The sequence below is a fragment of the Pseudoxanthomonas jiangsuensis genome, assembly GCF_010093185.1.
Lineage (GTDB): Bacteria > Pseudomonadota > Gammaproteobacteria > Xanthomonadales > Xanthomonadaceae > Pseudoxanthomonas > Pseudoxanthomonas jiangsuensis.
In genome coordinates, this window is the sequence record NZ_PDWL01000013.1 from 1 (window position 1) to 112,439 (window position 112,439).

The 112,439-nt window shown below is 71.4% G+C and carries 91 protein-coding genes and 1 pseudogene; 48 read left to right on the forward strand and 44 right to left on the reverse strand.

From position 1 onward, the window contains the following. Nucleotides 1-416: 416 nt before the first annotated feature. Genes recD through recC form a run of 3 tightly spaced genes read right to left on the reverse strand, consistent with a single transcriptional unit; the run spans nucleotide 417 to nucleotide 9,414 of the window. Nucleotides 417-2,384 (reverse strand): exodeoxyribonuclease V subunit alpha, encoded by a 1,968-nt coding sequence (gene recD, locus CSC62_RS09460; protein WP_170298363.1) that lies wholly within the window; start codon nucleotides 2,382-2,384, stop codon nucleotides 417-419. Beyond that, nucleotides 2,381-6,004, reverse strand: coding sequence for a UvrD-helicase domain-containing protein (locus CSC62_RS09465; protein WP_162405937.1), 3,624 nt, complete (start codon nucleotides 6,002-6,004; stop codon nucleotides 2,381-2,383). Before CSC62_RS09465 ends, recD begins: the two co-directional genes overlap by 4 nt. Beyond that, the gene (gene recC / locus CSC62_RS09470; RefSeq protein ID WP_246194323.1) at nucleotides 6,001-9,414 is read right to left on the reverse strand and encodes an exodeoxyribonuclease V subunit gamma; all 3,414 of its coding nucleotides are present in this window, start codon (nucleotides 9,412-9,414) and stop codon (nucleotides 6,001-6,003) included. Before recC ends, CSC62_RS09465 begins: the two co-directional genes overlap by 4 nt. A gap of 90 nt (nucleotides 9,415-9,504) precedes the next feature. Between recC and CSC62_RS09475 the strand changes: the two genes are divergently transcribed. The 7 genes from CSC62_RS09475 to CSC62_RS09505 all read left to right on the forward strand — a co-directional run bounded on the left by CSC62_RS09475 (nucleotide 9,505) and on the right by CSC62_RS09505 (nucleotide 15,725). Continuing rightward, nucleotides 9,505-11,325: a Na/Pi cotransporter family protein gene (locus CSC62_RS09475; RefSeq protein ID WP_162405939.1), complete on the forward strand. Its 1,821-nt coding sequence runs from the start codon at nucleotides 9,505-9,507 to the stop codon at nucleotides 11,323-11,325. 309 nt (nucleotides 11,326-11,634) lie between these two features. After that, nucleotides 11,635-12,441: an ABC transporter ATP-binding protein gene (locus CSC62_RS09480; protein ID WP_162405940.1), complete on the forward strand. Its 807-nt coding sequence runs from the start codon at nucleotides 11,635-11,637 to the stop codon at nucleotides 12,439-12,441. Further along, nucleotides 12,441-13,190: an MlaE family lipid ABC transporter permease subunit gene (locus CSC62_RS09485; RefSeq protein ID WP_162405941.1), complete on the forward strand. Its 750-nt coding sequence runs from the start codon at nucleotides 12,441-12,443 to the stop codon at nucleotides 13,188-13,190. Before CSC62_RS09480 ends, CSC62_RS09485 begins: the two co-directional genes overlap by 1 nt. Before the next feature lie 10 nt (nucleotides 13,191-13,200). Continuing rightward, nucleotides 13,201-13,740 (forward strand): outer membrane lipid asymmetry maintenance protein MlaD, encoded by a 540-nt coding sequence (gene mlaD / locus CSC62_RS09490; RefSeq protein WP_162405942.1) that lies wholly within the window; start codon nucleotides 13,201-13,203, stop codon nucleotides 13,738-13,740. Further along, the gene (locus CSC62_RS09495; RefSeq protein ID WP_162405943.1) at nucleotides 13,737-14,381 is read left to right on the forward strand and encodes an MlaC/ttg2D family ABC transporter substrate-binding protein; all 645 of its coding nucleotides are present in this window, start codon (nucleotides 13,737-13,739) and stop codon (nucleotides 14,379-14,381) included. Before mlaD ends, CSC62_RS09495 begins: the two co-directional genes overlap by 4 nt. Continuing rightward, complete coding sequence (locus CSC62_RS09500; RefSeq protein ID WP_162405944.1) at nucleotides 14,368-14,679, forward strand: STAS domain-containing protein; 312 nt, start codon at nucleotides 14,368-14,370, stop codon at nucleotides 14,677-14,679. The genes CSC62_RS09495 and CSC62_RS09500 overlap by 14 nt, the downstream gene beginning before the upstream one ends. Further along, a complete protein-coding gene (locus CSC62_RS09505; RefSeq protein ID WP_162405945.1) occupies nucleotides 14,676-15,725 on the forward strand; it encodes an MlaA family lipoprotein in 1,050 nt (349 codons plus the stop codon). Before CSC62_RS09500 ends, CSC62_RS09505 begins: the two co-directional genes overlap by 4 nt. A gap of 79 nt (nucleotides 15,726-15,804) precedes the next feature. On the opposite strand, the gene CSC62_RS09510 is transcribed toward CSC62_RS09505, so the two are convergent. Next, nucleotides 15,805-17,202: a DNA recombination protein RmuC gene (locus tag CSC62_RS09510; RefSeq protein WP_162405946.1), complete on the reverse strand. Its 1,398-nt coding sequence runs from the start codon at nucleotides 17,200-17,202 to the stop codon at nucleotides 15,805-15,807. A 108-nt stretch (nucleotides 17,203-17,310) separates the two neighbouring features. On the opposite strand from CSC62_RS09510, the gene CSC62_RS09515 reads away from it, so the two are divergent. Both CSC62_RS09515 and CSC62_RS09520 read left to right on the forward strand, forming a co-directional pair. Continuing rightward, a complete protein-coding gene (locus tag CSC62_RS09515; protein ID WP_162405947.1) occupies nucleotides 17,311-17,682 on the forward strand; it encodes a DUF488 domain-containing protein in 372 nt (123 codons plus the stop codon). Nucleotides 17,683-17,777: 95 nt separating this feature from the next. Next, nucleotides 17,778-19,208 (forward strand): amino acid permease, encoded by a 1,431-nt coding sequence (locus CSC62_RS09520; RefSeq protein WP_162405948.1) that lies wholly within the window; start codon nucleotides 17,778-17,780, stop codon nucleotides 19,206-19,208. Between the two features lie 18 nt (nucleotides 19,209-19,226). Here the strand turns inward: CSC62_RS09520 and CSC62_RS09525 are convergent, their stop codons facing one another. Next, entirely contained in the window at nucleotides 19,227-20,408 is a 1,182-nt protein-coding gene (locus CSC62_RS09525; protein ID WP_162405949.1) for a class I SAM-dependent rRNA methyltransferase, read from the reverse strand. Between the two features lie 211 nt (nucleotides 20,409-20,619). On the opposite strand from CSC62_RS09525, the gene CSC62_RS09530 reads away from it, so the two are divergent. The 5 genes from CSC62_RS09530 (at nucleotide 20,620) to CSC62_RS09550 (ending at nucleotide 26,682) form a co-directional block, all read left to right on the forward strand. After that, nucleotides 20,620-22,845: an NADP-dependent isocitrate dehydrogenase gene (locus tag CSC62_RS09530; RefSeq protein ID WP_162405950.1), complete on the forward strand. Its 2,226-nt coding sequence runs from the start codon at nucleotides 20,620-20,622 to the stop codon at nucleotides 22,843-22,845. 269 nt (nucleotides 22,846-23,114) lie between these two features. Further along, nucleotides 23,115-24,824, forward strand: a complete 1,710-nt coding sequence (gene aceK / locus CSC62_RS09535; RefSeq protein ID WP_162405951.1) for a bifunctional isocitrate dehydrogenase kinase/phosphatase — start codon at nucleotides 23,115-23,117, stop codon at nucleotides 24,822-24,824. 82 nt (nucleotides 24,825-24,906) lie between these two features. Next, nucleotides 24,907-25,770, forward strand: a complete 864-nt coding sequence (locus CSC62_RS09540; protein WP_162405952.1) for a class I SAM-dependent methyltransferase — start codon at nucleotides 24,907-24,909, stop codon at nucleotides 25,768-25,770. Nucleotides 25,771-25,793: 23 nt separating this feature from the next. Beyond that, complete coding sequence (locus CSC62_RS09545; protein ID WP_162405953.1) at nucleotides 25,794-26,093, forward strand: putative quinol monooxygenase; 300 nt, start codon at nucleotides 25,794-25,796, stop codon at nucleotides 26,091-26,093. 25 nt (nucleotides 26,094-26,118) lie between these two features. Continuing rightward, nucleotides 26,119-26,682: a pseudouridine synthase gene (locus CSC62_RS09550; RefSeq protein WP_162405954.1), complete on the forward strand. Its 564-nt coding sequence runs from the start codon at nucleotides 26,119-26,121 to the stop codon at nucleotides 26,680-26,682. 119 nt (nucleotides 26,683-26,801) lie between these two features. Here the strand turns inward: CSC62_RS09550 and CSC62_RS09555 are convergent, their stop codons facing one another. Further along, the gene (locus CSC62_RS09555; RefSeq protein WP_162405955.1) at nucleotides 26,802-27,206 is read right to left on the reverse strand and encodes a hypothetical protein; all 405 of its coding nucleotides are present in this window, start codon (nucleotides 27,204-27,206) and stop codon (nucleotides 26,802-26,804) included. A gap of 239 nt (nucleotides 27,207-27,445) precedes the next feature. Then, on the reverse strand, nucleotides 27,446-29,968 hold the full coding sequence (gene hrpB / locus CSC62_RS09560) for an ATP-dependent helicase HrpB (protein ID WP_162405956.1): 2,523 nt from the start codon (nucleotides 29,966-29,968) through the stop codon (nucleotides 27,446-27,448). A 77-nt stretch (nucleotides 29,969-30,045) separates the two neighbouring features. Between hrpB and CSC62_RS09565 the strand changes: the two genes are divergently transcribed. Continuing rightward, the gene (locus CSC62_RS09565; protein WP_162405957.1) at nucleotides 30,046-30,861 is read left to right on the forward strand and encodes a TatD family hydrolase; all 816 of its coding nucleotides are present in this window, start codon (nucleotides 30,046-30,048) and stop codon (nucleotides 30,859-30,861) included. A 4-nt stretch (nucleotides 30,862-30,865) separates the two neighbouring features. Here CSC62_RS09565 and CSC62_RS09570 read toward each other — a convergent pair whose 3' ends face one another. The 4 genes from CSC62_RS09570 to CSC62_RS09585 all read right to left on the reverse strand — a co-directional run bounded on the left by CSC62_RS09570 (nucleotide 30,866) and on the right by CSC62_RS09585 (nucleotide 34,360). Next, on the reverse strand, nucleotides 30,866-31,549 hold the full coding sequence (locus CSC62_RS09570) for a hypothetical protein (RefSeq protein WP_162405958.1): 684 nt from the start codon (nucleotides 31,547-31,549) through the stop codon (nucleotides 30,866-30,868). A 71-nt stretch (nucleotides 31,550-31,620) separates the two neighbouring features. Further along, the gene (gene panE, locus CSC62_RS09575) at nucleotides 31,621-32,562 is read right to left on the reverse strand and encodes a 2-dehydropantoate 2-reductase (RefSeq protein WP_162405959.1); all 942 of its coding nucleotides are present in this window, start codon (nucleotides 32,560-32,562) and stop codon (nucleotides 31,621-31,623) included. Between the two features lie 32 nt (nucleotides 32,563-32,594). After that, nucleotides 32,595-33,410, reverse strand: a complete 816-nt coding sequence (locus tag CSC62_RS09580) for an ABC transporter permease (RefSeq protein WP_162405960.1) — start codon at nucleotides 33,408-33,410, stop codon at nucleotides 32,595-32,597. After that, the gene (locus CSC62_RS09585; RefSeq protein WP_162405961.1) at nucleotides 33,407-34,360 is read right to left on the reverse strand and encodes an ABC transporter ATP-binding protein; all 954 of its coding nucleotides are present in this window, start codon (nucleotides 34,358-34,360) and stop codon (nucleotides 33,407-33,409) included. The genes CSC62_RS09580 and CSC62_RS09585 overlap by 4 nt, the downstream gene beginning before the upstream one ends. A gap of 100 nt (nucleotides 34,361-34,460) precedes the next feature. Between CSC62_RS09585 and CSC62_RS09590 the strand changes: the two genes are divergently transcribed. The 7 genes from CSC62_RS09590 to CSC62_RS09620 all read left to right on the forward strand — a co-directional run bounded on the left by CSC62_RS09590 (nucleotide 34,461) and on the right by CSC62_RS09620 (nucleotide 39,772). Beyond that, entirely contained in the window at nucleotides 34,461-35,216 is a 756-nt protein-coding gene (locus CSC62_RS09590; protein ID WP_425502005.1) for an FAD-binding oxidoreductase, read from the forward strand. Nucleotides 35,217-35,317: 101 nt separating this feature from the next. After that, nucleotides 35,318-35,485, forward strand: a complete 168-nt coding sequence (locus CSC62_RS09595; RefSeq protein ID WP_162405963.1) for a hypothetical protein — start codon at nucleotides 35,318-35,320, stop codon at nucleotides 35,483-35,485. A 3-nt stretch (nucleotides 35,486-35,488) separates the two neighbouring features. Then, nucleotides 35,489-36,079: a hypothetical protein gene (locus CSC62_RS09600; RefSeq protein ID WP_162405964.1), complete on the forward strand. Its 591-nt coding sequence runs from the start codon at nucleotides 35,489-35,491 to the stop codon at nucleotides 36,077-36,079. Further along, nucleotides 36,079-36,276: a helix-turn-helix transcriptional regulator gene (locus CSC62_RS09605; RefSeq protein WP_162405965.1), complete on the forward strand. Its 198-nt coding sequence runs from the start codon at nucleotides 36,079-36,081 to the stop codon at nucleotides 36,274-36,276. The genes CSC62_RS09600 and CSC62_RS09605 overlap by 1 nt, the downstream gene beginning before the upstream one ends. A 67-nt stretch (nucleotides 36,277-36,343) precedes the next feature. After that, nucleotides 36,344-37,846 (forward strand): alpha/beta hydrolase, encoded by a 1,503-nt coding sequence (locus tag CSC62_RS09610; RefSeq protein ID WP_162405966.1) that lies wholly within the window; start codon nucleotides 36,344-36,346, stop codon nucleotides 37,844-37,846. A 1-nt stretch (nucleotide 37,847) separates the two neighbouring features. Continuing rightward, entirely contained in the window at nucleotides 37,848-38,594 is a 747-nt protein-coding gene (locus CSC62_RS09615; protein ID WP_162405967.1) for an ABC transporter ATP-binding protein, read from the forward strand. Then, a complete protein-coding gene (locus CSC62_RS09620; RefSeq protein ID WP_162405968.1) occupies nucleotides 38,591-39,772 on the forward strand; it encodes an ABC transporter permease in 1,182 nt (393 codons plus the stop codon). Before CSC62_RS09615 ends, CSC62_RS09620 begins: the two co-directional genes overlap by 4 nt. Before the next feature lie 110 nt (nucleotides 39,773-39,882). On the opposite strand, the gene CSC62_RS09625 is transcribed toward CSC62_RS09620, so the two are convergent. The 6 genes from CSC62_RS09625 to rpmH form a co-directional block, all read right to left on the reverse strand. Beyond that, on the reverse strand, nucleotides 39,883-40,881 hold the full coding sequence (locus CSC62_RS09625; protein ID WP_162405969.1) for an energy transducer TonB: 999 nt from the start codon (nucleotides 40,879-40,881) through the stop codon (nucleotides 39,883-39,885). Nucleotides 40,882-41,082: 201 nt separating this feature from the next. Next, entirely contained in the window at nucleotides 41,083-42,432 is a 1,350-nt protein-coding gene (mnmE, locus tag CSC62_RS09630) for a tRNA uridine-5-carboxymethylaminomethyl(34) synthesis GTPase MnmE (protein WP_162405970.1), read from the reverse strand. Next, nucleotides 42,429-45,104: a polysaccharide deacetylase family protein gene (locus CSC62_RS09635; protein WP_162405971.1), complete on the reverse strand. Its 2,676-nt coding sequence runs from the start codon at nucleotides 45,102-45,104 to the stop codon at nucleotides 42,429-42,431. Before CSC62_RS09635 ends, mnmE begins: the two co-directional genes overlap by 4 nt. 124 nt (nucleotides 45,105-45,228) lie before the next feature. Further along, nucleotides 45,229-46,941 carry a membrane protein insertase YidC gene (gene yidC, locus CSC62_RS09640; RefSeq protein WP_162405972.1) on the reverse strand — a complete coding sequence of 571 codons (1,713 nt, stop codon included), beginning with the start codon at nucleotides 46,939-46,941 and terminating at the stop codon, nucleotides 45,229-45,231. 13 nt (nucleotides 46,942-46,954) lie between these two features. After that, complete coding sequence (gene rnpA, locus CSC62_RS09645; RefSeq protein ID WP_162405973.1) at nucleotides 46,955-47,392, reverse strand: ribonuclease P protein component; 438 nt, start codon at nucleotides 47,390-47,392, stop codon at nucleotides 46,955-46,957. A gap of 65 nt (nucleotides 47,393-47,457) precedes the next feature. Beyond that, nucleotides 47,458-47,598 carry a 50S ribosomal protein L34 gene (gene rpmH, locus CSC62_RS09650; protein WP_057649007.1) on the reverse strand — a complete coding sequence of 47 codons (141 nt, stop codon included), beginning with the start codon at nucleotides 47,596-47,598 and terminating at the stop codon, nucleotides 47,458-47,460. Between the two features lie 242 nt (nucleotides 47,599-47,840). Here rpmH and dnaA point away from each other — a divergent pair, with 242 nt between their 5' ends. The 11 genes from dnaA (at nucleotide 47,841) to CSC62_RS09705 (ending at nucleotide 59,956) form a co-directional block, all read left to right on the forward strand. After that, nucleotides 47,841-49,181 carry a chromosomal replication initiator protein DnaA gene (dnaA, locus tag CSC62_RS09655; RefSeq protein ID WP_162405974.1) on the forward strand — a complete coding sequence of 447 codons (1,341 nt, stop codon included), beginning with the start codon at nucleotides 47,841-47,843 and terminating at the stop codon, nucleotides 49,179-49,181. Between the two features lie 299 nt (nucleotides 49,182-49,480). Continuing rightward, the gene (gene dnaN / locus CSC62_RS09660) at nucleotides 49,481-50,581 is read left to right on the forward strand and encodes a DNA polymerase III subunit beta (RefSeq protein ID WP_162405975.1); all 1,101 of its coding nucleotides are present in this window, start codon (nucleotides 49,481-49,483) and stop codon (nucleotides 50,579-50,581) included. Between the two features lie 85 nt (nucleotides 50,582-50,666). Beyond that, complete coding sequence (gene recF / locus CSC62_RS09665; protein ID WP_162405976.1) at nucleotides 50,667-51,773, forward strand: DNA replication/repair protein RecF; 1,107 nt, start codon at nucleotides 50,667-50,669, stop codon at nucleotides 51,771-51,773. Between the two features lie 184 nt (nucleotides 51,774-51,957). Next, nucleotides 51,958-54,423, forward strand: a complete 2,466-nt coding sequence (gene gyrB, locus CSC62_RS09670; protein ID WP_162405977.1) for a DNA topoisomerase (ATP-hydrolyzing) subunit B — start codon at nucleotides 51,958-51,960, stop codon at nucleotides 54,421-54,423. After that, nucleotides 54,416-55,264 carry a CPBP family intramembrane glutamic endopeptidase gene (locus tag CSC62_RS09675; RefSeq protein ID WP_162405978.1) on the forward strand — a complete coding sequence of 283 codons (849 nt, stop codon included), beginning with the start codon at nucleotides 54,416-54,418 and terminating at the stop codon, nucleotides 55,262-55,264. Before gyrB ends, CSC62_RS09675 begins: the two co-directional genes overlap by 8 nt. A 77-nt stretch (nucleotides 55,265-55,341) precedes the next feature. Then, nucleotides 55,342-56,154, forward strand: a complete 813-nt coding sequence (locus CSC62_RS09680) for a M48 family metallopeptidase (RefSeq protein WP_162405979.1) — start codon at nucleotides 55,342-55,344, stop codon at nucleotides 56,152-56,154. Between the two features lie 106 nt (nucleotides 56,155-56,260). Continuing rightward, complete coding sequence (locus tag CSC62_RS09685; protein ID WP_162405980.1) at nucleotides 56,261-57,442, forward strand: heme biosynthesis protein HemY; 1,182 nt, start codon at nucleotides 56,261-56,263, stop codon at nucleotides 57,440-57,442. 141 nt (nucleotides 57,443-57,583) lie between these two features. Beyond that, on the forward strand, nucleotides 57,584-58,210 hold the full coding sequence (locus CSC62_RS09690) for an energy transducer TonB (protein WP_162405981.1): 627 nt from the start codon (nucleotides 57,584-57,586) through the stop codon (nucleotides 58,208-58,210). 97 nt (nucleotides 58,211-58,307) lie between these two features. After that, complete coding sequence (gene exbB / locus CSC62_RS09695) at nucleotides 58,308-59,066, forward strand: TonB-system energizer ExbB (protein WP_162405982.1); 759 nt, start codon at nucleotides 58,308-58,310, stop codon at nucleotides 59,064-59,066. A gap of 44 nt (nucleotides 59,067-59,110) precedes the next feature. Beyond that, complete coding sequence (locus CSC62_RS09700; protein ID WP_162405983.1) at nucleotides 59,111-59,536, forward strand: ExbD/TolR family protein; 426 nt, start codon at nucleotides 59,111-59,113, stop codon at nucleotides 59,534-59,536. A gap of 3 nt (nucleotides 59,537-59,539) precedes the next feature. Further along, nucleotides 59,540-59,956, forward strand: coding sequence for an ExbD/TolR family protein (locus CSC62_RS09705; protein WP_162405984.1), 417 nt, complete (start codon nucleotides 59,540-59,542; stop codon nucleotides 59,954-59,956). A gap of 112 nt (nucleotides 59,957-60,068) precedes the next feature. Here the strand turns inward: CSC62_RS09705 and CSC62_RS09710 are convergent, their stop codons facing one another. The 3 genes from CSC62_RS09710 to cls all read right to left on the reverse strand — a co-directional run bounded on the left by CSC62_RS09710 (nucleotide 60,069) and on the right by cls (nucleotide 62,737). Further along, on the reverse strand, nucleotides 60,069-60,830 hold the full coding sequence (locus CSC62_RS09710) for a pyridoxine 5'-phosphate synthase (protein ID WP_162405985.1): 762 nt from the start codon (nucleotides 60,828-60,830) through the stop codon (nucleotides 60,069-60,071). Further along, nucleotides 60,827-61,117, reverse strand: a complete 291-nt coding sequence (locus CSC62_RS09715) for a hypothetical protein (RefSeq protein WP_162405986.1) — start codon at nucleotides 61,115-61,117, stop codon at nucleotides 60,827-60,829. Before CSC62_RS09715 ends, CSC62_RS09710 begins: the two co-directional genes overlap by 4 nt. Nucleotides 61,118-61,291: 174 nt before the next feature. Continuing rightward, the gene (gene cls / locus CSC62_RS09720; RefSeq protein ID WP_162405987.1) at nucleotides 61,292-62,737 is read right to left on the reverse strand and encodes a cardiolipin synthase; all 1,446 of its coding nucleotides are present in this window, start codon (nucleotides 62,735-62,737) and stop codon (nucleotides 61,292-61,294) included. Nucleotides 62,738-62,910: 173 nt separating this feature from the next. Between cls and CSC62_RS09725 the strand changes: the two genes are divergently transcribed. From CSC62_RS09725 to CSC62_RS09755, 7 genes are all read left to right on the forward strand, one after another. Beyond that, nucleotides 62,911-63,996 carry a PA0069 family radical SAM protein gene (locus CSC62_RS09725; RefSeq protein ID WP_162405988.1) on the forward strand — a complete coding sequence of 362 codons (1,086 nt, stop codon included), beginning with the start codon at nucleotides 62,911-62,913 and terminating at the stop codon, nucleotides 63,994-63,996. A 233-nt stretch (nucleotides 63,997-64,229) separates the two neighbouring features. Continuing rightward, nucleotides 64,230-64,742, forward strand: a complete 513-nt coding sequence (locus tag CSC62_RS09730; protein ID WP_162405989.1) for a hypothetical protein — start codon at nucleotides 64,230-64,232, stop codon at nucleotides 64,740-64,742. A gap of 50 nt (nucleotides 64,743-64,792) precedes the next feature. Further along, nucleotides 64,793-65,407 carry a hypothetical protein gene (locus CSC62_RS09735; RefSeq protein ID WP_162406020.1) on the forward strand — a complete coding sequence of 205 codons (615 nt, stop codon included), beginning with the start codon at nucleotides 64,793-64,795 and terminating at the stop codon, nucleotides 65,405-65,407. A 48-nt stretch (nucleotides 65,408-65,455) separates the two neighbouring features. Beyond that, nucleotides 65,456-66,955, forward strand: a complete 1,500-nt coding sequence (locus CSC62_RS09740; RefSeq protein WP_162405990.1) for an adhesin — start codon at nucleotides 65,456-65,458, stop codon at nucleotides 66,953-66,955. A 138-nt stretch (nucleotides 66,956-67,093) separates the two neighbouring features. Continuing rightward, nucleotides 67,094-67,804 (forward strand): C39 family peptidase, encoded by a 711-nt coding sequence (locus tag CSC62_RS09745; RefSeq protein ID WP_162405991.1) that lies wholly within the window; start codon nucleotides 67,094-67,096, stop codon nucleotides 67,802-67,804. 11 nt (nucleotides 67,805-67,815) lie between these two features. After that, complete coding sequence (locus tag CSC62_RS09750; protein WP_162405992.1) at nucleotides 67,816-68,613, forward strand: hypothetical protein; 798 nt, start codon at nucleotides 67,816-67,818, stop codon at nucleotides 68,611-68,613. A 72-nt stretch (nucleotides 68,614-68,685) separates the two neighbouring features. Next, entirely contained in the window at nucleotides 68,686-70,023 is a 1,338-nt protein-coding gene (locus tag CSC62_RS09755; protein WP_425502008.1) for a transporter, read from the forward strand. Nucleotides 70,024-70,042: 19 nt separating this feature from the next. Here the strand turns inward: CSC62_RS09755 and CSC62_RS09760 are convergent, their stop codons facing one another. The 9 genes from CSC62_RS09760 to CSC62_RS09800 all read right to left on the reverse strand — a co-directional run bounded on the left by CSC62_RS09760 (nucleotide 70,043) and on the right by CSC62_RS09800 (nucleotide 79,849). Continuing rightward, the gene (locus tag CSC62_RS09760) at nucleotides 70,043-71,371 is read right to left on the reverse strand and encodes a sigma-54 interaction domain-containing protein (protein WP_162405993.1); all 1,329 of its coding nucleotides are present in this window, start codon (nucleotides 71,369-71,371) and stop codon (nucleotides 70,043-70,045) included. Nucleotides 71,372-71,762: 391 nt separating this feature from the next. Continuing rightward, on the reverse strand, nucleotides 71,763-72,908 hold the full coding sequence (locus CSC62_RS09765; protein WP_162405994.1) for a cupin domain-containing protein: 1,146 nt from the start codon (nucleotides 72,906-72,908) through the stop codon (nucleotides 71,763-71,765). Nucleotides 72,909-73,079: 171 nt separating this feature from the next. Beyond that, the gene (kduD, locus tag CSC62_RS09770; protein ID WP_162405995.1) at nucleotides 73,080-73,835 is read right to left on the reverse strand and encodes a 2-dehydro-3-deoxy-D-gluconate 5-dehydrogenase KduD; all 756 of its coding nucleotides are present in this window, start codon (nucleotides 73,833-73,835) and stop codon (nucleotides 73,080-73,082) included. Nucleotides 73,836-73,915: 80 nt separating this feature from the next. Next, on the reverse strand, nucleotides 73,916-74,764 hold the full coding sequence (gene kduI, locus CSC62_RS09775; protein ID WP_162405996.1) for a 5-dehydro-4-deoxy-D-glucuronate isomerase: 849 nt from the start codon (nucleotides 74,762-74,764) through the stop codon (nucleotides 73,916-73,918). A 166-nt stretch (nucleotides 74,765-74,930) separates the two neighbouring features. Continuing rightward, nucleotides 74,931-75,989, reverse strand: a complete 1,059-nt coding sequence (locus CSC62_RS09780) for a LacI family DNA-binding transcriptional regulator (protein ID WP_162405997.1) — start codon at nucleotides 75,987-75,989, stop codon at nucleotides 74,931-74,933. A 158-nt stretch (nucleotides 75,990-76,147) separates the two neighbouring features. Then, nucleotides 76,148-77,434 (reverse strand): TRAP transporter large permease, encoded by a 1,287-nt coding sequence (locus CSC62_RS09785; RefSeq protein WP_162405998.1) that lies wholly within the window; start codon nucleotides 77,432-77,434, stop codon nucleotides 76,148-76,150. Beyond that, complete coding sequence (locus CSC62_RS09790) at nucleotides 77,434-77,973, reverse strand: TRAP transporter small permease (protein ID WP_162405999.1); 540 nt, start codon at nucleotides 77,971-77,973, stop codon at nucleotides 77,434-77,436. The genes CSC62_RS09785 and CSC62_RS09790 overlap by 1 nt, the downstream gene beginning before the upstream one ends. 17 nt (nucleotides 77,974-77,990) lie before the next feature. Then, nucleotides 77,991-79,010, reverse strand: coding sequence for a TRAP transporter substrate-binding protein (locus CSC62_RS09795; RefSeq protein ID WP_162406000.1), 1,020 nt, complete (start codon nucleotides 79,008-79,010; stop codon nucleotides 77,991-77,993). Then, nucleotides 79,007-79,849, reverse strand: coding sequence for a 2-keto-4-pentenoate hydratase (locus tag CSC62_RS09800; protein ID WP_425502006.1), 843 nt, complete (start codon nucleotides 79,847-79,849; stop codon nucleotides 79,007-79,009). The genes CSC62_RS09795 and CSC62_RS09800 overlap by 4 nt, the downstream gene beginning before the upstream one ends. Before the next feature lie 243 nt (nucleotides 79,850-80,092). Here CSC62_RS09800 and CSC62_RS09805 point away from each other — a divergent pair, with 243 nt between their 5' ends. Beyond that, entirely contained in the window at nucleotides 80,093-81,025 is a 933-nt protein-coding gene (locus tag CSC62_RS09805; RefSeq protein ID WP_246194330.1) for an alpha/beta hydrolase, read from the forward strand. Between the two features lie 55 nt (nucleotides 81,026-81,080). Next, nucleotides 81,081-82,730, forward strand: coding sequence for a carboxylesterase/lipase family protein (locus tag CSC62_RS09810; protein ID WP_162406002.1), 1,650 nt, complete (start codon nucleotides 81,081-81,083; stop codon nucleotides 82,728-82,730). A 19-nt stretch (nucleotides 82,731-82,749) separates the two neighbouring features. Here the strand turns inward: CSC62_RS09810 and CSC62_RS09815 are convergent, their stop codons facing one another. Beyond that, nucleotides 82,750-84,000 carry a sialidase family protein gene (locus CSC62_RS09815; protein WP_162406003.1) on the reverse strand — a complete coding sequence of 417 codons (1,251 nt, stop codon included), beginning with the start codon at nucleotides 83,998-84,000 and terminating at the stop codon, nucleotides 82,750-82,752. Between the two features lie 32 nt (nucleotides 84,001-84,032). Beyond that, nucleotides 84,033-85,649 carry a family 43 glycosylhydrolase gene (locus CSC62_RS09820; protein WP_162406004.1) on the reverse strand — a complete coding sequence of 539 codons (1,617 nt, stop codon included), beginning with the start codon at nucleotides 85,647-85,649 and terminating at the stop codon, nucleotides 84,033-84,035. 379 nt (nucleotides 85,650-86,028) lie between these two features. Here CSC62_RS09820 and CSC62_RS09825 point away from each other — a divergent pair, with 379 nt between their 5' ends. Further along, on the forward strand, nucleotides 86,029-86,823 hold the full coding sequence (locus tag CSC62_RS09825; RefSeq protein WP_425502007.1) for a rhamnogalacturonan acetylesterase: 795 nt from the start codon (nucleotides 86,029-86,031) through the stop codon (nucleotides 86,821-86,823). A 71-nt stretch (nucleotides 86,824-86,894) separates the two neighbouring features. Here CSC62_RS09825 and CSC62_RS09830 read toward each other — a convergent pair whose 3' ends face one another. The 5 genes from CSC62_RS09830 to CSC62_RS09850 form a co-directional block, all read right to left on the reverse strand. Further along, nucleotides 86,895-90,725, reverse strand: coding sequence for a LamG-like jellyroll fold domain-containing protein (locus CSC62_RS09830; protein ID WP_211368967.1), 3,831 nt, complete (start codon nucleotides 90,723-90,725; stop codon nucleotides 86,895-86,897). 149 nt (nucleotides 90,726-90,874) lie between these two features. After that, nucleotides 90,875-91,939: a pectate lyase gene (gene pelA / locus CSC62_RS09835; protein WP_162406006.1), complete on the reverse strand. Its 1,065-nt coding sequence runs from the start codon at nucleotides 91,937-91,939 to the stop codon at nucleotides 90,875-90,877. Next, nucleotides 91,936-92,877: a pectinesterase family protein gene (locus CSC62_RS09840; protein ID WP_162406024.1), complete on the reverse strand. Its 942-nt coding sequence runs from the start codon at nucleotides 92,875-92,877 to the stop codon at nucleotides 91,936-91,938. The genes pelA and CSC62_RS09840 overlap by 4 nt, the downstream gene beginning before the upstream one ends. 115 nt (nucleotides 92,878-92,992) lie before the next feature. After that, a complete protein-coding gene (locus CSC62_RS09845) occupies nucleotides 92,993-96,118 on the reverse strand; it encodes a TonB-dependent receptor (protein WP_162406007.1) in 3,126 nt (1,041 codons plus the stop codon). 278 nt (nucleotides 96,119-96,396) lie between these two features. Next, on the reverse strand, nucleotides 96,397-99,147 hold the full coding sequence (locus CSC62_RS09850; RefSeq protein WP_162406008.1) for a TonB-dependent receptor: 2,751 nt from the start codon (nucleotides 99,145-99,147) through the stop codon (nucleotides 96,397-96,399). A gap of 287 nt (nucleotides 99,148-99,434) precedes the next feature. Between CSC62_RS09850 and CSC62_RS09855 the strand changes: the two genes are divergently transcribed. Continuing rightward, nucleotides 99,435-100,454, forward strand: a complete 1,020-nt coding sequence (locus CSC62_RS09855; protein ID WP_162406009.1) for a sugar kinase — start codon at nucleotides 99,435-99,437, stop codon at nucleotides 100,452-100,454. Nucleotides 100,455-100,464: 10 nt separating this feature from the next. Here the strand turns inward: CSC62_RS09855 and CSC62_RS09860 are convergent, their stop codons facing one another. The 4 genes and pseudogenes from CSC62_RS09860 to ku form a co-directional block, all read right to left on the reverse strand. Continuing rightward, nucleotides 100,465-101,106: a response regulator transcription factor gene (locus CSC62_RS09860; RefSeq protein WP_162406010.1), complete on the reverse strand. Its 642-nt coding sequence runs from the start codon at nucleotides 101,104-101,106 to the stop codon at nucleotides 100,465-100,467. Continuing rightward, entirely contained in the window at nucleotides 101,103-102,308 is a 1,206-nt protein-coding gene (locus CSC62_RS09865; protein WP_211368968.1) for a sensor histidine kinase, read from the reverse strand. Before CSC62_RS09865 ends, CSC62_RS09860 begins: the two co-directional genes overlap by 4 nt. Nucleotides 102,309-102,317: 9 nt before the next feature. Further along, nucleotides 102,318-103,214: pseudogene (ligD, locus tag CSC62_RS09870) on the reverse strand (non-homologous end-joining DNA ligase); the annotation flags it as partial. A gap of 15 nt (nucleotides 103,215-103,229) precedes the next feature. After that, entirely contained in the window at nucleotides 103,230-104,150 is a 921-nt protein-coding gene (ku, locus tag CSC62_RS09875; protein ID WP_162406013.1) for a non-homologous end joining protein Ku, read from the reverse strand. Nucleotides 104,151-104,309: 159 nt separating this feature from the next. Between ku and CSC62_RS09880 the strand changes: the two genes are divergently transcribed. Beyond that, nucleotides 104,310-104,489, forward strand: a complete 180-nt coding sequence (locus CSC62_RS09880; protein ID WP_162406014.1) for a hypothetical protein — start codon at nucleotides 104,310-104,312, stop codon at nucleotides 104,487-104,489. Nucleotides 104,490-104,580: 91 nt separating this feature from the next. On the opposite strand, the gene CSC62_RS09885 is transcribed toward CSC62_RS09880, so the two are convergent. Continuing rightward, entirely contained in the window at nucleotides 104,581-105,783 is a 1,203-nt protein-coding gene (locus CSC62_RS09885; RefSeq protein ID WP_162406015.1) for an amino acid aminotransferase, read from the reverse strand. Between the two features lie 130 nt (nucleotides 105,784-105,913). After that, nucleotides 105,914-108,067: a TonB-dependent receptor family protein gene (locus tag CSC62_RS09890; protein ID WP_162406016.1), complete on the reverse strand. Its 2,154-nt coding sequence runs from the start codon at nucleotides 108,065-108,067 to the stop codon at nucleotides 105,914-105,916. A 158-nt stretch (nucleotides 108,068-108,225) separates the two neighbouring features. Here CSC62_RS09890 and CSC62_RS09895 point away from each other — a divergent pair, with 158 nt between their 5' ends. Next, nucleotides 108,226-109,632 (forward strand): FAD/NAD(P)-binding protein, encoded by a 1,407-nt coding sequence (locus CSC62_RS09895; RefSeq protein WP_162406017.1) that lies wholly within the window; start codon nucleotides 108,226-108,228, stop codon nucleotides 109,630-109,632. 9 nt (nucleotides 109,633-109,641) lie between these two features. Here CSC62_RS09895 and phhA read toward each other — a convergent pair whose 3' ends face one another. After that, the gene (gene phhA, locus CSC62_RS09900) at nucleotides 109,642-110,538 is read right to left on the reverse strand and encodes a phenylalanine 4-monooxygenase (RefSeq protein WP_162406018.1); all 897 of its coding nucleotides are present in this window, start codon (nucleotides 110,536-110,538) and stop codon (nucleotides 109,642-109,644) included. A 120-nt stretch (nucleotides 110,539-110,658) separates the two neighbouring features. On the opposite strand from phhA, the gene CSC62_RS09905 reads away from it, so the two are divergent. Next, nucleotides 110,659-111,138 carry an Lrp/AsnC family transcriptional regulator gene (locus CSC62_RS09905; RefSeq protein ID WP_162406019.1) on the forward strand — a complete coding sequence of 160 codons (480 nt, stop codon included), beginning with the start codon at nucleotides 110,659-110,661 and terminating at the stop codon, nucleotides 111,136-111,138. A 10-nt stretch (nucleotides 111,139-111,148) separates the two neighbouring features. On the opposite strand, the gene CSC62_RS09910 is transcribed toward CSC62_RS09905, so the two are convergent. Continuing rightward, the gene (locus CSC62_RS09910) at nucleotides 111,149-112,156 is read right to left on the reverse strand and encodes an integron integrase (protein ID WP_162406025.1); all 1,008 of its coding nucleotides are present in this window, start codon (nucleotides 112,154-112,156) and stop codon (nucleotides 111,149-111,151) included. Nucleotides 112,157-112,323: 167 nt separating this feature from the next. On the opposite strand from CSC62_RS09910, the gene CSC62_RS18285 reads away from it, so the two are divergent. Then, nucleotides 112,324-112,439 (forward strand): DUF6404 family protein (locus CSC62_RS18285; protein ID WP_425502009.1); only part of this gene is annotated, 116 nt, incomplete at its 3' end.

Consider the following 112,439-nt stretch of genomic DNA (forward strand, 5'->3'; position numbering starts at 1 on the left):
ATTACATCGAGATGTTCTACAACCCGATCCGCCGGCATGGTTCCGCTGGCGGACTGTCACCGGTAGAGTTCGAACGGCGCTACGCGCAAAGTGGCAACTGAGTGTCTACGGAACTCTGGCCGGTCCAGGTCGCCTTGCTGCCACGGGACAAACTTGCCCGAGATCTCGACGCCTTCTGGAAAGCAGGCGTCACGACATTCTGGCGGGTCGCGGAGAAATAGCCAAAAAATTTGCCAGTTAATAATGCCAATGCGCTATCCGACGTTCGGTCGCCGGAAAAAACTCAGCCACCTCAAAGTGCATCATCAGCGCATCTTGACTAGAAGCGGATGCCTATCGACAGGCCACATAGTCCAATCTTCCGTAAACACCAAACGACTGTTCTGGGTCGTAAGCAGACGCACGGCCACGCACCTTCAGAACAAGGCACCTTGAACTGGTTTGTCGAGCATGCTCGTTTCCCGCGCTGAAACCTGATCAGTCTCCCCACCCAACCTCCACCCCAACCCCGACATCCGCACCGCGTGCCTTGCCAGCGCATCGCGCAGCACCTGGGCGCTGCCGGCCACGTGCAGTCGGGTGCGGGCGCGGGTGATGGCGGTGTAGACCAGCTCGCGGGAGAGCACGCGGCTGGGGGTGCGCGGCAGCTGCAGCCAGACCTCATCGAACTCGCTGCCCTGGGCCTTGTGCACGGTCATGGCGAAGGCGCTCTCGTGCCGGGGCAGGGCGGCCGGATGGAAGGCGCGGACCTCGCCCGGGATGTCGCCGGGGAACCAGGCCATCAGCACGCCTTGTGCGTCGTATCCCGAAGAGGGACTTGCTTCGCTGCGCCCCGAAAAGGGACTTGCTTCGCTGCGTAGGCAGATGCCGATGTCGCCGTTGAACAGGCGGTGGCGGTAGCTGTTCTCGGTGACCAGCAGCAGGCGGCCGTGGAAGTAGTCCGGCGCGGGGCCGGTGCGACGGCCGGACAGCAGTTCCTCGATGCGGGCGTTCAGGCCGCGCGCGCCCTGCGGGCCGGCGCGCACGGCGGTGAGCAGGCGCAGGCGCTGGGCCATGGCCAGCGCGGTGGCCGGGTCCGGCGCGTCGGCCAGGCTGCGCCAATGGGCGAGCAGGGCTTCGCGGCGCGCCTCGAGCGGGTCCAGCACGTCCTCGTGGAAGTCGACGCCGCGCAGCTGGCCGCCGCGCAGCAGGGCCAGGGCGGTGTCGGCGTCGCCCTCGCGGGTGGCCTCGGCCAGCGGGGCGAGATCGAAATCGGCGTCCTGGCGGTAGCCGCGCAGCAGCTGCACGCGGTGGCCGCGCAGGCCGGTGGCGTCGGCATCGACCGGTGTGGCCTCGCCGAGCAGCGGCTGCAGCGCGCGGGCGTCGTCTTCCTGCAGGGCGTGGCCAGGACCGCCGGCGCCGAGGATGGCGGCCAGCACGTCGCCGGCTTCCACCGAAGGCAGCTGGTCGGCATCGCCGAGCAGGATCAGCTGGGTGCCGTCGGCGACGGCCTCGACCAGCTTGCACATCAGCGGCAGGTCGACCATCGAGGCTTCGTCGACCACCAGCACGTCCAGCGGCAAGGGGTTGTCGGCGTGGTGGCGGAAGCCGGGCGAGTCCGGAATCGTGCCGAGCAGGCGGTGCACGGTGCTGGCGGTGTCGGGCAGGGCGGCGCATAGGGCCGGGTCGACGCCGCTGGCGACGATCGCCTGTACCGCGCGGCGCAGGCTCTCGGCCATGCGCTCGGCGGCGCGGCCGGTGGGTGCGGCCAGGGCGATGCGCGGCGGCGCCAGGCCGGCGCGCAACGACTGCGCGATGCGCAGCACCAGCAGGCGGGCGATGGTGGTGGTCTTGCCGGTGCCGGGGCCGCCGGTGACCAGCAGCAGGGCGCGGCGCAGGGCGAGCGCGGCGGCGCGGGCCTGGCGGTCGTCGCCCTGGCGCGCGAGCGGGGACAGGGGGGCGAACACCTCCGCGACCGCCTCGATGCCGCCGGCCTGCACGGGCTGGCCGGCGATGCGCCTGAGGCCTTGGGCCAGGCGCGCCTCGTACTCGCGGTAGCGGCGCAGGTAGAGCAGGCCGGCGCTGCCGGCGACGGGCTCGAAGACCAGCGGGGCGTCTTCCGCCGAAGGCGCAAGCGCGTCGCCGGGTTGGGCGACCCAGGGCGAGGCGCGCAGCTGCCGCGCCCAGGTGTCGGCATCGGGCCAGGGCAGGTCGGCGTCGACCAGCAGGCGCGGGCGGGCGGGGTCGAAGCCGGCGTGGCCGTCGGCGACCGCCAGCGAAGCCAGCGCCGCGGCGGCGAGCACGGTGTCGGGCGTGTCCGGCCGCAGCCGGCGCAGGCTCTGGGCGAAGGCGTGGTCCAGGGTGCGCAGGGCGCCCTGGCGCTGGAGTTCGGCGAGCAGGTTCACGCGGCCGCCTCCACCGGCGTGCCGGCGAACAGCGCGTCGAGCGCATGGATCAGTTCGGGCAGGTAGCGGTGGGCGAACACGCCGGGGGCGGCGCCGTCGTGGCCGCAGGCGGCGTCGGGTTCGAGGCCGCGGCAGAACAGGTAGCGGATGCCGCCGAAGTCGCGCGCGTAGTCGTAGGCCTCGCCCAGGCGGAAGCGCAGCCAGCGGTGCAGGGCCAGGGTGTAGATCAGCGCCTGCAGGTCGTACTCGCTGTCGGCCATGGCCCTGCGCAGGGACGCGGTGTCGTAGGCCGGCAGCCGGTTGGACTTGTAGTCGAGCACGTACCAGCGGCCGTCGTGGGTGTAGGTGAGGTCGATCAGGCCGGTCATCAGGCCTTCCAGGGTGCGGCGCAGGCCGAAACCGTGGCGGTCGGCGACCACGCCGTGGGCGTGCAGCAGCGCCAGCAGGGTGTCGACCGCGGTGGGCTGCAGCGCGAACTGGAACTCGATCTCGGCGCGGCGCGCCTGCGGCGGCGAAGCACACAGGCGCAGACCCTCGGGCAAGGCGACGGTGAGGGTGCGGCCGATCAGGTCGGTCAGGACGGCCACGCCGTCGGCGATGTCGTCCGCCTCGTAGCCGGCCTTGCGCAAAGCTTTCCCGATCACCTCGATCTCGCTGGTGGGTGCCGGATCGCCGATGCGCCATGCCTGCCAGGCGGCGAAGTCGCCCAGTTCCAGCGCCTCGTGCAGGACCACGCCGAAGCGGTTGCCGGCGAAGCGCGGGTCGAAGGCCTCGGCCGGCTGCGGGGCGTCCTGCGCGGGGTCGGCATCGGGCTCGTCGTTGCCGCCGGCGGCGGCGACGGTGGCACGGGTGGAGGCGTCCTGCTGACCGCTGTCGGCATTGGCCAGCTGGGTGAAGCTGTAGACCCACCAGTCGGGTGCGATCTGGCGTTCGATCCTGCGCGCGGCCGGCGGCACGCCTTCGGCGATCGGCGGCAACCAAGGCAGGGCGGCCGGCGGCGGCGAGGCGTCGCGGACGATGCCGGGCGTGTCGGGCAGGCCGTCGAGCATGGGCGCCAGCGCGGTCTGGCCGGCTTGGTAGAAGTCGCCGGTGGCGATCCACAGCGCGTGCTCGGCGCGGGTCAGGCCGACGTAGAGCAGGCGCGCGTCCTCGGCACGCTGGGCCTCGATCCAGGCGGTGCGGGCGGCGCCCCAGCCGGAGGTGTCGGCCTGCAGCTTCCAGTGCAGCGCGCGGCGGCCGTCGTCGGTCGCGACCACGCAGGCGTTGCCCGGGTCCGGCGGCTTGCCGCCGATGCCGACGAAGGGCAGGAACACCAGCGGGTACTCCAGGCCCTTGCTCTTGTGCAGGGTCACGATCTGCACCCGGCGGGCATCGGATTCCAGCCGCAGCAGCTGGGCCTCGTCGTTGGGGTCGGCGCCGGCGATCCGCTGGCCCAGCCAGTCGACCAGGCCGTGCAGGCCCAGCGCGCGCGCATCGGCCTGCTGCAGTAGTTCGCCCAGCTGCAGGTAGTTGGTGAGCCGGCGCTCGCCGTCGAGCAGGCCGAGCAGGCGCTCGGCATTATCCGCGCACAGGTCCGAGACCAGCGCCAGCGGCCCGCCGCGCTGCCAGCGCTCGCGCCAGGCCAGCGCTTTGAGTTGCCAGGCGCGGTGGGCGGCGCCGTCGTCCTCCAGCGCGGCGATGCCGGCGGCATCCACGCCCAGCAGCACGGTGGCCAGCGCCGCGCGCAGGCGGCCGTCGTCGGCGGTGTGCAGCAGGGCCAGCAGCAAGGTCAGCAGTTCCTGCGCCTCGGGCGTGGCGAACAGGCTCTGCCGGCCGGCGGCGACCGCGGGAATGCCGACCGCGGCCAGCGCCTGCTGGATGCGGGTGGCCTCGCCGTGCTTGCGCACGAGCACGGCGATGTCGCCGGGCTGGACCGGCCGGCCGTCGAGGGTGGCGGTGCCGGCGCGGGCCTCGCTGAGCACGGCGTGGATGGCGGCGACGCAGGCCCGGGTGGCCAGTTCGCGGGCGCGGCCGGCACTCCATGGCTTGCGTTTGCCGGTGTCGTCCAGCGGCGGCGCAGGGGCCTGCCACAGCGTGAGCGCGGGCGCGGCGGCGCCCGCGCGCCGGTAGTCGGCGTCGCGACGCTTGGTGCCCGGCGCGACCGGGTGGAAGCGGATGCGCGGGTCGAGGAAGGCGCGTTCACCGGCCTGCGCGTACAGCGCTTCGACGGCCTGCAGCAAAGCCGGCCGCGAGCGGAAGTTGTGGTCCAGCGTGGGCGCGCGCGCGGCCACGCCGGCGGCCAGCAGGTAGGTCTGCACGTCGCCGCCGCGGAAGCCGTAGATGGCCTGCTTGGGGTCGCCGATCAGGAACAGCCCCGGCTCCAGGCCGGCATCGCGCACCTGCGGCGAATCGCCGAACACGGTATGGAAGATGCTCCACTGGCGCGCATCGGTGTCCTGGAACTCGTCGACCAGGGCCACCGCGTACTGCGCGCGCAGGCGCTGCACCAGCGCGCCGGCATGCGGGCCGGCCAGCGCGTCGGCGACGCCGTCGATCAGGTCGTCGTAGGTCTGCACGCGCAGTTGCTGCTTGCGCCGGGCCAGGCGGGTGCGGGCGTCGTCGCGGATGCGGTGCAGCAGGGCGATCTTCGCCTGCTCCTGCCAGGCCTCCGCCGCCCGCGCCGCATCGGCCCAGGCCTGCAGCGCGTCGAACAGCGCCGAGCACGGCGCCTTGCCCGGCTCGCCGTCCTTGCAGAACTCCTGCAGGCGCGCGGGCAGCAGCTTGTCCAGGTGGTTCCTGTCATCGAAGAACCATGATGCGGACACGCGTCCGGCCTGCAGGGTCTGGAAGGCCTTCTCGAAGCTGGGTTTGCGCGCCTTGCGGCCATCGAAGACCTTGTTGTCGAACGCGGCGGCGATGGCGTCGCGGGCGACGGGCAGGTGGGCGTCGATGGCCTGCGCGAGCGCCTGCGCGGCGGCGTCCAGCGCGGGGCTTGGATCGGCCGGCAGATCGCCGGGCGCCGGCAGCAGCAGCGGCTGCCGGACCAGCTCGGCCAGATCGGCGGCCAGCGCTTCGGGGCCGCCCTTCCACAGCGCGGCGAGCGAAGGCGCGGTCCCGGCGTCGGCGGCATGTACGCGCCACAGGTCGGCGGCCAGTTCCTCGCGCAGGGCGCGGTCGCTGGCCAGCAGTTCGGGCGCGGCAAAGGTCTGGCCGCTTTCCAGGGCGTGTTCGCGCAGCACGCGCGCGCAGAAGCCATGGATGGTGAAGATGGCGGCCAGGTCGATCTCGTCGGCGGCCAGCTGCAGGCGCTGCCGCAGCTGCGCCGGAGTTTCACTGCCGGTAGCCAGGTGCGCGGCGATGAGCGCGCGGCTGAGTGCGGCATCGGGCGATTCGCCGTCCGCCGGCGGCGCGTCCACCAGGCTCGCGGCCAGGGCCAGGCGCTCGCGGATGCGCTTGCGCAGCTCCTGGGTGGCGGCCTCGGTGAAGGTGACCGCCAGCACCTGGCCGATGCGCAGCCGCCGCTCGACCACCAGCCGGGTGACCAGGGTGGCCAGGGTGAAGGTCTTGCCGGTGCCAGCGCTGGCCTCGATCAGCCGGGTGCCGGTGAGGGGCAGGGCGAGGAAGGGGTCGGGGGCGTTCATGCCTCGGCCTCCTCGTCGGCTTCGACGACGAAGCGGCGGCCGTCATCGAAGCCGGTGTGGATCGCTCCGCGCTCGACCGCGGTGAAGACGGCGTAGCTGATTTCGGCGAACCGGTGCAGCAGCTCCGGATCGGCGAAGGGATCGCGGCCGCGCAGGGCCAGGCGGTAGGCGTCGCCGGTGCCTTCGCCCCACTGGCGGTCGCCGCCGCGCCAGCGGGCGGTGGCGGCCTTGACCGCCTTGTCGGGATCGTCGGCGCTGAAGTACTCCCAGCCGCTGTAGGGACCGAACGGCAACGGCGCGGCCAGGCCCTCGCGGCGCAGCTCCAGCAGGCGCTGCAAAGCGTCGCGGGCGGACGCGGGATCGAGCGGCTCGCGCACGAACGGGCCGACACCGGCGTCGCCGCCGTCGTGGAACTGCACCAGCGGCAGGCCCAGGCCGGCGGCGCTGGCCAGCAGCCAGTCCAGGCCGTCGCGGATCGCGGAAGGGCCGTTGGCCGCTCCGAAGTACACGCGGCCGATCCCCTGCGGATACAGCCGGTCCAGGCGCGCCTGCAGGCGCAGCCCCGGCAGCGGCACTTCGACCCTTCGCGAGCCAGGTTCGGCATCGCCGCGCCAGGCGGCGAAGGCCTGCGCGTAGGGACGCAGCGACTCGACCATGGCATCCAACTGGCGCCGGCCCAGCGGGCCGGACGGCAGCAGCGCGCGGGCGCGCAGGCGCTCGTACAGGCCGGCCTCATGGCCGGCGAGCAGTGCGTCGAAGACCTTCAGCTGCAGCTGCGCCTTCTCCAGGCCGGCGCCGGGTGCGAGCAGCGGCTCGACGTCTTCGCCGAGCACGGTTTCGTCGGCCAGGCGCAGGTCCAGGCGCTCACGCAGGAACTGCTGGGCCGGCGCGGTGAGGAACTGGCGCAGTGCGTCCAGCGAAAGCGTGCCGTCGCGCTCGTCGTCGGCCGTACGCGGTGGCAACGGCGCGTCGATCCACGGCGCCAGCGGCACGCGCGAGCCGCCGATGCGGCCGGCGGCCGGCTGCCACTGCGCGCGGTAGCTGAAGCGCCGAGGGTCGCCCTCGGCGCCGAACGCGGCCGGGGCGAACGGCTGCAGGGCGTGGCGCAGCGTAAGCGCGCCCGCGACGGCGGCCGGGTCGGCGTGGTATTCGGCCGCGGCCTGGACCAGTTCGGCCACCAGCGCCGACGGCTCGCGCACGCTGCCGTCGCGCGGATCGGCGCCGAGGTAGCTGAGGTAGAACACGTCCTGAGCCGAGGCGAACAACTGCAGGAACAGGAAGCGGTCGTCCTCGCGGGTGGAGCGGTCGCCGTGGCGGCGCCGGTCCGTGCCCAGCTCGGCGGTGAGGCGGTTGAGCCCGGCGGCCAGGTCGCGCCGCGGGAAGTCGCCGTCGTTCATGCCCAGCAGACAGATGACCCGGAACGGCAGCAGCCGCATCGGCACCATCCGGCCGACGCTCACCCCGCCGGTGAGCAGGGGCGCGCGGGTGTCGGCCTCCGACAGCACCGCGGCGAAGTGCGCACGTACGACCTCGGCCGGGACCTCGGTCTCGACCTCGGCGCGGCGCGCATGCTCGGCGAAGTCGTCGATCAGGGTGCGCAGGCGCTCGAGCGCGCGCTGGGTGCCGGCCGCCGCCGGCGTGTCCGGCAGCAGCGCGTCGAGCAGGGCCAGCAGGCGCTCGCGCCACTGCGCCGGCGGCAGCGCCTCGCGCAGATTGCGCTGGAAGCGTTCCAGCGCGCGCAAAAGCCGGATCAGGATGTCCAGCGCGTCGAGCGCGCGGCCCTCCAGCGCCGGCCAGGGCGCGACCCCGGCGATGTCGGCCTCGCTGCCGCTGGCATGGCCGAGCAGCAGCCGCTCCAGCGCGAACGCCCAGGTGTAGGCGTCGTCCTCGGGCGCGGCGTGCTGCGCGCGGTGGGCGGCGTTGAGTCCCCAGCGCGCGCCGGCGGCCTGCAGCCAGCCGTGCAGGCGCTCGAACGCGGCCGCGTCCAGCCCGGCCGCCTCGGCCAGCGGCGGGCTGGCCAGCAGGTCGAGGATCTCGTTGAGGCCGAAGCGCGACACCGACAGCCCGAGCAGGCGCACGAACACCTCGGCCAGCGGCTCGCCGGCCAGCGGGCTGGTGTCGGCCAGGGCGTAGGGGATGCGCGTGCCGGGCGGGTCGCCCTGGCCGCCGAACACGGCGTCCAGGTAGGGGATGTAGGGATCGATGTCCGGCGCCAGCACCGCGATCTCGCGCGGCTGCAAGGGCGGGTCGAAACGCGGGTCCTCGAGCAGGCCGCGCAGCTGGTCGTGCAGCACCTGCAGCTCGCGCAGGCGGGTGTGGCAGGCGTGGACCTGCAGGCTGGGATCGGCGAGGTCGAGCGCGGCGCGTGGTGCAGGCCGCGGCGGCGGCGCGCGCCGGAACAGGTCGCTCTGCATCCGCCGCAGGAGGCTGTCGCCGAGGCCGCCCCGGGCCAGCGGGCGCTGGCCCGATTCCAGCGGATCGGCATAGACCTCGATCTCGGCGCGCGGATGCACCACCTCGTAGCTGCCGAGCAGGGCCATGAAGTCGCGGCCGGCCGCGCCCCAGGCCTGCAGCAGGCGGTTGTCCCCGCCGCTGCCGGCGAACAGGCCTTCGTCGTAGGGCCAAGGCGCGTCATGGCCGGCGGCGATCGCGCGGCGGCGCGCGCCCACGGTCTGCAGGTCGCCCCAGTAGCCCTGCGCCGGCGTCGGCAGGTAGAAGTGCAGGGTGCCCACCCGCGCCTGGGTGGCGAGCACGCGCAGCACGTCCGGGGAGACGTTGAGCGTGGCGAAGGCGAACAGCCGCGGCGGCAGGCCCTGCGGCAGCGCTTCGCGTCCGCCGCCGAAGCGGTCCAGGTAGTCCTGCAACCGCCGCGCGCGGTAGGCCTGGCCAGCAGCGACGTGGCGCCAGAGCACCGCCTGCGGGTCCTGCGGATCGGCACCGGCCTCCCAGCGCAAAAGCCAGTCGCGGCGCCAAGCCTGGTACTTCTCGAACACCGATGCCAGCTCGCCCGCCAGGGCCCAGGGCTTGAGCGCGTCGCCATCGGCCAGGTAGCCGGCCAGCGGCGCCAGCGCCGGGCGCGCGAGCAGGGCCGGATCGGCCAGCGCCGCGTACAGGCGCCAGTGCAGGGTGTCGGCGTCGAGTTCGTCGCCGGCCGGGCCGAGGTTGGCCTTCAGCGCATGGGCGACGAACTCGCCCGGGGTCAGGAACTGGAGATTGGCGGCCACCCCGTGCTCGGCCGCCAGCGTGGCCTGCAGCCAGCGCCGCATCGCCACCTGCGGGATCAGCACCACCTCCGGCTCCAGGATCGATCGGCCCGGCACCGGCTGGCGCAGCTCGGCTGCCAGCAGCCCGGCCAGCACTTCCAGCGAATTGGACGGATAGAGGCGGAAGTCGTTGGCTGCGGACGGCATCGGGCCATCTTGCCGCAGCGGTGTCGCGGCAGGCGAGACCGCGGCGGCGCGGCGGCGATAATCGACCGCCTGCCTTCCACGGACGCCGCGATGCCCCGCACCGCCACCCGCCATCTCCGCCTGGTGCTCGCCGTCGCGGCGGCCGCCGCGCTGGCCTGGTCGTTCTGGAGCAACGGCGGCTGGCTGCAGCTGTGCGCGGGCCTGGCGATCTTCCTGTTCGGCATGCAATGCCTGGAGGAGGGCCTGCGCCAGCTCGCCGGCGGCGGGCTCGAGCGGCTGCTGGCGCGCAGCACCGGCACCCCGCGGCGAGGGCTGCTGTTCGGCATCGCCACGACCGCGGTGCTGCAGTCCAGCACCCTGGTCTCGCTGCTGACCATCGCCTTCATCAGCTCCGGGCTGATCCAGCTGGCCGGCGGCATCGCCGTCATCTTCGGCGCCAACCTCGGCGCGACCAGCGGGATCTGGCTGCTGGCCCTGGCCGGGCAGGACCTGAGCCTGTCGCCGCTGGCGCTGCCCTTGCTGGTGTTCGGGGTGCTGGCCGGGTTCACCGGGCCGCGCGGCAAAGCGATGGGGCGGGTGGTGCTGGGGGTGGCCTTCATCTTCCTGGGCATCGACCAGATCAAGGCCGGCTTCGGGCAGTTCGGCGGCCTGGACCTGGCCGAGGTGCGGGCCGAAGGCGCGGCCGGGACTGCGCTGTTCGTGCTCGCCGGGCTGGCGGTGACCGTGGTCCTGCAGTCCAGCCACGCCACCCTGATGCTGACCCTGGCCGCGCTGGCCGGCGGCCAGCTGCAGCTGGAGCAGGGCCTGGCCATCGCCATCGGCTCGAACGTGGGCAGCAGCGTGAGCACCGCCTTCGTCGGCATGCTCGGCGGCAACCGCGAGGGGCAGCGGCTGGCGCTGGCGCATGCGCTGTTCAACGGCGTCACCGCGGTGGTGGCCCTGGCCCTGCTGCCGGCGCTGACCTGGCTGACGCGGACGCTGGCCGGGCTGGCCGGCTTCGGCGACAACCCGCTGCTGCAGCTGGCGCTGTTCCACACCCTGTTCAACGCCGGCGGGGTGCTGCTGTTCTGGCCGTGGCAGCGGCCGCTGGCGGCGCTGCTGCAGCGCTGGCTGCCCGAACGCGCCGAGCCGGCGGTGCCGGCCAGCGCGCCGCCGGGGACCACGCCGGCGCTGGTGCGGGTCCACGCCCGCCACCTCAGCGGCCCCGCGCTGGAGTCGGCCGACGCGGCGGCCGCGGCGGTGGCGCTGGAGCTGCGCCACCTCGGCCAGCTGAGCCTGGAGGTGATCTGCCAGGCGCTGTGCCTGCCGGCCGACCAGCTGGCCGCGGCGCAGGCCGACGAGGCCCTGCTCGACGCCGGCCCGGCCGACGGCCGCTGCTTCGACGCCGAGCTGCTGTACCAGCAGCGGGTCAAGGGCGTGTACGGCGACCTGCTGGCCTTCATGAGCCGGCTGGAGCTGCCGCTGGACGCCGAGCACCAGCGGTTCTGGTCGGCCGCGCAGATGGCGGCGCTGGAGATGGTCAACGCGGTCAAGGGCGCCAAGCACCTGCAGAAGAACCTCGGCCAGCGCCTGCGCGGCCCGCATACGCCGGTGCGCGCGGCCTACGTGGCGCTGCGCCGGCAGCTGTTCGGGCAGATCCGCGCCCTGCACGCCGTCGCCGGCGAGGAGGACGCGGACGCGGCGGCCCGGCGCCTGGAGGCGCTGGACCGGCAGGCGGCGGATTCGGCCGCGCGCTTCCGTGACGCCCTGTTCGAACAGGTGCGGCGCGGCGTGTTCGACGGCCTGGAGGCCGGCTCGCTGCTCAACGATCAGGGCTATGCGGAACGGATCTACCGCAGCCTGCGTCAGGTGTTCGCCTTCGCCGAGGAGCCGGGCTCGCTGCAGCGGCTGCGGCGGCTGGCGGGCGGATAGGCACCTTGTAGGAGCCGGTCTTGCCAGCGACCGCCATGGCGGAGGTGTCTGCGTGAAACCGGATGCCATTGATGCGTCCGCCTCCACGGTCGCCGGCAAGACCGGCTCCTACAGGCAGGCAAGGCGCGCATGACCACCTGCACTCGCGCAGCCGGCGCGACCACCTCGAACATGCGCCTCGCGGCACGCACAAACCCGCCAGCGGGACAATTCCTGTACTGACGGGTTCAATCGATAGGTTAAGATTCAGTTTGCCGTGCGCATGATGCGCCGTTTGCGATCTTCGTCCGCCAGGGAAAGCGCGCCCCCATGTCCGTCCCGAACGCCAATGCCGTCGTCCTGGAAGGCGTCCGCCTCGATCGCGGCGGGCGCACGATCCTGCGCGACCTGGACCTGGCGATCCCCCAGGGCAGCATCACCGCCGTGCTCGGCCCCTCGGGCACCGGCAAGTCGACCCTGCTGGCGGCGCTGACCGGCGAGCTGGTCCCGGCCGCCGGCCGCGTGCACGTGTTCGGCCGCGACGTGCCGCGCGGCGCGCGCGCCCTGCTGGAGATGCGCAAGGGAATAGGCGTGCTGCTCCAGGGCAACGGCCTGCTGACCGACCTGAGCGTGGCCGAGAACGTGGCGCTGCCGCTGCGCGCCCACGCCCGCCTGCCCGAGCCGTTGCTGGGCCGGCTGGTGGACATGAAGCTCAACGCCGTGGGCCTGCGCGGCGCGGCCGGGCTGTACCCGCGCGAGCTGTCGGGCGGCATGGCCCGGCGCGTGGCCCTGGCCCGCGCGCTGGCCCTGGACCCGCCGCTGATGCTCTACGACGAGCCGCTGACCGGCCTGGACCCGATCGCCTCCGGGGTGATCATGAGCCTGATCCAGCGCCTGTCGCGCAGCCTGGGCCTGACCAGCATCATCGTCAGCCACCACGTGCGCGAGACCCTGCCGATCGCCGACAAGGCGGTGGTGATCGCCAACCGCGGGATAGTGTTCGACGGCACCCCGGCCGAGCTGGAGGCCAGCGCCGATCCTTTGCTGCGCCAGTTCCTGCACGGCGAGCCGGACGGGCCGATTCCTTTCGAAGGCAGCGCCCCGGCCCGCGCTGGCGCCCGCGCGGAGGTGGCCTGATGGCCCTGGCCACCACCGTGCAGTCGCTCGGCCGCGCCGGCCTGTTCTCGCTTTCGGTGCTGCGCGCCTCGCTACCGACCCGCGACTTCTTCGCCGAGCTGACCCGCGAGATCTACAAGATCGGCGGCCGCTCCCTGCCGATCATCGCCGTCGGCGGCGCCTTCGTCGGCCTGGTCCTGACCCTGCAGGGCTACCGCACCCTGACCACCTTCGGTGCCAGCGACGCGCTGTCCACGTTGCTGGGGCTGTCCCTGTACCGCGAGCTGGGGCCGGTGCTGACCGCTTTGCTGTTCATCGGCCGCGCCGGCAGCTCGATCGCCGCCGAGCTGGGGCTGATGCGCGCCACCGACCAGATCAAGGCGCTGGAGCTGATGGCGATCGACCCGGTGGCCAAGGCGGTGGCGCCGCGGTTCTGGGCCGCGGTGCTGTGCGTGCCCCTGCTGACCGGCTTCTTCTGCTCGCTGGCGATCAGCGCCAGCTGGTTCGAGGCGGTCAAGGTGCTGGGCCTGGACAACGGCACCTTCTGGGCCGCGCTGCAGGGCAGCGTGGACTTCTTCGACGACTTCGGCGTGGCCCTGCTGAAATCGGCGGTGTTCGGCGGCATCAGTGCGCTGGTGGCGGCCTACGTCGGCTTCCACGCCGAGCCGACCATCGAGGGCACCTCGGTGGCGACCACCCGCGCGGTGGTCAACGCCTCCTTGCTGGTGCTGATGCTCAACTTCGTCATGTCCGCTTTGTTGTTCCAGTAAGGAATCTCCCATGGCAATCCGTGGTCCCAGGCTCGAATTCGCGGTCGGCGCCTTCCTGCTGCTGGCGCTGGCCTCGCTGCTGGTGCTGGCGTTCGCCTCGACCAACCGCCAGTTCGGCCTCGGCGGCGGCAGCTATCCGCTGACCGCGCGCTTCTCCAACCTCGGCCAGCTGCGTCTGCAGGCGCCGGTGAAGATCGGCGGCGTGGTCGTGGGCCGGGTCGAGAAGGTCGAGCTGGACCCGGTGAGGTTCGACTCGGTCGTCACCCTGGCCATAGACGACCGCTACCAGGACCTGCCGGGCGACACCTCGGCCGGGATCCTCACCAGCGGCCTGCTCGGCGAGAGCTACATCGGCCTGCAACCGGGCGGCGACCCCGAGCCGCTCAAGCCCGGCGACGAGATCGCCTACACCCAGCCGGCGATCGACCTGATCCAGCTGGTCGGCAAGTACATGTTCGGCGGCGGCACCGGCGGCGCCACGCCCGCGCCGGCCGATGCCGCGACCCCGCCTTCCCCCGAACCGTCCCCCACGGAGGCCGTGCAGCCATGAAGCCCCTGATCCTCTCCCTCGCCCTGGCCCTGCCGCTGCTGGCGGTGGCGCCGGCCCGCGTCCACGCCCAGCAGGCCGCCGCCGCGGCCACGCCCGGCAAGCAGGTGGTCGACAACGGCACCCGCATCCTCGGCACCCTGCAGGCGCGCCGCGCCGAGTTCCAGAAGAGCCCGGCCGCGCTGAAGACCTTCATCGACGGCGAGCTACGCAACAGCTTCGACCGCGACTACGCCGCCCGCCTGGTGCTGGGCGCGCACGGCCGCGGCGCCAGCGACGCCGACGTCAAGCTGTTCGCCGACGCGATGACCGACAACCTGATGCAGCGCTACGGCGCGGCCCTGCTGAGCTTCGAGGGCAAGCCGCGGATCCGGCTGAAGTCCGAGACCCCGTTGCCCGGCGGCCGCGGGGTCAAGGTCTCCACCGAGCTGCTGCGCGATGGCGCCAACCCGGTGCCGGTCGATTACTACGTGCGCGACAACGGCGGCTGGAAGATCTTCGACGTGGCGGTCGAGGGCGTGTCCTACGTGCAGACCTTCCGCGGCCAGTTCGACGCGCCCCTGCGTCAGAAGCCGATCGCCCAGGTCGCCGCCGAGCTGCGCAGCGGCGCCCTGCAGACCGCACCGACCAATGGCGGCCGCTGAAACCGCCACTGTGCGGCGCGAGGGCGCGGCGCTGGTCCTGGCCGGGCGCCTGGACCGCACCGCCGCCGCCGCGCTGTGGCCGCCGGCGCAGCCCCTGCTGGCCGGGGCCGAAACCCTGGACCTGGGCGGCGTGGAAGCGCTGGACAGTGCCGGCCTGGCCCTGCTGGCGGAACTGGCCGCGCGGATCGCCGCATCCGGCCGTCGGCCGCAGGTGACCGGCGCGCCGCCCGGCCTGGCCGAACTGCGTGCCGCCTACCGGATGGACCCGAACCTGGACTTCGCAGGAGCCGCCCCATGATCCGCCTCGCCGCCGGCCCCGTGCTGGCTTCCCTGCTGCTGGCCGGTTGCGCCAGCGCGCCGAAGCCCGGCGCTACCCCGCCGCCCGCGGCGATCGAGGTGGCCGCGCCTGCAGCCGTGCAGCCGGGGGATGGCCAGACGGCTTCCCTCGACGCGGGCACGACCCCCGCAGCCGCAGCGGCCGGTGATGCCGCCGCCGCTGATGCCATGGGGACCGCGCAGGAGGCCACGACGGCCGCCGCCGTGCCTGCCAGCGATGCCGCGACCGCCGCCGAGGACGATTTCGCCGCGCTCTACGGCGAACCGGCCGACGCGGCCGCGCCGGGCCAGGCCAGCGCCGACGGCGCCCGCCCGGCCTACGACCCGTGGGAGCCGATGAACCGCCGGATCCACGCCTTCAACAATGCCGTGGACCGCACCGTGGCCCGGCCGCTGGCCAAGGCCTACGTGGCGGTGGTGCCGCAGCCGGTGCGGCTGGGCGTGACCAACTTCTTCGACAACCTCGGCTCGCCGCTGACCTTCGTCAACCAGCTTCTGCAGGGCCGCCCGCGCGACGCGGTGCAGACCCTGGGCCGGTTCGTGGTCAACTCGACCCTGGGCATCGGCGGCGTGTTCGACCCGGCCAGCGACCTGAAGATGAAGCGTCGCAGCGAGGACTTCGGCCAGACCCTGGGCACCTGGGGCTGGGGCCGGTCGCGCTACGTGGAGCTGCCGTTCTTCGGCCCGCGCACCGTGCGCGACGTGTTCGGCCTGGCCGCCGACGCGCCGTTGTCGCCGATCCGCCAGATCGAGGAGGACAAGGTCCGGGTCGGCCTGCAGGGCGTGCAGCTGGTCGACACCCGCGCCCAGCTGCTGTCGCTGGACGCCTTGCGCGACGCCGCGCCGGACGAGTACGCGATGACCCGCGACGCCTGGCTGGCGCGCCGCAACTACATGATCGAGATCGACCGCCGCCACCCGGCCGAGGACGAGTTGCCGGACTACCTGCGGGAAGAGGAGCGCGACCCGACCGTGCCGGCCGCGGCGATGCCGATCCCGGGCGGCTGAAACCCGCCGCGTAGCGCGATGCGACGAACGAAGGCCCGGGAGCGATCCCGGGCCTTCTTCGTGGCGGCGCTGGCCACGCTCATTCCTGGACGTCGTCGTCCGCCGGATCGGCCTCGGCCTCGTCCGGCCCCAGTTCGCCCAGCAAGGCCTGCGCCTGTTCCTGGCCCAGCGACTCGACCCCGCGCAGCTTGCGCTCGATCGTGCGGGTCTTGCGGCTGGCGTCGCCCAGGCTCTTGCCGACGGTGTTGATCTGCTTCTCGGCGCGCTCGAGGATCCCGGCGAACTTGCCGAACTCGCTCTTCACCGCGCCCAGCAGGCTCCACACCTCGCTCGAGCGCTGCTCGATGGCCAGGGTGCGGAAGCCCATCTGCAGGCTGTTGAGCAGGGCGGTGACCGTGGTCGGGCCGGCGACGACGATGCGGTGCTCGCGCTGCAGGGCATCGGTCAGGCCGGGACGGCGGATGGTCTCGGCGTACAGCCCCTCGGTGGGCAGGAACATCACCGCGAAGTCGGTGGTGTGCGGCGGCGCCACGTACTTCTCGCAGATCGACTTGGCCTGGACCCGGATCGCCTTCTCCAGCTGCGCGCCGCTGGTGCGGACCAGCTCGGGATCGCCCTGTTCCTGGGCGTCGAGCAGGCGCTCGTAGTCCTCGCGCGGGAACTTGGCGTCGATCGGCAGCCACAGCGGCGCGTCGTGCGCGCCGCGGCCGGGCAGGCGGATGGCGAAGTCGACCATCTCCGCGCCGTCGGGCCGCACCCTGACCCCGCGCGCGTACTGCTCGGCGGTCAGGGTCTGCTCGAGGATGTTCTCCAGCTGCACCTCGCCCCAGCCGCCGCGGGTCTTGACGTTGGTGAGCACGCGCTTGAGATCGCCCACCCCGGTGGCCAGCTGCTGCATCTCGCCCAGGCCGCGCTGGACCTGCTCCAGCCGCTCGGAGACCAGCTTGAACGAAGAGTCCAGGCGGGTGGTGAGGGTGCTCTGCAGCTTCTCGTCCACCGTCTCGCGCATCTTCTCCAGCTTGCGCGCGTTGTCCTCCTGCAGGGCGCGCAGCTGCTGCTCCAGGGTCGCGCGCATCTCGCCGATGCGCAGCTCGTTGCGCTGGGTCAGTTCGCGCAGCTGGCCGGACACGTTGTCCATGAAGCGCTGCTGCGATTCGCCGGATTCCTGGCGGCCCTTGCGCGCGTCCTCGTTGAGGCTGTCGCGCAGCTGGTCCAGGCGGGCGTCGGTACGGGTGCCCAGATCGGCCAGGTGGCGGGCGAAACCGTCGATCCGCTGGCCCTGGCCCGAGGCCAGGCCGTCCAGCTGCTGGCGCAGCTCCAGGCGGCCGTCGCGCTGCTCGGCGCGCAGGGCCTCCTCCAGCTGCGCGCGCAGCTTCTCCAGCGCGGCCTCGGGACGGCGCAGCAGCAGGACGACGAGCAGGGCCAGGGCCGCCAGCAGGAGGCCGGCGAGCAGGTAGAGCAGGGCGGTATCGGTCATGCCGAAAGTGTAGCGGCGGCGGTCTCGGGGGGTGCGACGCCGCAAGCTGAAGCTTGCCGGGCGTATCTTTCACGGCGGCACCATCCCGCCCCGACCAGAGTGCCCGCCATGGCCAGCCCCGCCCGCCACCCGATCCGGCTCAAGCGCGCCTACGAAGAGCCGGCGCCCGGCGACGGCCAGCGCCTGCTGGTGGACGGGCTGTGGCCGCGCGGGGTCACCAAGGCCGACCTGCAGATCGAGGCCTGGCTCAAGGCGATCGCGCCCAGCACCGCCCTGCGCAAGTGGTTCGGCCACGATCCCGCCCGCTGGGACGGCTTCCGCAGCCGCTATTTCGCCGAGCTGGCGGCCAATGCCGAGGCCCTGTCCCAGCTGCGCGGCTACCTCAGCCGCGGTCCGGTGACCCTGCTCTACGCCGCCCGCGACGAGGAGCACAACAACGCGGTGGCGCTGCGCGACTTCCTGCTGCACGGCTCGGGCTGAGGACGAGGATTGCGGCATCGCGGCACCCCGACCCGTGGCGCCGGGCATCCGCCTTCCAGCACACTGCGGCCTTCGCATTCCCGCCCGGGGCGCCCATGAGCTGGTTCCGCCGCAAGTCCCTCGACACGATCACCCAGCACGAGGAGGGCCGCCGGCTGGTGCCGACCCTGGGCTGGCCGCACCTGGTGGCGCTGGGCATCGGCGGCATCGTCGGCACCGGCATCTACACCCTGATCGGGGTGGGCGCGGACAAGGCCGGGCCGGCGGTGCTGCTGTCGTTCGTCATCGCCGGGGTGGTCTGCGCCTGCGCCGCGCTGGCCTACGCCGAGATGGCGACGATGATGCCGGCCGCCGGCAGCGCCTACACCTACAGCTACGCCGCGCTCGGCGAGACCCTGGCCTGGATCGTGGGCTGGAGCCTGATCCTGGAGTACTCGCTGGTGGTCAGCACGGTGGCGGTGGGCTGGTCGGGCTACTTCAACGGCTTCCTCGAGTGGGTGTTCGCCCAGAGCGGCTGGGACATCCGCCTGCCCGCGGCGCTGGCCGCCGGGCCGCATGCCGGCGGCGTGCTCAATCTGCCGGCGGTGGTGATCACCTTCCTGGTCGCCGGCGCGCTGATCGCCGGCACCCGCGAGAGCGCCACGGTCAACGCGGTGCTGGTGGTGTTCAAGCTGGTGGCGCTGGCGGTGTTCGTGGCGGTGGCCCTGCCGGCGTTCGACAGCGCCAACCTGCAGCCGTTCATGCCCTACGGCTTCCCCAAGGCGCTCGGCGCCGACGGGGTCGAGCGCGGGGTGATGGCAGCGGCGGCGATCATCTTCTTCGCCTTCTACGGCTTCGACGCGATCTCCACCGCGGCCGAGGAGACCAGGGACCCGCACCGCAACCTATCGATCGGGATCGTCGGCTCGATGATCGGCTGCACCCTGATCTACGTGCTGGTGGCGCTGGCCGCGGTGGGCGCGATGAGCTACACCGTGTTCGGCCGCAGCGCCGAGCCGCTGGCGCTGATCCTGCGCGAGCTCGGCCACGGCACCGCCGCGCTGGCGATCGGGATCGTGGCGATCATCGCCCTGCCGACCGTGCTGCTGGCGTTTTTCTACGGCCAGAGCCGGATCTTCTTCGTGATGTCGCGCGACGGCCTGCTGCCGCGCGGGCTGTCGAAGGTCAGCGCGCGCGGCACGCCGGTGGCGATCACCGTGTTCACCGCGGTGCTGGTGGCGGCGCTGGCGGGCGTGGCGCGACTGGACGAGATCGCCGCGCTGGCCAACGCCGGCACCCTGGTGGCGTTCATCGCGGTGTCGGTGTGCCTGCTGGTGCTGCGCCGGCGCGAGCCGGGCCGGGCGCGCGCGTTCCGCACCCCACTGGCCTGGTTCGTGGCGCCGCTGGCGATCGCCGGCTGCGCCTACCTGTTCTGGAGCCTGCCACGCAGCACCCAACTGTACTTCCTGGCCTGGAACGCGGTCGGCTTCGCGATCTACGCGCTGTACGCCCGCCGCAACAGCCTGCTAGGCCGCGCCTCCGGATAGAGGCGCGCCGGCGGATCCTCAGTCCAGCACCCGGCAGAACACCGCCTTGAGGTAGCGCGACTCGGGCACGTTGGCCATGAACGGATGGTCGGCGCCGGCGCCGGCCACCTTCAGCACCTGCACCGTGCGCCCGGCGTAGAACGCGGCCCGGCGCAGCATGTCCAGGAACTGGTCCTCGGCCACCAGTCCGGTGCACGAGAAGGTGGCGAACAGCCCGCCCGGTTTGACCACGCCCAGCGCCAGCTTGTTCATGTCCAGATACTTCTTCAGCGCGGTGATGACCTGGTCGCGATCGCGGGTCATCTTCGCCGGGTCGAGGATCACCGCGTCGTACTGCTCGCCGCGGTTGGCGGCCTCGCGCAGCCACGGGAAGATGTCAGCCTGCACGAACTTCGGCTTGACCCCGTTGAGCCTGGCGTTGCCCTTGGCGATCGCGATCACGTCCTCGTCGATGTCGATGCCGGTGACCTCGGCCGCGCCGCGCGCGGCGGCGTAGACCGCGAAGCCGCCGGTGTTGCAGCACAGGTCGAGCACCCGCTTGCCGGCCACCTGGCGCGAGAACCACTCGCGGTTCTCGCGCTGGTCGGCGAAGAAGCCGGTCTTGTGCGCCCCGGCCGGGTCGGCGCGGAAGCGGATGCCATGTTCGCTGATCACCGCCGGCTCCGGCGCGCCGCCCTCGCTGTAGACCGGGCGGTAGTCGAAGCTCTCCTGCTTCTGCACGTGCTCCTCGGCGAAGCTGTAGATCCGCGCGCCGGGGAAGTGCTCGCGCAGGGCGGCGTAGATCCACTCGCGGTGGCGGTACATGCCGGCGCTGAAGAACTCCACCACCAGCAGGTCGGCATAGCGGTCCACCACCAGCCCGGACAGACCATCGCCCTCGGCGTGGACCACGCGCCAGGCGTCGGAGACCTCGTCCAGCTTCAGCACCTCGCGGCGCAACGCCACCGCCGCGCCGATCCTGCGCACGAACCAGCCGGCGTCGACCTGCACCGCCGGATCGGTCTCCAGGATCCGCAAGGCGATCCGCGAGTGGCCGTTGTAGAAGCCGCGGCCGATGAACTGGCCGTCGACGTCGAACACGTCGACGATCTCGCCCGGCCTGGGCTTCTGCGGCGGCTTGTCGACCAGTTTCTGGAAGATCCAGGGATGGCTGGAACGCCACGCGTTCTTCAGCCGCACGGTGGGGTTTTGGGTAGTCATGCGCCAATTGTACGGGGCCGTCCGGCTTCCCTGTCCCCCGGCTGTCCCGCGCCATACCGCAGGGCACGGCTGCGCGGCGCGCATCGCCCGCCGAAACACGCGACAATGCGGGGGTTTCGCCGCCGCCCGGACCGTCGCGCGCTCCTCGCCAGCCCCCGTCCCGGCCGCCCCCGTCCTGTTCCGTCGATCCGCAAGAGAGCCCCCGCAGACCATGTCGAACACGCCCAAGATCATGTACACCCTCACCGACGAAGCGCCGTTCCTGGCGACCCAGTCGCTGCTGCCCATCGTCCAGGCCTTCGCCGGCACCGCCGGGATCGCGGTCGAGACCCGCGACATCTCGCTGGCCGGGCGGATCCTGTCGCAGTTCCCGGACTACCTGGCGGAAGGGCAGAAGATCGGCGACCACCTGGCCGAGCTGGGCGAGCTGGCGACCCGGCCGGAAGCCAACATCATCAAGCTGCCGAACATCTCGGCCTCGGTGCCGCAGCTGAAGGCCGCGATCAAGGAGCTGCAGGCCCAGGGCTACCCGTTGCCGGACTACCCGGACGCGCCGCAGGACGACAAGCAAAAGGACATCCAGGCCCGCTACGACCGGACCAAGGGCAGCGCGGTCAACCCGGTCCTGCGCGAGGGCAACTCCGACCGCCGCGCGCCGCTGTCGGTGAAGAACTACGCGCGCAAGCACCCGCACCGGATGGGCCCGTGGGGCAAGGATTCGAAGACCCACGTGGCGCACATGGACGCCGGCGACTTCTACGGCAGCGAGCGCTCGGCCACCCTTGCGGATGCCGGCAGCCTGAAGATCGAGCTGGTCCAGGCCGACGGCAAGGTCGTGGTGCTGAAGGAGAAGACCGCGGTCAAGGCCGGCGAGATCGTCGACGCCTCCACGCTCAGCCGCAAGGCGCTGGCGGCCTTCGTCGCCGCCCAGATCGCCGACGCCCGGGCACAGGGCGTGCTGTTCTCGCTGCACCTGAAGGCGACCATGATGAAGGTCTCCGACCCGATCATGTTCGGCGTGGTGGTCGGCGAGTTCTACAAGGACGCGCTCTCGAAGCACGCCGACGCGCTGGCCTCGGTCGGTTTCTCCCCGGACAACGGCATCGGCGACCTGTACGCGCGGATCGCCTCCCTGCCGCAGGCGCAGCAGGACGCGATCAAGGCCGACGTCGAGGCCGCCTACGCGGCCGGCCCGGCGGTGGCGATGGTCAACTCCGACAAGGGCATCACCAACCTGCACGTGCCCAGCGACGTGATCGTCGACGCCTCGATGCCGGCGATGATCCGCGACTCCGGCCGCATGTGGAACGCCGAAGGCAAGCTGCAGGACACCAAGGCGCTGATCCCGGACCGCTGCTACGCCGGCGTGTACCAGGCGGTGATCGAGGACTGCAAGGCGCATGGTGCTTTCGACCCGACCACCATGGGCAGCGTGCCGAACGTGGGCCTGATGGCGCAGAAGGCCGAGGAATACGGCAGCCACGACAAGACCTTCCGGATCCCCGCCGACGGCACCGTGCGCGTCACCGACGCCGCCGGCGCGGTGGTGTTCGAGCATGCCGTCGAGGCCGGCGACATCTGGCGCATGTGCCAGACCAAGGACGCGCCGATCCAGGACTGGGTCAAGCTGGCGGTCACCCGCGCCCGCCTCAGCGGCACCCCGGCGGTGTTCTGGCTGGACAGTGCGCGCGCCCACGACCGCGAGGTGATCGCCAAGGTCGAGACCTACCTGAAGGACCACGACACCGCCGGCCTGGACATCCGCATCCTCTCGCCGGTCGAGGCGACGAAGTTCTCGCTGGAGCGCATCCGCCAGGGCAAGGACACCATCTCGGTGACCGGTAATGTCCTTCGCGACTACCTCACCGACCTGTTCCCGATCCTGGAGCTGGGCACCAGCGCCAAGATGCTGTCGATCGTGCCGCTGATGGCCGGCGGCGGCCTGTTCGAGACCGGCGCCGGCGGCAGCGCGCCCAAGCACGTGCAGCAGTTCCTGGAAGAGGACTACCTGCGCTGGGATTCGCTGGGCGAGTTCCTGGCCCTGGCCGCCTCGCTGGAGCACCTGGCCGAGCAGACCGGCAATGCCAGCGCCGCGGTGCTGGCCGCCGCGCTGGACCAGGCCAACGGCCTGATCCTGGACAACAACCGCTCCCCGGCGCGCAAGGTCGGCGAACTGGACAACCGCGGCAGCCACTTCTACCTGGCCCTGTACTGGGCGCAGGCGCTGGCCGCGCAGGACCGCGATGCGGGCCTGAAGGCCAGGTTCGCGCCGCTGGCCCAGGCGCTGTCGGAGAACGAGGGCAAGATCGTCGGCGAGCTCAACGGCGCCCAGGGCAAGGCCGTGGACATCGGCGGCTACTACCATCCGGACCTGGCCAAGGCCGGCCCGGCGATGCGTCCGTCGGCGACCTTCAACGCGGCGCTGGCCGCGCTGTAAGGTCCGTCCGCATCGCAAGCGCACCGCGAAGCCCGGTCCCGTGCCGGGCTTCGTGTTTCCGGCCGGCGGAGCGTCCCGTGCTCCTGTAGGAGCCGGTCTTGCCGGCGACCGCCATGGTGGAAGCGTCTGCGTGAAACCGGGTGCCAGTGATGCGTCCGCCTCCACGGTCGCCGGCAAGACCGGCTCCTACAAGGGGAAAGGCCGACCAAGCGGGAGCGCCCCGGTGCGGCGCCGCAACCATGCAGCCCTACACCGCCTAAGATCGGCCCATGCCCCAAGCCGACGCCATCGCCGCGCTCATCCGCGAAGCCTTCGACGACTACCACGCCCACTTCGCCGCGGTCAGCCGGCGGGCGAAGCGGCGCTTCGAGACCCGCGACTGGGCCGGCGCGCGCGAGGACGCGGCCGAGCGCCTGGACCTGTACGACCGCTGCATCGGCGAGTGCGGCGCGCACCTGGCCGCGAAGCTCGGCACCCGGGCCCACGACCGCGCCCTATGGGCCGCGGTGCGCGACGCCTATGCCGCCGCGATCGCCGAAGCGATCGACACCGAGCTGTACAAGACCTTCTACAACACCATGACCCGGCGCTTCTTCCGCACCCGCGGGGTGGACCCGGCGATCGAGTTCGTGGCCTTGGACATCGAGCCGACCGACGCGATCACCCGCCCGGTGGCGCGGCACGCCTACGCCGTGTCCGGGACCCGGCCCACCGACGCCTTCGTGCGGGTGCTGGAGAACCAGCGCTTCGACGCGCCCTGGGCGCACCGCACCCGCTGCGCGGCGGCCATTGCAGTCCGCCTGCAGGACGACCTGGCCCACTGGGGCGGGCACCCGGTGCGCGGGATCGAGCTGCTGGACACGGTGTTCTACCGCGAGCGCCGCGCCTACCTGGTCGGCCGGGTGTTCGGCGAGCACCGCTTCTCGCCCTGCGTGATCGCCCTGGTCCACGGCGAGGACGGGATCCGCGCCGAGGCGGTGCTGACCCGGCGCGCCGACGTGGCCCAGCTGTTCGGGATCTCGCGCAGCTATTTCCAGGCCGACCTGCCGACGGTCGGCGACGCGGTGGTGTTCCTGCGCACGCTGCTGCCACACAAACCGGTGGACGAGCTGTACACCGTGCTCGGCCGCGCCAAGCAGGGCAAGACCGAGCGCTACCGCAGCTTCTTCCGCCATTTCCACACCCACCCGGAGGAGCGCCTGGTGCGCGCCGAGGGCACCCCGGGCATGGTCATGGCGGTGTTCACCCTGCCTGGGCAGCCGCTGGTGTTCAAGGTGATCCGCGACCGCTTCGCCTGGCCGAAGAAGACCACCCGCGAGGAGGTGGAGGCCCAGTACGAACGCGTGTTCCGCCTGGACCGGGTGGGCCGGCTGCTGGACGCGCAGCCGTTCCGGCACCTGCGCTTCCCGCGCGCGCGCTTCGAGCCCTCGCTGCTGGCCGAGCTGCGCGAGAGCTGTGCCGCCAGCCTGGCCGAGGATGGCGACGACGTCGTGCTGTCGCTGTGCTACGTCCAGCGCCGGCTGCGGCCGCTGGACCTGTACCTGCGCGAGCAGACCGCCGAGGGCGCGCGCGAGGCGGCTTTGGACTACGGCCAGGCGATCGTCGACCTGGCCCGCAACGACATCTTCCCCGGCGACATGCTGCTGAAGAACTTCGGCGTCTCGCGCCACCGCCGGGTGGTGTTCTACGACTACGACGAGGTTCGCGCGGTCTCGGAGCTGCAGTTCCGCGACTGGCCCAAGGCGACCAGCCACGAGGAGCTGATGGCGGACGAGCCCTGGTTCCACGTCGGCCCGGACGACGTGTTCCCGGAGCGGTTCGCGCTGTTCATGGGCCTGCCCGCGCCGCTGGCGGCGGCGCTGAAGACCGTGCACGGCCAGCTGTTCCGGCCGCAGTGGTGGCGCGAGCTGCAGGCCCGGCTGGGTGACGGCGACTGGCCGGACACACCGCCGTATCCGGATGCGCTGAAACTGGCGTAGGGCACCTCTCCTCTTGCAGGAGCCGGCCGGCCGCGGAGCGCATGCTAGGCTCGCCGCTCCTTTCCGAAGTGGAGTCCCGGCCATGATCCGTACCCCGCTGTCCCGCGCCTGCATGCTCGCCGTCGGCCTGGCGCTCGCCGCACCGCTGGCGCAGGCGGTCAAGCCCGCCGACACCGCCACGCTGCCGGCGCCCGACGCCGCTCTGCAGGCGGCCATCGACAACGGCAGCCGCGATCCGGCCAACGTCGCCCGCGACGTCCATCGCCATCCGGGCCAGACCCTGGCCTTCTTCGGCATCCGCCCGGACCAGACCGTGGTCGAGATCACCCCCGGCGGCGGCTGGTACGCGGAGATCCTGGCGCCGTACCTGAAGGCCAACGGCCACTACGTGGCCGCGGTGGTCGATCCGCAGGCGGTGGCCGAAGGCCGCGGCCGCGACTACCAGCAGCGCTCGAAGGACGGGCTGGAGAAGAAGTTCGCCGGCGCGCCCGCGCAGTTCGACCGGGCGCACGTGGTCGCCTACGACCCGGCTGCGCCTTCGTTCGGCCCGGCCGGATCGGCGGACCTGGTGCTGACCTTCCGCAACGTCCACAACTGGCGCCAGGCCGGCCAGGCGGAGGGCATGTTCAAGGGTTTCTTCGAGGTGCTCAAGCCCGGCGGCGTGCTTGGCGTGGTCGAGCACCGGGCCAGGGCCGACGTCGCGGCGGACGACAAGAGCGGCTACGTCGGCCAGGACCAGGTGATCGCGCTGGCCCGCGCGGCCGGCTTCGAGCTGGCCGGCAGCAGCGAGGTCAACGCCAACCCGCGCGACACCAAGGACCACCCCAACGGGGTCTGGACCTTGCCGCCGTCCAACAACCATCCGGAAGCGGACCGGGCCAAGTACCAGGCCATCGGCGAGAGCGACCGCATGACCCTGCGCTTCGTGAAGCCGCGCCAGGAATGACCGGCGTTACCGGAGAGCTCCCGATGTACGGACTGATCGGCAAGATCCGCACCCAGCCGGGCCAGCGCGCCGCGCTGGCCGCGATCCTGCTCGAGGGCACCGCGGCCATGCCCGGCTGCCTGTCCTACGTGGTGGCCGAGGATCCGGCCGATGCCGACGCGCTATGGATCACCGAGGCCTGGGACAGCGCCACCAGCCACCAGGCCTCGCTGGCGTTGCCGGCGGTGCAGGCGGCGATCGCGAAGGGCCGTCTGCTGATCGCCGGCTTCGAGTCGCGGGTGGAGACGCGTCCGCTCGGCGGCCACGGCCTGGCCGCGGCTTGAGCCGGGCGACACGTCCAGGCCGCGCATGCTGGTCGCGTTCAACAAGCCCTACGGGGTGCTGTGCCAGTTCACCGACCGCAGCATCCCGGCGCGGCCGACCCTCGCCGGCTTCGGCCTGCCGCCCGGGGTGTATCCGGCCGGACGCCTGGACCACGACAGCGAGGGCCTGCTGCTGCTCACCGACGACGGCGGGCTGGCGCACCGGCTGACCGATCCGCGGCACAAGCAGCCCAAGACCTACCAGGTGCAGGTGGAAGGCGAGCCGCGCGAGGAGCAGCTGCAGGCGCTGCGCCGGGGCGTGGTGCTCAACGACGGCCCGACCCGGCCGGCGCAGGTGCGGCGGCTGGATCCTGCGCCCGAGTTCTGGCCGCGCGATCCGCCGGTGCGCTACCGCAAGACCGTGCCCGACGCCTGGCTGGAAATCACCCTTGGTGAAGGCCGCAACCGCCAGGTGCGGCGGATGACCGCGGCGGTGGGCCTGCCCACGCTGCGGCTGGTGCGGGTGGCGATCGGCGGCTGGCGCCTGGATGCGCTGGGCGAGGCGGGCCAGCCCTGGCTCGCGCCTGGGCAATGGCGGCAGCTGTTGTAGGAGCCGGTCTTGCCGGCGACCGCCATGCGGATACGTCTGCGTGAAACCGGCTGCCAGTGATGCATCCGCCTCCACGGTCGCCGGCAAGACCGGCTCCTACAACGGAAGCGCTGCCCGGGTCACGCCTCTGGCGCGGCGCCACGGCGGCTGCGGGTGGCGCGGGCGCGGGTGGCGGCATTGCCGCTGCCCTGGCGGGAGGCGCCGATCCGGCGCGATTCGCCCTCGATCGGCGCGGACCCCTGCTGCTCGCGGCGTTTGCGGTACAGCACGTAGGCCAGCACGCCGGCGCCGACCACCGCGGCCGCGGCGGCCACCGCCACCGGGTTGCGGCGCACGACCTTGGTCGCGACCTTGACTCCGGTCCGCGCCGCGCCCAGCGCGGCTCCGGTCTTGATCCACTGCTCGGCGCCGTGGCCGGCGTGGCGCAGGCTCGAACCGGCGTGGCGGCCGGCCTGGCGCAATCCAGCCCCGGCCTGCTCGGCCAGTTCCAGAGCGCGGTCGGTGATGATGGTCAGCTTGCTCATGGACATCCCCGTGGAGGAAGTGGGAAACGCCGCCAGTGTCGGCGACGGCCTGTCGACGATACGTCAGCGGCGACGGACGCGGGCCGAGGCCGTGCGGGGGCGACGGCGGCGGTTCATGGGACCGTCATCCCGGCGCACGCCGGGATCCAGTACTTTCGATAACGGCGTAAGCAACGGTGACGGTGACGGAAAGCCGCTGGGTCGCGGCGTACGCCGCGACGACGGAACGGGACGATGGCTCACGTCCCCCGCGGCTTGGCCCTGTGGGTCGCGGTGGCGCTCCAGGGATCGTCCGGCCACGGATGCCTGGGGTAGCGTCCCTTCATCTCCTTGCGCACCTCCGGATAGGTGCGGTCCCAGAAGCTGCGCAGGTCGCGGGTCACCTGCAGGGGCTTGCCGCCGGGGGAGAGCAGGTGCAGGGTCAGCGGCACCCGGCCGTCGGCGATCGCCGGGGTGTCGGCCAGGCCGAACAGTTCCTGCAGCTTGACCGCCAGCACCGGCGGCTGCGGCCGGCCCTCGGGGTCGAGGCCGTATTCGATCCGCCGCTCCATGCCCGAGGGCACCGCGATCCGCACCGGCGCCAGGCGGTCGAGCTGCTGGCGCGCGCTCCAGTCCAGCGGCGACTTCAGCGCCTCGCCCAGCTCGTCCTCGGTCAGCGCGTCCAGCCGGGTCTTGCCGGCGAACGCCGGGCGCAGCCAGGCGTCCAGGGTGGCCGCCAGGGCGGCGTCGGCCAGGTCGGGCAGGTCCAGTTCCGGCATCCAGGCACGTAGCGACACCGCCCGCGCCTGCCACTGCCGCAGGCCTTCGGTCCATGGCAGGGCGTCCAGGCCCAGCTCGCGCACGGCCTCGGTCAGCGCCTGCGCGGCCATCGCCGGATCGACCCGGCCGGCCGGGCGGCTGTCGAGCACGATCCGGTCGAAGCGCGACTCGCGCCGTGCCACCAGCGCGCGCTTGCCGGGGTCCCAGACCGCGCCCTCCTGCTCGACGAAGCGTTCCGGGAAGTCGGCGCGCAGGCGCGCCTCGTCCACCGGCGCGGCGCGCAGCAGCAGGGCGTCGCCGCGCGGTTCGAAGCGCAGTTCGCTGGCCACCAGCCAGGGCTCGCCGCGCAGGGCGCTGTCCTCGAACAGCCGCACCATGCGGCCGTTGGCCAGCTGGTAGCGCAGGGGGTCGGCGGCATGCCGGGCCGCGATCCGGTCGGGGAAGGCATGAGCGAGCAGGTCGCCCAGTTCGTGCGCCTCGATCTGCGCCGGCGGCCCGGCCTCGCAGCGCAGGCGGCGGCGCCACTGCTTCGCCGCGGCATCGATCGCGGCCAGGGCCGAGCGGCTGCCGTCGTGCGGCATGCGCCCGCCGCGGAACGCAGCCAGCGCGCGCCAACGCTCGGCCAGGGCGTCGCTGCGGCTGCGCAGGGGATCGCGGGCCTCGATCAGCGCAGCCAGGTCGGCCGCCAGCGCCTGTCCGCGCGGATCGCGTGCGGCCAGTAGCAGGGCGGCCAGCCGCGGATGGGTGCCGAGGCCAAGCATGCGCCGGCCCAGGGCGGTGATGCCGCCGCCGGCCGACAGCGCGCCCAGCCTTTGCAGCAGCTCTCGCGCGGCCGCCAGCGCGCCCGGCGGCGGCGGATCGACGAAGCGCAGGGCGTCGCTGCCCCAGGCCGCCAGCTCCAGCGCCAGCCCGGCCAGTTCGACCTGGGCGATCTCCGGCCGGCGCTGCGCTTCCAGCCTTTGCGACTCCGGCCACAGCCGCCAGGCCCAGCCCTCGGCGACGCGGCCGGCGCGACCGGCGCGCTGGTCGGCCGAGGCCTGCGAGATCGCCACCGCATCCAGCCGCGAGAAGCCGCTGTTGGGATCGAAGCGCGGCTCGCGCGCCAGGCCGCTGTCGATCACCACCCGCACGCCGGGCAGGGTGACCGAGGATTCGGCGACGTTGGTCGCCAGCACCACCCGGCGGCGGCCATCGGGCGCCGGCTGCAGCACCCGCGACTGCTGCTCCACCGGCAGCTCGCCGTGCAGGGCCAGGATCTCGACCGCGGCGGGCAGCACGGCGGATTCGAGCGCGGCCTGCACCCGCGCGATCTCGCGCTGGCCGGGCAGGAACACCAGCACGTCGCCCGGGTGCCGGGCCAGCGCCTCCTCGACCGCGCGCCGGGCCTGGGCTTCCAGCGACTCCTCGCGCCGCGCCGGGAAGTGCGCGACCTGCACCGGGAAGCTGCGGCCCTCGCTCGACAGCCGCGGCGCATCGAGGAAGCGCGCCAGGCGCTCGCCGTCGAGGGTGGCCGACATCGCCACGATCCGCAGGTCCTCGCGCAGCTGCGCCTGCACGTCCAGGGCCAGGGCCAGGCCGAGGTCGGCGGCCAGGTGGCGCTCGTGGAATTCGTCGAACAGCAGGGCGCCGACACCATCGGGCCGGTCGCCGCCCAGCTCGGGATCGTCCTGGATCATCCGGGTGAGGATGCCCTCGGTGACCACCTCGATCCGGGTTCGCGCCGACACCCGGTTCTCGAAGCGGATGCGGTAGCCGACGGTGCCGCCGACCTCCTCGCCCAGCTGCCGGGCCATGAACCCGGCCGCGCTGCGCGCCGCGACCCGGCGCGGCTCCAGCATCACGATCCTGCGGCCCTGCAGCCACGGCGCGTCGAGCAGGGCCAGCGGCACCTGGGTGGTCTTGCCGGCGCCGGGCGGGGCCTCCAGCACCAGCCGCGGATGCGCGGCCAGGCTGTCGCGGACCGCCGGCAGCAAGGGGGTGATCGGGAAAACGGGGTGGTCCATCGGCAAAGGATACGGGCTGGCCTCCGTGCGGGAGCCGGCTCCTACAATAGGGGTTCTTCCATTGCTTCCCGCAGCGCATGCACCTGATCGACATCGGCGCCAACCTCACCCACGACAGCTTCGACCGCGACCGCGACGCGGTCCTGGCCCGCGCCCGCGAGGCCGGGGTAGCGCGGATGGTGGTCACCGGCGCCAGCCGCGAGCATTCGCCGCTGGCCTTGCGACTGGCGCAGGCGCATCCGGGCGTGCTCTACGCCACCGCCGGGGTGCACCCGCACCACGCGGTCGAATACACCGAGGAATGCGACGCCGAAATGCGCGCGCTGCACGCGCACCCGGAAGTGGTGGCGGTGGGCGAGTGCGGGCTGGACTACTTCCGGGACTTCTCGCCGCGCCCGGCCCAGCGCAAGGCATTCGAGCGCCAGCTGCAGATCGGCGCGGACCTGGCGGCGGCCGGCAACCCCAAGCCGCTGTTCCTGCACCAGCGCGACGCCCACGCCGACTTCATGGCGGTGATGAAGGACTTCGAGGGCCGGACCGGGCCGGCGGTGGTGCACTGCTTCACCGGCACCCGCGAGGAGCTGTTCGACTACCTCGACCGGGACTGGCATATCGGCATCACCGGCTGGCTGTGCGACGAGCGCCGCGGCGCGCACCTGCGCGAGCTGGTGAAGAACATCCCGGCGAACCGGCTGATGGTGGAGACCGACGCCCCCTACCTGCTGCCGCGCACCCTGAAGCCGATGCCCAAGGACCGCCGCAACGAGCCGGCGTTCCTGCCGCACATCGTCGCCGAGCTGGCCCGCGACCGCGGCGAGGCGATGGAGACCGCCGCGGCCGCCTCGACGGCGGCGGCGGCGGCGTTCTTCCGCTTGCCCGGCGTGCAGGCCTGAGCCGTCAGTCCAGGGCCGGCGCGGGGCCTTCGGCCACCAGCACGGCGGCATCGTCGTTGCGCGTCTGCAGCACCACCCAGACCACGCCGTCGGCGCGGCGGATGGCGTAGGTGTCCACGTCCTTGTCGTACCAGTAGGCGTCCTGCAGGTCGTCGAACTCCTGGCGGAAGTCGTCCAGCGCCTTCTCGTTGGCCGTGTAGAAGTCGCGGTCGTAGCTGCGCTCGCTCACGCGCACGCCGCCCAGGGCCTCGATCTGCTGGCGCAGGCCCTTGGCCAGTTCGAACCTGGAGAAGGTCTTACCGTCGGCGTTGTCGATGCCGTCGCTGAAGACCTTGCCTTCCACCCACAGCAGCTGGCCGCCGGTCCACACCGGGATCCGCGCCAGGTCCTTGGTCCGCCGCTCCAGGCGGTCGGCATCGTCGAATTCGTAGCCCGCCGGCGGCGCGAGGTACGGCCAGGCGGGCAGGGCGGCGGTGCTGACCGGGATCGCGGCGAGGTCGAAGCGGGCGCCGGGGGCCGCGGCGGCGGGGGCGGCCGGTTCGGCCGCCGCGGGGGCAGGCGCGGCAGGCTCGGCGGGGGCGGCCGCGACCGGTTCGGCGGCGGCCGGGGCCGCGTCTTCCTGCTTCTTGCATCCGCCCAGCAGGGCGATCGTCACACCGAGGGCCAACAGGGTCCTGCTCGTTTCCATGCATCCATACTCCGTGTCCAGGGAAGGCGAGTGTAGCCAAGCTGGTGTAGGCGGCGATGACGGACCCGGCTTCAGTCGCTGGTACGGGCGGATTCGTAGGCCTGCAGGTGGACCCAGGCCGCTTCCAGGCGCGGTACCTGCAGGCCGGCGCGATGGGCGCGATGGACCATGTCGCCGACGATCTGCAGGGCCTCGACCCTGAGCCCGGCCTGCAGGTCGCGCAGCATCGAGGCGGTGACCGGCGAGCCGGAGCGGGTCAGGCCGGAGCGGGCGGTGCGGGCCTCGTCTTCCGGCACCGGGTGGCCCTCGGCGGCGGCCACCGCCAGGCATTCGGCGTGCAGCGCGGCCATGAACGCTTCGCCGCCCTCGGCGGCGACAATCGCGCCGACGCTGGCGCGCATCAGGCAGGTGCCGGCCGCCAAAGCGGCCAGGAAGCTGTACTTGATCCACTGCGCGGCGGCGATGTCCGGCGCGTACAGGTGGTCGACGCCGGCCTGCGCGTACGCGGCGGCCAGCCGCGCCAGCACGCCACCGTCCGCGTTGCCCTCGCGCAGGCCGAAGGTGATCGAGGCCGGCCGGCCCAGGTGCAGGACCTCGCCGTCCGCGCCGAGGGTGGCGCCGATGAAGCACAGTCCGCCGGGCACGCGCTCGCGGCCGAAGCGCGCATCGAGCGCGTCGTAATGCAAAAGCCCGTTGAGGATCGGCAGTACCGCGGTGTTCGCGCCGACCGCCGGCGCGACCGATTCGATCGCGCTGTCCAGGTCGTAGGCCTTGCACGCCAGCAGGACCAGGTCGAACGGCCTCGCCGCGGCCAGTGCCGGCAGGTCCTGCGCCGTGACCGTGGCCACGTCCAGGTCGGCATCGCCCAGCGGGCTGCGGATGCGCAGGCCGCGTTCGGCCAGCAGGGCCGCGCGCGCCGGGCGGACCAGGAAGGTGACGTCGGCGCCGGCCTGGGCCAGGCGCCCGCCGAAGTAGCCGCCGGTGCCGCCGGCGCCCAGGACCAGGATCCGCATCGCCTCTCCTCCCTCGCTCGCGCGGCCCGGTCTCAGCTGCGCAGGCCCACGCCGCGTCGCAACAGCCACAGGGCCAGCGCCGTCAGCGCGGCGACGAAGGCCAGCATCAGCGTGTAGGCCACCCACACCGGCACGTCGCTGCTGCCGAGCAGGCCGTAGCGGAAGGCGTTGACCATGTAGAAGATCGGGTTGGCGTGGGTCGCCGCCTCGGCCCAGGCCGGCAGCAGGGTCACCGAATAGAACACGCCGCCCAGGTAGGTCAGCGGGGTGAGGATGAAGGTCGGCACGATCGCGACGTCGTCGAACTTCTTGGCGTAGACCGCGTTGACGAAGCCGGCCAGGGAGAAGATGGTCGCGCCCAGCAGGACCGTGGTCAGGGTCACCAGCGGATGCGGGATCCGCACCTGGGTGAAGAACATGGCGATGCCCAGCACGATCGCGCCGACCATCAGCCCGCGCAGCACCGCGCCGGCGACGTAGCCGCCCAGGATCACCCAGTTGGGCATCGGGCTGACCAGCAGCTCCTCGACGTGGCGGCCGAACTTGGCGCCGAAGAACGAGGAGGAGATGTTGCCGTAGCTGTTCTGGATCACGCTCATCATCACCAGCCCGGGGACGATGAACTCCATGTAGGTGTAGCCGCCCATGTCGCCGATCTTCGAACCGATCAGGCCGCCGAAGATCAGGAAGTACAGGGTCATGGTGATCGCCGGCGGCACCAGGGTCTGGCCCCAGATGCGCAGGATCCGCTGCACCTCGCGCCTGACGATGGTGCCCAGGGCGATCAGGTTGCGCCGGGTGTCGGTGGTTTCGACGGCCGGATGGGCGGTGGCGACGTCCTGCTTCATGCGGCCTCCCTCTGCGAGCCGGTCAGGCGCACGAACAGTTCCTCCAGGCGGTTGCTCTTGGTCCGCATCGAGCGCACCCGGATGCCGGCCGCTTCCAGCGCGGCGAACACCCGGTTGAGGTCCATCGCCCGCGGCATGTCCAGGTCCAGGGTGTGGCCGTCGACCGCGGTCAGCACCGTGCCCTCGATCGCCGGCAGCCGCGCCGGCAGTTCACCGTCGATGTCGAACAGGAAGCCTTCCACGTCGAGCTTGGCCAGCAAGGCGCGCATCGGCCCCTGCTCGACGATCGTGCCGCGGTCGATGATCGCCAGGTTGCGGCACAGGCTCTCGGCTTCCTCGAGGTAGTGGGTGGTCAGGATGATCGTGGTGCCGGCGGCGTTGATCTCCTTGAGCACCTTCCACATGTCGCGGCGGATCTCGATGTCGACGCCGGCGGTGGGCTCGTCCAGGATCAGCAGGCGCGGGCGGGTCATCATCGCCCGGGCGATCATCAGCCGCCGCTTCATGCCGCCGGACAGGGTGCGGCTCATCACCTGCGCCTTCTCCCACAGATGGGCGCGGCGCAGCTCGGCCTCGGCGCGTACCTGGGCCTGCTCGCGCGGGATGCCGTAGAAGCCGGCGTAGTTGACCAGGATGTCGTAGGGCTTCTCGAACAGGTTGAAGTTGATCTCCTGCGGCACCAGCCCGACCAGGCGCATGGCCTGGCTGCGGTGCGCGACCAGGTCGGTGCCGAACACCTGCACCTGGCCCTCGCTGAGGTTGACCAGCGAGCTGACGATGCCGATCAGGGTCGACTTGCCGGCGCCGTTGGGGCCGAGCAGGGCGAAGAAGTCGCCGGGGGCGACGTCCAGGGAGACGCCCTTGAGCGCCTGCACGCCGTTGTCGTAGGTCTTGCGCAGGTCGCGCACGCGCAATGCGGGCGCGGCTGCCTCGGGGGAAGTCGGGGTCATGGGGCCTTCGCCGGGTGCCGGCGCCTGCTCGGAAGCTGCGGCTATTATAGGTCGCCGCCGGGCGTGGACCCGGCTACAGACTGTTGCGAAAACCGCCATCGTGCCCGTCCAGTTCCCGCTTCGCCTCGTCGACCGCCGCATGCTGGCGCCCTCCATCGGCCACTACGTGCTGGCGCGCGACGACGGCCAGCCGCTGGATTTCGTGCCCGGGCAGTTCATCCAGGTGCACTTCGACTACGCCGACGGCACCCCGGCGCGGCGCAGCTATTCGCTGGCCACCATCCACGACCACGCCCTGGGCCCGGGCGAGGCGGTGGAGATCGCGGTCAGCCACGTGCCCGGCGGCGCGGCCACCGCGTTGTTTGAGGGCCTGGAGGTCGGCGGCCGGGTCAACGCCAGCGGTCCCTACGGGCGCTTCTGCCTGCAGCCGGGCGACCGCAACCGCCGCTACCTGCTGATCGCCACCGGCACCGGCGTGACTCCGTACCGCTCGATGCTGCCGGTGCTGGCGCAGCAGATCGCCGCGCGCGGGATCGAGGTGCTCTTGCTGTGCGGCGCGCGCAACTCGGCCGAGCTGCTGTACGCCGACGACTTCCGCGCCTTCGCCGCGGCCCATCCGCAGTTCCGCTACGTGCCCTGCCTGTCGCGCGAGCAGCCGCCCGCCGGTTCGGCCCATGCCGATGCGCGCCACGGCTACGTGCAGCAGCAGCTGGCCGAATTCGCGCCCGACCCGGCCGGCGACATCGCCTACCTGTGCGGCAATCCGGACATGGTCGACGCCTGCTTCGAGGCGCTGAAGGCGGCGGGGCTGGGGATGGCGCAGATCCGGCGCGAGAAGTACGTCAGCAACAAGTAGGGCTCGCGCCGCGCGCCGCGTCTCTCCCTGTAAAGGCTGCTTGACAGCCTGCCAAGCCCCGATCTATCTTCCCTGTCAAGCTCACTTGACAGGGGAAGGTCGTGGACCAGGCCAGGCACTCCGGCGCCGCCGGCGGCGGCTTCATCGGCGTCGGTACCGCCTTCGTCGCGATCGCGGCCAGCGGCCAGCCGGCCCTGCTCGGCGTGGGCATGGCCTTCCTCGGGCTGGGGATCGTGTTCCTGGCGCGCGGCCGGCGCACGCGCTGCTGACCCATGGCCCGGACCGCGTCTACCTCCTGGCGTTTGCTGGCCGCCGCCGTCGCCTGCGGGCTGGCGGGCCTGGCCCTGCCGCAGCTGCTTCCCGGGCGCCTGCCCGACATGTTCACCGGCCTGCTGGTCGGGCTCGGCATAGGCCTGGCCTTCGCCGCCCTGCTGGCCTGGCAGCTGCCCGACGCCTGCGACGCCGCACCGGCGGCCCTGCGCCGGCGCTACACCCGGGAAATGGTGCTGGCGATGGCCGCCTACGTGGTGGTGCTGACGGTTTCGATCTCGGTGCTCAAGCGCGTGGACCTGGCGCCTTTGCCGCGCGCCTTGGTCGCCCTGCTGCCGGTGCCGCCGATCGCGATGTCCTTGCGGGCGATGGTCCGCTACATCCGCGACGTCGACGAGATGCAGCAGAGGATCGAGCTGGAGGCGGTCAGCCTGGCCACCGCGTTCGTCGCCCTGGGCTACATGACCGGCGGCTTCCTGCAGTCGGCCAAGGTCATCGACGTACCGGCCAGCGCGGCGATGATCTGGGTGTTCCCCCTGCTGTGCATGGCGTACGGCCTGGCCAAGGCCGTGGTCGCGCGGCGCTACCGCTGATGCGCAACCGCCTGCGCGAACTGCGCGAGGACCAGGGCTGGTCGCAGGGCGAACTGGCCGAGCGCCTGGAGGTCTCGCGGCAGACGGTCAACGCGCTGGAGACCGGCAAGTACGACCCCAGCCTGCCACTGGCGTTCCGCATCGCGCGCCTGTTCGCGCTGCGGATCGAGGACGTGTTCGATCCCGACGCAGGCTGATCCGTATCGCCTGCATCCTTCCGCTCTCCACCGCATTCCAAGCAAGGGCCCGCCGATGAATCCCGGAATGACCCGTCTCCTCCTCGCCACCGCGCTGGCCGCCGGCCTGCTCGGCGGCTGCGATTCCACCGCCGGTCCCGAGCCGGCCGCCGCGGCCACCCGCCACTACGGCCGGATCGCGTTCGAGCCGTGCACCCTGGCCACCGGCGTGTCCGCCGGCAACGTGCAGGCCTACTGCGCCCGCTTCGAGGTGCCGGAAGACCGGTCCGCGCCCGAGGGCCGCAAGATCGCCCTGTCGCTGGCCTGGCTGCCGGCCACCGACGAAGGCTCGGCCACCGACGACCCGGTGTTCTTCTTCGCAGGCGGCCCCGGGCAGTCGGCGCTGAAGACCTGGCCGCAGGTCGACCCGGCCTTCGCCCAGGTGCGCAAGCAACGCCACGTGATCCTGGTCGACCAGCGCGGCACCGGCGGCTCCAACCCGCTCGAGTGCGCGCCGCCGGAAGGCGCGGACGCGACCGCCGGCGGCGCCGACCCGGCGGTCCTGGCCGCGTTCGCCGCGCGCTGCGCCGCCGAGGTGGCCGACCGCGCCGACCCGCGCTTCTACACCACCGCCGACGCGGTCGCCGACGTGGAGGCGGTGCGCGAGGCGATCGGCGCGGCGAAGATCGACCTGGTCGGCGTCTCCTACGGCACCCGGGTCGCGCAGCAGTACGCCGGCGCCCATCCGCAGGCGGTGCGCAGCCTGGTCCTGGACGGGGTGGCGCCGAACGACCTGGTGGTCGGCGGCGAGTTCGCCCACACCTTCGAGGACGCACTGAAGCTGCAGTCCGAGCACTGCCGCCAGTTGCCGTCCTGCGCCGCGCGCTTCCCGCAGGACGCGCGCACCCAGCTGGCCGGCCTGGTCGAACGCCTGCGCCAGGCGCCGGCCGAGGTGGAGTACCGCGATCCGTCCAGCGCCCAGAGCCGGCGCGGCACGGTCAGCGCCGACACCGTCACCGGGCTGGCCTTCATGTTCTCGTACATGCCGCAGACCGCCTCGCTGCTGCCGCTGGTGCTGGACGAAGCCAGCCAGGGCCGCTACGCGCCCTTGCTGTCGCTGCACGACCTGATGGGCCGCAACATGGGCGGCTCGATGGCGCGCGGCATGCAATGGTCGGTGATCTGCGCCGAGGACGCCGACCGCTACCAGGAGAACGAGGCGGCCGCCGGCACCCTGCTCGGCCCGGAGGTGGCGCGGATGTTCTTCGCCGCCTGCCCGTCCTGGCCGCATGGTGGGCGTGCGGAAGGCTTCACCACCCCCCTGCGCAGCGAGGTCCCGGCGTTGCTGCTGTCCGGCGAGCTGGACCCGGTCACCCCGCCGCGCTACGGCGAGCAGGTGGCGCAGGGCCTGGCCAACGGCCGCCACCTGGTCCTGAAGGGCCAGGGCCACGGCAACCTCGGCAGCGGCTGCATGCCGCGGCTGGTCGCCCAGTTCCTGGAGTCGGCCGACGCCAAGGCGCTGGACGCCGCCTGCCTGGACACCCTGGCCTACGTGCCGCCCTTCACCAGCTTCAACGGATGGGAGCCCTGAGATGATCCGCGCCCACGACCTGCACAAGACCTTCAGGACCAAGACCGGCACGGTGAACGCCGTGGCCGGGGTCAGCTTCGAGGCCCACGACGGCCAGATCACCGGCCTGCTCGGCCCCAACGGCGCCGGCAAGACCACCACCCTGCGCATGCTCTACACCCTGATGAAGCCCGACCAGGGCCGGATCGAGGTGGACGGCGTCGACCCGGCGCAGGACCCGATGGCCGTGCGCCGCGCCCTGGGCGTGCTGCCGGATGCGCGCGGCGTGTACAAGCGCCTGACCGCGCGCGAGAACATCGCCTACTTCGCGCGCCTGCACGGCCTGCCCGACGCGGTCGCGAAACAGCGGATCGAGGCGCTGTCGCAAGCGCTGGACATGGGCGAGATCCTGGACCGCCAGACCGAGGGCTTCTCCCAGGGCCAGCGGACCAAGACCGCGATCGCCCGCGCCCTGGTCCACGACCCACGCAACGTGATCCTGGACGAGCCGACCAACGGCCTGGACGTGATGACCACCCGGGCCATGCGCGAATTCCTGCGCCGGCTGCGCGACGAGGGCCGCTGCGTGATCTTCTCCAGCCACATCATGCAGGAGGTGGCCGCGCTCTGCGACCGGATCGTGATCATCGCCAAGGGCCAGGTGGTCGCGGCCGGCAGCGCCGACGAACTGCGCGCGCAGACCGGCGAGGACAACCTGGAAGACGCCTTCGTCAAGGCCATCGGCTCGGAGGAGGGCCTGCACGCATGAGCGCATTGACCACGATGTGGACCGTCCTGCTCAAGGAACTGCGCGACATCGGCCGCGACCGCCGCACCCTGGGCCTGACCCTGCTGATGGGCCCCCTGCTGTTCCCGGCGCTCATCCTGGGCATGGGCTCGCTGGCCGAGAAGCGCGCGCGCACCCAGATCGAGCAGGTGCTGGAGGTGCCCACGGTCGGCGCCGATCGCGCGCCGAACCTGGTCGCGTTCCTGGCCACCCGCGGGATCAAGGCGGTGGAAGCCCCGGCCGATCTCGAGGACGCCCTGCGCGACCAGCGGGTGGACGTGGGCCTGCGCATCTCCGAGAGCTTCGCCGAGGACTGGCATGCCGGGCGGCCGGCGCTGGTGGAAGTGGTGCTGGACAGCAGCCAGCGCGATTCGGGCATCCCCGGCTCGCGCCTGCGCGGCGCGCTCGCCGCCTACGGCGGCCAGGTCGGCGCGCTGCGGCTGCTGGCCCGCGGGATCGACGCCTCGGTGGCGCAACCGGTGAACACCGGCACCCTGGACGTGGCCACCCCCGACGCCAAGCGCGGGATCATGCTCTCGCTGATGCTGCCGTACTTCCTGATCCTGACCGCGTTCCTCGGCGGCGCGGCGCTGGTGCTGGACGCCACCGCCGGCGAGCGCGAGCGGCAGTCGCTGGAGCCCTTGCTGGCCACCCCGGCGCCGCGGGGGGCGATCGTCAGCGGCAAGATCGTCGCCGCCTGCGTGCTCGGCGTGGTCTCCCTGCTGCTGTCGCTGCTGGCGATCAAGCTCAGCGCGCAGCTGGGCACCGGCACCGCGCGCAGCCTGGACATGTCCATGCTGACCATCGCCAAGCTGCTGTTCGTGCTGTTGCCGATGCTGCTGATCGGCACCTCGTTGCTGACCTTCCTGGCCGCGGCCGCCAAGAGCCTGAAGGAAGCGCAGAGCCACATGACCTGGCTGATGCTGCTGCCGATGATCCCGACCATCATGCTGATGGCCAGCCCGGTGAAGACCCAGCTGTGGCAGTTCGCGGTGCCGTTCCTGGCCCAGAACCAGCTGCTGCTGAAGGTGATCCGGCACGAGGCGGTCAGCCCGCAGGTGTGGGCGGTGTACCTGGGCTGCAGCCTGGGCCTGGCCGGGCTGCTGTGGCTGGCGGCGGTGCTGCGCTACCGCCAGGAGAAGCTGGCGATCTCGACCTGAGGCCACGCGCGGCGCGGTCCCAGTGACCGCGCCGGCTCACAGGCGATCCAAAAGAGAAGGCCCGGCATTGCCGGGCCTTCTGCCGTCGCCAGGTCCCGCGGGCGGCGCGCTCAGCCGCCCGGGTTGAAGGCCAGGGTACGGCGGGTGGTGACCGGGGCGTCGACCGGTTCGAAGCGCCAGCGGCGCACCGCGTTCGTCGCCTCGCGGTCGAACAGGCGGGCCGGGTTGGAACGCAGCACGCGCACGTCGGTGACTTCGCCATTGGTGCCGACCGTGAACTCCACCAACACCTCGCCGGCGGTGCCGGCGCGCAGGGCCTCGGGCGGATAGCGCGGCGAGGGCATGCTGATCGGACGCAGGCTGCGCTGCGCCGGCGCGGCCGCCGGCGCGGCCGGGCGCGCGGCCTGCTGCTGGGCCGCCTGGGCGGCGGCGGCACGCTGCTGCTCGGCGGCGCGCTGCTCGGCCGCCTGGCGTTCGCTGGCCAGGCGCGCCGCTTCCTGCTGTTCGGCCAGGCGACGGGCGGCGTCGGCCTCGGCGGCTTGCTGCTGGGCCGTGCGCTGCTGTTCGGCCTGGGTGCGGGCCAGGGCGTCGGCCTTGGCCTTGGCGGCCTCGGCCTCGCTGCGCTGGGCCACCGTCTTCTGCGCCGCGTCGATGCTCTGCTTGATCCGCGGCAGGGCCGGGGCCGAGGCGTCCGCCTTCTCGATCAGCGCGGCCAGGCGCTGGGCCTCGTCGAACTGTTCGCGGGTGACCGCCTGCTCGGTGGCGATCACCGTGTAGGGCATCAGGTCGGTCAGGGCGCTGGCCACCGCCGGGTCGTCCGGCAGCTTGTCGCGCAGGGCCAGGTAGTACTCCATGGCGTTGTCGCCGGCCGGGGCGTACATCCGGTTCTCGCGCAGGGCCTGGGTGGCCGATTCGCGCAGCTGCTCGGCGCCCATGGCCTGGACGCTGGCGGCCACCGCCGGCGCGGGCGGCGTTGCGGCGGCCGGCGCGGCGGCGGGAGCCGCTGCCCCGGGGGCGGCTTCTTCCTGCTTGGAGCAGGCGGCCAGCGCCAGTGCCAGCAGCAGGCACGCGGACAAGCGCGACTTCGACGAAATCGTGTTCGACAGCATTCGTTTGTTCCCCCGTGGCATAGCCTGTGGTTCTTTCGCGGACGGTGCCCGAGGGCACCTGCGCTTGCGCCCGATTGTCAACCGGTTGGCGCGGCACCACAAGCCAAAGCCCAGATCCAGCCCGATCCGGCCCGCCTCGGCCTGGACGGGCCGCGCGGACGGGCCGTCGAAACCGTGACCGCGGTCGTATCGGCGCCGGCGCTACTTGCCGATGCAGAAGCTGGAGAAGATGTGTCCGAGCATCTCGTCGGCGCTGATCCGGCCGGTGATTTCCCCCAGCGCGTCGTGGCCCAGGCGCAGTTCCTCGGCGGCCAGTTCCAGCTGGCCATGGTCCAGTTCCGCGGCCGCGGCCGCCGCGTGCTCCAGGGTCCGGCGCAGGCCGTCGACCTGGCGGGCGCGGGCGCTGAACTCGCCCTCGGCAGCATCCGGCGCGCCGCCGGCAGCCAGCCGGCGCAGGGCGGCATGCAGGGCGTCCAGGCCGGTGCCGACCAGGGCGGACACCCGCAGTTCGCCTTCGGCCGGCGCCGGCGCATCGGCCGGCAGCAGGTCGGCCTTGTTGTGGATCCACAGCCGCGAAGGCACCCCGGCGGCGGCGGCGGCCAGCTCGGCCCGGGCGCCCTCGGGATCGCGCGCGTCCAGCACCAGCAGGGCCAGGTCGGCGCGCTCCAGCTCGGCGCGGGCGCGACGCATGCCTTCGCGCTCGATCGCGTCGCCGCCCTCGCGCAACCCGGCGGTGTCGGCCAGGACCAGCTCCAGGCCGTCGATGCGCACGGTCTCGCGCAGCACGTCGCGGGTGGTGCCGGCGACGTCGGCGACGATCGCGCGGGCATCGCCGGCCAGGGCATTGAGCAGCGAACTCTTGCCGGCGTTGGGCGGGCCCAGAAGCACCGCGTGCAGGCCGTCGCGCAGGCGGCGGCCGCGTTCGGCCTCGGCCAGCAAGGCCTGGAGCTGCGACTGTAAGCCGTGCAGGCGGTCGCGGACCTGCGGCAGGCCCAGGGTCTCGATCGGCTCGTCGACGAAGTCGATCGCCGCCTCCACGTGGATCCGCAGCTGCAGGAGCCCGGCGGCGATCGCCTCGACCCGGCTGGAGAACACGCCCTCCAGCGAACGGCGGGCGGCGCGGGCGGCGCGCAGGTCGGCGGCGGCGATCAGGTCGGCGATCGCCTCGGCCTGGACCAGGTCGAGCTTGCCGTTGAGGAAGGCGCGCTCGCTGAACTCGCCCGGCCGCGCCTGGCGCGCGCCCAGCTCGATGCAGCGCGCCAGCAGCTGCCGCAACAGCACCGGGCTGCCGTGGCCCTGCAGTTCCACCACGTCCTCGCCGGTGAAACTACGCGGGCCGGGGAAATGAAGGGCGATGCCGTCGTCGATCACCGCGCCGGCCGCGTCGCGGAAGCGGACGTAGTGCGCGTGCCGCGGCCGCAGCGGCGGGCAGCCCAGGCCGGCGGCGACGTGCAGCGACCCGGGACCGGAGACGCGCAGCACGCCGACTCCGCCGGCGGCCGGGCCGCTGGCGATGGCCGCGATGGTGTCGTCGCCCGAGCCCTCGCTCACGGCTGCAGCTTCTGCAGCTGCGCGCGCGCCTGCCCGGCGCCGCTGCCCTGCGGCTGCAGTTCCAGGTAGGTGTTGTAGGCCTGCTTCGCCCTGGCGTGGTCGCCAACGTGCAGGTAGGCGTCGCCCAGGTTGAGGTAGGCCACCGCGCGCGAGGGGTCGATCTTCAACGTGTTCTCCAGCCAGCGCGCCGCTTCGGCGTAGCGCTGCTGGCGGTAGTAGACGAAGCCGAGGTTGTTGGCCGCCTGGGCGAAGTCCGGGCGCAGCTTCAGCGCCTCGGTGAACTGCGCCACCGCCTCGTCGTAGCGTTTCTCGCGGTACAGCTGCAGGCCGCGGTCGTTGGCCTGCTGGGCGCGCTGGCGGTCGGACACCGGCACCGCCGCCGGCAGCACCAAGGTGTTGCTGCCGCCCTGCAGGCCGGCCACCGTCACCGCCGCCTCGCCGTCGCCCTGGGCCGCATCGACCCGGCTGTTGAGCGCGATCGCCTCGGCCGGCAGCTGGGCGGTATCGGCGTTGAGGAACTCCTGGCTGTCCGCCACCTGGAACACGAACTCGCCGCCCTGCGAGCCGGGCAGGCTGCCGAACGCCGGGGTCTGCCGCGAGACCGCCGACACCGCCGGGGCCACGTACGCCGCCAGCTCGGTGCCGGTGATCAGGCCGTCGCCATTGAGGTCGCCCTTGCCGCCCAGCGCCTGCAGCAGGATCCAAGTGAACACCGAATGGCCGTTGGGGCCGCTGTCGGCCACCTGCTGGTCGACGCCGCCGGCGGTGAGCATCTGCCGCGCGGTGCGGCGCGCGTTCTCGCGCAGGAACGCCGACGAGGCCGGCCCGCCGCGGGTCAGGCCCAGGCCGCTGTAGCAGGCGTCCATCACGAACAGCACGTGCTTGGCCTGCAGGCTCTCGGCGATGTTCTGCACGTCGGTCATCGCGATCGCGTCGGTGGCGAACTCGTCCGGGTCCGAGTCCACCGGGATGATGTAGCCCAGGTCGCGGCCGGAGGCCAACCGGCGGGTGGCGCCGTGCCCGGCGAAGAACACGAACACCCGGTCGTTCTTCTGCGTCCGGCCGTCGGCCAGGCGGTCGTGGAACGCGGCCAGGATGTTGTTGCGGGTGGCCTGCTGGTTCTTCAGCACGATCACCTGCGAGGCCGGGAAGCCGAACTGGCCGGTCAGGGCGTCGGCGACGGCCTGGGCGTCGCGGCTGGCGTATTCGAGCTTGGGCCAGCGGGCGTAGTCGTCGATGCCGATGACAATCGCCCAGGACTTCTCGTAGCCGGTGGTGACCGTGGCCTCGTTGGCCGCTCCCGCGCGCGCGCGGCTGACGGTGAAGTCGCGGCCGTTCCAGCCGGCGAACTGGTAGCCGTCGGCGATCAGCCGGTCGAGGATCTGCGGCAAGGCCTTCACCGCGCGGTCGTGGATGTCGTGGAACAGGATGATCCCGCGCTGCTCCTTCTCCACCTGCGCCAGCACCCGCTGGACGATGGACTCGGGCACCGGGTCGGCCCAGTCCATCGAGTCGATGTTCCACATGATCGACTTCAGCCCGGCCTCGCCCAGCAGCTGCAGGCCTTCGGCGTTGCGCGCGCCGTAGGGGAAGCGGAACAGCGGTGCGCGGCGCTCGCCGACCTGGCGCAGCAAGGCGTCGGTGTCCAGCACCTGATGCCGCAAGGCGTCGCCGCTGGTGCGCGAGAGCTGGGCGTGGGTGAGGCTGTGGTTGCCCACCGCGTAGCCATCGGCCATCAGCTGGCGGCTGATCCCGGCCATTGGCCCCAGCTTCGGGGTGCCGTCGGTGACCGCGCCGAGGTTGCGGCCGACCTGGAAGAACACCCCGGGCACGTCGTAGCGCTTGAGGATGGCGACGATTTCGTCGGTGTGGGCCTTGTGCGGGCCGTCGTCGAAGGTCAGGACCACGGTCTTGCGCGGCAGGTCGCGGCCGAAGATCTCGCGCTCGCTGTCCTTCATCGACATCGGGTAGGGCTCGATCACCCCGTGGTCGCGCAGGATCGCCTCGCGGCTGTACAGGGTGCGCAGATGGGCGACGTAGTCGTCCCACTTCTCGCGCTTGAGTTCGATCGCGCGGGTGCGGTCGAAGCGGCTGAAGATCCGGGTGATCTCCTGGTCGTAGTGGCGCTCGATCCCGTCCAGGGCGTCGAGGTCCTCGCCGATGCGCTGGTGCAGCTTCACCGCCGGCAGGGAGGAGTCGGCGCCGACCCGCTCGTGCAGGTCGCGCAGCACTTCGCGGAAGGCCAGGCGGTCGGCGTCGTACAGTTCTGGCGCCGACTCGATGTAGTCCAGGATCGCGCCAAGGGTGGCGAAGCGCCGCGGGTCCGGCGTGCGCAGCAGGGCGTCGAACTGGCCGGCGATGGCCTGGCGTCGTTCCAGGCCGTCGTGGAACAGCTGCTGGCCGATGCGGCTGGAGGTGGCGCGGTCGGACGCGGACTGCGCGTCCTCGTCGGCCAGCAGGACGATGATCCGGCGGTGGTCGTCGAGCTGGCTCCGCAAAGACGCCAGGATCGGCGCGGCCGCCGCCTCTTCGCCGGCCGCGGCCTGGGCGGTGGCAGCGGCATCCCCCGATGCCGATGCCGGTACCGCGGTCCGTTCGCCGCAGCCGGCCAGCACCATGGACAGGCACAGCAGGAACGGCAGGAGGCGGCGCGAAACGAAGCGAGGAGGCATGCGGCGGACCCGGGCGCGGCGGCGGGAGAGAGGCCGGAGGATTCTAAGGTTCCCGGCCCGGATCCGGAGACGGCGGACGGGAGGCGGATGCGAAGAACCCGCCTTGCGGCGGGTTCCTCGTGGCTTACTTGGCCGGCGCGGCCTTGCTGGCCGGCTCGCCGTGGCGCTTCATCATCCACCACTGCTGGAGCAGGCCCAGGGCGCCGTTGGTGACCCAGTACAGGACCAGGCCGGCGGGGAAGAAGGCCATCATCACGCCGAACACCAGCGGCATGAACTGCATCATCTTCTGCTGCATCGGGTCCATGCCCGGCGCCGGCTGCAGCTTCTGGGTGAACCACATCACCGCCACGTTGATCACCGGCAGGATGAAGTACGGGTCGCGCGCGGTCAGGTCCTGGATCCAGCCCACCCACGGCGCGTGGCGCAGCTCGACCGATTCCACCAGCACCCAGTACAGGGCCAGGAACACCGGCATCTGCACCAGGATCGGCAGGCAGCCGCCCATCGGATTGATCTTCTCCTTCTTGTACAGCTCCATCATGGCGACCTGGAACTTCTGCTTGTCGTCGCCGTAGCGCTCCTTCAGCTGCTGGATGCGCGGCTGGAACTTGCGCATCTTGGCGAAGCTCTTGTACTGCGCCGCAGACAGCGGATACATGATCAGCTTGACCAGCAGCACCAGGCCGATGATCGACCAGCCCCAGTTGCCGAGCAGGCCGTGCAGGTGGCTGAGCACCCAGAACAGGCCTTCGCCCAGGATTGCCAGGACCGAGAACTGGCTGTAGTCCACCGCGCGCTCCAGGCCCGGCACGCCTTGGGCGTGGATCTGCGAGACCAGCTTGGGGCCGACGTACAGGCGCGCCTGGGTGCTCGCGGTCGCGCCCGGCGCCACCGCCAGCGGCGCGCCCAGCTCGCGCACCAGCGAGCCGCTGGCCGGCTGGTCGATCGAGATGGTCGACGGCTGCTTGCCCTCGGGGATCCAGGCGCTGAAGAAGTGGTGCTGCAGCATCGCGATCCAGCCGCGGGCGGCCTGCTGGTTGACGTGGCCGTCCTCCAGGTAGTCCTCGTCGAACTTGCGCCGCTGGTAGCTGCCGTCGTACCAGGCCGCGCCGTTGAAGCTGAAGGATTCCGGGCTGGTGTAGCCGCGCTTGATCACCGGCGGCTTGCGGATCAGCTGGCGGTAGACCTGGCCCTGCCAGGGCTTGCCGCCCTGGTTGACGACCTCGTCGTTGACCTCGACCGCATACGCGCCGCGCTTGAAGGTGTAGGTGCGGCGGATCTGCACGCCGTCGGCGCCCTGCCAGACGAACGGCACGGCCACGCTGTCCTGGCCCTGCGCCAGCGCGAATTGGCGCTCGGCGCCGGCCGGCACGAAGCCGTTCTGGTGGTTCGGCGCAGAGCCATTCGCGCTGACCCAGCCGCTCTGGGCCGCATAGAAGTGCTCGGGATCCTGGCTGAACAGCCGCACCGGGGTGCTGCCGGGGTCGCGGGTCTGCGGGAACTGCAGCAGGTCGGCCTGGAGCACGCTGCCGCCGTCCAGCACCAGGTGCAGCACGTCGGTGGTCACCGTGACCCGGCTGGCCTTCTGCGCCGCGGCCGGGGCGCTGGCGGCCTCGAGCGCGGGAGCGGCGGCAGTCGGCACCGGGACCGCGGCATCCGCGGCGACGGGACCGGGAGCCGGCACCGCGACGGGCACGCCGGCGCCGGCATCGACCTGGGCAGCGGCGGGCTTGGCGGCCGGGGCAGGCGCGGCCTGCTCCTTGCCCCACTCCATCCACAGCAAGGTCGCCACCATCAGCCAGGCAAGGATCAGGAATACGCGGGTCTGGTTCATCGGGCAGGCAGGCTCAGCCGGAGGAGAGGTCCGGCATGGAATCGGAAGGGGAGGTCGGCTTGGTGGCCGCGGGCATTGTGCCGCCGGGGGCCGGCACGGGCAATGCGCCGGCCTTGCGCAGCAGCCGCAGGAAGGCGTCGACGATCTGCGCATGGCTGGCGCGGGCGGCGGCCGGGCGCGCCACGACCACGTAGTCGCCGGTGGCCAGCTGCGGACGCAGGCGACGGGTGGTCTCGCGCAGGATGCGTTTGATCCGGTTGCGGCCGACCGCGCGGGGATCGACCTTGCGCGACACCGCCAGGCCCAGCCGCGGCGGCGCCTCGCCGGGCAGCCAGTGCAGGCCGAGCAGGGGATCGCCGAGCCGGCGGCCGCCGTCGAACACGCGGGCGTATTCCACGCGCAAACGGACCCGGGCGCTGCGAGGGAATCGCGCGCGCGGGTCCGTGGTCATTGCGGGTGCAGCAATCGCGGCGGCCGCGGCCTGCGCCGGGGGCGCAGGACCTGGCCGCATGGCGATCAGGCGCTGAGGCGCTTGCGGCCCTTGGCGCGGCGGCGCGCCAGGACCTTGCGGCCGTCGGCGGTCTTCATCCGGGCGCGGAAGCCGTGGTCGCGCTTGCGCTTGAGGTTGCTGGGCTGGTAGGTGCGCTTGGTAGCCATGGCGGCACTCGATAAGGTTCGGGTCGAAAGAACCGGAAATTCTAGGGGAGCCATGGTTCCCCGGTCAACCCGTATCGGCAGCGGAGAACCTGACGCCCGGGACGATGCTGTGGATGCCCTGTGGATTACTCTTGGGCGGAACGGTCGCCGGTGGTAGTCTGCCCCGTCCTGATTCCCGACCCTGCGGTCGACCGGCGACGCGAGAGCGGCGCGGCGATCGCCCGACGAGCTTTGCCTTTCCGATGGATGCCTGGCCCCGCTGCCTGGAACGCCTCGAAGCCGAACTGCCGGCCGAAGACGTCCACACCTGGCTCAAACCCCTGCAGGCCGAGGAGCGCGCCGACGGCGTGGTCCTGTACGCCCCCAACGCCTTCATCGTCGAGCAGGTGCGCGACCGCTACCTGCCGCGGATCCGCGAACTGGCCCAGCATTTCGCCGGCCACCTGAACGTGGCCCTGGAGATCGGCTCGCGGCCCAAGGCGGCCGAGCCGGTCGCGGCCATCGCCACCCCGTCCGGCGCGGTGGCCTCGACACGGCCGGCCGCGGCCGCCGAACCGTTCAACGGCAACCTCGACCCGCACTACGTGTTCGACAACTTCGTCGAGGGCCGCAGCAACCAGCTCGGCCGCGCCGCGGCCTGGCAGGCGGCGCAGAAGCCCGGCGACCGCGCCCACAACCCCCTGCTGCTGTACGGGGGCACCGGCCTGGGCAAGACCCACCTGATGTTCGCCGCCGGCAACGAGATGCGCCGGCTCAACCCGGGCGCGCGGGTGCTGTACCTGCGCTCGGAGCAGTTCTACAACGCTTTCTTCCGCTCGCTGCAGGAGAAGACCGCCGACCAGTTCAAGCGCCAGTTCCAGCAGATCGACGCCCTGCTGATCGACGACATCCAGTTCTTCGCCGGCAAGGACCGCACCCAGGAAGAGTTCTTCCACACCTTCAACGCGCTGTTCGACAGCCGCCAGCAGATCATCATGACCTGCGACCGCTATCCGCGCGAGGTCGACGGCCTGGAGCCGCGGCTGAAGTCGCGCCTGGCCTGGGGCCTGTCGGTGGCGATCGATCCGCCGGACTTCGAGACCCGCGCGGCGATCGTGCTGGCCAAGGCCCACGAGCGGGGCACCCAGGTGCCCGACGAGGTCGCCTTCCTGCTGGCCAAGAAGATGCGCAGCAACGTGCGCGACCTGGAAGGGGCGCTCAACACCCTGGCCGCGCGCGCCAACTTCACCGGCCGCGCGATCAGCGTCGAGTTCGCCCAGGAGACGCTGCGCGACCTGTTGCGCGCCCAGCAGCAGGCGATCGGCATCCCCAACATCCAGAAGACCGTGGCCGACTACTACGGCCTGCAGGTCAAGGATCTGCTGTCCAAGCGCCGGACCCGCTCGCTGGCCCGCCCGCGGCAAGTGGCCATGGCGCTGACCAAGGAGCTGACCGAGCACAGCCTGCCGGAGATCGGCGACGCCTTCGCCGGCCGCGACCACACCACGGTCCTGCACGCCTGCCGCCAGATCCGCACGCTGATGGAGACCGACGGCAAGCTGCGCGAGGACTGGGACAAGCTGATCCGCAAACTGAGCGAGTAGTCCCCCGGACGGAAACGTGTCGGGGGGCCGCTTCGGGGCAACAGCGGTGGGCGAGCTGGGGTAAATTGGGCGCAACGCGGGGACGGGCTGGGGATAAGCCGGGGACAAAACCGGGCCCTCGAAACCATCCACAGCTTTTCCCGACCGGGCCGGGGACTTTCCCGCCCGTTTTGCCCTCCAGTAAAGTTTTTAAGAATCAAGGTGTTGGATACGTTTTCCACAGCCGAAGGCGCCCTCCTACACCACCGCTTTTAGATTTATTCCACATCTTCTTTTAAAGCGTAGAGGCACGGAATCCCATGCGTTTCACTCTCCAGCGCGAAGCCCTGCTCAAGCCTCTGGCCCAGGTCGTCAACGTCGTAGAGCGCCGCCAGACCCTGCCGGTCCTGGCCAACTTCCTGGTCCAGGTGCATGACGGGCAGCTCTCGCTGACCGGCACCGACCTGGAAGTGGAAATGATCGCCCGCGCCACAGTCGAGGACGCCCAGGACGGCGAGACCACGATCCCGGCGCGCAAGCTGTTCGAGATCGTGCGCGCACTGCCCGACGGCAGCCGGGTCACCGTGTCTCAGACCGGCGACAAGGTCTCGGTCCAGGCCGGGCGCAGCCGCTTCACCCTGGCGACCCTGCCGGCCAACGACTTCCCCTCGGTGGACGAAGTCGAAGCCACCGAGCGCATCGCAGTGCCGGAGGCGACCCTGAAGGAGCTGATCGAGCGCACCGCGTTCGCCATGGCCCAGCAGGACGTGCGCTACTACCTCAACGGCCTGCTGTTCGACCTGCGCGACCAGACCCTGCGTTGCGTGGCCACCGATGGCCACCGCCTGGCCCTGTGCGAGGCGCCGCTGGATCAGGCCGTGGCCGCCAAGCGCCAGATCATCGTCCCGCGCAAGGGCGTGACCGAGCTGCAGCGCCTGCTGGAAGGCGGCGACCGCGCCCTGGAGCTGGAAGTCGGCCGCAGCCACATCCGGGTCAAGCGCGACGATGTCAGCTTCACCTCCAAGCTGATCGACGGCCGCTTCCCGGACTACGAGGCGGTGATCCCGATCGGCGCCGAGAAGGAAGTGAAGGTCGATCGCGAGGTCATCCGCGCCGCCCTGCAGCGTGCGGCGATCCTGTCCAACGAGAAGTACCGCGGTGTGCGCGTGGAGATCTCGCCCGGGCAGCTGAAGATCAACGCCCACAACCCCGAGCAGGAAGAGGCCCAGGAAGAGGTCGAGGCCGAGACCAAGATCGACGGCCTGGCGATCGGCTTCAACGTGAACTACCTGATGGATGCCCTGGGCGCCTTGCGTGACGAGTTCATCGTGATCGCCTTGCGCGATGCCAACTCCTCCGCGCTGGTGCGCGAGGCCGGCAGCGAGAAGTGCCGTCACGTGGTGATGCCGCTGCGCCTGTGACGTCGCCGATGCCCCGGTTGGTGTTCCACGTGGAACAGCACAGACGCCCGGCTCCTGCCGGGCGTCGTCCTATGGGCGATCGCCGGTGGATGTGAAGCGCCTGGTCATGCGGGACCTGCGCCGGTTCGAAGCCATCGAACTGGTGCCGTCCGCCGGATTGAACCTGCTGGTCGGCCCCAATGGCGCCGGCAAGACCAGCGTGCTGGAAGCCCTGCACCTGATGGCCTATGGCCGCAGCTTCCGCGGCCGGGTCCGCGACGGCCTGGTCCGGCAGGGTGCCGAAGCGCTCGAAGTGTTCGTGGAGTGGAGCGAGCAGGGGGCCGGCGGCGACCTGCGGACCCGCAAGGCCGGCTTGCGGCACGGGGGGCAGGGCTGGAACGGGCGCCTGGACGGTCGCGACGTCTCCCATCTGGGCGAACTGTGTGCAGCCCTGGCCGTGGTCACCTTCGAGCCCGGCAGCCATGCCCTGATCGCCGCGGGGGCCGAGAACCGCCGCCGCTTCCTGGATTGGGGCTTGTTCCACGTGGAACAGGATTTCCTGCCGGTCTGGCGCCGCTACGCCCGCGCCCTCAAGCAGCGCAACGCCCTGCTCAAGAGCGGTGGCGGCTCCGGCCAGCTGGATGCATGGGATCACGAACTGGCCGACGCCGGGGAGGCCCTGACCCGCTACCGCGAACACTATCTGGCCGGGCTTCTGCCGCAGGTGCTGGAGACGAATGGTCGCCTGACCCGGGGCGTGGACATCCATGGCCTGGAACTGCAGCCTGGCTGGCGCCGGCAGGAACTGCCGCTGGCCGACGCCCTGCTGCTGGGGCGCGAGCGCGACCGGCTCAGTGGCTATACCGGCGTAGGCCCGCACCGGGCGGACTGGTCGCTGGCGTTCTCCGGCCTGCCCGGTCGCGAAGCGCTGTCCCGGGGGCAGACCAAGCTGGCCGCACTGACCATGCTGCTCGCCCAGGCCGCCGACTACGCCGGCCGGCGAGGGCAGTGGCCGGTGATCGCCCTGGACGATCTGCCGTCGGAGCTGGACGCCGATCACCAGCGGAGGGTGCTCGACCACCTGCTGGCGCAGCCAGGCTTGCAGATATTCGTCACGGCGACCGAAGTTCCCGGTGCATGGGCCAACCTCGCGCTCGGAAAGGGTCTGTTCCACGTGGAACACGGACAGATCCAGCCCGTCGCACGGCCATAGCCCGGATCCCATCCCCGCGCCACCCCGGAGACCTGGATCCCGCCGCTCGACCGGCTGTCGCCGCCGTGGCAAGGTCCCGTGCGGGGCCGGGGCCGGGGTGCGGGCTGGTATACTCGGGCCCATCTTCCACGGCCCGAAAGCCGCGCCCCACAGGCCGCGGCGCGGGCCCGAGCGCGGCGAAGGCATGAGCGAGCAGAACCCCGGTTCCACCCCCGGCAACGATTCCTACGATTCCAGCAAGATCACCGTCCTGCGCGGCCTGGAAGCGGTGCGCAAGCGCCCGGGCATGTACATCGGCGACGTCCACGACGGCACCGGCCTGCACCACATGGTGTTCGAGGTGGTCGACAACGGCGTCGACGAGGCCCTGGCCGGGCATGCCGACGACATCACCGTGCGTATCCTCGAGGACGGCTCGGTCGCGGTCTCCGACAACGGCCGCGGCATCCCGGTCGATACCCACAAGGAAGAGGGGCGTTCGGCGGCCGAGGTGATCCTCACCGTGCTGCATGCCGGCGGCAAGTTCGACGACAACAGCTACAAGGTCTCCGGCGGCCTGCACGGCGTGGGCGTGTCGGTGGTCAACGCGCTGTCCTCGCACCTGTGGCTGGACATCTGGCGCGACGGCTTCCATTGGCAGCAGGAATATTCGCTGGGCGAGCCGCTGTACCCGCTCAAGCAGCTGGAAGCCTCCGGGCGCCGCGGCACCACCCTGCGCTTCCTGCCGGCCAAGGAGATCTTCACCGACACCGAGTTCCACTACGACATCCTGGCCCGGCGCCTGCGCGAACTGTCGTTCCTGAACTCCGGGGTCAAGATCACCCTGATCGACGAGCGCGGCGAGGGCAGGCAGGACGTCTTCCAGTACGAAGGCGGCATCCGCAGCTTCGTCGAGCACCTGGCCCAGGTGAAGACCCCGCTGCACCCGAACGTGATCTCGGTGACCGGCGAGCACAACGGGATCGTGGTGGACGTGGCCCTGCAGTGGACCGACGCCTACCAGGAAACGATGTTCTGCTTCACCAACAACATCCCGCAGAAGGACGGCGGCACCCACCTGGCCGGTTTCCGCGCCGCGCTGACCCGCACCATCAGCAACTACATCGAGCAGAACGGTCTGGCCAAGCAGGCCAAGGTCAGCTTCTCCGGCGACGACATGCGCGAAGGCCTGATCGCGGTGCTGTCGGTGAAGGTGCCGGACCCCAGCTTCTCCAGCCAGACCAAGGAGAAACTGGTCAGTTCGGAGGTGAAGCCGGCTGTTGAGAACACGTTCGGCGCGCGTTTGGAGGAGTTCCTTCAGGAACATCCGAACGAGGCGCGCGCCATCGCGGAAAAGGTGGTCGACGCCGCCCGCGCCCGCGAGGCCGCCCGCAAGGCCCGCGAGCTGACCCGGCGCAAGGGCGCGCTGGACATCGCCGGCCTGCCGGGCAAGCTGGCCGACTGCCAGGAGAAGGATCCGGCGCTGTCGGAGCTGTTCATCGTCGAGGGCGACTCGGCCGGCGGCTCGGCCAAGCAGGGCCGCAACCGCAAGAACCAGGCGGTGCTGCCGCTGCGCGGCAAGATCCTCAACGTCGAGCGCGCGCGCTTCGACCGCATGCTGTCCTCCGACCAGGTGGGTACCCTGATCACCGCCCTGGGTACAGGCATCGGCAAGGACGAATACAACCCGGACAAGCTGCGCTACCACCGCATCATCATCATGACCGACGCGGACGTGGACGGTTCGCACATCCGCACCCTTCTGCTGACGTTCTTCTACCGGCAGATGCCCGAGCTGCTCGAGCGCGGCCACGTCTACATCGGCCTGCCGCCGCTGTACAAGATCAAGCAGGGCAAGCAGGAGCTGTACCTGAAGGACGACGCGGCGCTGGATACCTACCTGGCCAGCAATGCCGTCGAAAACGCCGCGCTGGTGCCGGCCGAAGGCGAGCCGCCGGTGAGCGGCGAGGGCTTGGAAAAGCTGCTGCTGGCCTACGCCGGCGCGCGCGAGGCGATCGAGCGCAACAGCCATCGCTTCGATCCGCAGCTGCTGGAAGCGCTGATCGACTTCACCCCGCTCGATGCCGCCCACCTGGCGCGCAACACCGACGAACGCCACGAGCTCGACGCGCTGGAAGCCCGCCTCAATCGCGGCAAGCTCGGCAGCCCGCGCTATGCGCTGGAACTGCTGCCGGCCATCCCCGGCGAGCCCGGCCAGCCGCCCGTGCGCCCGGCCGCGCTGCAGGTCACCCGCCGGCACATGGGCGAGAAACTGCAACAGGTGCTGCCGCTGTCGATCTTCGAGCACGGCGAGCTGCGCCCGCTGCGCGACGCGGCCGCTTTGCTGCATGGACTGGTGCGCGAAGGCGCGCAGGTCGTGCGCGGCGGCAAGTCGCAGCCGATCGCCAGCTTCGCCCAGGCCCAGGCCTGGCTGCTGGAGGAGGCGAAGAAGGGCCGCCAGATCCAGCGCTTCAAGGGCTTGGGCGAAATGAATCCCGAGCAGCTGTGGGACACCACGGTCAATCCGGATACCCGCCGCCTGTTGCGGGTGCGGATCGAGGACGCGGTCGCCGCCGACCAGATCTTCAGCACCCTGATGGGCGACGTGGTCGAGCCGCGCCGCGAGTTCATCGAGACCAATGCGCTGAAGGTGGCCAACCTGGATGTCTGATCCGGGCAGCGTCGCTCCGGCACTGCCGCCGCCCGCGCTGCCGGCAACGGAGGCTTCGACCCCACCACGGCCGCGCCTGCGCAGCCTGCTCGGCGATGCCGCGGTGGATGTCGCGCTGGCCCTGCTGGTGATGTTCGCGGCCAGCCTGCTGGCGGGCGTCGCCTGGGGCGTATGGCGGGCGGTGGCGGCGGTGGCCGCCAACGGCGGCGAGGCGATCGATCCTTCCCGGCTGGGCGAGGTGATCGGCGAGCCCGGCGCCCTGGCGCAGATGCTGATGGCCATCGTCAGCATGGCCACCCCGGCCCTGCTGCTGTACTTCTGGCGTCGCCGCGCCGGCCGCGGCGAGCGTTCGCGTTCGCGGGCCGCCCTGCGCCGGCCGGCGACCTGGGGCTGGGCGCTGCTGGTGGCGGCTCTGGTCTTCGCCGGCACCACCCTGGCCAGCTGGCTGATGCAGCTGGCCGGCAGCGAGCCGGTCCCGACCAACCTGGCGATGGTGGAGGAGGCGTCCCGGCGCTGGCCGTGGTTCCTGTTCCTGTTCGCCGTCGTGCTGGCACCGGCCTACGAGGAGCTGCTGTTCCGGCGGGTGCTGTTCGGCCGCTTCCTCGCCGCCGGCCGCCCCTGGCTGGGGATGGCGGTCAGCAGCCTGGCCTTCGCCCTGATGCACGAAGTGCCGGGCATCAGCGCCAACCCGCCGCTGGCGGTGGTCCAGCTGCTGGCGGTGTACGCCGGCATGGGCGCGGCCTTCGCCTGGGTGTACCGCCGGACCGGCACCCTCTGGGCCCCGATCCTGGCCCACGGCCTGAACAACGCCGTGGCGCTGATGGTGCACGGCCTGGCCTGAGCGGTCCGCTTGACGAAAGATTAAGCCCGCCCAGACGACACTTTCCCCGTGGAACCACGGAGCGCGGGGGGCGGATCATGAAATACCGGATGCCGGCGGCATGCTTGGCGGTGGTGCTGGCGCTGGCCGCCTGCGCGACCACGACCTCGCCCACCGGGCGCACCCAGTACATGGCCTACTCGGACAGCGAGCTCAATCAGATGGGCGCGCAGGCCTTCACCGAGATGAAGACCAAGCAGAAGACCCTGGCAGGCGGCCAGCAGAGCGCCTACGTGCAATGCGTGGTCAACGCGCTGGTCAAGCAGCTGCCCGCCGACTGGCAGAAACTGCCGTGGGAAACGGCGGTGTTCGTCGACGAGAGTCCGAATGCGTTCGCGCTGCCCGGCGGCAAGGTTGGGGTCAACACCGGCATGTTCACCGTGGCCAGGAACCAGGACCAGCTGGCGGCGGTGATCGGCCACGAGATCGGCCATGTCTATGCGCGCCACACCAACGAGCGCGTCTCGCGGCAGAGCGTGACCTCGGCCGGCCTGGCCGCGGTCGGCGCGCTCGCCGGCGCGCGCTACGGCCAGGGCGCCTCGGACCTGGTCACCCAGGGCGGCGGCACCCTGGCCCAGCTGGGCCTGCTGCTGCCGTTCTCGCGGGTGCAGGAAACCGAGGCCGACCAGATCGGCCAGCGGCTGATGGCGGAGTCCGGCTTCGACCCGGCCCAGGCGGTGGACCTGTGGCAGAACATGGTCGCCGCGACCGGCGGCCGCTCGCCGGAATGGCTGTCCACCCATCCCGATCCGCAGAACCGGATCCAGTCCCTGCGCCAGCATGCGCCGGCCCTGCAACCGGTCTACCAGGCCGCGCGCCAGTCCGGCCATACGCCAAGGTGCGGCGGATGAAACGCTGCTGCAGACAATCGTGGCATTGCCGATAAAAACCCGGTTCTGTTAGTTTTGCCGGCTCGAATTCCGCCATCGCCCGACGATGGCCCGCAGAGGTGATCCGATGAAGTTCCGCAGCAAGCACGCCTTCCTTTCGCTCGTCATCGCCACCGCGCTTGGCGGCATGGTCGTTGCCGACGCCTCCGCGCAGACCACGCGTTCCTCCGGGCGCAGCAGCAAGAATTCCGACAAGCCGGAAGTACGCTACCCGGACGCCACCCGCGCCGAGCCGTCGACCAAGCCGTCCTCCAAGGTCGGCAAGAAGGTCCAGAAGCTGATCGACGAGTACAACGACGAGAAGTACGCCGAGCTGCGGGTGCTGGCCGACGAGATCCTGGCCGCCGAAGGCGCCAACGCCTACGACAAGTCGCTGGCCGCCCAGCTGGCCGCGCAGGCGGCCTACAACCTCGACGACAACGCCGCCGCCAAGACCTACCTGCAGCAGTCGATCGAATTCAACGGCCTGGACAACAACGGCCACTACCAGTCGATGCTGATGCTGGCGCAGCTGCAGCTGGCCGACGACGAGCTGCAGCCGGGCCTGGCCACCCTGGACCGCTACCTGGCCGAGACCAAGTCGACCAAGCCCGAGGACCTGGTGCTCAAGGGCCAGGCCCTGTACCAGTCCGAGCGTTACCAGGAGGCGATCCCGGTGCTCAAGCAGGCCATCGAGGCCACGCCCGAGCCGAAGGACAACTGGGTCCAGCTGCTGATGGCCTCCTATGCCGAGACCAACCAGAACGCCGAGGCGATCGCCCTGGCCGAGCGGCTGGCGGCCAAGAACCCGGCCGACAAGAAGGCCCAGATCAACCTGTCCACGGTCTACGCCCAGGCCGAGCAGATGGACAAGGCCGCGGCGGTGCTGGAGAAGCTGCGCGCCGCCGGCCAGCTCACCGAGGAGCGCGAGTACCGCCAGCTCTACGTGACCTACGCCAACCTGGACAAGCACGAGGCCGACGTCATCGCGGTGATCAACGAGGGCCTGCAGAAGGGCGTGCTCAAGCCGGACTACCAGACCTACCTGGCCCTGGCTCAGTCCTACTACTACAGCGAGCAGATCCCGCAGGCGATCGAGAACTGGCAGAAGGCCGCGCCGCTGTCCAAGGACGGCGAGACCTACCTCAACCTGGCCCGCGTGCTGTGGCAGGAAGGGCGCGTGCCGGAGGCCAAGCAGGCCGCCCAGCAAGCCCTCGCCAAGGGCCTGAAGAAGCCTGAAGATGCAAGGAAAATCATCAACTTGAAGTGACTTTCCACGGCAAGGGCCGCGCCCTAGGCAAAGGGGCGCGGGATTGGTATATGCTTGGCGGTTCATGCGGTGTCAATGTGACCCGCTGAATCTGGAGCCCACGTCCGGGCCCCGGCCCCACAGTAAAGAGCCACTGGCGCAATGACTGAACAACTGGTCGTCCACAGGAATTACGAAGAAACCGAAGACAGCGGGCTCAGCTGGCCGCGCATCATCGGCATCGCGTTCGTCATCGCGCTCCACCTCGCCGCGCTGATGCTGCTGCTGATCCCGGCCGTGGCCCCGAAGGCCGATGTCGAGCAGGAGCGCAACATCCTGGTCACCCTGGTCGACGCTCCGCCGCCGCCGCCGATCAAGGAGCTGTCGCCGCCGAAGCCCTCGCCGGTGCCGCCGCCGCCGGAGGCTCCGCCGGTGGACGTGGCCGAGCCGCGCCCGACCGACGTGTTCACCCCGCCGGCGCCGCCCGCGCCGCCGGCCCCGGTGGCCGACATCCAGGCCAGCGTGGACATCTCGTCCAAGAACATGAACCCGCCGCGTTACCCGCCAGCCGCCGCCCGCGCCGGCATCGAGGGCGAGGTCATCCTGGTCATCGACGTCGATGCCAACGGCAACGTGACCAACGTGTCGGTGGAAAAGTCCAGCCGCAACCGCGATCTCGATCGCGCCGCGATGGAAGCCGCCCGCAAGTGGCGTTTCAACCCCGCACAGTCGGGTGGCCAGAAGGCCGCCGGTCGCGTCCGGGTTCCGGTGAACTTCACCCTGGGTTGATGTCCGAACCCCGCGGCGGATCAGCCGCCGCGGCTACCGGGCCTAGCGTTACCCGCCTTCGTGCTCCATCACCACTAATCCAACAAAGGTAAGCGTCATGCTGCAGGAATTCTTCATCGCCGCTGCTGCCGGTGGCAACAGCGCCTCGGCCCTGAACCAGATGGGCTTCGACCACCTCCTGAACGAGATGATCTCGAAGCCGGGCGAGTTCGCCGTCTCCTGGGTCGTGCTCATCACCCTGGTCGTGATGTCGGCCGCGTCCTGGTACTGGACCATCTTCAACGCCATCAAGAACACCCGCCTGAAGTCGGCCGCCGACCGCGTGGTCAACGCCTTCTGGGAAGCCCCGAACGCGCAGGAAGCCATCCGCGTGATGGAAGAGCAGCCGCGTAGCGAGCCGTTCTCCAAGATCGCCCTGGACGCGGCCCAGGCCGCCGCCCACCACCAGCGCGCCGAAGGCGCCGGCTCGGGCCTGGGCGAGAACCTGACCCGTTCGGAGTTCGTCGACCGCGCCCTGCGTCAGGCCGTGACCCGCGAGAGCTCCAAGCTGCAGTCGGGCATGGTGCTGCTGGCCACCGTCGGCGCGACCGCCCCGTTCGTCGGCCTGCTCGGCACCGTGTGGGGCATCTACGGCGCCCTGATCAAGATCGGCGCGACCGGTTCGGCCTCGATCGACGCCGTCGCCGGCCCCGTGGGCGAGGCGCTGATCATGACCGCAATCGGCCTGTTCGTCGCGATCCCGGCCGTGTTCGCCTTCAACTTCTTCAGCAAGATCAACAGCGCCACGATCGCCAAGTTCGATTCGTTCGCGCACGATCTGCACGACTTCTTCGCCACCGGCTCGCGCGTGCGCTGAGCCGGTTCCCCGAAGCGTCGTTCCAGTAACAATCGGAGAGCCCCATGGCCTTCAGTTCCGACAACTCCAGCGGCCCCATGAACGACATCAACGTCACGCCCCTCGTGGACGTGATGCTGGTGCTGCTCATCATCTTCATCATCACCGCACCGCTGATGCAGCATAAGGTGAAGATCGAACTGCCGGAGGCCAACCTCGTCCAGAAGGAAGAGGACAAGAACGACCGGGTCATGCCGATCACCATCTCGGTGAAGGAAGACGGCTCGCTGTTCTGGAACGACGAGCCGATCACCCGGGAAGTCCTGGAGTCCCGCCTGTCCAGCGCCGCGCAGCAGACCCCGCAGCCGCCGCTGAACCTGCGTGGCGACAAGACCACCAAGATGCGCACGATCAACGACATCACCAAGATCGCGCAGTCCCAGGGCATGCTCGACATCGGCTTCGTCGCAACCAAAGTAAAGGGTCAGTAAGCCATGGCTTTCAGTTCTGGTGGCAACAAGGGGCCGATGGCCGAAATCAACGTCACGCCGCTGATCGACGTGATGCTGGTGCTGCTGATCATCTTCATCGTGACCGCGCCGATCATGACCTACCCGATCGACGTGGCCCTGCCGCAGCGGGTGATCAACCCGCCGCCGGTGTTGAAGGAACCGCCGCCGCCGATCGACCTGCGCGTGGACCCGACCAACCAGGTGTTCTGGAACAACGGTCCGGTCGCGGAGTCGCAGCTCCAGCAGCTGATGGAGGCCGAGGTGCAGAAGGATCCGACCAACCAGCCGGAACTGCGCATCGACGCCAGCTCCGACTCGGAGTACGAGGTCATGGCCCGGGTGCTGGCGGCCGCGAAGAACGCGGACATGAAGAAGATCAACTTCGTGCAGCAGCAGTAATACCGCGACGCCTCCGGGCCCTGCTTCCTGCAGCGGCCGGGCCCGGAACGCACCGCACCAGCGCCGCCTTCGGGCGGCGTTTTCTTTGGGCCGGTGGAATGGCCGGTGCGGATCAGGCGCCGGCAGTGCGCCCGAGGATGGTCAGGTAGCCGCGCACGGTGGCGTCCAGGCCGGCGTACAGCGCCTCGCCGATCAGGGCATGGCCGATGGAGACCTCCTCCACGCCCGGGACCTGTTCCAGGAAACGGCCGAGGTTGGCCTGCGACAGGTCGTGGCCGGCATTCACGCCGAGCCCGACGGCCTCGGCCCGTCGCGCGGTCGCGGCGCACAGGTCCAGTGCGGCCCGCGGGTCGCCGGTGGCGAAGGCTTCGGCGTAGGGGCCGGTGTAGATCTCGATCCGCTGCGCGCCCAGCGCGACGGCGCGCTCCAGCGCGGCGACCCCGGCATCCACGAACAGGCTGACCCGGCAGCCGAGCGCGGCGAAGGCCGCCACCTGCGTGGCCAGGGCGCCGGTATCGCCTTCGAAATCGAAGCCGTGGTCGGAAGTGAGCTGGCCGTCGCCGTCCGGCACCAGGGTCACCTGGGCCGGGCGCACCTGCTCGCACAGGGCCAGCAGGCCCGGGTAGCCGGGCCGGGGCGGGGCGAAGGGATTGCCCTCGATGTTGAGCTCGACCCCGAACCGCGCGGTGAGCGCGGCCAGCGGCGGCAGGTCCTCGGCCACCACGTGGCGCCGGTCCGGGCGCGGGTGCACGGTGATGCCGTGGGCACCGGCCTGCAGGCAGGCCAGCGCGGCCGCCTGCACGTCGGGCTCGCCGCCGCCGCGCGAATTGCGCAGCACGGCGACCTTGTTGACGTTGACGCTCAGCCGGGTCATGCGGACGGCGGCATCGCGCCGTCGCGGGAACGGGCGCCGGCCTGGCCCGCGGCGGCCTCGCGCCGTCGCGCCTCGGCCAGTTCGCGCAAGCGGCGCAGCTCGACCGGGTCGATCATCGCGCTCTCGTCGCGCTGGGAGCCGCCCATGCGTTCCTGGTACCAGAACAGCGCCCAGGCCCCGAACAGGCCGAACGCGGCCAGCAAGGACAGCGCCAGGACCCAGACCTGGGAGGTGGTGATCGCCACCATCAGCGCGCCGAAGGCGAACAGGAGACAGAGCCAGTGCATGGTGATCCTCCTCGGGCGGGTGCTGCGTCCTCGACGCGCCCGCGGCCGGGCCATGATGCCCGATGTGGCCGCCGCCGGGCGCGTCCGCGCATCCGCCCGGCGGTCCGCCCGTCGCCGCCGAGGTGGCCTGATGGGCTGCCACCCACTGCAACCGCAACCGCCGACCTGCGGCTTCTACAGGAGCGGGGACAGCAGGCGGGCGAAGGCCTCCGGCAGCCGGTGCCGCCAGAGGCCCTGCGGCCGGTCCAGGCGCACCCGCCGGGCGTGGGCGAACTCGCTTTCGATCAGGCGGGACAGCTCCTGGCAGGCCTGCGGATCGCGCAAAAGCAGGGAGGCCTCGAAGTTGAGACGGAAGCTGCGGTGGTCGAAATTGGCGCTGCCGACCAGGCACAAGGCGTCGTCGGTCAGCAGCGCCTTGGTGTGGAGCATGCGCGGACCGTACTCGTAGACCTGGACGCCGGCCTGCAGCAGCTCGTCGAAGTAGGAGCGCGCGGCCAGGGTCACCAGGCGCGAGTCGCTGCGCCGCGGCACCAGCAGGCGGGTATCCAGGCCGCCGAGCGCGGCCGAGGTGAGGGCCATGCGTGCCGCCTCGCCAGGCACGAAGTACGGGGTCACCAGCCATACCCGGCGCCTGGCCTCGTGGATCGCGGCCACGTGCAGCCGGTGGATCGCCTCCCAGGACGAATCGGGTCCGGACACCAGCACCTGGGCCTGGATCGGTCCGGGCTCGGCCTGCGGCCAGTAGCCGGCGTCGGCGAACGCGGCCGGCTCGCAGCCGGCCGCGTACACCCAGTCCTCGACGAAGGTCAGCTGCAGGCTGCGCACCACCTCGCCCTCGACCCGGGTGTGCAGGTCGCGGTAGGCGGTGGGCGAGAGCGACTCGTCCTCCTCGTCGCAGACGTTGATCCCGCCGATGAAGCCGATGCCGCCGTCGACCACCACGATCTTGCGGTGGGTGCGCAGGTTCAGCCACGGACGGGTGAACGGGCGCAGGCGGGTGGGGTGGAACCATGCGAACTCGGCGCCGGCCTCGGTCAATTCGCGCAGGTGGTGCAGGCGCATCGACGAGGAGCCGACCGCGTCCAGCAGCAGCCGCACCTTGACCCCGGCGCGGGCGCGCTCGAGCAGCGCCTCGAGGATCCGCCGGCCGGTGCGGTCCGGGTTCCAGATGTAGTACTCCAGGTGGACGTGGTGGCGGGCCCGGGCGATGGCCTCCAGCAGCGCGGCGTAGGTGGCGCAGCCGTCCTCCAGCCACTGCACCGCGGTGGCGGTGGACGGCGGCAGGCCGGTGGTGGCCTGGCCGATGCGGGCCAGCTCCACACAGGCGTCGTCACTGGCGGCGGCGCTGGTGAAGTGGCTCATGCCCGAGCGCGAACGACCCCGGCGCAGGCGCTGCCGGCGGATCCTCTGCGGCCCGAGCAGGAAGTACACCAGGAAGCCGAGGTAGGGCAGCAGCGCCAGCGACAGCACCCAGCTCAGGGTCGCCACCGGCTCGCGCTTCTGCAGCACGATCCACACGCACAGCCAGAGGATGTACAGGACCCAGGCCAGCACCAGGTACAGGCCCAGGTGGGGGATCGAGGCGATCCGGTCCCAGGCGGCGAGGAAGACATCGGGCATGGGCCGATTCTAGGCGAGCTGGAAGAGGTTCGGCCGCCGTGGCGAGGCTGCGTCGCTCGATGGCCGTCTGCAGGCCGGTACCTGCAAGGCAGCGTCCGTCGCCCACCTGAACCGTTCGGCCCGGCCGCCGCCGCGTCGCTGCCGCTGAGAACGCGCCGGCGTAGCCTGCGCGCATGGCCGAGACGATCAAGGGCCGCGGCTCGCGGCAGTGGCTGCCGGGCCGCTTCGAGACCACCACCCACGAGGCGGTCGACGACGGCTGGGCCGGACCGGAGGCGGATACCGAGTCCGGCCCCGATCCCGCGCGGCCGCGCACCCGGGTCGAAGAGGAGACCGCGCGCAGCATCGTCACCCGCAACGATTCGCCGGACGTGGGATTCTCGCAGTCGGTGAACCCGTACCGCGGCTGCGAGCACGGCTGCTCGTACTGCTTCGCCCGGCCCTCGCACGCCTATCTCAACCTGTCGCCGGGCCTGGACTTCGAGACCCGGATCTTCGCCAAGACCAATGCGCCGGACCTGCTGCGCCGCGAGTTCGCCCGCCGCGGCTACCGCCCCGAGCCGATCGCGCTGGGCATCAACACCGACGCCTACCAGCCGGCCGAGCGCCGCCTGGGCCTGACCCGGCGGCTGATCGAGGTCATGCTCGAATGCCGCCATCCGTTCTCGCTGATCACCAAGAACGCCCTGGTCGAGCGCGACATCGACCTGCTGCAGCCGCTGGCGGCGCAGAACCTGGTCCAGGTGCATTTCTCGGTCACCACCCTCGACCCGCACCTGAGCGCGCGGCTGGAGCCGCGCGCCGCGGCGCCGCACGCGCGGCTGCGGGCGATGGCGCGGCTGCACGCGGCCGGTGTCCCGGTCGGGGTGATGTTCGCGCCGGCGATCCCGATGGTGAACGACAGCGAGCTGGAAGCGGTGCTGGAGGCGGCGCGGGAGGCCGGTGCGCGCAGCGCGGGCTACGTGCTGCTGCGGCTGCCGCACGAGGTCGCGCCGCTGTTCCGCGACTGGCTGCAGGCGCACCTGCCCGACCGCGCCGCGCACGTGATGAGCCTGGTGCGGCAGATGCGCGGCGGCCGCGACTACCAGGCGCAGTTCGGCCAGCGCATGCGGGGCCAGGGCCAGCATGCCGACCTGCTCGCGCAGAGGTTCCGCCTGGCCTGGCGGCGCCTGGGCTATGCCGGGCTGCGTCCGGCGCCGCTGGATACCAGCCTGTTCCGGCCGCCGCGGCCGGACTCGCCGCAGGGCGAGCTGTTCTGAACCGGCCGGGGTGTAAACCGCGCCGGTATCTGTTGCAGGACTGAAACAGCGGCCGCACAGCCCGCCGTGGCGGGCATCGCCCGCGCCGGTGGCATCCCGGGTGCTTCCGGACTGATACACCCGAGCTCGGCCCGGATTCCGCGGGTTCTGCACAACATACTGAAAAACAAGGAAAAAGCAGGTTGGCACGATGCCTGCGGAGTAGTCCCGGCCACCACTGCGGGACCGCCGCCATGCATCCGAACTCCCTCCTGGCCTGCCTGTCGCTCCTCGCCCTGGCCGCGTCCGCCGCGCCGGCGCGGGCGGCCGATGCGCACCGGGGCGTGCAGGCCCAGCCCGGCGAGATCGTGCTGCTGCGCGATGTCCACGCGCGCCCGGCCTACCGGCCCGCGCCGCCCGGGATGGCCCTGATCGTCGATCCCTCGCCGCGGCGCGAGCTGGCGCAGACCCTGGGCACCGGCGAGCTGTCGGATGCCGACTTCGCCGCACTGTCGTCGGGCCAGCAGCTGGACGCCGCCGCCGCCACGGACGGCCCGGCGGTGACCCGCCTGACCGCGCAGGCGCTGCAGGGCACCCTGGGCGCGGGCGGCGGTGCCCATGGCGCGGGGACGTCCGTGCTCGGGACCAGCGTGGGCGGCGCCGTCGGCACGGTCGGCCAGGCCACGCGCGGGATCGGTGCGCAGGTAACCGGCGCCCTGTCGCAGCTGCCGTTCGGCGCCCCGGCCAACCCGGGGAAGGGCCCGTGAGCCGGCCCTTCCCGGTCGCGCGCGCCGTCGCACGGCGGTCGCGTCCCGGCCTGGTGGCGGCCTTGCTGCTGCTGGCCGCGCTGGCGGTGACCGATCCGGCCCGGGCCGACGACTACGAGGGCATGCTCGGCTACCTGGCCGATACCCGCCTGGACGGCCGCGCGCTGTCCGGCGCGCGCGGCGCGATCGCGGTCAACCAGGCCGCCGGCGACCTCAACCAGCAGGCCAACCTGCGTGCCGTGGCGATCGGCGATGCCGCCGACGCCCACGCCGTCGTGCGGCAGAGGCGCGATGGCGACGGGCACGACTTGCCCACGCGCGCCAGCGCCCGGATCGGCGGCGACGCCCTGTCCGGCGCCGGCGGGCTGGCATCGATCAACCAGGCCAGCGGCAGCGGGAACGCGGAGAGCAACGCGGTGACCGTGCGCCTGGCCGAACAGGGCATACGCGAGACGCCGGACGCACTCCTGTCCGCCAGCGTCTCCGCGTCGGCGGAGCGGCGCACGGCCGCGGACCCGGCAGCCGGCAGGACCTCGCATCGCGAGGTGGCGGTGGAATCCACCGCCCTGCACGGGTTCGAGGGCGTGCTCCAGCTCAACCAGATCGCGGGCTCGGGAAACGAGACCGGCAACGGCTTCGCGTTGTCGGTCCAGCCCGGTCCGTGAGGAGCGGTAGTTCAACCCACCAGAAAGCCAGCAGAGAGAGAGGACATCATGAAAAGGAACGTCAAGTGGACCGTGCTCGCCGTGGCCGTCGCGGCGGCGACCGCCTCGGTCGCCAACGCCGAGACCGTGGAGGACATCCAGGTCGTCGATTACGACATCACCATCGATGACACCCGCAACTACGAAACCAACGTCACCAACACCAACACCACGGTCGATGACACCACGACCGTGACCTACACCGACAACTTCGAGTGGAACACCGCGATCAACGAGGAGTACAACACCTCGGTGAACGAGGAATACAACACCTCGGTCAACCAGTCGCTGGACGAGAGCTACACCCTCAACCAGGACGTGAACCAGTCGCTGGACGAGAGCTACACCATCGACCAGACCGTGGTCACCTACGACGAGCAGGTCAACGTCGATTCCAACATCGAGCGCGACGAGCACAACGTCTCGGTCTCGCTGAACAAGGACCTGTCGCTGACCTCGGACATCGCCTTCTCCGGCGACCCGACCCTGAGCGGCGACATCGAGATCGATTCGGCCGCGATCGCCGTGGTCGACAACCGCCAGTCGGTTTCCGGCAACACCGGGCTGAACGACGAACTGACCAACGACGCCTCGATCGACGAGGACACCGCCTCGGCCGCCTCGGGCAACCTGCAGTTCAACGTCGCCGCCGGCGACAACAACGTGCAGGACAACGCCGCGGCGCTGTCGGCGGCCGACGCCAGCTTCGCCTTCGGCCTGGCCGACGCCGAGGTGTTCGTCAACCAGCAGGGCAGCGGCAACATCACCGCCAACCTGGGCGTGGCCAACGATGCGGCCATCGGCGGCAACGCCTTCAACGCCGCCAGCGGCAACATCGGCGTCAACGTGACCTCGGGCAACAACAACGCGCAGAAGAACGCGCTGGCCGCCTCGGTCGCCACCAGCGCCTACGCCCAGGCCAGCGTCAGCTCCAACCAGATCTCCAGCGGCAACCTGGTCGGCAACGCGCCGAAGGTCGAGGAAGCGGTGGAGACCCTGGAGTTCTCGCTGACCGGCACGGTCTCGGGCACCACCAGCGCGCAGGGCTCGGGCAGCTACGCCGGCACCGGCAACGCCTACCAGCAGGACAATTTCTACCTGGATACCTGGGACGGGGAACTGCCGCACCAGAGCGGCGAGGCCACCGGCCATCTCGACATGGACAACGAGATCCAGAACGCGGTGGACAACCCGTACCGCGACGGCGTCGGCGGCATCGCCTTCGACACCGACGAGGAAGGCACCCTGGGCTACGAGGAGCTGGGCACGGCCGACCTGCAGGCCAGCCTGACCGGCAGCCTGGACTTCGCCACCCTGGAAGTGGTCGCCGCCGCGACCAACACCGCCTCGCTGTCGGGCAGCGCCTTCTCCGGCGCCAGCGGCAACATCGGCGTGAACGTCTCGGCCGGCACCGGCAACCAGCAGGCCAACAGCCTGTCGATGGCCGTCGCCCAGCCCTCCACCGGTGGCGAGACTCCCCCGCCGCCGACCGGCGGCGGCGAAGGCTGACCCGCCAGGCATCCCGCCAAGGGATGACGAGGTGACTCCCGGCCATCCGCCGTGGCCGGGAAATCACGGAATGCCCCGTCCCGCCTCCCCCGCGGGACGGGGCTTCCACTCCCCCGACTTCTTCCTGGGATCCGCGCGATGCGCCCGACCGCCGCCTTCCGCCTGAGCTGCCTGCTGTGCCTGCCCTGGCTGGGCCTGGCGCCGCCTGTGCCGGCCGCCGACGTCGCCTTCGCCGGCGTGCTGCCCAATGGCGCGCTGTACAGCGCGCCGGTGGAGAGCATGCGCGAATCCCGCTTCCGCCACCTGGTGCGCCAGCGCACCGATTACAGCTGCGGCGCCGCCTCGCTGGCGACGATCCTGCGCTACGCCTACCGCCTGGAGGCGGACGAGGACACGGTGATCGAAGGCATGCTCGCCGTGGCCGACCCGGAGATCGTGCGCGAGCGCGGCTTCTCCCTGCTGGACATCAAGCGCTACGTCGAATCGCTGGGCATGCGCGGCCGCGGCTACCGGGTCGACGAGGCCCGCCTGCGCTCGCTGCGCGTGCCCAGCCTGGTGCTGATGGACGTGCGCGGCTTCCGCCACTTCGTGGTCCTCAAGCAGGTCCGCGGCGACCTGGCCGAGATCGGCGATCCGATCCTGGGCAACCGGGTGATGCCGCTGGCCGAGTTCCTCGACGCCTGGCCGTCGCGCGCGGTTTTCGTCGTGATAGGCACCGACTTCGACCGCAACACGGTGCTGCTGCAGCCCAGCACCCGGCCCAGCGCCCGCGCCCTGTACGCGCGCCAGGGGCCGATCACCGACGCCGAGCTGCTGGATTTCGGCTTCACCCATGCCGACCTGTTCTGAAGGAGCGGACCATGCGAACCCCTACTGCAAGACGCGGCCTGTGCCTGGCCCTCGGCCTGGCGGCGATCCCCGCGTCCTCGGCCTGGGCCCAGGACGCGGCAGGCAATGCCGCGGCGCCCGGCCAGGGCCTGACCGAGCTGAGCGACGAGGAACTGGCCGGCATGCGCGGCCGCTACACCGTCGGCGGCGACCAGGTCGCCTGGTTCGGGGTGACCATGGTCTCCAGCTGGCAGCTGGAGAACGGCCAGCACCTGGAAGGCCGCCTGACCCTGGCGGTGGACGCCGCCGCGCCGGACCGGCCGAAGCTGAGCTTCCAGCCGCACGTGAGCATCACCGCTACCGACGCCCCGCTGCCTACCGAGGGCAGCCGTGCGATCAACGCCAGCGGCCTGGCCAACGTCGACGGCCTGGTGCAGAGCGTGCAGGTGGCCGGCGACGGCAACCGCGCCCACAACCTGGCCCGGGTCTCGCTGCGCAACGCCGCTCCGGGCAGCACGGCGGAGGACGCAGCTGCCACCGACGCGCCGCTGTCCGCGAACGCCAGCCTCGCCGGCATGAGCGCCAGCGCCGGGTTGCAGGACCAGACCGCTCGGGTGCTGCTGCAGATCGACGGCCACGGCGCGGTCGAGCAGTGGATCGGCCGCAGCGGCATGGGCCAGACCATCCAGCTGGCCAGCGACGGCCAGGCCGCCAGCAACTGGATGGAGGTCGACATCGTCCGCCAGCCTTTGGCCGGCGGCCGCGCCCAGCTCGGCCAGAACGTGGCCCAGGCGATCGCCCTGGGCCGCGGCATCGCCCTCGGCTACTGAGCCGCGAAGGGCAACGACTGAAGGAGCAGCGAAGTGAACCGCATGGACCCCGACCGCCCCGCGCCGCCGACCCTGGCCCGCGCCATCGCCTTGGTCCTGCTGGCCGCCGGCGCGCCCGCCGCGCTGGCCCAGCAGGCGCCGTCGGCGCCTGCCAGCGAGGCCGAACTGCGCCAGCTGGCCGAGCAGCTGGCCGCGCTCAAGAACAGCTACGCCCAGGAAGTGCGCCGGCTGCGCGAGCTGGACATGCAGGTGCAGGCGCTGCAGTCGAGGCTGGCGGGCCGGGTCCAGGCCGCCACCGCGCCGCCGCCGGCGGTCGCGCAGGCGCAGGCGCAGGCCGACGCCGACGCCCAGGCCATGCCGGAACCCGCCGCCACCACCGCCGCGCCGGCCGGCGACGGCGGCTACGCCAGCACCGCGGCCGAGGCCGAGCAGGCGCGCGAACGCGAGGTCGCGCGCAGCGTCGCCGACGTCAAGCAGCAGACCCGCACCCTGTTCGACCAGCGCCTGGTGATCGAGAACGGCCTGACCTACAACCGCTACGACCGCAAGCAGCTCTCGCTCAACGGCTTCCTGGCGCTGGACGCGATCTTCCTCGGCAACATCGCGATCGAGAACGTGGAATCGGACACGCTCAACTACAACCTCGGCCTGCGCTGGGGCGTGAGCCCGCGCCTGACCCTGAACCTGGACGTGCCCTACGTGGCGCGCAAGACGATCTACCAGAAGGGCGGCGCCGGCGGCTCGGCGGCGGCGATCGCGCAGGAGGAAACCAGCGGCCACGGCCTGGGCGACGTCACCGCCAGCGCCAACATCAAGCTGCTGCCGGAGCGGGGCTGGCGCCCGGAGACGGTGCTCAACGTGGGGGTGACGGCGCCGACCGGACGCGAGCCCTACGGGATCCCGTGGAACGTGCTCGAGCGCGACGACGACGATTTCATCCGCTTCGCGGTGCCGGAGGAGCAGCCCACCGGCAACGGCACCTGGCAGGCCAGCGTCGGCCTGTCGGCGGTGAAGACCTCCGACCCGGCGATCCTGTTCGGCAACATCGGCTACACGTACTCGTTCGAGTCCAGCTTCGACGACATCGACAACAATCCGGACACGGTCAATCCGGGCAAGGTGAAGCTGGGCGATTCGTTCTACTTCGGCGCCGGCGTGGCCTTCGCCTTCAACGAGCGCACCAGCCTGAGCATCTCGCTCAGCGACCGGCTCAGCGCGCGGGCACGCACCCGCTACGAGGGCGCGCCATGGGCCAAGGTGATCGGCAGCGACGGCAACGCGGCGATGTTCAACCTGGGCGTGACCTACGCCATGAACCCGCACGCGACCATGGTCGGCCTGCTCGGCATCGGCCTGACCCCGGACGCGCCGGACTTCAGCCTCGGCCTCAAGGTCCCCTACACCTTGTAGGAGCCGGCAAGGCCAGCTCCTACACCCGCAACGCTTCCAGCTCCAGCTGGTGCTTGCGGCACAGCCGGTAGACCGTCACCCGGGACACGCGCAGGCGGCGGGCGCATTCGCTGACATTGAAGCCCGATTCGCGCAGGGTGGCCAGGATCGCTTCGCGCTCGGCCTGGATGCGCACGTCGTCCAGGCCGTCGGCGGCAGTCGCCGATGGCACGGTGGTGGCGGCGAGCTGCAAAGCCTCGGCCGGGATCAGTTCGCCCTCGCTGACCACCGCCGCGCGGCGGACGCGGTTGAGAAGCTCGCGCACGTTGCCGGGCCAGGCGTGGGCGCGCAGGGCGCGGCGGGCGCCGGGATCGAAGGCGCGCGCGCGGACCTGGTGCTGGCGGCGGAAGGCCTCGAGGAAGTGCCGGGCCAGCAGCTCGACGTCGTCGCCGCGCTCGCGCAGCGGCGGCATGTGCAGGCGCAGGACGTCCAGGCGGTAGTAAAGGTCCTGGCGGAAGCGGCCGCGGGCCACCGCCTGCTCGAGGTCGACGTGGGTGGCGGCCAGCACGCGCACGTCCACCCGCACGCTCTGGTGGCTGCCGATCCGCTCCAGGGTGCCTTCCTGCAGCACGCGCAGCAGGTTGGTCTGCGCGTCCAGCGGCAGGTCGCCGACCTCGTCGAGGAAGATGGTGCCGCCGTGGGCCGCCTCGAACAGGCCGATCCGGCGCGCCGCCGCGCCGGTGAACGCGCCGCGCTCGTGGCCGAACAGTTCGGCCTGGACCAGGCTCGGCGGCAGCGCGCCGCAGTTGACGGCGATGAACGGGCCGCGCGCGCGCGGCGACATCTCGTGCAGGGCGCGCGCGGCCAGCTCCTTGCCGGTCCCGGTCTCGCCGGTGACCAGCACCGGCAGCTCGACGGGGGCGAACTTGTTGAGGCTGGCGCGCACCTGCAGCAGGGCCGGGCTCCTGCCGACCAGGCAGTCGCCGTCGGGGCCGCAGGCCGATGGCGCGCCCTCGCCCTCGGCGATGCGCTGCAGGCCGCGGACCTGGTCAAGGTCCAGCGGTTCGCGCAGCGACAGCAGGCACTCGCCAGGCAGTTCATCGTCGTGCTCGTCGCCGAGGCTGGCCAGCGGCAGTTCCGGGTGGCGTGCGAGCAGCTCGTGCATCGCGGCACGCCACGCCGGCGCCGCGCCGCGCAGGTCGACCAGGCCGGCGACCAGGTCGCTGCCGCGCAGGCCGATGCGGGCGCTGGCCGGATCGTCGACCACGCGCAGTTCCCAGCCAGCGGCGGCCAGCACCTCGCGTTCGCGCGGCGTCGGCCGGCCGAGCCAGATCAGGCAGCGTTTGCGGATGTCGGGTACGGCCACCATTTCATGCAGTCCTGGAATCGTTCCGCGGAAAGGCGCCGGCCGGGCGCGCCGCGGCGAGGCGGTCGGCCCGAGCGTGCGCCCGGCTCATGACAGGGATCTGAAATCCGGCCAGTGCGGACCGGTCCAGGCGGATGCGCCATCGGGGGATTCAGGCGGGACAGGCGCCTGCCGTGAACGCTGCGCCGCAGCGGGTACACGCCGTGCTGCGGACGAAGGAGGCGATGCGGATGGAACGAGGCAGGGCGACAGCGGACAACATGGTCTTTCCCCCGGTGCGGGCCCGGTACGCAGGGCCGTTTTGAGACGATTCTCAGGAGAGAACGCCATCGGCCACCGCTGCAGGACAGCGGCGTGATTCAGGGAAGTGATGACCTCATGCCGATACGCGCTGTCAGCGCGTGCTGGCGGGATAGGCGATCAGCAGCACCAGGTCCTCGTCGCCCTGCTGCTCGATCGCGTGGGTACTGCCGGGACGGGTGAGCATGGCGTGGCCGGCGGACACCTCGTGCACCTGGCCGTCGAGTACGTAGCGGCCCCGGCCCGAGAGCACGTAGTAGATCTCGTCCTTGTGGTGCTGGTGCAGGCCGATGCCCGCGCCCTTGTGCAGCACCCGCTTGCGCAGCACGAACCCCAGCCCGGGGGCGTCGGCGAACAGCGGGAAGGCCGTGGTCGTGCCGGCGCCGCCGTGCGGGCCGGGTTGCGGCCGGGCGAAGTCCGCCTCGTGCACCACCTGCGATGGATTGGCCTGCGCGGCTTGGTCGGCGCGCGCGCTGGCCGGTGCGCCGCAGTCGGTGTCGCGGACCACGTGCGCGGACAGCGACGGGTCCAGCGCCTTCCAGTCGCGCACCACCAGGCAGGCGACCAGGGTCGCGCCGGCGGCGCTGAAGTGGGTGTCGTCGGCCACGCCGCGTTCGGGCACGTGCGCGTAGTAGGCCTTGGAGGCCTCGTCGCCGAGGGCGCGGATCCAGTCGGTGCTGCTGGCGTTGAGGTCGATCAGCGCCACCCGCTCGCGCGCGGCCAGCGCCCGCACCGCGTCGGTGTAGCGGGCATGGGTGTCGAGCAGCGAGCCGAAGTCCCAGACCCGGCGGGTGACCGGGGTCACCAGGACCGGGGTGGCGCCGCGCTCGCGGGCCAGGGCGACGTAGCGCATCAGCCACTGCGGGTAGGCCTGCGCGGGCTCGTTGTAGCGGCGCGGGTCCTCGTACTTGGCATCGTTGTGGCCGAACTGGACCAGCAGCACGTCGCCCTTGCGCAGTTCGCGCGCGATCGGCTCCAGCCGGCCTTCCTCGATGAAGCTGCGCGCGCTGCGGCCGCCGGCGGCGTGGTTGCGGACCTCGAACGCGACCGGATCCAGGAAGCCCTGCAGCTGCTGGCCCCAGCCCTGGCGCGGCGCGCGTTCCGGGCCGTATTCGGCGGCGGTGGAGTCGCTGGCGACGAACACGCGTCGTGGCCCGGCTTCGGCGGCGATGGCCGTGCCCGCGCACGCGAGCAGCAGGGCCAGGCCGAGCGGGCGGATGAAGGCGTGGATCAGGGACATGGGTCCTCCCTGGGGGGGCGAAGCACACAGCGGAGCGGCTCGGGTCCCAACCGCGGACGCGGAGAGAGTGCACGGGCGTGGCGGCGGCTTCGCCCGTGCGCGTCCGCAGCTGGAACCCTTGCCGGAACCTTTGCGCCGGCCGCGCATGGCGACCGGCGCGCGAAGCGTGGATCAGCGCGCCAGCCAGCCGCCGTCGACCGGGATCACCGCGCCGTTGACGTAGTCCGAGGCACGGCTGGCCAGGAACACCGCGGTGCCGCCCAGGTCCGCCGGCTCGCCCCAGCGCGCGGCCGGGATGCGGTCCAGGATCGCCTTGCTGCGGTCCTCGTCGGCGCGCAGCTGGGCGGTGTTGTCGGTGGCCATGTAGCCTGGGGCGATGGCGTTGATGTTCACGCCCTTGGCCGCCCACTCGTTGGCCAGCAGCCGGGTGATGCCGGCGATGCCGCTCTTGGAGGCGGTGTACGACGGCACACGGATGCCGCCCTGGAACGACAGCATCGAGGCGATGTTGATGATCTTGCCGTGGCCCTGGGCGATGAAGTGCTTGCCGGCGGCCTGGGACATGAAGAACGCGGACTTGATGTTGACGTTCATGACGTCGTCCCAGTCCTTCTCGCTGAACTCGACCGCGTCGGCGCGGCGGATCAGGCCGGCGTTGTTGACCAGGATGTCCAGGCCGCCCAGGCCCTTGACCGTCTCTTCGACGATCCGAGACACCGGCTCGATGCTGATCAGGTTGGCGTCGATGTTGAGGAAGCGGCGGCCCAGCGCCTTGACCTTCTCGCCGGTCTCTTCGGCCGGGACGATGCCGGCGGCGGCGATGTCGGCGCCGGCTTCGGCCAGCGCCAGCGCGATGCCCTGGCCCAGGCCGGTGTTGGCGCCGGTGACCAGCGCGACCTTGCCTTCCAGGCTGAACGGATTGCTCATCGGATGTTCCCCTTCCTGTGCGTGCGGGTTGCGTGCGGGTGGTGCGCGCCGCGCGGATCGGTGCGCGGCGCGCCGGTGCGTCACTTCAGCTGGCAGATGTCCAGCACGTTCATGTCGGTGTAGTCCAGGTTCTCGCCGCCCATCGCCCAGATGAAGGCGTAGTTGGACGTGCCCGAACCCATGTGGATCGACCACGGCGGCGAGACCACCGCCTCGTCGTTCTGCATGACGATGTGGCGCTGCTGGTCCGGCTGGCCCATGAAGTGGTAGACGCGGTCGTTGCCGCCCAGGTCGAAGTAGAAGTACACCTCGCTGCGGCGGTCGTGCAGGTGCGGCGGCATGGTGTTCCAGACGCTGCCCGGCTTGAGCACGGTCAGGCCCAGCAAAAGCTGCGAGGACTTGCAGGTGGCCGGGACGATGTACTGGTAGATGGTGCGCTCGTTGCTGGTCTCCAGCGCGCCGCGCTCCAGCGCCACCGCGTCCTTGATCGACAGCTGCTTGGTCTCGAAGCGCGCGTGCGCCGGGGTCGAGGTCAGGTAGAACTTGGCCGGGTTGGCGGCGTCGGCCGAGCTGAAGCTGACCTCCTCGCTGCCCATCGCCACGTACAGGCCGTCCTTCGGTCCCAGGGTGTAGGCGGTGCCGTCCACGGTGACGGTGCCGGTGCCGGCGCCGACGTTGATCACGCCCAGCTCGCGGCGCTCCAGGAATGGCTTGCCGGCGGCCGAGGCCGGCTCGGTCTGCTTGGGCAGCGAGACGGTCTTGCCCACCGGGGCGGCGCCGCCGATCACGAAGCGCTCGTAATGGGTGTAGCTCAGCCGCACCTCGTCGGCGGCGAACAGCTCGCCGATCAGGTACAGGTCGCGCAGCTCGTCGTTGCTGGCGCCCTGCATGACGCCGGGGTGGGTCGCGTAATAGGTCTTCTGGTACATCGCACGGCTCCTGGAGATCGGACAGGAACCCGGGAGGCCGGTTCCTGCATCCATTTCGGGGGCATTCTAGCGGACGTGGTAACCGGTGTCATTTTGCGTTGCGCCAATTCCGCGGCCGACCGACCCAGAGGCGTCGCGCAGGAATGGAGACAGCCGGGTGCCGGGCCTACGCCGGCGGCTGGCAGGAGTCGCGCACGATCAGGTGCGGGCGCACGCTGGCCATCGGCAGCGGGGTGTTGTCGGTGCGGATCAGGGTGGTGGCGGCGATCCGGCCGGTGTCGCGGGTATGGCGCCGGACCGAGGTCAGCGACGGCCACAGGCGCGAGGCCAGGGGGCTGTCGTCGTAGCCGATCACCGACAGGTCGCGCGGGATGCTGACCCCGGCGCGCATCGCCACCTTGTACACGCCGGCGGCCATTTCGTCGTTGCCGCAGAAGATCGCGGTCGGGCGCTTCTTGCCGGCCAGCAGCTTCTCGGCGGCGGCCACGCCGGACTCGAAGGTGTAGCTGGCCTCGATGATCCGCGCCTTGGGGATCTCCACCCCGCGGCGGGCCAGGGCGTCGACGAAGCCCTCGGTGCGCTCGATCGCCGAGCGGTAGGCCAGCGGGCCGGTGATCAGGGCGATGTCGCGGTGGCCCAGGGTCAGCAGGTAGTCGGCGGCCTCGGCCGCGCCGTCGCGGTCGTGGGTGACGATCATGCGGCCGTCGTGGTCCTCGAAGCCGACCGGGACGATCCGGGTGTAGCGGCAGCTCATCTCGGCTAGCATATCGGCCAGGTTCTGGTCCTCGGAGGCGCGCGGGATCAGCATCACCCCGTGCAGCTTCTGCTGCTGGACGAAGCGGCGCACGCCGTCGATGTAGCCGGGGCTGCGGGTGTCGCAGGGGTGCACCACCAGCTCGAACCCGGACTCGCGCAAAGCGTCCAGGGCGCCGTACTGCATGTCGACGATGTACTGCGCGGTGGGGTTGTCGTAGACCATGCCGATCAGGAACGAGCGGCGGAAGGCCAGCCCGCGCGCCAGCGGGTCGGGGGTGTAGCCGACCTCGCGCATCAGCGTCTCGACCTTCTCACGGGTGTCCTTACGCACCAGCGGCGAGTGGTTGATGATCCGGGAGACGGTCTTCTTCGAGACCCCGGCCAGGCGGGCGATGTCGTTGATCGTCGCGGCCTTGCCCGGGGCGCCGGGCCGGGCGGCCGATTCTGCGGAGGTCTTGCGCGCGGACATGGTCGGGTTCACGGGGATATCGAGGGATTCTAGCCGGAGCGGCGCCCGGCGGGCGGCCGGGCGCGGGAGGCAAGGGGCCGGATGCCGGATGCGCCGGCCCGGGTACGGGCCGGCGGAGACGGCCCGCGCCCCGGTTGCCGGGGACGCGGGCGCAGCGATCAGCCGCCGCGCAGCACCGCCGGCAGCCACAGCGACAGCTGCGGGAAGAACGCCACCACCAGCAGCACGCCCAGCCCGGCCAGCCAGAACGGCCAGATCGTGCGCATGCTCTGGCCGACGGTGATCTTGCCGATCGCGGTGCCGATGAACAGCACCGAGCCCACCGGCGGGGTCACCAGGCCCAGGCCGCCGGTCAGCACCAGGACCAGGCCGAAGTGGATCGGGTCGATCCCGTAGGCGCGGGCCACCGGCAGGAAGATCGGGGTGCAGATCAGGATCATCGGCGCCAGGTCCATGAAGGTGCCCAGCAAAAGCAGCATGACCACGATCATCAGCAGCACCATGTACTTGCTGTGCGCGAACGACTGCAGGAACTCCACCGCCGCGGTCGGCACCTGCAGGTAGGCCAGCAGCCAGCCGAACACCGCCGCGGTGGCGATCACGAACAGGATCACGCCGGTGCTGCGCGCGGCATGGGTCACCGTCTCCATGAACTCGCGCAGGCGCAGCTGGCGGTACAGGACCACGGTGACCAGCAGGGCGTAGACCACGGCGATGGCGGCCGACTCCACCGCGGTGAAGATGCCGGCGCGGATGCCGAAGAAGATCAGGCTCACCAGACCCAGGCCCGGCAGGGCCGAGACCAGGCGCACGGCCACCGCGCGCCAGCCCGGGAAGGCTTCCACCCCGTAACCGCGCCTGCGCGCCACCACGTAGCCGGTGACCATGAGCACCACCGTCATCAGCAGCGCCGGCACGATGCCCGCGGCGAACAGGTCGGCGATCGACAGGCCACCGCCGGCCGCGGCCGAGAACAGGATCAGGTTGTGCGAAGGCGGCACCAGCAAGGCCACCAAGGCGGCCGTGATGCTGACGTTGACCGCGAAGTCGCGGTCGTAGCCGCGCTTGACCATCTGCGGGATCATCGTGCCGCCGACCGCCGAGACGTCGGCGATCGCCGAGCCGGACACGCCGCCGAAGAACAGCGAGGACAGGATCGAGACCTGGCCCAGGCCGCCGCGCAGGCGCCCGACCAGCGAGGCGGCCAGCGCGATCAGGCGCTCGGAGATGCCGCCGCGCATCATGATCTCGCCGGCGAAGATGAACAGCGGGATCGCGATCAGCGAGGCCGAGCCGGTGCCGGCCGAGATCTGTTGGACCATCACCACCGAGGGCAGGTCCAGGTACAGCAGGGTGACCAGCGAGGCCGCGGCCAGGGCGAAGGCGACCGGCACGCCGATCACCAGCAGCAGGGCGAACACCAGGAACAGCAGGGCCATGGCCATCAGAGGTCTCCTTCCTGCGGGGCCGGCTGGGTATCGGCGACGGGGGCGTGGGTCAGGGCGAGGAACGCGCGGTTGAGCGCGAACAGCACCATCAGCGCGCCGCCCACCGCCAGCGGCAGGTAGTTGATGCTCTGCGGCAGCTCGGCGCCGGCCGCCTTGATGTGCAGGCCGTCCATCAGCAGCACCGCGCCCCAGTAGGCCAGGAACGCGCCGATCGCGGCGATCACCAGCGGCACCGCCACGTCCAGCAGCCGGCGCACGCCCGGCTTGACGTGGTCGTGCAGCAGGAAGAAGCCGAAGTGGCGGTTGGTGTGCACGCCGGCGGCCGCGCCCAGGCCCATCGCCGTGGCCAGCAGCAGCAGGGTCACCGGCTCGGTCCAGCTGGGCGAATCGTTGATCACGTAGCGGGCGAACACCTGCCAGCCCTGCACCACCACCAGCCCGAGCAGGGCGGCGACGGCGGTGCCGATGGCGAGGTTGGCGACCAGGCCCAGCGCGCGCTGGGCGCCGCCGGCCGGGGAAGAGGTCGTGTCGGACATCGCGGGATTCCGTTGGGTCAGGCGAAGTCGCGGATGCGACGGTAGAGGGCTTCGATCGTCGGCTGGCGCAGGTACTCATCGCGCAGGGGCTCGGCGGCCTTGCGGAACGCGGCCATGTCGACCTCGTTGGCCCGGATGCCGTACTCCAGCACCGCCTTGCGCGCCTGGCCTTCCGACTCGTCCCAGTGCCGGCGCATCACCGCCACCGATTCGCGCGCGGTCTCCAGCAGCAGCTGGCGGTCGGCCGGGGCCAGCGAATCGAAGGTGCGGCGCGAGACCAGCAGGATGTCCGGCGCGTACGAGTGCTCGCTCTGCGACCAGTAGCGCGCGGCCTCGAAATGGCGGCTGGAGTGGAAGCTGCGCATGTTGTTCTCGGCGCCGTCGATCATGTGCGTCTCCATCCCGGAGAACGTGTCGCCCAGCGACATCGGCGTCGGGTTGGCGCCGAGCAGGCGCAGCAGGCGCAGGAACATGTCCGAGGAGGCCACGCGCAGCTTCAGGCCGTGCAGGTCCTTCGGCGCCACGATCGGGTGCTTGGTGTTGTAGAAGCAGCGCGCGCCGCTGTCGTACACCGCCAGGCCGACCAGGTCGCGGGCTTCGAACCCGGCCAGCACCGCCTCGGCCACGCCGCCGTCCAGGGCGCGGCGCATGTGCGCCACCGAGTCGAACACGTACGGCAGGCACAGCGCCTGGGTCAGCGGGAAGGCGTTGTTCAGCGCGCCGGAGTAGACCCGGGTGATGTCGATCGCGCCGAAGCGGGCCATGTCGATCGCCTCGGCCTCGCGGCCGAGCTGGCCGGAGTGGTACAGGCGGATGTCCAGGCGGCCGCCGGTGCGTTCGCGCAGGGTCTGGCCGATCCAGCGCACCGCCTCCACCGTCGGGTAGTTGGAGACGTGCACGTCGCTGGCGGTGAGCAGGCGAGCGCCGGCCGTCTCGCCGGTGCCGGCGGCGAAGGCGCGCGAGGCGGCCGCCAGCGGCAGGGCGCAGGCGGCCTGGCCGGCGGCCAGCAGCAGGCGGCGACGGCTGAGCGTGGTCATGCGGTATCCCCCGGGGCGGCGGCCGTGGCCAGCACCTCCAGGGTGCCGTGGCCTTCGAACACCACGGTACCGCGCTGGCCGACGGCGATATCGTGGATACCGGTGGCATTGCCGGTGGCGATCAGCTCGCCCTTGCGCAGGGGACGGCCGCGCCGGGCCGAGCGCGACAGGGCGAAGGCGAAGGCGGTACGCAGCCCGCCCGGCAGGCGCTGGGCGCCGCCGCGGCCGACGCTGGCGCCGTCGATGAAGGTCTCGGCGGTCAGCGTCGCCTCGTCGCGGGCGGCCCAGCCGGGGATCTGCGCGCCCAGCAGCAGGCCGTTGTTGTTGCCGAAGTCCGACACCACCACCCGCGGGCCGAGCTCGTTGATCGTCGCCAGCGGACTGCTGGCCACTTCCAGGCCGATGAACAGGGTGGCCGGCAAGGCGGCGGCCTCTTCCGGCGTCCAGTCCAGCTTGTCCGCCGGCGCGTCGGCGTCCAGGCGCATCACGTACTCGGCCTCGATCGCGCCGAAACCGCCGGCGAACACGGGGATCGGGGCGATGTCACCGGTGGCATTCCAGAGGTTGCGGGCGAAGATCGGGCCCAGCAGGCGGTCGTCGCCGGAGGCGTCGCGGCGCTCGGCGGCGATGTAGCCGACCTTCCAGCCGACTACCCGGTCGGGCCAGCGGTCGATGGCCACGTCCTGGACCTGGTAGGCGGCGACCAGGTCGGCAGGGATCTCGCCCGGGAAGCCCGGCAGCGATTCGCCGCGGCCGCGCGCCGCGGTGAAGCGTTCCGCGATCGCGACCAGCTCCGGCGGTGCCGACGCTACATTCCGTTTGACGATGTCCGTGCTCAAGGCGCCTCCGAGGTGCGATGCGTTGTCGTGTGCTGCACCGCCCGATGGCGGCGCTGGGGAAACGGTATATGGTAAACCGGTGTCATCTGGCAATGTGCACTGCGGCAAAAGGCACTGCGTGCCGCGCCGCGGCATCACGGGAGAGGGCGAATGGCGGTGGAACGGGGATCGGGACCGGACTGGCGGTGGCGCCTCGCGCGCGGTAGCCGCAGGTTGGCGGCGCTGGTACTGCTGCTGCCGGCCATGGCCCTCGCCGCGCCGGCGGGCGGGCCTCCGCTGCAGCTGCCGCTGTGGCCCGGCACCGCGCCCGGATCGGAGGGCCTGGCGCTGCCGCAAAGGATCGTCGAGCGCAGCGCCGACCCGGCCCTGCCCGACCGCTACCTCAACGGCATCGGCGCGCCGTTCCTCACCGTCTACCGGCCGCGGAAGCCGGACGGTCGCGCCCTGCTGGTGGTGCCGGGCGGTGGCTACCAGCGGGTGGTGCTGGACAAGGAAGGCAGCGCGCTGGTTCCGGCGTTCGCCCAGGAAGCCGGGCTGACCCTGTTCGTGCTGCACTACCGCCTGCCCGGCGAAGGCCACCGCGACGCCCGCGACGTGCCGCTGGCCGACGCCCAGCGCGCGATCCGGCTGATCCGCCGGCACGCCTCCGGATGGGGCCTGGATCCGGACAGCGTCGGGGTGATGGGCTTCTCCGCCGGCGGCCACGTCGCCGCCAGCCTCGCCACCCGCCACGCCGAACGGGTGTACCCGGCGGTGGACGCGGCCGACGCGCTGGACGCGCGCCCGGCCTACGCGGTGCTGGTCTACCCGGTGATCGACATGGGCGCGCACGCCCACCCCGGTTCGCGTTCGAAGCTGCTGGGCGAGGACCCGGATGCCGCTGCGGTGCGCGCCTACTCGCTGCAGAACCTGGTGGACGCGTCGACGCCGCCGGTGTTCCAGCTGCACGCCCAGGACGACAAGGTGGTGCCGGTGGAGAACACGCTGCTGTTCGAGGCCGCCCTGCGCGCCGCCGGGGTCGAGCACGAGACCCATCTCTACGCCCACGGCGGCCACGGCTTCGGCGTGCGCGGGGCGCGCGGCACCCTGGCGGCGTGGCCGTCGCTGGCGATCGCCTGGATCCGCGCGCATGCCCCGCTGGCGGGCGAGGGCGGTGAACCGGTGCCCCGGCCATGACGCTCCGCTCCGTCCTTCGCATTGCATTGCATCCCCGCCATTCCGGGACCTAGCCATGAACACTCGCGACCCCTTCCCTTCCACCGCCGCGCCCGCCGACCCGCAGCGCCGCCGCCTGCTGCAGGCCGCCGGCCTGGGCGCCGGCATCCTCCTGGCCGGCGCCGCGCCGGCCGCCTTCGCCGCCGGCGACGCCACGGTGGTGGCTCGCACCCGCAGCGGCCGCGTGCGCGGCCTGCGCCACGACGGCGTCAGCGCGTTCAAGGGCATCCGCTACGGCGCCGACACCGCGCCCGCGCGCTTCCTCGCCCCGCGCGCGCCGCAGGCGTGGCGCGGCGTGGCCGAGGCCGTGGACTACGGCGCCCCGGCCCCGCAGCGCGGCGGAGACGGCCCAGGATGCGAGGACTGCCTGTTCCTCAACGTGTGGACGCCCGGCCTGGACGACGGCGGCAAGCGCCCGGTGCTGTTCTACATCCACGGCGGCGGCTTCGACACCGGCTCCGGCAGCGATCCGCTGTACGACGGCAGCGCCCTGGTCCGCCGCGGTGACGTGGTGGTGGTCACCGTCAACCATCGGCTCAACGCCTTCGGCTACCTCTACCTGGGCCAGCTCGGCGGCGCGGAGTACGCGGCGGCGGCCAATCCCGGCCAGCTCGACCTGGTGCTGGCCCTGCAATGGGTGCGCGACAACATCGCCGGGTTCGGCGGCGACCCGGGCAACGTCACCGTGTTCGGCCAGTCCGGCGGCGGCGCCAAGATCGCCACCCTGATGGCGATGCCGGTGGCGCGCGGGCTGTTCCACAAGGCCTGGACCATGAGCGGGCAGCAGGTCACCGCCGCCGGCCCGCGCGCGGCGACCGGTCGGGCGCGATTGTTCCTGGAGACGGCCGGGATCGACCCGGCCGCGGCCGATGCGGTCGCGCGCCTGCGCGCGCTGCCGGTGGAGAAGCTGCTGGAAGCGACCACGGCGCGCGACTTCTCGCGGATCGAGAACACCCGCCTGTACTTCGGCCCGGTGATGGATGGGCAGGTGCTGCCGCGACATCCGTTCTGGCCGGATGCGCCGGCGCAGTCGGCGGCGATCCCGATGGTGATCGGCAACACCCGCGACGAGACCCGCGCCTTCCTCGGCGGCGATCCGAAGCACTTCGAGCTGACCTGGGAGGAACTGCCGGGCAGGCTGGAAACCCAGCAGTACGTGGACCTGCGCGCCGACCTGGTGGTGGCCGAGTACCGCCGGCTGTATCCGCAGTACACGCCGTCGGAGGTGTTCTTCGCCGCGACCACCGCCGGCCGTTCCTGGCGCGGCGCGGTCGAGGAACTGGAAGCGCGCGCGGTGCAGCCGGATGGTGCGGCGCCGACCTGGGCCTACCAGCTGGACTGGGGCTCGCCGCTGGACGGCGGCAGGCTGCGCGCCTTCCACACGTTGGACATCCCGCTGGTGTTCGACAACGCGGGCCAGCCCGGCTCGCGCACCGGCGATGGCGAGGATGCGCGGAAGATGGCCGGGGCGATGAGCGGGGCGCTGCTGGCGCTGGCCCGGCACGGCGACCCCAACCACGCCGGTATTCCGCGCTGGGAACCCTATTCGATGGCGCGGCGGCAGACCTTGCTGTTCGACCTGCCGGCGACGCTGGCCGACGATCCGCGCGGCGGCGAGCGTCGCTTCTGGCAGCAGGCTCCGTTCTTGCAGCGCGGCACCCTGTAGGCGCCGGCACCACCGGCGCCTATAACGGCCGCGCCAGCGAGGCCAGCGGCACCCGGGTAACGGCGATGTCTTCCTTGTTGACCGCGTAGGCGACATGGAGGTGGCCGTTCCAGACCACGCTCTTGGGGTAGTGGTAGCCCGGCCGCTTGTAGCGGCCTTCGTGGCGCAGCGGCGGGAGATCGCTTTCGCCGCGCAGCAGGAAGCTGCGGTCGAACAGGCGGCCGTCCGACGACAGGGTCACCGCCAGCGGAACGCGGCGCTTGTCCGCATTGGGGGCGTTGACCAGGAAGGCCTGGCCGTCGGGCAGGTTGCCGGCGCTCTGCTTGGCGCGCGCGTCGGGCATCGCGGTCAATGCCGGCGCGCTCCAGCGTTCGCCGCGGTCGCAGCTCTCGCTGGCCAGCTGGCGGAAGCTGGAGGCCTGGTCGCGGAACACCATCACCGCGCATTCGCCACCACCGGCGCCACGGCGCAGGAACAGGCTCGGTTCCAGCTCGCGGCTGGATGCGCCCTCGTATGCCAGGTTGGCCATCACCCCACGCCGCCATCCGTCCACGCCGCGCGGGTCGTCGGTGAAGTACGGGGTCGCGACCATCCCCGGGCGGACGTGGAAGGCGGTGAGGACGCGGCCGTCGACCAGCGCGTGCGGGTCCTGCTCGATCACGCCTTCCACCGGCCGGCCGTCGGCGCCGCGCACGCGTTGCGGCGCGGTCCAGTGCTCCCCGTCCTCGCTGAGCAGGTACTCGGTCCAGCCGCCTTCGCCGGACTGGAAGCCGCGCGGCCAGACGTTGAGGTAGGCGACCAGGACCCGGCCATCGGTCCACCAGCCGCCGTTGGAATGCATCGCGCCGCCGCGCGCGGCCGCGGCCAGCACCACGGGCGGGCTCCAGTGTTCGCCGTAGGCGCTGGCGCTGTAGACGACGCGGGTGTCGGGCGAGTCCTCGTCGCGGCGGGAGGACTGCCATTGCACGTACAGGCGGCCCTTGAACGCGATCGGCACCGCGCCGTTGTTGAAAAGGTCCGCGCCCGGGTCCGGACGGAACACGGTGAAGCTGCGGGTGCCGGCCGCCGGCGCCAGGCCCAGGTCCGCTGCCCGCGGGTCGAACAGGCCGGGGACCACGGTGTACGGCGCGGCCGGCGCGGCGACCGGATCTTCTCCGGCCTGTGCCCGCGCGGCGTCGTGGATGCCCGCTAGCGGCAGCAGCACGGCCAGGACGGCGCCGGCGATCGCGCGGATCCGGTCGCGATGGGAGGGGCGGCAATGCGGAAACATGCCCGATCCGGGGTGCGGCACCGGCCTGCGGCTCAGTAGTCGAGCGCGCGGTACCTGAAGTCGCGGAAGCGGACCTTGCCCTCGCCGGCGGCGTAGATCGCCGGCTTCAGCGCCAGGAACTGGCCGGCGACGTTGTGGTGATAGCCGGACACCTCCATCTGCACCGGGTACTTCTCCCAGGCCTTGCCGTCGGTGCTGGTATGGACGGTGACGATGTGCTGGTCGTTGGTCACCCGCAGCCACAGCCGCCCGCCCTTGCCCGGCGGCAGGCCGTGGGTCGGCCGCTCCTGGCCGTAGCGGTGCATGACGAACCTCTCGCCGTTGCTGCCCACGCCCACGTACAGGCGATCGTTGTAGAACAGCAGGGCGCCGCCGATGGCGCCCGGCTCGATCTCCATCTCCACCTCGAACTGGTACGCCTTGTCGCCGGCGATCACGCTCAGCGGCGAGCTGTCGGCCGGGGTGCGGCCCTTGCCCTGCACCGTCATCGCGCCGTCGCCGAACGACAGCCGCCGGTACTCGTCCTGGGCCGGGTTGAAGAACGACCACTGGTGGCCGAGCGCGTCGCCGTCGAACGCGTCCGACAGGGCCATGCCGTGCCGGCCGACCGCCTCGCCGCTGGGCTTGGCCAGCGGCCGGCCGAGGTCGCCGCCCTTGGCCAGGAACCAGCCGTCCCCGGTCCATTCGATCGGCTCCAGCAAGGCCTGCCGGCCCAGGGTCCAGTAGCCGTTCTCGTAGCCGTGGTAGATCATCCACCAGCGCCCGTCGGTGCCTTCGACCACGGTGGCATGACCGCGGGACCACCACGGCTCGCTGCGGTCGACGGTGCGCACGATCGGGTTGTGCGGCGAGTTCTGCCACGGTCCGTGGATCGACTTGGAGCGCGCGGTGATCACCATGTGCCCGGTCGGCGGGCCGGCGGTGCCGCCGACCGCGGTGGTCATGTAGTACCAGTCGCCGCGCTTGTGGATCTTCGGGCCTTCCTGGGCGTAGGCCTCCACGTCCCACTCCTGCGGGTACTGCCAGCCGTCGTACACGTGCTTCGGCTCGCCGACCACGCGCAGGCCGTCGTCGGACAGCTGCACGTAGTCGCCGCCGCTGAGGAACAGGTAGCGCTTGCCGTCCTCGCCCACGGCGTGGCCGGGGTCGATGTACTTGCCCAGGCCCAGCTCGACCGGCTCGCTCCAGGGACCGCGGATGTCGTCGGCCCACACCACCCAGTTGCTGCGGGTGCTGCCCTCGGTGCCGCCGGTGCGCGCGGGAAAGTAGATGTAGTAGCGGTCGCCGTGCTTGACGATGTCCGGGGCCCAGATCGAGCCGACGTTACGCGTGATCGCATGGCCCAGCGGCACCCAGTTGACCAGGTCGCGCGAATGCCAGATCGGCAGGCCGGGATAGGCGTCGAACGAGGACGAAGTCAGGTAGTAGTCGTCGCCGTCCTTGAGCACCGACGGGTCCGGGCGGTCGCCGGCGAACACCGGGTTGAGGAAGGTGCCGTCGCCCAGGTCGGCCTGGCGCTGGTGCTCGATCCCGCGCTTCCAGGGGCTGGAGTTGTCCGATGCCGGCGCGGCGGTGGCCAGGCCGGCGCCGGCGAGGACCGGCAATGCGAGCAGGAAAAGCGAATGCAGGCGACGGAGACGGAGGGCCATGGGGCTGGTCCTTGCGACGGAAGCGGGAGGAGTGTCGTGAAGGCGGTCCGGCCGCCGATGACACCGATGGTCATCGGACCCTAGCAGACCCGGGACCGGACCGGCATCCTGCGCTGCAGCAAGGCCTGGGCTGGCGTGGCGCATACAGTGGCGGTCATGAAGCCGCCGCACGTCACGCCTGGATGACACCGCTGGCCAGCAGGCGCGCTGTTCCACTCCCTCCCGCCCGTCCCATCCACGAGTCGCCATGACCCCTCCGTCCCCGGTCTTCCGTCGCCTTGCCGTCCGTCTCCTGTCGCTGGCCTGTGTGCTGGTGACGGCCCCGTCGGTCGCTGCGCCGCCGGATCCATCCATCTCCGAACGGCCTCCGGCCGTCCCCGTGCGGGCGAGCAAGGTCGTCCTGGTCGGCGATTCGACCACCGCGGTCCAGGGCGGCTGGGGCCCGGCGTTCTGCGCCGACCACGTCGCCTCGTTCCTGGCCTGCGTGAACCTGGCCCGCGGCGGCCGCAGCACCTACAACTACCGCGCCGAGGGCTCCTGGGACATCGCCCTGCAGGAATTGCGTACGGCCCCGGCCTACGCCGGCGGCGTCTACGTGCTGATCCAGTTCGGCCACAACGACCAGCCCGGCAAGCCTGGCCGTTCCACCGACCTGGCCGGCGAATTCCCCGACAACCTGCGGCGCTACGTGCGCGAGGCCCGCGCCGCCGGCGCGGTGCCGGTGCTGCTGACCCCGCTGACCCGGCGCCAGTTCAAGGACGGCCAGCTGATCGACGACCTCGCGCCGTGGGCCGAGGCCATCCGCAAGGTGGCCGCCGAACTGGACGTGCCGCTGGTGGACCTGCACGCGCGCAGCATCGCCGCGGTCCAGGGCATGGGTCCGGTGCAGGCGATGCGCTTCGCCCAGGCCCGGCCCCTGTCGGAACAGGTGGCCGCCGCCCAGGCCGGTACCACCATCGGCGCGCCGCCGACCGCTCAGGTCGTGGCGCCGGCCGGCGGCCCGGTGCCGCGCGTAGCCGCCCAGGACAACGCCGCGGCCGAGCCGATGGGCACGCCCAAGGTGGCGTTCGACTACACCCACCTCGGCCGCGAAGGCGCGGATTTCTTCGCCGCCATCGTCGCCGACGAACTGGCGCGGCAGGTGCCTGCGCTGCGGCGGAACCTGATTCCCTAGGAGAGCCGGCGGTCACCGGCGTCGTGCGCGACGCCGCGGCCAGGTTTCCCTGGCCGTGAACCGAAGCGGATTCACCGCACCCTGCGCACGTTGTTGAGCCGAGTCACTTCCTCCGCATCGCCCTCCAGCGCCACCCGCACCTGCAGCCCGTCCGCGGCGCGGCCGCCCAGCGGCAGCCGCACCTGCGCGGTCTTCGGCTGCAGGTCGCCCGGCGCCGCCAGCGCCGGCACCGGCACCCGCGCCAGCTCGCGTCCGCGCGCGTCCTCGAGCACGGCGTATCCGCCGGCGGCGGCGACATGACCCAGGCTGTGCACGGTGACCTCGACCGCATCGCCGTCCACCCGCAGGTCGCCGCGGCCGATGCCCAGGTCCGGGCGCAGTTCCACCGGCGTGCCTGCCGCGATCCGCTCGAACTCCATCACCACCGTCTGCCGCGCCGGGAACTCCACCTCCACCGAGGCGCTCCTCTCCAAGGTGAACTCGCGGCTGGACGCCTTGCCGTCGATCCGGTCGTCGCCGTCGCGGTCGACGCCCCAGCGCATGCGCCAGGTGCCCGGCTCGACGTTCCAGCCGGTCATCGTCGCCGGTTGCGCCTTGGCGTCGACGTTGTGGCCGATCACCCTGAAGCGGTCGCGGCGCGCGTCCGGCATCAGGATCGCCACCTGCTCGGCGCCGCCGTCGCGGGCGAAGCGCCAGCTGACAGTGTGGCCCGGCCAGGACTGGTTGCGCTCCAGGGCCACGCCGCCCAGGCGCTCGCGCTGCAAAAGCTCGCTGGCCGACTCCACCCGATCCGACCACCAGTGGCCCTCGGTGACCATGTACTCGCGCAAGGCCTTGAGCTGGATCGACTCGGCATGCGCGGCTTCCAGGTACTTCTTGTCGCCGGTCTGCTGCCAGGCCATCACGCTGGCGAAGCCGGTGTCGCCTTTGTCGGCGGCCGCCACCAGCGCCCTGCCCCAGTCGTCCTGGCGACCGAGCACGCCGACGAAGTTCTCGCCCAGGTTGCCCAGGCTGGCCACGCCGCTGCGCATGGCGCGGTAGTCCAGCGCCTTGAGGTACTTGTCGTCGCCGCTCCAGCGCCAGGCGGTCCAGAACAGGTGCATGGTGTCGCCACCGCCCGAGCCCTTGACCATCTCGCCGCCGCGGGTCTTGCCGGTGGCCCAGTTGATCTCGTTCGGCAGCACCCACTGCCCGTCCTCGGCGGTGTAGGCGTGGGCGAGGTAGCCGTCGGCCAGGCCGGTGACCAGCTTGCGGCCGGTGGGATCGGCGTTCCAGGCGCCGACCAGGTAGGCCGGGTGCAGCGCCGGGAACGAGTACGGCTTCTGCCACTGCCAATTCGGCTCGCGGTAGACCTTGTTGCCGCCGAACCAGTTGCTGGAGAACAGCAGGTGGCTCTGCGGGTTGGGCAGGACGATGCGCTCGTCGAAGGCCTTGACCGTCTCCATCAGCCGCTCGACCGTCAGCGGGTCGCCCCAGTTGAGGTAGAGCATGGCGCTGTTGGCGTTGATGCCCTCCTCGTAGGAATGCAGCTCGTCGGTCTCGATCGTGCTCAGGCCATTGGCGAACATGCCGTTGCGGTAGATCGCGTCGGACACCGCGGTCAGCGAGGCGTTGAGCTTGTCCGGCTTGATTCCCATCAGCGCCGCGCCCGGCCACTGCTGGACCAGGTCGGAGTCGTCGGACAGGCCGCCGCCGAAATCGCCGTACTCGACCTGGCGCTCGTCGATCCACCAGTCGATGAAGCGGCGCACGTACTTCAGGTCCTCCAGCTGCAGGAACGCCCAGCGCGGCACGTCCTTCGGCGGCTGCGGCAGTTCCACCGGCGGCCGGCCCTGGCTGTTGTAGCTGATGTAGTTCCAGTAGCGGCGGCCCTGCTCGTGGTCCGGGTCGACCCGCAAGAGGTCGGACAGGTCGGCGTGCACCCGCGCGTACAGCTGCTGGCGGCGCGAGGTGGTGTGCTCCTCGACCAGGAAGCCCCAGTTGTCGCGGGCCTGGTTGAAGCGGTCGGCGACGTGTTCCCGGATCGCCTCGGCGCGGTCCTTGAACACCAGCCGCACCTGGGCGCCGTCGAGCGAGGCGGCGGTGAAGCCCGGCGCGGCGCTGGCCACGCTGATCCACAGGCTGTCCTCGGTGAGGATGCGGTCGCGCAGGTCCAGCCATACGGTGCGCGCCTGCTTCGGGCGCACCGAGACGGAGACGTCGATCATGTCGCGCGCCGGCCAGATCGGGTCCTTGACCCGGATGTTGAGCGGGATGACCGGCCCGTCCGGGCCATCGTGCGTGGCCGGCAGGTCCAGCGCGGGGATGTCGATGGCCACGCCGTCCAGGCCGTCGTACATGTTCTCCCAGCTGTGCGCCCAGCTGCGGATCAGCGGCTGCGCCGCCGGCGCGGCGCCGACCCCGGAGGGAATCACGATGTGGACGATGGGATCGGGCGAGGCCGGCAAGGAGGCCGCGTCGCGCCTGCGCGAGCCGGCACCCTTGGGCAACGCCATCACCGTGCTGCGCTCCGCCGCCGGGAAGCGGCTGTCGATATGGCGGCGCAGCGCCTGCACGTTCTCGTAGTCCGGCAGCACCCCGCTGTCGACGAGATAGCGCTGCTTGACCGTGCCGTCCGGCTCGGCCGCATCGGTGACGTTGTAGGCCCAGATCTCCTGGATCGGCGTCTCCTGGACGTCGTTGGCGAAGCGCAGGTGGCCGCCGCGGCGCGCGGCGAACTGGTCCACGCTGCGCACCGTGCCCTGTCCGCGCGCGAACAGCGGCTGCAGGTGGCCGGCGTCGGCGCCGTACTGCGCCTGGCCGAAGGCCGCGCCGCGGATCTCGATCCGGTTGAACGGCTCGTCCGGCATCGCCAGGTCCAGGGCCTGGCCGCCTTCGACGTAGGTGTTCCAGTCCGGCAGCTGGAAGTAGTCGTTGCGGCCGGGCAGGCGCGAGCGGTTGTATACGCCCGGCCAGGTGGTCTCCGGAATGCCGTCGGTACCCTTCCACATCCACTGCTTCTTGTCGCGCACGTCGGCGAACTCGAGCTTGCGGATCGAAGTGGTGGCCGCCTGCAGCACGGGCGGCGCCTTGCCATGGTCCCAGCCGTAGCGGTGCAGCCAGGCCTGGCGGCGCGCATCGTCGCCGGCATCGGCGGCGGTGGCCGCCGTCGCCTTGGCCAGGTCGCCGCGCCGCGACAGCGCGGCCGCGCCGTCGCCGTCGAGCATGCGGTCGTAGACCCGGATCTCGTCGAAGTCACCGCCGCGCAGGAAGTTGTAGCGGCTCTGCACCTGGTACGGCGCCATCACCCGCCCGGCCAGGCCGAGCTGGTCCAGGGCGGCGTCGCCGTCGAATGCGGCGTCCACCCGCGCCGCTTCCCGGCCGTCCACGTACAGGCGCACGCCGGCGGCCTCGTCCCAGGCGAAGGTCAGGTGGGTCCAGGACTTCGCGTCCGGCAAGGCGTCCAGCCTGAACGAGACCCGGGTCCGCGCCAGGTTGGCATCGGTGACGAAGGCGTCGAAGCCGTGGCCGTTCCAGTCGATCCGCAGCCAAGCCATGTCCCAGCTGCTGTGGTCGGCGTAGCCGACCCGGAAGATCACGAACGGCGCCTCGCCCACCGCGTAGCGCGGGCGCCAGAAGAACGACAGCGTGCCGCGCTGGGCGTCGATGTTCCCCGGCGCGTTCCACGACAGCACGCCGTCGTCGGCCCACTCGATCGCACCGCCCTGCACGCCGGTGGGCACGATCTTCACCTTGTCCTGGAAGTTCGGCACCGGGTCGCCGGCGGCGGTGTCGGCGACGAAGCCCTGGTCGGCCGAGACCCGGAACAGCAGCTGCGGCGTGCCGGGAGCGGCGGCCGCGGGCAGGGCGGCGAAGGCGGTGGCCAGGGCGGCGGCGAGCAGGGAGGGGCGAGGGCTGTTCATCGGATCGGGACTTCCACTTTTCGGGTACTGCGAAGAAGAGGGCATCGCTGCGGCGCGGCCCGGCCGTGCCGGAGCCGAGCATGCCTCAACCGGGCGGGCGCGGCGGGTCGGAATGGGCAGGACGGGTGCGGCCGGAGGGCATGCAAGGCTCAGCGCGCGGCCGCCGCCTGGGCCGCGCGCCAGCGCGGCAATTCCTCGGCCAGCAGCTTCTCCGGCCAGGTGCCGTACCAGGCGTAGCCGGTGCGGCGTTCGTGCGGCAGTTCCTCGAACGCCACCGGCCGGCTGTCGCGATCGGCCACCAGCGGCTGTTGCCGCTCCAGGTCGTAGAACCGCGCCCACAGCGAAGCGCCGGCACGTGGCAAAAGGCGCCGGTCGCGGCCTCCCGGCGCCTGCGGGGCATCGACCATCTCGAACGCCAGGTCGGGCAGGCGGTGCGCCTGCAGCCAGGCCGCGGCCGTCTCGACCGCGGCGACGATGCGGGCGTCCGGCTGCGGCTGGCGCATCAGCAGGCGGAGCACGCCGACCGACTCGGCCACCGCAAGCGAGGGCAGTTCGTAGGCGCGCGCCTTGGCCGGCTGCAGAGAGTGTTCGTCGTACTGGGCCGCCCAGATCGTGGGCGTGCCGCCGATCCGGACCTGGGCGGCGAGCAGGCAGTCGATGCCGCGCGCCACCGCCGCGCGCGCGCGCGCGCCGTACTCGGGGGTCAGTGCCGCCAGCGCTTCCTGGCCCTCGGCGATCGCCTGCAGCAGGGCGATCGCGTGCACCATCGCATCGTCGTTGAGGGTGATCTGGTGGCGGTACGAGGAATGGTCCGGATGGAACTGCGGCCAGCCGCCGTTGGGGTACTGCGCCGCCAGCAGCCAGTCCACGCCGCGGCGCGCGGCGTCGAGATAGGCGCGGTTGCCGGTGCGGGCGTGCGCTTGCACCAGGTAGGCGATCTCGGTGGTTGTGGCCTTGTTGTCCAGGGTGGCGTCGTCGTGGCGGCCGGGCGCCTGCAAGGCGGCACGCTCGGCCTGGTCGTAGACCCGAGCGTAGTCGACCTTCGCCTCCCGGTAATGCTTGGACCAGCCGCCGGACGGGGTCTGCAGCAAAAGCATGTTCTCGGCCACCGGGTCGGTCGCCGGCGCTGCGGCGGGGGTGGCCGCGCTTGCACAGGCGCAGAGCAGGCAGGCGGCCAGCGCCGGCAAGAGGCGGTGCAGCGGGGGCAGGGTCATTCGTAGGGTCTCCAGTCGCCCAGGATCGCGTCCCGGGTGTAGGTGGCGGCCTGGGCCGGATCGAGACGGTGGGACCAGGGCGCGCGCGCGTCGGTGGCCGCCCCGGGGCCGGTATTGCCGGCCTCGGCGAAGAAGGCGCTGGCCTGGCGGTGCGGCTGGTTCCAGTCGTGCCAGCCCGCCGCTAGGATGTGGCCGCCGAGGCGGCTGTCGAGGAAGGCCACCCGGGCGTGGTCGCGCCAGGGCCGGCCCAGGTACACGTTGCGCACGCCCGGCGCGGCGGCCAGCTCGCAGTCGCGGAACACCAGACCGAAGGCGCGCCCCTGCGGCGTGGCCGCGGCGGTGACGTAGCCGTCGCCCAGGGAGCGGATCCGGCAGCGCTCGAACAGCGCGGTGCCGGCGCCGAAGATGAAGTCCACGGTGCCCTCGACCTCGCAGTCGCCGAACCACGACACGCTGTCGCGGCCCTGGAGGTACACCGTGTCCTGGTGGCCGCGCAAGCGCACGTGCTCGAACGCGGCGCGGGTGCCGATCACCGCCAGCGCCACCGCCTGGCCGACCGGTCCGGCGTCGTTGGCGATCGCCAGCCGCGAGGCGCGGAAATCGTCGCCGCGCACGAACACCGTGGCCGAGCCGAACGTACCGAACGGCTGGCCGGTGACGGGGTTGATGCGCGCGGCGAAGTGGTCGTTGACCAGGACGGTGCGCCCGGCGCCGTCGCCGACCAGCTCAATCGGCGGCGCACCGGTGGGGATATCGACCACCCCGCGCCAGATGCCGGCCGTGACGTGGATCCGCGCAGGAACGCCTGCGGCGACGGCGGCATCGATCGCCGCCTGCACCGTGCGGTGGCTGCCGTCTCCGCCAGCGGAGACGCTGAAGGACGCGACCGCGCCCGGGGCCGTGCCGGCCTGCGCAGCGGATGCGCAGGCCAGCAGCAGGAAGAGAAGGTGCCCTGTCGGCTCCCGCCCGCGCCGGTGCGCGGGCGGGAGGCACGACCGGGCGGACCGGCCACGCCCGAAGGAGAGGGGGGACGGGCGTGGCCGGGCAGACACGTCAGAAGCGGTAGCGCGCGCCGAGGTAGTACTGGCGGCCGTTGACGGTGTAGCGGTCGGGCATCTGCAGGGTCGAGTCGACGTAGCGCTGGTCCGGCGTATCGAGCAGGTTGATGGCCTCGAACGTGAGCGAGAGCTTGTCGGTGACCTTGTAGGACATGTTGAAGTCCACGTTCTGGACGGAGTCCTTGCCGGTGACGTCGGCGGTCGTCAGCTCGTTGCCGTCCAGGTCCCAGACGTTCTCGCGGCTGAGGATCTCGCTGATGTAGCCGTCGCGGTAGCTGGTGGACACGCGCGCGCTGAAGCGGCCGTCATCGTAGTACACGGTGGCGTTGTACGAGTTCGGCGAGAGGTTGAGCAGCTGGTTCTCGGTGACGGTGGTGACCACCTGAGTATTGCTATTGGACGAGCTGCTGAACCAGTACTGGATGTCCGAATCGACATGGGTGTAGTTCAGCTGCACGCCGAACTTGCTCCAGAAGCCGGGCAGGAAGGTGAACGGCTGCTGGTAGGTCATCTCGTAGCCCTTGAGCGGGCCACCCGGGGTGTTGTAGTAGCTCTGCACGTTGAAGCGCGTGTCGGCGGTGAAGCCGGCCGGCAGCAGGTCCAGCGAGTAGCCCATGCCCTCCCAGGTGGAAATCAGGCGGGTGCGCTGGATGTAGCTCTCGATGTCCTTGTAGAACACCGCGCCGGAAAGCAGCGCGCCCTCGGCGAAGTACCACTCCAGGCTCAGGTCGTAGTTGGTGGAGCGGTAGGGGTCGAGCTTGGGGTTGCCCAGGTTGATCGAGAACGTGCGGCCGTCGTCGAAGTACTGGGTCGGGCCGCCGCTGACGCTGGGCGAGAGGTAGGCCAGGGTCGGGCGGGCCATGGTCTTGGCCGCGCCGAATCGCAGCACCAGCTCGTCGCTCAGGTCCCAGGCCAGGTTCAGCGAGGGCAGCACGTCCTGGTAGTCGTGGTTGACGACGCTGCGCACCAGATAGCGGTCACCGGCGGCGGCGGTGGCGCTGGCCACGCCGAAGAAGGCCTGGCAGTTGGGCGAGTTGTTGGCCGCACTCGCGGCGGCGCACGGGGCCCAGCCCGAGGCGGTGATCTGGGTATCGACCACACGCACGCCGACATTGCCGCGGAAGGCGCGACCCAGCAGCTCGCTGTTGAAGTCCAGCTGCAGGTAGGTGCCCAGGCTCTTCTCGTTGACCTCGAAGTTGTTGTTGGAGGAGCCGTAGTGGCCGACGCTGGCCAGGCGGTAGTCGCCGCCCTGCGCGCCGTTGTCGCAGTTGCAGTAGATGTCCAGCAGCTCGACCACCTTGCCGAAATCCGGGACCAGCCAGCTGCCCGGCGCGCCGGACAGGTTCTTGCCGAAGCCGTCCAGGGTGGTGCTCAGGTCGGCGATGCTCACCCCGTCCGGCAGTGCCTGGGCCAGGCGGCCGTAGCTGATGTGGCGGTACTCCTCCGAACTCATGTCGTAGTTCTTGTAGGCGAAGCCGCCGCGCAGGGTGAAGGTCGGATTGATGTCGAACTGCAGGTCGACCTTGGCGGTGTCGAAGCTGTTCTCGACGAAGCTCGGGTTCAGGCGGACTTCGCTGATGTTGGTGCCGCGGGCGGTGCCGTTGCTGTTCACCGGCACCGCGCCATAGCCGAGCCACGACCAGGCGTTGGGATCGTTGAGCGCGAACGGGAAGGTCATGCGCGGCATGTCCGGATCGCCGCGCAGGTCGAGCACGAAGCCGTCCTGGTTCTGGTTGTCGAAGCTGACCAGCGAAAACACCGGGCGCTCGTAGTCCGAGCTGGAGTGGCCCAGCTGCGCGTCCACCCGCACCGCGTCGTTGACGTGGTGCTCCAGCGACAGGCTGTACTGCTGGAACTTGGTCGATTCCTGGATGTTGGTGGACTCGGTGCGGAAGTCGACGTTGTCGAACACGCCATAGGTCAGGCGGTTCATGTCGTCCACCTCGGCCTCGCGGACCACGATCTGGGTCTTGCCGCCCAGGTTGGCCGCCCGGTGCAGGTTGGCGCCGAGCGAATCCTCGCGCTGGTCCTTCTTCAGCTCCGAATACATCGCGTCGAAGCTGAGCAGGGTGTCGTCGGAGGCGCGCCACTGCAGCGCGCCGGTCACGCCCAGGCGCTCGATCTCGCTGGCGGTGCGGATGTAGCGCGGGTAGCGCGGGATCCAGGCGTTGGTCGCGGTCTCGTAGGCGGCGATGTTCTCCGGGGTGGCCGCAGGACGCGGCAGGCCGGTGCCGCAGTTCTCGGCGTCGATCCCGTAGCTGCCCCAGCCGTTGCTGCGCGCCTGGTTGGCCGCCGATCCCACGCCCTGCGCGGTCTCGTTGGACAGCGGGTTGCGCGGGGTCTGCGGATCGTAGCCGACCGGCGAGCAGAAGCCGTAGGTTCCGTTGTTGTTGGCGTTGGACTGGTTGGAGTTGCGGTGGTTGCCGTGCTCCCAGCGCACTGGGTTGTAGCCTTCCTCGTAGACATTGCGCTTGCTGTAGGAGGCAGACAGCAGGGCGCCGAAGCGGCCGTCGCCCCAGGAGTTGGAGATCAGGCCGGACACGCGCGGATCGTACTCTTCCGCCAGCTCGCCATAGCCGACCTGGGCGCTGGCCGAGGCGCGGAAGCCGTCGAAGTCGAACGGCCGCGAGCCGCGCAGGTCGACCGTGGAGCCCAGCGAGCCCTCGTCCATCTGCGCCGACTGCGTCTTGTTGACCTTGACCTGCGAGAACAGTTCGGAGGCGAAGGTGTTGAAATCGAAGCCGCGGCTGCGGTTGACGCCGGCGGTGCCGGTGCCGGCGGTGGCAAGCGCCTCGAGGCCGTTGAGGCGCACGCGGGTGAAATCCGAGCCCAGGCCGCGGATCGAGATGCGCTGGCCCTCGCCGCCCTCGCGGTCGATCGACACGCCGGCGATGCGCTGCATCGACTCGGCCAGGTTCTGGTCCGGGAACTTGCCGATGTCCTCGGCGAAGATCGCATCGACCTGCTCGGTCGAGTAGCGCTTCTCGTCCAGCGACTTCTGCAGGCTCTGGCGATAGCCGGTGACGACGACCGCGTCGAGTTCGGTAGCCCCCTGGGAGGCCTGCGATTCCTGCGCCGCCACCGGCGCCGAGAGGGCTACCGCGATCGCGGTGGCCAGCATGGTAACCGGTGTCTTTCGGCGGATTGCGTGATTCGACATCTTCGTTCTCCCTCCCCAGGGCTTGGATCGTGCGTCCGTGTTGAATGGGCGGGTGGCGTTGGCCGCCCCATGCGTTTCAGTGTCGATGACACCGATGGTCAAAACGGAACGTAGCAGCGTCCCCGGCGCTTGGCATCTTGCAGCGCAACACCGGGCGCGATGCTTTTCCGGAAACGAAAAAAGCCGGGGCGGCAGCGCCGCTCCGGCCTTCCATCGTCAGGCGATGAACGTGGTACCGCTTAGAACTTGTAGCGCACACCCAGCAGGTACTGGCGACCGGTCTCGCTGTAGTCCAGCGGCAGCTGCGAGGAGGCGCCGACCCACGACTGCTGCGGCTCGTTGGTCAGGTTGATGCCTTCCAGGCTCAACTCGACCTGCTCGCTGAGCTTGTAGCGCAGCGACGCATCCACGTAGGTCGTGCCGGTCTGGCCGTGGACGTCGAAGCCTGCTTCCGTCGCCGGCACCTGGATCAGGTAATCGTCGCGGTTGGTGGCCGAGACGCGGCCGGCGAACTTCTCGCCTTCGTAGAACAGGGTGGCGTTCCACGAGTGGCGGGACAGGCCGGTCAGGTCGGTCTTGTACGACAACGCACCGGAGCTGGTCAGGTACTGGATCTGGGAGTCGACGAAGGTGTAGTTCAGCTGCACGCCGAGGTTGGACCAGATGCCTGGCAGGAAAGTGAAGGGCTGGATGTAGTTCGCTTCCACACCCTTCAGCGGACCGCCCGGGGTGTTCACCGGCTTGGAGAAGGTGAAGTCATCGGTGGGGCTCAGGCCATAGCTGGTGGCGATGCTGTCAGGCAGGCCACTGGTGTTGAACGGACGCACCTCGCGGGTGGTCTGGACGAAGCTCTCGATGTCCTTGTAGAACAGGCCCAGGCTCAGCATGCCGGCATCCTGGAAGTACCACTCGCCGGTCAGGTCGTAGGTCGTGGCACGGATCGGATCCAGGTTAGGGTTGCCTTCGGTGACATTGCGCGAGCCACCACTGACGCTGACGGTCTTGCCTGGGGTCAGGCTGCCGAGACCCGGACGCGACATCACCTTGGCCGCGCCGAAGCGGACCAGCAAGTCGGGCGCCACTTCGGCGACCAGGTTCAGCGACGGCAGGGTGTCGCTGTACTCGCGGTTGCTGACCACCGTCACCGGGGCGCTGGAGCTGGTGGCGATACCAGTGGCGCGCTGCTTGGTCTTGACGTGGCGCACGCCGAAGTTGCCCGAGAACGGGATCGAACCCAGGTCGGTGGAGAACTCGCCCATCAGCCAGGCACCGCGATCCTCTTCCTCGACGCTGCGCACGCTTGCGGCATAGGAGCTGAACGCCCAGGTGCCCTCGCCGCTGAAGATGTCGTAGTAGTCCGCGATGGCATCGAAGTCAGGCACCACCCAGTTGCCCGGGGAGCCGTCCACGCCGCTGAGGCCGGCGTTCTGGATCATGTCCACGGGCACGATCCGGGTGCCGTCGGCGAAGTTGGGCGCGGAAGCCTCGTTCGCCGTACGGCGCCACTCACGCGAGTTGAAGCTGTAGTCCTTGGCCACGATGCCGCCCTTGAGGCGGAAACCGGGGCTGATGGCCCAGTTGAAGTCCAGCTCGCCCACGTCGAAATCGTTCTCGACCTGGTTGGCGCGCATGCGCACGGTGGACAGGGTCCAGCCGTTCGGATCGGTCGGGTCGATGCCGTAGTCGATCACCGGGGCCCACTTGTCGCCGCGGTAGTCGTAGCTGTAGCCGTCGACGTTCAGCTTGTCCATCATGATCGTCGCCTGGACCGGGTTGTCGTGCTCGGACGACGAGGTGCCGATCTTGCCGTTGATCTTGAAGGCGTCGCTGAACTCGTGGGTGCCGCTCAGGCTGATCTGCTTGAAGACGGTATCCCACTCGTCGTAGCGGTTCTCGGCGCGCACGTCGACATTGTCGAACTCGCCGTACAGCAGCGCGCCGGTGGCCGGATCGATGTAGCCGTCGTTGACGATGGTTTCCGGCTTGCCACCCTGCGAGGCGCTGCGGCTGAAGGAGATCGCCTCGATGTAGTGCTCGCGGCGGGTGGCGTCGATCTTGGAGTACATCGCGTCGAGCGCGAACTCGGTGGAGTCGGTCGGCTTGAACTGCAGCGCCGCGGTCACGCCGGTGCGCTTCTGGTCGTGTTCCATCCAGGTGTAGCGCGGAAAGCGCGGATGGAAGACGTTGGAGGCCATGGCATCGGTGAACGGCGAGGCGGCGTTGAAACCACCGTTGCTGTTGCCGCCGGCCCAGCGGCCGCTGCCCGACCCTTCTTCCAGAGTGCTCTTCTCGGAGTACGCAACCGAGACCAGGGCGCCGAACTTGCCGTCCGCCCAGGTGTTGGCGACCAGGGCCGCCACGCGCGGGTCGGCCTGCTCGGACATCTCGCCGTAGCTGGCTTGGCCGCTGGCGGCGAAGGTGAAGCCGTCATAGTCGAACGGACGCGAGGTGCGCAGGTCGACGGTCGCGCCCAGCGAGCCTTCCTCGACGTCGGCCGAGGCGGTCTTGCGCACGATCATCTGCGAGAACAGGTCCGAGGCGAAGACGTTGAAGTCGAAGCCGCGGCTGCGGTTGGTGCCGCCGTTCTGGTCGGTGCTGCCGACCGTGGTCAGCGCCTCCATGCCGTTGATGCGCACGCGGGTGAAATCCGGGCCGAGGCCGCGCACCGAGATGTTGCGGCCTTCGCCGCCATCGCGGGTGATGACCACGCCCGGGATGCGCTGCAGCGACTCGGCCAGGTTCAGGTCGGGGAACTTGCCCACGTCCTCGGACACGATCGCGTCGACCACGCCCGCTTCGCCGCGCTTGATGTCGATCGCGCGCTCGAGGCTGGCGCGGTAACCGGTGACGACGACCGTGTCGAGGTTGGTCGCATCCTCGGCGGCCGCGGCGGCTTCCTGGGCGAACGACGACGGCACGTACAGGGCCAGGCCGATCGAGGCGGCCAGCAGGGTAACCGGTGTCTTCCGGTGCTTGCTACGGGTCTGCATATCCCCTCCCAAAGGGTTCAGCGAACGCAAGATGGTGTTTCGGAATGGCGAGCTCCCAGCGCATGACACCGCTGGTCAAACGGAACGCTAACACCGGTTTCCGGGCCGGGGCATCTTGCAATGCAGCACATGCGCCTGTGTTAACGGTCACATCGCGCACTACGAAAGAACGCCGCCATCGCTAGAATGACACCGCTGGCCATAGCGTCCGGCGTGCCGGTTGGCCCGCCGGTGCGCGGCCATGACACCATCCAGCGCTCGCGTGCGTACAGATCGAGGGAGAACAGATGTCGGCCCGTGTCGTGTGTTTCGGAGAACTGCTGCTGCGCCTGAGCGCGCCCGGCCGCGAGAAGCTGCTGCAGAGCCCGCAGCTGGAAGCACGGATCGGCGGCGCCGAGGCCAACGTCGGCGTGTCGCTGGCGCAGTTCGGTCACCGGGTGGCCGCGGCCGGCACGGTGGCCGACAACGCCTTGGGCGAGGCGGCCGCCGGCGAGCTGCGCCGCCATGGCGTGGACACGTCCGGCCTGCGCAAGGTGCCCGGGCGCATGGGCCTGTACTTCCTCGCCCCCGGCGCGATCCACCGCCCGGCCGAGGTGCTGTACGACCGCGCCGGCTCGGCCTTCGCCCTGGCCGCCGCCGAGGCCTACGACTGGCCCGCCCTGCTCGCCGGCGCCGACTGGCTGCACCTGTCCGGCGTGACCCCGGCACTGGGCGCCAACACCGCCGCCGCCGCCCTGGCCGCCGCCCGCGCCGCGCGCAAGGCCGGAGTGAAGGTCTCCTTCGACGGCAACTTCCGCCCCAAGCTGTGGGAGGTCTGGAAGGGCGACGCGAAGGCGATCCTGTCCGAGCTGATGGCCGAGGCCGACCTGCTGTTCGCCGACTACCGCGACATGGGCGTGGTCCTGGGCGGCCGCTATCCGCAGGCCGAAGCCCTGGACCGGGTCGAGGCGGCCGCGGCCGATGCCTTCGCCGCGTTCCCGCACCTGCAGTGGATGGCCTGCACCATCCGCGCGCCGCGCAACGTCGACCAGCACGCGCTGTCGGGCGTGCTGGTCGGCCGCCAGGCCGGCACCGCGCTGGCGCCGCAGGAGGAAGTCGGCCCGATCGTGGACCGCATCGGCGGCGGCGACGCCTTTGCCGCCGGCGTGCTGCACGGCCTGATCCGAGGCTGGGAACCGGAACGCACGATCCGCTTCGGCCTGGCCGCCGGCTGCCTGAAGCATTCGATCCCCGGCGACTTCAACCTGGTCTCCGAAGCCGACGTCGAAGCCCTGGTCGGCGAGGGCCGCTACGACGTGAAGCGCTGAGGTACACCGCTCAGATGATCCGCAGCGTGATCGCCTTCAGCACCGCGCGGGTGCGGTCGCGGGTGCCGAGCTTGTCGAGGATGGTGGAGACGTAGTTCTTCACCGTGCCCTCGGCCAGGAACAGGCTGCGGGCGATCTCCTTGTTGGAGTAGCCGCCGGCCAGCAGGCGCAGGATCGCTACCTCGCGCTCGCCGAAGGTGTCGTGCGGCGGCGCCTCGTCGTGGAAGCGGTAGCGGGCGCGTACCGGGTCGGTGCTGACCGGGGCCAGCAGGGTCTCGCCGCCGGCCACGCGCAGGATCGCGGCGTGCAGGTCGTCGGGGGCGGCGTCCTTGAGCAGGAAGCCCTGGGCGCCGGCCTCGCGCGCGCGCAGGAGCAGGTCGCTGTCGTCGAAGGTGGTCAGCAGCAAAACCGGGGTGGGATCGCCGCTGGCGCGCAGTTCGCGCAGGGCGGCGATGCCGTCCATCCCGGGCATGCGGATGTCGCTCAGGACCACGTCCACCGGCTGCAACTGCAGGGCGTCGAGCAGTCCCTGGCCGTCCTCGGCCTCGAACGCGACCGTCACGCCGAGGGCTTCGAGCAGGGCGCGCAGGCCGGCGCGGACCAGGGCCTGGTCGTCGGCCAGGGCCACGCGCACGGTGGGTGCGGCGCTCATGCCGGCAGACTCGCCCGCAGGCGCAGGCCGCCGGCGGGTGTGCGGTCCACCTCCAGGCTGCCGCGCAAAGCGGCCAGGCGCTCGCGCATGCCGGCCATGCCGTTGCCCTCGCGGATGCGCTCGCCGCAGCGACCGTCGTCGTATACCTCGATCCGCAACTGCGTGTCCTCCTGGTCGATGTGCAGCCATACCCGGTCGGCGTTGGCGTGGCGGGCGGCATTGGTCAGCGCTTCCTGGGCCAGCCGCAGCACCGTCTCGGCCACGGCCGGATCGGCTACGTGCACGCCGGGCGCGATTGTGAGTTGCAGCGCCGGACGCGGGAAGGGGGCGGCCAGGGCGCGCAGGGCGGTGGCCAGGTCCAGGCCGCGGTCGTCGCGCAGCGACTGCACCACCTGGCGGATGTCGGCCAGCAGTTCGCCCGAGAGGCGTTCGACCAGCTGCACCCGGGGATGGCTGGCCAGGTCCGGCTCGGCGGCCAGGGCGCGCAGGTTCAGGCGCATGGCGGTGAGCTTGTGCCCGGCCACATCGTGCAGTTCGCGAGCCATGCGCAGGCGCTCGGCGTCGCGCGCGCTGTCGGCCAGCAGGGCGCGGGTCGCCAGCAGGTCGGCGTTGACCCGGGCCAAGGCGTCGCGCGAGTGCTCGGCCGAGCGCGCGTAGTGCACGCAGATCGCCGCCAGCGCCTGGAAGCCGAGGTTGATCAGGACCATCGGCAGCGGATCGATGCTGATGGTGAGGCGCAGCAGCAGGTAGAAACCGGTGTTGACCACCGCCATGGCCACCATCGCGGTGCGCGGGGTCCAGACCGCGAACGCGCACGCGGCCCAGATCACCAGCAGCACCTGGGAGGCGCCGATCCGCGCGGTGAGGGCGCTGAGGGCGAAGGTGATGGCCGGCATGCCGAGCAGGGCCAGGAGCCGGGTCGGGTGCGGCCGGCCCTCGGGCAGCAGTTGCAGCCAGGCGAACAGGACCAGGTAGCCGGCCAGCAAAGCGAACGTCACTGGCTGGTGCTCGGCCGCCGCGTAGCGCAGCGAATAGGCCACGGTGAGGATGGTCAGCAGCCCGGCCAGGGGCAAGGGCTGCAGCAGGGACTTGAGCATCTGGCGCATGTGGCCATGCTCGGATGGCCACCGGCGGCTGGCAATGGCCGTGGCGCGGGTCGTGACTTCCGGCAGGTCGCGCCGATGACGACAGGCCAGGGGCAACGGCGGTGTCTACGGGCCGCTGGGCAGCGCCTGGTGCAGCGCCTCGATCCCGTGCCAGGGATCCTTGCGCAGCCGGGCCGCGCGCCGCAGCGCCTTGTCCAGGGTGAAGGCGCCGGGCGAGTCGATCCGCGCCAGTTCGTTCCAGCGCAGGGGCATGGCCACGGTGGCGTGTTCGCGTGCGCGCAGCGACCAGCTGGCCACGCTGGTGGCGCCGCGGGTGTTGCGCAGCCAGTCCAGGAAGATCCGGCCGCGGCGGTGCTCCTTGCGCATGTTGGCCAGCCAGCGCTGCGGCGCCTGCCGTTCCATCGCCCGGGCGAAAGCCCCGCAGAATTCCCGCGCCCGCTCCCACGGTACCGCCGGCGCCAGCGGCACCACCACGTGCAGGCCCTTGCCGCCGCTCATCCGCAGGAAGCTCTCCAGCCCGGCCCCGCGCAGGCGCGCGCGGACCTCGCGGGCGCCTGCGCGCACCTGTTCCCACGTCACGCCCTCGCCCGGGTCCAGGTCGAACACCAGCCGGTCGGCGCGCTCAGGATCGGCCACGGTCGATCCCCAGGGATGCAGCTCGATCGCGTTCATCTGCACCAGCTGCAGCAGGCCGGCCGCGTCGTCGATATAGAGGTAGTCCTCGATCCCGCTCTTCTGCCGAAGGGGCACGGCATGCACGCGGTCGCCGAAGCCCGGGCCGTGGTGCTTCTGGAAGAAGCATTCGCCGCCGGCGCCGTCCGGGCAGCGCAGCAGCGACAGCGGCCGCCCGGCCAGGCCCGGCAGCAGCCAGGGCGCGACCCTGCGGTAGTAGTCGGCGACCCGGGCCTTGGTGATGCCGCCGGCCGGGTAGACCACCCGCTCGGGGTGGGTCAGGGCGACGGTATCGGCGGCGTCCTCGTCCTGTTTCCGGTCGCGGCCGCGCGGCGACACGGCGCGCTACCCGGCCTTGCGCCGCGGCGCGGCCTTCTTCTTCGCCGCGCCCTTGGCCGCCGCCTTCCTGGCCGGGGCCTTCTTCGCCTTGGCCGCGCGCTCGGTGGTGGCCTTCTTCGCCGGCGTGCGGGTCTTCGCCTCCAGGCTCTGCTGCAGCAGGGACATGAAGTCGACGACGTTGGTGGCCGTCTCCTCCGGCGGCTCGGCCTCGTCTTCGATCCGGGCGGTGCCGCCCTTGCTCTTGATCCGCTTGCGGATGATCGCCTGCAGCCGCTCGCGGAACTCGTCCTTGTAGGCCTCCGGATCCCAGTCGCCGCTCATCGAGTCGATCAGCTGCTGCGCCATCTGCAGTTCCTTGGCCGTGACCCGGTAGTCGGAGGGCTTGCCCGCCGGCAGGGGGTAGTCGGCCGGGTCGACCAGTTCCTGCGGATAGCGCAAAAGCATCAGCACCAGCGCGTCGCCCTGCGGCATCACCGCGGCCAGGTACTCGCGGGTGCGGATCACCACCCGGGCGATGCCGACCCGGTTGCTGCCGCGCAGGGTCTCGCGCAGCAGCACGTAGCCCTTCTCGGCCTTCTTCGCCGGCACCAGCACGTAGGGCTTCTCGTAGTAGCGCGGGTCGATCGCGGCGGCGTCGACGAAGGTCTCGACCTCGACCGTCTCGTGGCTCTCCGGCGCCGCCGCCTTGATGTCGGCCTCCTCGAGCACGACGTAGCTGCCCTTGTCGTACTCGAAGGCCTTGACCACCTCCTTCCACGGCACCTCCTCGCCGGTCTCGGCGTTGACCCGCTCGTAGCGCACCGGCTTGCGGTCGCGCGAGTCGAGCATGCGGAAGTGCAGGTCGGTGCGGCGCTCGCCGGTCATCAGCGACACCGGCACGTTGAGCAGGCCGAAGGACAGGGTGCCGGTCCAGATCGGGCGGGCCATGGGCGGGACTCCCGGACGGGTGGGGCGCCAGTGTTGCCACGCGCCGCGTAGGCCGGCCGTGATGGAGCATGACGCCTACACCGGGAACACGCCGGTCTCACGCCGCCTTGCCGGACCCGGCGCAAGCATGGCGCCTCGTCCCACCAGGAGGCAGCCGCCATGGCCACCCGCGACCGCAAGGATCCGCCGCCCCCGGGCGAGGTTCCGGAGCCGGAGACCCCGCACGAGCGCCGCAAGCGCAAGGAACACGAAAGCGAAAACCAGGACCAGGCGCTGGAGGAGACCTTCCCGGCCAGCGATCCGGTCTCGCCGTTCATCCCTGCCAAGGTGCCGGAGTGAGGGAGGCGGGGACCCGACCCGCCTTCGCTCGCGGCCAAAAGCAGAAGGCCCGGCAACGCCGGGCCTTCCGTGTCTGTGCCAGCGCGGAAGCTCAGCCGCGGCTGACCGCCGCCACCGCCTTGGCCACGTACTCCAAGTTGCCCTGGTTGAGCGCGGCCACGCAGATCCGGCCGGTGCCCACCGCGTAGATGCCGAACTCGTCGCGCAGGCGATCGACCTGGGCCTTGCTCAGGCCCGAGTACGAGAACATGCCGGCCTGCTGGTTGATGAAGGCGTACTCCGGGTGGCCCTGCTCGGCCAGCTTCTGCACCAGGCCGCCACGCAGGGCGTGGATGCGCTCGCGCATGCCGCGCAGTTCCTCTTCCCACAGGGCGCGCAGTTCCGGGCTGGTCAGCACCCCGGCCACCAGCGCCGCGCCGTGCGCCGACGGGCTGGAGTAGATGGTGCGGATGATCCGCTTGATCTGCGACTGCACCGCCTTGGCCTGCTCGGCGCTCGGGGCGACGATCGACAAGGCGCCCACCCGCTCGCCGTACAAAGAGAACGACTTGGAGTAGGAACTGGCGACCACGAAGGCCTCGATCCCGGCCTCGACCAGCACGCCGATCGCGGCGGCGTCTTCGGCGATGCCCTTGTCGAAGCCCTGGTAGGCCATGTCCACGAACGGGAACAGCTGGCGCTCCTTGAGCACCTGCGCGACCTGCTTCCACTGCTCGACGGTCAGGTCGGCGCCGGTCGGGTTGTGGCAGCAGGCGTGCAGCAGCACTGTGGTGCCCGGCTTGAGCCTGCCCAGGTCGGCGAGCATGCCGGCGAAGTCCACGCCGTGGCTGGCCGCGTCGAAGTAGGTGTAGTCCACCACCTCGAAGCCGGCGGCGGTGAACACCGCGCGGTGGTTCTCCCAGCTCGGGTTGCTCAGCGCCAGGGTGGCGTGCGGCAAAAGCTTGCGCAGCAGCTCGGCGCCGACCCGCAGCGCGCCCGAGCCGCCCACGGTCTGGGTGGTGGCCACGCGGCTGGCGGCCAGCAAAGGCGAGTCCTTGCCGAACAGCAGCTCGCGGGTGGCCTGGGTGTAGGCCGGCAGGCCGTCGATCGGCAGGTAGCCGCGCGGGCGCGCGGCGGCGGCCAGCGACTGCTCGACCTGCTGCACCGCTTTGAGCAGCGGAATCCGTCCCTGTTCGTCGTAGTAGATGCCCACGCCCAGGTTGACCTTGGTGGCGCGGGAGTCGGCGTTGTACGCCTCGGTCAGGCCCAGGATCGGATCGCCCGGGACCAGTTCGACGTTCGAAAAGAAGGACACGGCTGGCTCTGTTGGAAAGTGGAGGGATGCCCGCGGGGCGATGGGTGCGCCGGATCGGCGCCGCGCCCGCAAACCGGCCAATCGTAGCAGCCCGCCCGGGCCGCCTCGACCGTTTCGGCTGTGACCGGGCCTACAGGCGCAGCTCCAGCCCGGCCAGCACCCCGCGGCCCGGACCGGGCTCGTAGTAGCGGCCGTTGGCCTCGTTGACGATCACCGAGCCGACGTGGGCGCGGTCGAGCAGGTTGTCGATCCGGGCGAAGGCGCGCAGGCGCCGGTCGCCGGCCAGTTCCCAGCCGCGCGCCGCCTCCAGGTGCAGCAGCCCGTAGCCCGGCGCCCGGGCCTGGCCGCGGTCGTCCACCCCGACCGCGCCCAGCGCCGCGCCTTCCAGCGCCGCCTCCCAGGCCTGGCCCTGCCACTGCAGGCGCGCCCAGGCCTGCTGCCACGGCAGACCGGGGATGCGGGTGCCGGCGGGCACCTGCACCCGGGGCGTGGTGCAGGGACTGGCGGCGCACACGGCGAAGCCTTCGCGGAAGCGCGCATCCAGCCAGGTCGCCGCCAGCTGCAGCGACCAGGCTTGGCCCAGCGGCAGCCGCGCCGACAGTTCCGCGCCCTGGCGGCGGGCGCGGCCGACGTTGCGGTAGCTGCTGCGGCCGCCGCTGTTGCGCGCCACCGCCAGCTCGTCGTCGGTATCGGCGCGGAACAGCGCCGCTTCCACCGCGGCGCCGGCCCGGCCGCGCCACTTCGCGCCCAGCTCGAGGGTGTCGCTGGCCGCCGGGCGCAGGTCGAAGGCCAGCCCGGCCTGGCCGTCGGCGCGGTAGCCCAGTTCGTTGAAGGTCGGGGTCTCGAAGCCGCGCCCGGCCGACAGGTACAGGCGCAGGTCGGCCGTCGGCGCGAACGCCAGCCCGGCCACCGGCGTCAGCCGCGAATACCGCACCCGGCCGCTGTCGTCCGGGTTGGCCGCGGTGAGGTAGCGGTCCTGCGAGTCGAAGCGCACGGTGCTGTGGCGCGCGCCGGCCTGCAGCGACCAGCGCGGCGCCAGCCGCCACCAGGCCTGGGCGTAGCCGTCCAGGCTCTCGACCGTGTCGATCTGGTCGCGGCGCAGCCGCCCGCGCACGCCGGTCAGGGTGCCGCCGGCGCCGTCGTCCACGAAGTTCTCGTAGCCGTGGCGGTGCTGGCGCTGGCGTTCGCCGCTGGCGCCGACCGTCAGTTCCAGGTCGCGTCCGCCGGCCTGGCCCTGCCAGCTGGCCCGCGCGTCCAAGCCGCCATGGTCGCTGTCCAGGTCGACCACGCCGCCGGCGCTGAGCGGACTGGCCTGGGCGGCGACCGGTACCGCCAGGTACTGGGTCACCGCGCGCCGGCCGCCGTAGCCGGAGACGCGCAGGGTCGTGGCCTCGCCCCAGGGCTGCCGCCAGTTCGCGCCCAGCTGCGCCTGGCGCACCGACTTGCGGGTGTCGTACTGCTCGGCCACCGCCACGGCCTGGCGCGGGTCGGCACGCACCTGGTCCCAGGTCAGGCCGAGCGGGTCCTGGGCATCGGGCGCGTCGAAACCGTTGCCGACCAGTTCGATCCGCCCGCCGCCGGCCAGGTCGCGGTGCAGCTTGAGGTTGAGCGAGGTGCGCCGCGCCGCGCTGTGCCGGCGATAGCCGTCGCTGTCGGACCTGGTGGCCGCCAGGTGGTAGCCGGTGCCATCGGCCGTCGCATCGCCGCCGAGGGTGCCGCGCAGGCGCGCGCTGGCCGACAGCCCGTCGTAACGTCCGGCGGCGGCGCGCAGGTCGGCCTGCGGTTCGGGCGTGCCGTCGGCGCTCCACAGCTGGACCACGCCGCCGGAGGAGTTGCCGTACAGCGCCGAGAATGGCCCGCGCATCACCTCGACCCGCTCGGCCGCGGCCAGGGCGAAGTGCGACAGCTGGCCCTGGCCGTCCGGCATCGTCGCCGGGATGCCGTCGGCGTACAGGCGCACCCCGCGCACGCCGAAGGTGGCGCGCGCGCCGAAGCCGCGGATGGACAGCTGGGTGTCCTGGGCCTGGTTCTGGCGGTCGCGCGCCAGCACTCCGGGCACCCCGCGCAAAGCCTCGGACAGGCTGGCCTGGGCATCGTTGCGGTAGCCGGACAGGTCGACCCGGTCGAGCGAGGCGGGCAGGTCGAACGTCGGCGCCGATTCCACCCGCGCGGTGACCACCACCGCCGGCAGGCGCAGTTCCTCGCCGGCAGCGCAGGCCGGAATCGATGCCAGGCAGAGGCCGGCGGCCAGCGAAGCGGTGCGGAACGGAAGCGTGGGGGGCATGCGCGCAGTGTATTCGCCGGCTCCTACAACGGATCGTCATCATGCCGATCCGGCATGAGCATCTTCCCGATCGTCACGGCGAAAACAACGCCGGTTTTACCCATCGGTGCCCTCGCCCCGTTCTACTTGCACCCCTTGGAAGTACGGAGGGGAACCCCATGCGGATCACCATCATCGGCGCAGGCTTCAGCGGCAGCGTGCTGGCCACGGAACTGGCGCGCACCGCGCCGGCCGGCGTGGACCTGTGCCTGGTCGGCACGCCCGACGGCTACGGCCGCGGCGTGGCCTATGGCGAGGCCCGGCCCGAGCACCTGCTCAATGTCCGCGCCCGCGAGCTGGGCGCCACCCAGGACCAGCCCGGCGAGTTCGCGCGCTGGCTCAACCTGACCAAGCGCGCCGAGGAGAGCTTCCTGCCGCGCCTGGTCTACGGCGAGTACCTCTACTCGCGGCTGCAGTCGGCCGCGCAGGTCTCGCTGGCCGGCTTCAACCAGGTGCAGCAGGAGGCGGTGGCGGTCGAGCGCGAAGGCGGCGCGTTCCGGGTGACCCTGGCCGACGGCTCGGACTTCCTCACCGACCGGGTGGTGCTGGCGGTGGGCACCCTGCCGCCGCAAAGGCTGCAGGGGGTGGGCCCGCGCCTGCTGGTCGATCCGGGCTACATCGCCTGGCCGTGGCAGCGCAACCTGCGCGGCGAGGACGCGCTGGCGGCGGTACCGAACGACGCGCGGGTGCTGATCGTCGGCGCCGGCCTGACCATGGCCGACACCGTGGTGACCCTCGTGCGCCGCGGCCACACCGGCCCGATCACCGCGCTGTCGCGCCACGGCCTGTTGCCGCAGGCGCACCTGGTCGAGCCCGGCCCGCCAATCGCGCTGCCGCCGACGGTGCTGCATGCGCTCAACAGCGCCGACGTGCGCCTTTTGCTGCGCACCCTGCGCAGCCTGGTGCCGATCGTCCCGGACTGGCGCTGCCTGATCGACGCCCTGCGGCCCTACCTGCAGGGCTATTGGAAGACCCTGCCGGACGAGCAGCGCGGGCGCTTCCTGCGCCACCTGCGCCACCACTGGGATGCCGTCCGCCACCGCCTGGCGCCGAGCGTGCACGAGGAACTGCAGCAGCTGCGCGACGACGGCCGCCTGTCGATCCGTGCCGGCCGCCTCCTGCGCGCGCGCCGCGGCGAGACCGCGGTGGAAGTGGTCCTGCGCGAGCGCGGCCAGTCCCATTCCAGCGCCGAGCAGTACGACGTCCTGGTCCGCGCCACCGGCCTGGACACCGACGTCGAGCGCACCAGCCACCCGCTGATCGGCCAGCTGCGCGACGCCGGCACCCTCGGCGCCGACCCGTTCGGCCTGGGCGTGCGCGCCAACGCCCAGTTCGAGGTGCTGGACCGCCATGGCGGCCCGGTCCGCGGCCTCTACTGCCTGGGCACGTTGCTGCGCGGCCAGCTGTGGGAGATCACCGCGGTGGCCGAACTGCGCGTGGCCGCGCACCAGCTGGCGGCGCAGCTGCTGCGGCCTCCGGCGACGAAGAGCGTGCGCGAGCCGCTGTCGCGCGTGCGCGCGTTGTAGCGCCGAGGCTCACACGTCGCCGTCGTCCGCCCAGCCCTCGCCACTGCCGCGGTGGAACACCGCGTCCTCGGCCAGCACCGCGCCGGCCGGGATCCCCGGCTGCCCTTCCAGCCGCGCATACACCGGGGCGAAGTCCGGCGCGGTGGCCCGCATCAGCTGCTCGAAGCTGTCGATGACGAAATAGGTCTTCTGGAAGCTGTCGATCCGGTAGCGGGTGCGCATGATCCGCTCCAGGTCGAAGCCCAGCCGGTTCGGCACCTCCGACTCCAGCGAATACAGCGACTCGCCCTTCGAGGAAACGATGCCGGCGCCGTAGATCCGCAGCCCGTCGTCCTGGCGGATCAGGCCGAACTCCACCGTGTACCAGTACAACCGCGCCAGGTTATGCAGGGCCGCCGCGCCCAGCCCGTGCGCCTTCAGCCCGCCGTGGCCGTAGGCCTCCAGGTAGTCGGCGAAGCGCGGATCCATCAGCAAAGGCACATGCCCGAACAGGTCGTGGAACAGGTCCGGCTCGGCGATGTAGTCGATCTGCTCCGGGCGGCGGATCCACCAGGTCACCGGGAAGCGGCGCGCGGCGAGGTGGCCGAAGAAGTCCTGTTCCGGCAGCAGGCCTTCCACCCCGACCAGGGTCCAGCCAGTGGCGGCCGACAGCGCCTCGTTGAGCTGGTCGAAGCGCGGGATCGCGCGCGCATCCATGCCCATCGCGTCCTGCGCCTGCAGGAACGCATCGCAGGCGCGCCCCACCAGCAGCTCGCGCTGGCGCGCGTAGAGCGTGCCCCAGGTGCGGTGGTCGTCGGCCCCATAGTCGCGCCACGGCTGCTCGACCACGCCGGTGGCGTAGACCGGGATGTGGCCGCGATCGGTTTGCTGGTGTTCGACCCGGCGTGGGGAGGCTGTGTCGTTCATGGCGCTGCCCAGGGAGGATGGCCCAGCGTAGGCCCGATTCCGCGCAATGGGCTTGCGAACTTGCGCGACGATGACGAACTGACGCAATCTTGTTGCGCAAAATATTGATACAAGGCAACGATGGCCGCCTCGATCGAACTCGACCGCACCGACCTGCGCCTGCTGGCCCTGCTCCAGCAGCAGGGCCGCACCCCCAACGCCGAACTGGCGGTGCAGGTGAACCTCTCGCCCTCGGCCTGCCTGCGCCGGATCCAGCGCCTGGAAGCGGCCGGCGTGGTCGCCGGCTACGCCGCCCGGCTGGAGCCGCGCGCCGTGGGCCTGGGCCTGCAGGCCTTCGTCCGGGTGCAGCTGGAGAAGCACGGCGCCGCCGGCATCGACCGCTTCGTCGAGCGCGTCCAGGACTGGGACGAAGTGGTCGCCTGCCACGCCCTCACCGGCGACATGGACTACCTGCTGCACGTCTGGGTGCAGGATCTGGAGCATTTCTCCCGCTTCCTCCTCGACCGCCTGCTCAACGACTCCGGCGTGGCCGACGTCAATTCCAGTTTCGTGCTGCGCACGGTGAAGGCGTTCCGGGGATTGCCGCTGCCGGTGGGCTGAGCGCTGGGACTCAGCGGTCCAGCGGGCTCAATACCCCGAGCGCGCCCCGGTTGAGCACGTGCGTATAGATCTGGGTAGTAGCCACGTCCTTATGGCCCAGCAATTCCTGGACCGTGCGGATGTCGGCGCCAGCTTCGAGCAGATGGGTGGCGAAGCAGTGGCGCAGGGTATGCGGCGTGACCGGCCGGTCGAACCCGGCCTCGCGGGCGGCGCGACGTACCGCCGACTGCAGCACCTTCTCGTCGATGTGGTGGCGCCGGCGTACTCCGTCACGCGGATCCACCGAGATGCGCGTGGCCGGAAATACGTATTGCCAGGCCGGCTCGGCGGCCGCATTGGGGTATTTTCGCGCCAGCGCGTGCGGCAGGTGGACCCGGCCGAGTCCGCAGGCCAGATCGCGCGCGTGCAGCGCCCGCACCTGCACCAGCTGCGTGGCGAGATCCTGCCGCAGCACGGCCGGCAAGACTGTCACCCGGTCCTTGCCGCCCTTGCCATCGCGCACCACCAGTTCGTTGCGTTCCAGGCCCACGTCCTTGACCCGAAGACGCGCGCATTCCATCAGGCGCAGGCCGCTGCCATAAAGCAACCTGGCCATCAGCGCCTCGCGCCCGGCCAAGCGCTCCAGCAGGCGGCCCACCTGCGCCCGCGACAGCACCACCGGCAGGCGCTGCGGCCGCTTGGCCCGAACCACGTTCTCCATCCATGGCAGGTCGACGCCCAGCACGTCCCGGTACAGGAACAGCAGCGCCGACAGTGCCTGGTTCTGGGTGCTGGCGGCGACGTTGTCGCGGGTGGCCAGGCGGCTGAGAAAGTGTTCGACCACGGCCCCATCAAGTTCGCGCGGATGCCGTGGCAGGTAGGCGCGGATATACCGGCGAATCCAGTAAAGATAGGCCTGCTCGGTCCGCAGGCTGTAATGCTTCAGGCGCATCCGGTTGCGGACCTGTTCCAGCAGGCGCGGCTCACGCAGCTGCGCCACGTCGCCGGATATCCCGGCATGCTCGCCGTCATAAGACATATCGGGGCCTCCTTGCCGCTTTTGCCGGCAGAATGCGCCCAGCCGCCCTTGGCTGGCATAGGCCAACCCCGTGATCCTTGTAGGATTTTCTTGATTGACGAGCTTTGGTCCTGCTCGCACACTCCGAATTACGCCCCCGCCTGGGGTCTACTGGTAGTTAGATGCCCATGACAGATCCCGACAAGCTGGAACGAATGCGGAAGCACATGCTGACACTCGGCGTGTCGCCGTCCACTGCGGCCCCTCCGCTCTGGAAGCTGCTTTGGCGGCTCGGCATTGATCT

Coding starts and splice junctions, on each gene's coding strand:
- dnaA (WP_162405974.1), top strand. CDS start 47,841: ATGGATGCCTGGCCCCGCTGCCTGGAACGCCTCGAAGCCGAACTGCCG.
- CSC62_RS09600 (WP_162405964.1), top strand. CDS start 35,489: ATGGCCCGGACCGCGTCTACCTCCTGGCGTTTGCTGGCCGCCGCCGTC.
- CSC62_RS09570 (WP_162405958.1), bottom strand. CDS start 31,549: ATGGAAACGAGCAGGACCCTGTTGGCCCTCGGTGTGACGATCGCCCTG.
- CSC62_RS09525 (WP_162405949.1), bottom strand. CDS start 20,408: ATGACTACCCAAAACCCCACCGTGCGGCTGAAGAACGCGTGGCGTTCC.
- recC (WP_246194323.1), bottom strand. CDS start 9,414: ATGCCGTCCGCAGCCAACGACTTCCGCCTCTATCCGTCCAATTCGCTG.
- CSC62_RS09845 (WP_162406007.1), bottom strand. CDS start 96,118: ATGCTGGCCACCGCGATCGCGGTAGCCCTCTCGGCGCCGGTGGCGGCG.
- CSC62_RS09910 (WP_162406025.1), bottom strand. CDS start 112,156: ATGTCTTATGACGGCGAGCATGCCGGGATATCCGGCGACGTGGCGCAG.
- CSC62_RS09635 (WP_162405971.1), bottom strand. CDS start 45,104: ATGCCTCCTCGCTTCGTTTCGCGCCGCCTCCTGCCGTTCCTGCTGTGC.
- pelA (WP_162406006.1), bottom strand. CDS start 91,939: ATGACCCTGCCCCCGCTGCACCGCCTCTTGCCGGCGCTGGCCGCCTGC.
- CSC62_RS09540 (WP_162405952.1), top strand. CDS start 24,907: ATGATCCGTACCCCGCTGTCCCGCGCCTGCATGCTCGCCGTCGGCCTG.
- CSC62_RS09705 (WP_162405984.1), top strand. CDS start 59,540: ATGGCTTTCAGTTCTGGTGGCAACAAGGGGCCGATGGCCGAAATCAAC.
- CSC62_RS09515 (WP_162405947.1), top strand. CDS start 17,311: ATGGCCAGCCCCGCCCGCCACCCGATCCGGCTCAAGCGCGCCTACGAA.
- CSC62_RS09520 (WP_162405948.1), top strand. CDS start 17,778: ATGAGCTGGTTCCGCCGCAAGTCCCTCGACACGATCACCCAGCACGAG.
- CSC62_RS09690 (WP_162405981.1), top strand. CDS start 57,584: ATGACTGAACAACTGGTCGTCCACAGGAATTACGAAGAAACCGAAGAC.
- CSC62_RS09805 (WP_246194330.1), top strand. CDS start 80,093: ATGGCCCTCGCCGCGCCGGCGGGCGGGCCTCCGCTGCAGCTGCCGCTG.
- CSC62_RS09860 (WP_162406010.1), bottom strand. CDS start 101,106: ATGAGCGCCGCACCCACCGTGCGCGTGGCCCTGGCCGACGACCAGGCC.
- kduI (WP_162405996.1), bottom strand. CDS start 74,764: ATGTACCAGAAGACCTATTACGCGACCCACCCCGGCGTCATGCAGGGC.
- CSC62_RS09855 (WP_162406009.1), top strand. CDS start 99,435: ATGTCGGCCCGTGTCGTGTGTTTCGGAGAACTGCTGCTGCGCCTGAGC.
- CSC62_RS09730 (WP_162405989.1), top strand. CDS start 64,230: ATGCATCCGAACTCCCTCCTGGCCTGCCTGTCGCTCCTCGCCCTGGCC.
- CSC62_RS09465 (WP_162405937.1), bottom strand. CDS start 6,004: ATGAACGCCCCCGACCCCTTCCTCGCCCTGCCCCTCACCGGCACCCGG.
- CSC62_RS09785 (WP_162405998.1), bottom strand. CDS start 77,434: ATGGCCATGGCCCTGCTGTTCCTGGTGTTCGCCCTGCTGCTGGTGATC.
- CSC62_RS09810 (WP_162406002.1), top strand. CDS start 81,081: ATGAACACTCGCGACCCCTTCCCTTCCACCGCCGCGCCCGCCGACCCG.
- CSC62_RS09750 (WP_162405992.1), top strand. CDS start 67,816: ATGCGAACCCCTACTGCAAGACGCGGCCTGTGCCTGGCCCTCGGCCTG.
- CSC62_RS09710 (WP_162405985.1), bottom strand. CDS start 60,830: ATGACCCGGCTGAGCGTCAACGTCAACAAGGTCGCCGTGCTGCGCAAT.
- aceK (WP_162405951.1), top strand. CDS start 23,115: ATGCCCCAAGCCGACGCCATCGCCGCGCTCATCCGCGAAGCCTTCGAC.
- CSC62_RS09565 (WP_162405957.1), top strand. CDS start 30,046: ATGCACCTGATCGACATCGGCGCCAACCTCACCCACGACAGCTTCGAC.
- CSC62_RS09680 (WP_162405979.1), top strand. CDS start 55,342: ATGAAATACCGGATGCCGGCGGCATGCTTGGCGGTGGTGCTGGCGCTG.
- kduD (WP_162405995.1), bottom strand. CDS start 73,835: ATGAGCAATCCGTTCAGCCTGGAAGGCAAGGTCGCGCTGGTCACCGGC.
- CSC62_RS09620 (WP_162405968.1), top strand. CDS start 38,591: ATGAGCGCATTGACCACGATGTGGACCGTCCTGCTCAAGGAACTGCGC.
- CSC62_RS09585 (WP_162405961.1), bottom strand. CDS start 34,360: ATGACCCCGACTTCCCCCGAGGCAGCCGCGCCCGCATTGCGCGTGCGC.
- CSC62_RS09905 (WP_162406019.1), top strand. CDS start 110,659: ATGGCCGCCTCGATCGAACTCGACCGCACCGACCTGCGCCTGCTGGCC.
- CSC62_RS09890 (WP_162406016.1), bottom strand. CDS start 108,067: ATGCCCCCCACGCTTCCGTTCCGCACCGCTTCGCTGGCCGCCGGCCTC.
- CSC62_RS09545 (WP_162405953.1), top strand. CDS start 25,794: ATGTACGGACTGATCGGCAAGATCCGCACCCAGCCGGGCCAGCGCGCC.
- CSC62_RS09500 (WP_162405944.1), top strand. CDS start 14,368: ATGGCGGCCGCTGAAACCGCCACTGTGCGGCGCGAGGGCGCGGCGCTG.
- rnpA (WP_162405973.1), bottom strand. CDS start 47,392: ATGACCACGGACCCGCGCGCGCGATTCCCTCGCAGCGCCCGGGTCCGT.
- CSC62_RS09530 (WP_162405950.1), top strand. CDS start 20,620: ATGTCGAACACGCCCAAGATCATGTACACCCTCACCGACGAAGCGCCG.
- CSC62_RS09480 (WP_162405940.1), top strand. CDS start 11,635: ATGTCCGTCCCGAACGCCAATGCCGTCGTCCTGGAAGGCGTCCGCCTC.
- CSC62_RS09765 (WP_162405994.1), bottom strand. CDS start 72,908: ATGTCCCTGATCCACGCCTTCATCCGCCCGCTCGGCCTGGCCCTGCTG.
- exbB (WP_162405982.1), top strand. CDS start 58,308: ATGCTGCAGGAATTCTTCATCGCCGCTGCTGCCGGTGGCAACAGCGCC.
- CSC62_RS09495 (WP_162405943.1), top strand. CDS start 13,737: ATGAAGCCCCTGATCCTCTCCCTCGCCCTGGCCCTGCCGCTGCTGGCG.
- CSC62_RS09780 (WP_162405997.1), bottom strand. CDS start 75,989: ATGTCCGCGCGCAAGACCTCCGCAGAATCGGCCGCCCGGCCCGGCGCC.
- CSC62_RS09700 (WP_162405983.1), top strand. CDS start 59,111: ATGGCCTTCAGTTCCGACAACTCCAGCGGCCCCATGAACGACATCAAC.
- CSC62_RS09820 (WP_162406004.1), bottom strand. CDS start 85,649: ATGGCCCTCCGTCTCCGTCGCCTGCATTCGCTTTTCCTGCTCGCATTG.
- CSC62_RS09610 (WP_162405966.1), top strand. CDS start 36,344: ATGACCCGTCTCCTCCTCGCCACCGCGCTGGCCGCCGGCCTGCTCGGC.
- CSC62_RS09830 (WP_211368967.1), bottom strand. CDS start 90,725: ATGAACAGCCCTCGCCCCTCCCTGCTCGCCGCCGCCCTGGCCACCGCC.
- mlaD (WP_162405942.1), top strand. CDS start 13,201: ATGGCAATCCGTGGTCCCAGGCTCGAATTCGCGGTCGGCGCCTTCCTG.
- CSC62_RS09475 (WP_162405939.1), top strand. CDS start 9,505: ATGCCCCGCACCGCCACCCGCCATCTCCGCCTGGTGCTCGCCGTCGCG.
- CSC62_RS09580 (WP_162405960.1), bottom strand. CDS start 33,410: ATGAAGCAGGACGTCGCCACCGCCCATCCGGCCGTCGAAACCACCGAC.
- panE (WP_162405959.1), bottom strand. CDS start 32,562: ATGCGGATCCTGGTCCTGGGCGCCGGCGGCACCGGCGGCTACTTCGGC.
- CSC62_RS09550 (WP_162405954.1), top strand. CDS start 26,119: ATGCTGGTCGCGTTCAACAAGCCCTACGGGGTGCTGTGCCAGTTCACC.
- CSC62_RS09790 (WP_162405999.1), bottom strand. CDS start 77,973: ATGTCCGACACGACCTCTTCCCCGGCCGGCGGCGCCCAGCGCGCGCTG.
- CSC62_RS09740 (WP_162405990.1), top strand. CDS start 65,456: ATGAAAAGGAACGTCAAGTGGACCGTGCTCGCCGTGGCCGTCGCGGCG.
- CSC62_RS09725 (WP_162405988.1), top strand. CDS start 62,911: ATGGCCGAGACGATCAAGGGCCGCGGCTCGCGGCAGTGGCTGCCGGGC.
- CSC62_RS09795 (WP_162406000.1), bottom strand. CDS start 79,010: ATGACCACGCTCAGCCGTCGCCGCCTGCTGCTGGCCGCCGGCCAGGCC.
- hrpB (WP_162405956.1), bottom strand. CDS start 29,968: ATGGACCACCCCGTTTTCCCGATCACCCCCTTGCTGCCGGCGGTCCGC.
- ku (WP_162406013.1), bottom strand. CDS start 104,150: ATGGCCCGCCCGATCTGGACCGGCACCCTGTCCTTCGGCCTGCTCAAC.
- cls (WP_162405987.1), bottom strand. CDS start 62,737: ATGCCCGATGTCTTCCTCGCCGCCTGGGACCGGATCGCCTCGATCCCC.
- rpmH (WP_057649007.1), bottom strand. CDS start 47,598: ATGGCTACCAAGCGCACCTACCAGCCCAGCAACCTCAAGCGCAAGCGC.
- CSC62_RS09675 (WP_162405978.1), top strand. CDS start 54,416: ATGTCTGATCCGGGCAGCGTCGCTCCGGCACTGCCGCCGCCCGCGCTG.
- CSC62_RS09625 (WP_162405969.1), bottom strand. CDS start 40,881: ATGCTGTCGAACACGATTTCGTCGAAGTCGCGCTTGTCCGCGTGCCTG.
- CSC62_RS09605 (WP_162405965.1), top strand. CDS start 36,079: ATGCGCAACCGCCTGCGCGAACTGCGCGAGGACCAGGGCTGGTCGCAG.
- yidC (WP_162405972.1), bottom strand. CDS start 46,941: ATGAACCAGACCCGCGTATTCCTGATCCTTGCCTGGCTGATGGTGGCG.
- gyrB (WP_162405977.1), top strand. CDS start 51,958: ATGAGCGAGCAGAACCCCGGTTCCACCCCCGGCAACGATTCCTACGAT.
- CSC62_RS09880 (WP_162406014.1), top strand. CDS start 104,310: ATGGCCACCCGCGACCGCAAGGATCCGCCGCCCCCGGGCGAGGTTCCG.
- CSC62_RS09485 (WP_162405941.1), top strand. CDS start 12,441: ATGGCCCTGGCCACCACCGTGCAGTCGCTCGGCCGCGCCGGCCTGTTC.
- CSC62_RS09895 (WP_162406017.1), top strand. CDS start 108,226: ATGCGGATCACCATCATCGGCGCAGGCTTCAGCGGCAGCGTGCTGGCC.
- CSC62_RS09850 (WP_162406008.1), bottom strand. CDS start 99,147: ATGCAGACCCGTAGCAAGCACCGGAAGACACCGGTTACCCTGCTGGCC.
- CSC62_RS09760 (WP_162405993.1), bottom strand. CDS start 71,371: ATGGTGGCCGTACCCGACATCCGCAAACGCTGCCTGATCTGGCTCGGC.
- CSC62_RS09745 (WP_162405991.1), top strand. CDS start 67,094: ATGCGCCCGACCGCCGCCTTCCGCCTGAGCTGCCTGCTGTGCCTGCCC.
- CSC62_RS09555 (WP_162405955.1), bottom strand. CDS start 27,206: ATGAGCAAGCTGACCATCATCACCGACCGCGCTCTGGAACTGGCCGAG.
- phhA (WP_162406018.1), bottom strand. CDS start 110,538: ATGAACGACACAGCCTCCCCACGCCGGGTCGAACACCAGCAAACCGAT.
- CSC62_RS09510 (WP_162405946.1), bottom strand. CDS start 17,202: ATGACCGATACCGCCCTGCTCTACCTGCTCGCCGGCCTCCTGCTGGCG.
- CSC62_RS09685 (WP_162405980.1), top strand. CDS start 56,261: ATGAAGTTCCGCAGCAAGCACGCCTTCCTTTCGCTCGTCATCGCCACC.
- CSC62_RS09615 (WP_162405967.1), top strand. CDS start 37,848: ATGATCCGCGCCCACGACCTGCACAAGACCTTCAGGACCAAGACCGGC.
- CSC62_RS09505 (WP_162405945.1), top strand. CDS start 14,676: ATGATCCGCCTCGCCGCCGGCCCCGTGCTGGCTTCCCTGCTGCTGGCC.
- dnaN (WP_162405975.1), top strand. CDS start 49,481: ATGCGTTTCACTCTCCAGCGCGAAGCCCTGCTCAAGCCTCTGGCCCAG.
- CSC62_RS09715 (WP_162405986.1), bottom strand. CDS start 61,117: ATGCACTGGCTCTGTCTCCTGTTCGCCTTCGGCGCGCTGATGGTGGCG.
- CSC62_RS09815 (WP_162406003.1), bottom strand. CDS start 84,000: ATGTTTCCGCATTGCCGCCCCTCCCATCGCGACCGGATCCGCGCGATC.